A 115,343-nucleotide genomic window follows, 5' to 3' on the forward strand; every position below is an offset into this window, starting at 1 on the left:
ATTCCGGGCCGATCCCCGGTATTTTACCCAGGGCCAGAATGTCATTGCCTTTTTAAAGCCCAACAGTCTTTCCGGGAAATTCCTGTCCAGATACCGCCTGCCGAGGATGGTCTATTACGAATGCTTCGCCAACAAGCAGGGAATGATGGCCCTAGCAGATTCTACCCGGGAATTCTACCTGGGAAGCATCAAAAAATACCTCTCGGCCAAGCGGGCCAAAAGATCCAAGAGGGCTGCAGAATGGGTCTCTTTGCTGGAAAACGCTCCGGACGAACTTAAAGAGAACGCCCTGTTGGAACTTTCAACCAGGCCGTATTATCCGGCCATAAATATTTTCATACGATGTTTGGGCGAAGAAAATCTGACAACCCTGGCGCATAAAAATTTAAAACTTTTTCCACCGGACAGTTTGGAGGCCAGGCTCGATTCGTTGATGAAGTTTCAGAAAAGCGACTCAAGACTGGTCAGGGTAAACCTGATAAAATTGGTCTCGCCCATCCATGATGATAAGGTGTTTAAATTTCTGCAGAGATCATTGAAGGACGACAAGTTCGAGGTGAGGGCCACCGCCGCCCAGAGCCTGGAGGGTTGGACCGACAAGAAGGCCGTCAAGTCTCTCAAGAAAGCCCTGGACGACGATGACGATTATGTCCGCAGTGCGGCCTATGAGGCGCTGACCAAACAGGGATTCCAGATCGAAAAGAAGGACGACCTAACCTACAAGATCCTGCAGGAACCGGGAAAGAAAAATTAGGATAAGGACTGATTAATTAGATGATCGACAAGAAACTAAGGAATATCGCCATCATTGCCCACGTGGACCACGGCAAGACCACCCTGGTGGATGCCCTGCTCCGGCAGAGCGGGCTTTTCAGGGACAACCAGGAGGTGCCCGAACTGGTGATGGATTCCAACCCCCTGGAGCGGGAACGCGGAATCACCATCTTCTCCAAGAACGCCTCCATCCATTACAACGGATATAAGATCAACATCGTAGACACCCCGGGCCATGCCGATTTCGGTTCCGAGGTGGAGCGGGTGCTGTCGATGGTGGACGGCGTTCTGCTGCTGGTGGATGCGGTGGACGGCCCCATGCCCCAGACCCGGTTCGTGCTGCAAAAGTCCCTCAAGCTTGACCTTAAGACCATAGTGGTGATAAACAAAATAGATAGGCCGGATTCCCGCCCCCATTGGGCGCTGGACCAGGTGTTCGACCTGTTCGTCTCCCTGGACGCCACCGATGAACAGCTGGATTTTCCGGTGGTATACGCTTCGGGGAAATCGGGCATTGCCACCATGGAATTGGAAAAACCGGGGAACAATATCATACCCATTTTTGACGTGATAATAGATAAAGTGCCGTCTCCGCCGGGGGATCCCGACAAGCCGCTGCAGATGCTGGTGACCAGCATGGATTACAACGATTACGTGGGGCGGCTGGCCATCGGAAGGATCCTCAACGGGAGGATACGATCCGGACAGTCGGCGGCCCGGATAAAGAAGGACCGGACCACCAAGATCGAGAAAATAACCCGGATCTACGGCTTCGAGGGCCTTAAGCGGATAGAGGTGCAGGACGTGACGGCCGGGGATATTCTGGCCCTGGCCGGATTTCCGGAGATCAACATCGGCGAGACCATCGCCGACTCGGTGGACCCCCAGGCCCTGCCCTATGTGGATATTGACCAGCCAACCATCTCCATGCTGTTCTCGGTGAACAACAGCCCCTTCTCCGGGCAGGACGGGGCCTACGTGACCTCCCGCCAGATAAGAGACCGGCTGGCCCGGGAGCTGAAATCTAACGTGGGGCTGAAGATAGAGGACACCGGATCGCCGGATTCATTCAAGGTCTCCGGGCGGGGGGAGCTCCACCTTTCCATTCTGATAGAGACCATACGGCGGGAGGGCTACGAATTGCAGGTATCACGGCCCGAGGTCATCCTCAGGGAGATCGATGGAAAGACCTGCGAGCCCTTTGAGTATCTGGTGATAGACGTGGACGATGCCTATGTGGGCGCGGTGATGGAGAAACTGGGCCAGCGCAAGGCCGAGCTGCAGAACATGAAGGCCGATGGAAAGGGCCGAACCCGGTTAGAATTCAACATCCCGGCCCGAGGCCTGATAGGATTCCGGGGGCAGTTTCTGACCGACACCCGGGGGACCGGCATCATGCATCACAACTTTCTGGATTACCAGACCTACCGGGGCGAGATCAGCGCCCAGGTCAACGGAGTGCTGGTGGCCATGGAGACCGGCACCGCCACCTCATACTCGCTGGATTCCATCCAGGAGCGGGGAATGCTGTTCGTGGCCCCGGGCGACCGGGCCTACCAGGGAATGATAATCGGGGAAAGGCCCAAGGAGAACGATCTGGTGGTCAATGTCACCAGGGCCAAAAAGCTGGGCAACCAGCGGTCATCCACCTCGGAGGAGGCCATAAGGCTGACCCCGCCCAAGATCATGACCCTGGAGGAGGCGCTGGAGTTCATCGCCGATGACGAGCTGGTGGAGGTGACCCCCAAGGCCATCCGGTTAAGGAAGAAAATTTTATCGGATATCGACCGTCGCCGGTCGCGCCGGGTCAAGCCGGGTGCCGAGGCCGAGGAATAAAATAAGGTCAAAATAGAAAGCATTAGGAGATGAAAATGAAAGAATATTCATATATTGAAACTTATAAAAGCAGGGTTGATTTAAAGCAATATAAGGAAAATGCGTTAATGCTTTTTGCACTGCAAGTACGTTTTAATATTGAAGATATAGAAATGGTTGCAGAAACAAGCTTAACTGGAGATAATGATAAAAAAGCAGATCTTATATATATTGATGAAGAAAAAGCAGTGGCAGTAATTGCACAAGCTTATATATGTAAAAAACAAAAGAAAGGAGCAAAATCTAACAAAGCTGACGATTTAAATATCGCAGCCACTTGGTTACTTAATCAACCCATTGAAGAGTTGCCAAATGATATAAAAACGCATGCACAAGAATTAAGAACAGCAATAAAAGAAGAGAAAATAAACAGAATATATTTTTGGTATGTGCATAATTTATCGGGATCTAAACCCGTTGAAAATGCGATTAAAAGTTCGGGGCGTACTGCCAGAACATTTATAAATAAATTAGTGCCAAAAAATAAAATTGAAATTATTGCAGCAGAAATAAGCCGTGATACTATCGAAGAGTGGTATAAGTCATTGAGTATGCCTGTATTAGTTACAGATAAATATGATTTAACAATAAACGGCGGTTATGAAATAAAGAACGCAGAATGGAAAGCCTATGTAACTGCTATACCTGCAGTATGGCTTTACGAACGATATAAAGAGCATAAAACAAAGCTTTTCTCGGCCAATATTAGAGATTATTTTGGTAGTAGAGATACAGATAAAGATATAAATAATGGGATTAAAAATACTGCATGTAAAGATCCCAAGCATTTTTGGGTTTATAATAACGGGATTACGGCATTGGTTAATAATTATAATTTCACGAAAATGAATATATTGCATATTGAAGGGATATCAATAGTTAATGGTGCACAAACAACTGGTGCAATAGGTTCATTAGATGTAAAACCTGGTAATGAAGTAATGGTCCCGATCAGATTTATAACCTGCCCTAATACAAAAACAATTAGAGATATAGTGAAGTATAACAACTATCAAAATAAGATTGCTGCCCCAGATTTTAGAAGTAGCGATAGAATTCAAACGCGTATACTACAAGAATTTAAAGACGATGTGAAATATATAAACTATGCACCTCGAAGGGGTGGTTCAGAAGATAAAAAAAGTAAAATATCAAATTTACTACCGTCAGTTACTGCAGGTCAAGTTCTTGCTGCTTTTCATGGTGACCCCGATATTGCATATCATCAAAAAAATCATATTTGGGAAGCAGATGAACTTTATGTAAAGTATTTTAATGATAATACCACAGCTAAACATATTTATTTTGCCTATACATTGCTTAAAGCCATTGCATTGAAGAAAAAAGAACTGGTGGCTAAAGCTAAATCAGGTAAAATTCAAGAATTTGAGCAAACGCAATTAGATTATCTGCGTAAAAGGGGGGCGCACTTTTTACTAATTTCAGCAATAGCAAATAGTATGGAAGTATTTATTGATGAAAGTATTGCTAACTTATTTGAAATCAAATACATTAAAAATTTCAACCTTACCGACGCAATTTCCAAGTGGTACCCAATAGTAAATATATCAACTTCTTTTGTGATGCAATTAAACAGCGGACTTTCAGATGGCTTCAGAACAAAAGAAAAATATACTGAAGCAATAAGTAATTTTAAACAATTCATCAATAGCACAAGAGAACCAAATAAACAGTTATATAATTCTTTTAAAAGTTTGTTAAGATATTAAGCAGAAAGTAATAACCTATGGGCGTGGGGCATAGATTATTACGAGTATAAATTAACTTACGTAAATTGTATATGAGCATTACCAAAAAAGGCATGGCCCTGTTCACCCTGGCCGGTGGGCTGGTTATATTCGGGATGAAGCTGGCGGCGTATTTTCTATCCGGCTCGGTGGCCCTGCTGTCCGACGCCATGGAATCGGTGGTCAACATCATCGCCTCGGGGATAATGCTTTATGCCGTCTGCCTGGCAGACTCACCGGCCGACAGCTCTCACAATTACGGCCACCAGAAGGTGGAGAACATCTCCAGCCTGATCGAGGGTTTCCTTATTCTGGTGGCGGCGGTGCTGATAACCGAAAAGGCGGTGTTCCGGTTGCTGCATCCCACAGAATTGTCCAATGTCAACCTGGCACTGGTCGTCTCCCTGATGGCCACCGCTTTGAACGGCCTGCTGTCATGGATGCTTTTGAGAACCTCCCGCAAGTTCGGCTCCATAGCCCTGGAGGGAGATTCCAAGCATCTGCTCTCCGATGTGCTTTCATCAGTAGCCGTGGTGGCGGGGCTGATAGTGGCCAAGTTCACCGGGTGGGCTTTCCTGGATTCGGCTTTGGCCATCGGGGTGGCAATAGTGCTGGCAAAAATGGGAATAGATCTGATAAAAAAATCATCCACTGGCCTGATGGATCAGTCCTGCCCCGAAGAGGAGGCCAGGATAGTAGAAATTCTGAAAAAACATGACGGCCTGTTCGTGGATTTTCACGATATCAAGACCCGCCGCAGCGGAAACAAGGTTTTTAGCGAGCTGCATCTGACCGTCAAGGGCGATAAGACGGTGGAGGAGGCCCATAATCTGACCGATCATCTGGAGGAGGATCTCCAGAACGAGATGCCGGAAGTATCAATAACCATACACGTGGAAACCCCGCCCAAGAAATGAATAATTTTGGCTTTATTAAAAATTTATCTTGACAAAATATACTATTTGGTATACAATCCGGTTGTCAACAAAAACCTTTAACCTTTTAAGTGCCGAGAGGGCGATAGCAAGAAATGATTCACAATATGCTTAAATATCGCAATTTTGCAGTTCCCGCGACTGATCGTGGGATAGGTGCGCTCATCGGCCATACCGTATGATCTGAATAATTTTACGGGCCATGGGTTCACCAAAACCTGTGGCCTTTTCCTTTTGCCATTTTACGATGGTAAACCATAAAAGCCGCAGGAAAACAATAAAACCTGTGGCTTTTTTATTTGACCTCACCCCTGCCCCTCTCCTAAAGCATTAGGAGAGGGAAATGTAATGGCAAGTTCAGCCACGACAACGAAGGGAGGACAGAATATGCTGAAGATATTGGAACAATGTCTTAAAAGCGACCCCGAATTGAATGAATTGTATGTGATCCAACAGATCATTAATAACAGTTTTTCAAACGATTCACGGGTCATCAGCGGCAAAACTCTGCTGAATTGAAAATGGATAGTGACCTTTGAAAACATATAGAACAGGCCAATGTCCAAAAACCAAACAGCACAATAAGGAAATCATACAATGGACCTGAAAAATATCGGGTGGGATCCTTTCTTTGAGGACCATCTGAAACAAATAAAAAACAAGACCAAATACGATTATGACTTTTTGGTGGGGCGGGTTTCGGCCGTCCATACCAACTTATGCCAGGTCCTGACCGGGGGCGGCGAGATCACCGCCCAGGTATCGGGCAAAATGAGGGATAAGATCAACAACGAGACCATCTCTCCGAACGGAGAGACACCGGAGTCGGCCTTTCCGGCAGTGGGCGACTGGGTGATGATGATCCATGACCAACAGCATAACTCCGGGATGATCAGGATGATCCTGCCCCGGAAAACAAAGTTCTCGAGGAATGCCGCCGGCGCCACCTCGCAGGAACAGGTGATAGCTGCCAACATCGACTACGCTTTTATCGTGGCCGCTCTCAATGCCGATTTCAATCCCAGCCGGATCGAGCGGTACCTGGTCACAACCTGGAACAGCGGGGCGGTCCCGGTGATACTGCTCAACAAGGCCGATCTCTGCCCCGAAGTTGACGCCAAGATCGTGGAAATGGAAAAGACCGCGGTGGGTGTCTCGGTCCATGCCATCAGCGCGGCCCAGGGGGAGGGATTGGAGCAGTTGTCGCCATATCTTCAAAACGGCAGGACTGCGGTATTCATAGGCTCCTCGGGTGCGGGGAAGTCCACCATCATCAACCGGCTGCTGGGCCGGGATATAATCAAGGTGGTGGAGACGTCCGATTACAAGGACAAGGGGCGGCATACCACCACCAGCCGGGAGATGTATCTTCTGGAGGGTGGGGGCATCGTGATAGACACCCCGGGCATGAGGGAGCTGCAGCTTTGGGAGGGCGAACAGGGGCTTTCCGAAACCTTCGATGATATCGAACAGTTGTCCGCCCAATGCCGGTTCGGCGACTGCCGTCACCAGGAGGAACCGGGCTGTGCCGTCAAATCGGCCCTGGAGAGCGGTGAGATAGACCGGATCCGATACAAGAATTACCTGAAACTGCAACGCGAGCTTAAGCACCAGGAAATGCGAAACAATGCCAAGGTTCGGATGGAACAGTCAAAGAGATGGAAGAATATTGCCAAGACAAGGAGGCATTTAAATAAGGATTCAACAATACGCTGACGCTGCTAAAATCTCAAACTGATTAATGCAAATCAAAAAAAGAGATAAACATATGTGGTTCGACGAAAATTTAGACGATCTTCCCTTGGGAAAAAAAATATATGACAGGCAACTGTTAAAACGGATGCTGCCCCTGGTGAAGCCTTTTAAACTTAGGATCCTGGGCGGCGGGCTGATACTGGTGGTGTCATCCGGGCTGGGACTGTTGCCCCCCCTGCTGCTCAAGCGGGCCATCGATGTCAACATCGCCGGTTCGGATTTCAACGGGTTGCTTATAACCGTAGGGCTGTATGTTTTGCTTCAACTGGCCACCTTCGGGGTCAATTACCTGATGCTGGTGGTGCTGGAGTCTCTGGGGGTCAGGATAGTATCATCTCTAAAAGAGCAATTGTTCGGCCATATGCTGGGACTGGATATCGCCTATTTCGACCAGCATCCGGTGGGCAGGTTGATCGCCCGGGTGGAGAGCGATACCGAAGCCATCCGCCGGCTGTTCACCTCCACCATGTTCACCGTGCTGGGGGCGGTGGTCAGCCTGGCCGGAATGGTGCTCATCATGATGAAGGTCAGCCTGCCGCTTTTCCTGGCGATCTCCACCCTGGTCCCGGTGATATTCCTGCTGACCATCCTGTTCCAGAAAAAGGTCCGGCCGCTATTCCTGGTGGTCCGCAAAAAATACGCCGAGATTGTGGCCTATCTTACCGAGATGATCCAGGGCATGAAAGTGATCCAGGCCTTTTCCCGGGAGAGCGCGGTCAAACAAAAGATGGCCCAGCTCAACCGATCTTATATAAAGACCCTGCTGCCGGCGGATGTGCTGACCATGGGTTTCTTCAGCCTGGTGGGGGTATTCGAAATAATCGGGCTGGCCATCATCCTGACGGTGGGCGGAAATATGGTGGCCCAGGGACTTTTGACCATCGGCGCCATGGTGTTGTTTCTAGGGTATTTAAGGCAATTCTTCATGCCGGTATACGCTTTCTCCGAGCAGGTGGGCATCATGCAGCGGGCCTTTGCCGCCGCCCAGCGGGTCTTTGAGATCATGGATATCGAACCCAGGGTGATCAATGCCGCTTCGGGCGGCAACTGGGACAATTTTAAGAATTCGATTGAATTCCAAGACGTTGATTTTTCCTATGTCACCAGGGCCGGAAACGACGAGCCGGACTGGGTGCTGCGAGACATCAATTTTACCATTACCAAGGGGGAGAAGATAGCGCTGGTGGGCGCCACCGGCGGGGGAAAAAGCTCCATCATCAATTTGATGCTGAGGTTCTACGACCCCCAGGCCGGCAGGATATCCATCGACGGGATCGACATCAAGGAAATACCCATAGACAAACTGCGCCGGCACTTCGGCCTGGTGCTGCAGGATGTGTTCCTCTTTCCGGGAACGGTGCGGGAGAACCTGACCCTGGGAGAGGAGATGACCGGAGAGCAGCTGGACCGGGCGGTAGAGATACTGGGACTGCAGAGGATATTGGACAAGATGCCCAGCGGACTGGAGTCGGAACTGGCCGAAAGGGGGGCCAATCTCTCGCAGGGAGAGCGTCAGCTGGTATCCTTCGCCCGGGCCCTGGCTTTCGACCCCCAGATCCTGATCCTGGACGAGGCCACCTCCTCGGTGGATCCCATGTCGGAAAGGCTGATCCAGCAGGGTATCAGACGCCTGTTGGAGGGCAGGACCGCGGTGATCGTGGCCCACCGGCTTTCCACCATCCTGGATGCCGATAAGATAATGGTGATCCACAAGGGACGGATCGTGGAATCCGGCAGACATTCGGAACTTTTAGAAAAAAATGGTTATTATGCCAAGCTGTACCGGATACAGTTTGCTTAATCTGTGGACTAGGCCTCCCCTAAATCCCCTCCTTGATCAAGGAGGGGAAGGGGGTGGTCTAAATTTCCGACAAATTCAATAAAATCCAAACAGTTTAAAGGTTATTATGAAAAATAATATATGGGTAGGCTCTAAAGTATGGCTCCGGGCCGTGGAAGCCAAGGATGCCAGCTCGTTCTTCAAATGGGCCAAAGATTACGATACCGAGTCGGACAGATTATGCGACGTTATCCATTTTCCTGGGTCGTATCAAAAAATGAAAGATCATGTGGAAGCACTATCAAAGGCCGAACCGGAGAATGATAATTTCCGCTGGATAATCGCCGACCTAAAGGGTAAGGCACTGGGCACCATAAACACTTTTTCCTGCGATAAAAGGAACGGGATATTTAAATACGGTTTAGGCATCGAAAGGAAATATTGGGGGAAGGGGTATGCAAAGGAGGCTATTAAAATCGTTTTGAATTATTATTTTATGGAATTGGGCTTTCAAAAGGTCAATGTCCATATTTATGACTTCAATGAACGATCTCTTAGGTTGCACGAAAAGCTTGGCTTTAAAAAGGAAGGCACTTTGCGTAGCATGGTTTATACTAACGGCAAGCACCATGATGAAATAGTTATGGGGCTTACCAGAAAAGAATTTAACGAATTGAAATAAACTGATAAATTTATGTCAAACAAAATAGAAAATAAAAAAGACACCGGCAGTTTAAAGCTCATCTTCGGATGGCTGTATCGCTACTGGAAATCGCACAAACTAAAACTTTTGGTGCTGTTGATCATGACCCTGGTCTATACCGCGCTGGCCATCAGCTACCCCATCTTCTTCAAGATGGTGGTGGACGGCCTGGTAAACAAGCTTCCGGCTCATCAGTTGAACCGCTACGTGCTGTACCTTTTATTGCTGGGAGCCGGGGCGGCCCTGGTCAACTGGATACTGATGTCCACCCGGGGCTGGACCAACATGAATATCGAGGCCGAGTTCAGGAACAACATCTTTGCCAACCTCACCAGGCTGGGGCCGTCAACCCTGTCCTCCTACCGGACCGGGGACGTGGTCACCAGGCTGACCGACGACCTGGCGGAGAAACTGTCCTGGTTCACCTGCTCCGGCCTGTTCCGGGCGGTGCAGGGCCTGGTGCTGTTGAGCTTCATCCTGATAGTGATGTTCCGGATGAACCCCACCCTGGCGGCCTTCTCGCTGCTGCCGGTGCCGGTGGTGGCCGGGCTGTTCCTGTTCAACGAGAGGACCTTCGAACGGCGGTATCTGAAACTGCAGAACGCCATCTCGGCGGTCAACGATTTTCTGGAGGCCTGCTTCTCCGGGATCCGGGTGCTCAAGGTCTACAACCGCCAGGAGCACCAGAGGCTGGGTTTCTCCCGGGCCATGGACCACCGGATAAAGGCCGAGGTCAAAAGCATCCAATCGGAAGGATTGTTCAACTCTTCGAACATTTTCATCGATCAGCTGGGGGTTCTGGTGGTGCTGCTGGTGGGCGGGCACCTGGTCATCAAGGGGAGCCTGACCCTGGGCAGTTTTGTGGCTTTTAATACCTACAGCCTGATGCTGATCGAGCCCCTGTGGAACATCGGGTATTTCTTCGTGACCGCCAAGCGGGCTTCGGTGTCCTATGTTCGGGCCCATGAATTGGAGACCGCAATGGCCGAGGTCGGCGATCCGTCCAGCCCCAGGGAAGCGTCCTTCGACCGGTCAATTGATTTTGAAAAGGTATCCTTCGGCTACGGGAAAAGCGGTAAGCTGCAGCTTAAAGACATCAGTTTCAGGGTTGACAAGGGGCAGAAGGTGGCCCTGATGGGAGAGGTGGGCTGCGGCAAGACCACCCTGGTGCACCTGCTGCTTCGCCTGCACGATCCGACCTCCGGTTCGGTCAGTATTGATGACACCGATATAAAAGATTTCAGCCTGGCCGGGCTGCGCAGCATCATCGGCTACGCCCCGCAGGAGGCCCTGCTGTTCTCGGACAGTATCCTCAACAACGTCATCTTCCACCGGGAAGAGGTGGATCAGGAACGGGCGGTGGAGGCCGGGCGCATCTCCCAGCTGGAGAAGGAGGTCAAAGGCTTTGCCAAGGGATACGACACCCTTATCGGGCAGCGCGGCACCAGCCTGTCCGGGGGGCAGAAGCAGCGGGCATCGCTGGCCCGGGCCATCGTGGAGAGGCTCGCCCTGGGGCATCCCAAAATATTGATACTGGACGACATCACCTCGGCTTTGGACGGCACCACCGAGGCCCTGGTCTGGCAGGAGCTCACTGAAAAACTGCCGAAGGTCACCTGTTTCATCATTTCGCACCGGACCTCCACCATCGAGCGGGCCGACCAGATACTGGTCCTGAAGGACGGCCGAATCGTGGAGCAGGGCAGCCATCAGGAGCTGATGGCCCAGGATGGTTACTACGTGACCCTGCGGGAGAAGGAGAAGCTGCAGGAGAATGGGAATGTAAAATAAATAAATAGAAAATATCTGCCCTGGGCCTCCGGTTATTCTGGAGGCCCTTATTTTTGCTTGTTTTTTGGAATGGGGTGTGATATCTTAATAACGATAAATGAGTGATCATCAAATCTATAGTAAAAGGCTGAATAAGCCAGGCATCTCCACTGGCCACTCGATAAACCGGGAGAAACTGGAGATGGCAAAATGGATGCGACAGCATATGACTTTCGCTGAACGTTGCTTTTGGAACGCTGTGCGTAAAAGAAAATATCCCGGACTGCGTTTTAGAAGACAGCAGATAATCGATGGTTTTGTTTCTGACTTTTATTGTAATAAATTGAATTTGGTAATTGAAGTCGATGGTGGTATTCATGAAACACAAAGAGATTATGACGAGCTAAGGGATAGAATAATACGAGAAAAAGGTATTAGGATTATGAGATTTAAAAACGAAGACGTTATAAACAGAATAGATTGGGTTTTAGAACAAATTATTGGCAGTGACCCCTCCCAACCCTCCCCTAAAGCTTTAGGGGAGGGAGAAAGGGCGGGGTCATGCCTACAGTAATGCTAGTCGATGGCACGGCTTTGGCCTACCGGGCCTACTTTGCCTTCATCCGCAACCCGCTGATAAACTCCAAAGGCGAGAACACCAGCGCCAGCTACGGCTTTGCCACCATCCTGGTCAATCTGCTTAAAAAACATAAACCGGATTATTTAGGGGTGGCCTTCGACACCAAGGCCCCCACCTTCCGCCACGAAAAATTCGAGGCCTACAAGGCCCAGCGTCCCGGCATGCCGGACGAGCTGAAAGCGCAGCTGCCGCGCATCAAACAGGTACTGAGGGCCATGGAGATAGCGGTGCTGGAGAACGACGGCTACGAGGCCGACGACGTCCTGGCCGGGCTGGCCAAGCAGGCCGAGGCCAAGAACTGGCCCAGCTATATAGTCACCGGCGACAAGGACCTGCTGCAGATCGTCACTGACAAGATCAAGGTGATCCGCCCCCGGACCGGCAAAAACGAGGAGCAGATCTTCGGGCCGGCCGAGGTCCAGCGGGAATACGGGGTGATCCCCGACAAGATCAAGGACATCTTCGCCCTGTCCGGAGATGCGGCGGACAACGTCCCGGGCGTGCCGGGCATCGGACCCAAGACCGCCACCGAGCTGATAATAGAATTCGGGTCGTTCGATAACCTATATCAGAATCTGGACCAGGTCAAGAAACCCCGCATAAAAAAACTTTTGGAGGATAACAGGGAGCAGGCCGTGATGTCCCGGGAACTGGTGACCCTGCACCTGGATGAACTGCCGCTGGTCTCTCTGTCCGACCTGAGGGTCCATGAGCCGGATCGGGAGAGGGTGTCCCAATTGTTCCGCGAATTGGAGTTTGGTTCGCTGCTGAGGGAGTTTCAGGCCGGGCAGGTGAAAAGCGTGGAGTTCCAGACCGTCAAGGCGGGGACCGACCTGGAGCTGGTGCTGGGTAAGATCAAGAAGGCCGGGGAATTATATTTTGAGCCGGAGTTCCGCCAGGACAAACTTTTTAGGGCAGCGGTGATGGTGGACGGCAAGCCGCTGATAGTGGAGAACAAGAACCTGGCCAAACTCAAGCCGATCTGGGAGAATCATAAGATCATCAAGATCGGCCATGACCTAAAATCTACCATTCGGAAAAGCGGTCAGGGCATGAACGGTCCGATGTTCGACACCATGCTGGCATCGTATCTGATAGACCCATCCTGGAGGCATCATCAGTCCCTGGAGTCCCTGGCCGGGGAGCATCTGGGACTGGCCTTCGAGGCGGCCCAGCCATCCGCCAAGAAACAGACCGAGCTGGCCTTCGAGGTCGACGACCAGACCCGCGATCAGCTATTGGGGCGCAGGCTGGACGCCATCAAATCCCTCAAGGAAAAATTTCAGCAGGAGATGGATGGAAAAAATCTGACCGAGCTGTTCCAAAAGGTGGAAATGCCCCTGCTGGCGGTGCTGGCGGAGATGGAATCGTTCGGGGTCCTGCTGGACCTGAATATTTTCAAAACCATGTCACGCGATCTGGAAAAGCAGATCGGCAAATTGGAGAAGCAGATATATAAAGAGGCGGGCGAAGAGTTCAACATCAATTCTCCCAAGCAACTGGGGGTGATCCTTTTCGAGAAATTGAAGGTGGGCAAGGCCAAAAAGACCAAGACCGGATACTCCACCGACGTTTCGGTGCTGGAATCATTCGCCAACGTCCATCCCCTGCCGCGGCTGATCCTGGATTACCGCCAGCTGTTCAAGTTAAAATCCACCTACGTGGATGCCCTGCCGGCCCTGGTCAGCGAAAGGACAGGCAGGCTGCACACCACTTTCAACCAGGCCCTGACCGAGACCGGACGGCTGTCCTCCTCCGATCCCAACCTCCAGAATATCCCCATGCGGGAGGGGGTGGGCCGGGAGATCCGCAAGGGGTTCATTGCCGAGAAGGACCACCTGTTGTTATCGGCCGATTATTCCCAGGTGGAACTCCGGCTGGTGGCGCACCTATCCGGTGACCAGCGCCTGCAGCAGGCCTTCAAGTCCCGGCGCGATATTCACACCGAGACGGCCTGCGCCGTGTTCGGCATAGAAAGTAACGAAGTTACTCCGGACATGCGGCGCAAGGCCAAGGCCATCAATTTCGGCATCATCTACGGCATGGGACCATATGGCCTGGCCCAGCAGCTGGGCATCGGAGTGGGCGAGGCGGCCACATTCATAGAACAATATTTCCAACAGTTTCCCCAGGTTCAGGCCTGGATAGCCTTGACCACCGCCCAGGCCAAGAAGGACGGCTTTGTCTGCACCATGCTGGGCCGCCGGCGCTACCTGCCGGAGATAAACTCCGACAACGGCCAGCGGCGGGCCTTTGCCGAGCGCACCGCGGTCAATACCCCCATCCAGGGGACGGCCGCCGACCTGATCAAGCTGGCCATGGTCAACATTGCCCGAAGGTTTGAAGATGAGAAGATCAGAAGCAAAATGATCCTCCAGGTCCACGACGAACTGCTGTTCGAGGTGGAGAAGAACGAGCTGGCCAGGGTGAAAAAAATAGTCAAGCAGGAGATGGAGAACGCCATCGAGATCTCGGTGCCGGTGGTGGTGGAGATGGGCGAGGGGGAGAACTGGTTCCAGGCGCACTGAACAGGTGAACAGGGTCAAATGCCACCAGACAAAAGTAAGCGGGCGGGCCAACCGCCCATTTTTATTTACAGGCCATTGCCACACTATATATCCCCCCCCCCCAGCATAAAAAATATACTTGACAAAAATGCCTAATAATGTTACCGTTAACCAATGTGAAAGGCGTATATATGAAACGCATATCTATATTTGCAATTCTTAGTTTGGCATTGGCAATTCTGCCGGCTGCGCCGGCAGGAGGGCAAACCACCCACAACCTGGAGATAATCTGGCAGAAAGCCAAACCCGAGACTTCCGTGTATTGGCAGGGGTGGGGGTTTGCAATGGCCAGCGGCGACTTGAATGGCGATGGATATTCTGATTTTGTTACTGCATTAGACTCATCCCTTAATGAACCTTGGATAAGATATATGGTTAAAATATATATATTTAATGGTGGTTTAACATTAAGCACAATACCTTCGCAAACAATAATATATGATTCTTTGGGTAATTACCCTTCTTTTTGTATAGCCGATTTTAACAAGGATGGTTATGGAGATTTAGCCATTGGCGATAGCCGGGGTGTTGGGGTAAATTCTGAAAAAGGCCAGGTAAATATACATTACGGAACCGGGTTTGATCTTAACCCAAAACCCGATTTGGTAATAGACGGCTACGGCAGCGCCACGGCCACAAATTTCGGCCAAGCCCTTTCCGCCGGGGATATAAATGGTGACGGGGTAGATGATTTAATTATTGGAGCGCCAGATTATGGCGAACTAAACGCACGCGGCAGGGTGTATATTTATTTCGGAGATACTTCGGGGGTGGATGATTGGCCGGATATAATATTGAACGGACATACCGAAGCCGGGTATTACGAAAACTTCGGAAATAGTATGGATGGGACAATGGATTACAATAAAGACGGTTATAACGATTTGATAATTGGCGCTTATCTTAATGCTAAAACTGGTAATGCTGCCGGCAAAATATATTATTATATAAGTAAAGGCGAGCAGATAGACACTATAGCTGATGGTTGGATTTATGGCGAAGCTTCCTATCAAAGGCTTGCTGCATATAATGTGAGCAGTGTGCCAGCAGATACAAACGGTTTTGCGTCTGTGGGCTGGTTTGGCACACCGGATTGGCCTTCTACTACTGGCAGTTTTGACCGGGGCAAATGTTATATGGTGCCGGGGGACACTATGGGCGAGATAACGCCATTATGGGCGATGACGGGTAATGATTTATCAGATAGTGCCCTTGGCTATTGGTCATGTTCTGCCGGTTATGCCGATAATGATAAATTGGGTGATAAGTTGGCCAGCGCACTTTTGGCCTTTGGTGATCCAGGCAAAGTATATCTTTGGCTGCGAAGGGCAACTATGAGACAACAACCCGATGCTTATATAATCGGCAGGGCTAGCACGCCCGGAGGTGATGCTCTGGGCGGAAAGATAGCCACTGCCGCGGATGTTGATGGCGACGTGAAGGGTGAGTTTTTGGTCAGCAACTATTTTGCCGATACTGGCAATATGATCTGGCTGTGCAAATATACCGGGCCGGAGGGGGTGGCGGGACGACCAGCGGACAGCGGACAGCGACCAGCGTTTAGACTGGGGCAGAATTATCCCAATCCGTTTAAAACCCGAACAACTATCAACTATCAACTAACTACTAATAGCTCTGTAAACTTGTCAGTTTACAACATTGCCGGGCAATTGGTCAAAACGCTTATCAACGACAACTCAGTCCCTCTCCGCATCGGGGAGGGTAGGGCGGGGTCAATAACCTGGGACGGTCGGGACAACAGCAACCGTGCGGTTTCCAACGGGGTTTATATCTATAAACTTAACATGGGGGGAAAGAGCATGGCGAAAAAGATGACGCTGATACGTTGATCTATTGGATAACATAACATTTAAAACCCAAAGAAAGGAAACCCAATGAAAAGGCGGATAATGATCATTACTACGGCGTTATTGGCGCTGACAGCAACACTGTGCCTGGCCGAGGAAGACCCCAAAGCATGGCAGGTAAATAAATGGCTACCGGAATATACTGCTTCGTCCGCGATAAAAGACATTCAAATGATTGATGACAAGAATGCATGGGTAGTAGGCAATGAGGGCTTGGTGTTACGGCAGGTAAATAGCGTTTGGGGGAAAATAACCATAACCGGTATTGCCGAATACAATCTTAACGCCATTGAGATGAAAGGCCAATACGGCTGGATTGTGGGGGAGAAAAAGGGCGAGCCGAATAATTACGGTGGAAAAATATTTAGGACTACCGATGGTGGCGTTACATGGATAGAGCCAAGTAGTATGCCCACCCTTCCTTCCGGCACGGCCTTTAAGGATGTTTCCTTTGCCAACAACGGAACAGGCTATATTGCCTGCGGCAATGGAATAATATTGGTGTCAGGAAATAGGGGTGTTGACTGGGGAAAAACAACGAGTACTCCCATTACCGAACCCTCTGATGTTTCCGGCTGGTTTAACAGCATTTACACCGACCCGACGAATTCGGCCTATGTTAGGGTAGCCTGTGATAATTTCGGTTTTGTAAATTATAGTTCAGATGGTGGAAATACATGGTCCAATTCGCCGGTAGTGAAGGAGTTGCCTGATAATTATTATAAATGGTCGGATGATACATATTTTGACTACACACTAACGCTTGCGCCGAATAAAATGGGCCATTACGGTTGGGGCACCTGGTCAGGCTCTTTTAACCACGGCTATATCTTCGACGGCTCCGCTTTCAATCAAATAGTGCCCGATATCTCAAACGGCGCCGATAACGTTCCGTCCAGTATTTGGCTCAGCTCCCTGGGCGGAAATGAATTCGGCAAAAGCATGTTTGTCGGCAGCGACGGGTTTGTTCACAACAGCGGCTACGGGCAAATATCAAACCGGGTGGATTTGTATGCCAGTTCCGGTGGGAGTGGTTATACAACAAAGTATTTGGTTGGCGGTTCAAACGGGATTATATATACACATAGCTATCTTCCGCCTTATCAGGATGGAGATCTGTGCCCAGATATATTCAGTGACGCGAGAAGCGTTATAATCAATTGGTCGCCTATGCAGGAGATTGAGGTAGTTCGCTATGATATATTGCGAACCACGTCGGAGATCGTCAATTACCCAGTAGAGCTGATTGGGTCTGTGCTTTCGAACTCAGCCGCGTCTATTTGGGAAAATAGTTATTCATTTACTGATAACACTGCAATAAATAAAATGCGCTATCATTACTGGGTTAAGGTTATTCATTATGACGGTCTTTATAATTGTATATATGTTGGTTACGGGGAACCTACCAATGGCGATCCGTTGCCTGCGCCGCCGCCCGTTCCATATAATTTAAAAGCTATGGACATGCCTGATGATAACGGTGAAACAATTTTATTATATTGGGAAATGCCGGAAGAGCCTTCAGTTTACTATAAATACAATGTTGGTCGAAGATTGGAGGGAGAAACTACTTACAAAGCTATTGGGTATATAAGCGATCCCTGGAAAAAATATGACAATAGTGTTCAAAGCGGCCGAAAATACGAATACGTTATTCAAGCAGTAGATCAATATAATCAACCATCGGCGTATTCTTCGCCTACTACCGGTGTTGCATTTGATAACTTGGCACCAAGTAAACTTGCTGCGCCTACTGGTGATTATTCAGTTGTCGGCAACACAATGACCCTGAATTGGCTACCTGCAACCGACGAACCCAACCTCGGCGGCTACTGGGTTTGTCCCGAGCCGATGGGCGTTTTCGCCGAAAAGATCAGCGGCATAGACCCCGGCGAATACGAGCCGGATGCCTATCATGTTTCCCATGCCTCGCCCATAGAACGTACCCAGTGGAAATGGCGGGTGCCGGATGAATTGGTGGGCCAGACCCTGATATTCTCGGTTACTGCTATGGATCGTTCCGGCAACATAGCCCCTTGGAGCGAGCAGGTATTTTTAAACACCAAAGTTCTTACCAACTCAAATACAATATTAGCCACCGCATATAACAACGGCAAACATCTGGTTTACGATGATAAGGGTAGATTATTCTTGGTTTACGGTTCCGGGGATTCGGTTCTTTACCAGCAATCATGGGACGACGGTATAACCTGGACCCCGTCCTCTGGTTTTGCCTCAGGCGGCATCAAACCTGTACCTGCTATCGGTTATTATGGTGAAGATACCACCATGCTTTGGAAAGCCGAGACCGAAAATGTCGGCTGGGTTCTGAAATCCGCCAAACGAGCCGGCAACGGTTGGCTGCCGGAAGAAACCATACTGGCGGCTGCCGGCTCCTGGGAGCAGACCCATTACGTCAGCCCGCCATCAATGGCGATAAATAACGCCGGAACTCATCTGGCAATTGAGCGGGTGGATGCCCAATACCAGATCGGCGGCCAGAGCGGAACCTGGTATTGGAAGCTTTTATATGGCTTTAAAGCAACCGGCCAGACAGCTTATGCCTGGACGGTTTTGGACAGCGCTTCCGGCAGTTGGGGCGGGCAGGATCCCAATCTTGCCAGCCCGACCATCTGCTTGGATTCCAAGGGCGGCATTCATGTAGCCTGGGATTACGAGGGAGAGATCTACTGGCGGGGTTATGACCCGTATCTTGGCGCCTGGAAGGAAAAGATCAATCTGACCAACAGCCCGGAAGTATTTTCCGCCGAGCCGTCGCTGGCCTTTTTCGGAGATGTGCATATAGTCTGGCAGGAGGGCAACGATATTCAACATCGCAAAGGCAACTGGGGCTACCCCCGGTTGGAAAATACCATCGATGCAATTATCAAAAGCTTCTACTGGCAAAATGCCGAGAACGTCAGCAACAACCCGGCCACCGCATCGTTAAATCCGGTGTTCGACGGAAACTATGTGGCCTGGAGCGAGCAGAGCGCAGTTGATCCCGATCACTATAACGCTTTTTTTGCCAATTACAGCGATTATGTTTGGACACCGAGCCTGGATTACAGCAAGAATCCCAGCCAGCCGGCGGTATACCCCCAGATAGCCTACCGCCAGAATGTCGACGGCAACAAGATGACCACCATCTGGACCGAGGGAACCGGGCCGCTGTATTCGCTGATCGCCCGGGATGAGGCCGGACAGGTAACGGCGCAGGCCGCGGCCGACGTGGGCGGCGAGGCGGCATCCATATATCTTATCGAGCGGGACGGTTATATTGTTTACGGAGCCAGCGATGCAATCGCTTCCACTGGCATTATAACGGTTGATTACGATAGCACCGCGTTGGAGTATTATCTGCCGACCCTGGATCGCGACCAGAAACAGACCATGAAATTCACCTTCTACCAGGAATACGCCGATAAGGCCGATTATGTCTATCAGGTATGGGTGGATGATGTCTCCTTGGGCTCGGTAAAGGTTCCCAGCGGCCAGTCTGTGGTCTTCGAGAAGGACCTGCCGAATAGCGTTACCCACGACGGCGAGGGGATTGTCAGGATAGTCAATCTGAAAAAGGACAAGATTGTCACCTGCGATAAATGGGAGCTTTATGCCTATGACAAGGCCACCGGCCGGGGCGGCGCCAAAAAATCCGGCGGAGCGCAATTGGCGGAAGAGGGCGGCAAGCCGCTGACCTATGTCTACGCTATGGCCCAGAACGCGCCCAACCCATTCAACGGCCAGACTAAGATCAGCTACCAATTAGCCAAGCCCGGCAATGTCAGCCTGAAGATCTACAATACGCTGGGGCAATTGGTGAATACCCTGGTTGACGGCCAGCAGCAGCCCGGGGTTTATTCTGCAAATTGGAATGGCAAAGATAATTCGGGGAGAACTGCCGCCAATGGGGTCTATATTTACAGGTTGGAATCGGGCGATTTTAAGGCTACCAAGAAGATGGTGGTGATCAAGTAAACAAACATTTTCTCAGTAAGGGGCGGCATTTTTGCCGCCCCTTTTTTGTTAAAAACTTGGTGCAACGGAAACCACTTTTTTCAGCCCTCAATGGGGGCTTTTTTTATTGGTTTTTTGGTCAAGATCAAGTCAGGTAAAAAAATATAAAATATTTTCATTTTTTACTTGACAATGGGGCAAAATGTATATAAAATGGTTCGAAGTGGGACAAAGTGGGGCATAGTGGATAAGAGTGGAATTTAATCCCAGATATCCATATTTTCAATAACTTACGCATAAAGCCCTGTTACCCATCATAAGCCGTTCCAACAAAAACGGCTCGGGAGGTGCCATTATGACCATTTTCGGAGGAACCTATCATCATAATCTCGATGCCAAGGGCCGGCTCAATATCCCGGCCCAGCTTCGAAAGATGATCTCCGCCCAGGCCAACAATCAGCTGTGGATCACCCGCGGCCTCAAGGACGGCTGCCTGTTCGTCTATCCCAATGACAACTGGCTGAGGAAGATGGAGGAGCTGAACGCCCTGCCCCGCACCGAGGAGAACCGCAACGCCATCAGGATCTTCTCGGCCGAGAGTTTTCCGGTGGAGATAGATTCGCAGGGGAGGATCATCGTCCCCGCCCAGTTCCAGAAGCAGGCCAACCTCAGCAAGGAGGTGGTGATCGCGGGGGTGATGGACAAGATCGAACTATGGAACCCCTCGGCCTACGAAAAATTCCTGGGCGACAACAGCGACAACTACCAGGAACTGGTCAAACAGCTTTAAACCATTTCATCACATATAGGGAGATTTGAGATGAGGATTCAGGTTTTACCGGCCGGACAGAACGCTACTAAGCTTGAGGTCAACGGGATGATCAATCTCCAGGGTTTTTTCCAGATCGAGGAAGCTATTTTGAAGGTGATCAAGAGGAACTGCTTCAGGGTGGAGATGGACATGTCGCAGGTAAAACACATGGATTATCGGGGGGTGGAGATCCTTTTAAAGCGGGCCGAACGTCTGCGCAGCTACGGCGGCGACCTGATCCTGAGCGGCCTGTCCCCCTACCTGGTGAACATTCTGCGGATGGCCGGGGCGGCCGAATCCTTCGAGATCCTGGACAACGATGCTGCCGCCCAGGGCGATCTTTTCAAACGGCAGGAGAATCCGGACCTGGAGAATCCCCCGTTGTCGGCCGTGGCTTGAATTGCAAAAGCCGATCATGTCCCAGCCATTTTTACACCTACCGGTTCTTTTAAACCAGAGCATAGATCATCTTGATGTCCGGCCCGGGAGAAACTATTTGGACGGGACCCTGGGTGGAGGCGGACACAGCAAAAGAATATTGGAGAAAAGTTCGCCGGATGGAAAACTCATCGGGCTGGACCGCGACCCCGCGGCCCTGACGGCGGCCAGGGAAAATCTGATAATCTACGGCGACCGGGTTTTGTTCTTTGAGGGAAATTTTTCGGAGCTGGCGGAGATCATGGCCGGCATCTCCTTTGACATCCACGGGGTGCTGCTGGACCTGGGCGTCTCCTCTCCCCAGATCGACCGGCAGGAGCGGGGTTTCTCCTTCCAGGGCGACGGTCCGCTGGACATGCGGATGGGAAAATCGCCGCTGACGGCCGAGGAGGTCATAAATGAATACCAGCCGGCGGAACTAAAAAGGATCTTTTGGGAATACGGCCAGGAAAGGTTTTCCGGCAAGATAGCCCGGGCCATCGTAAAATCCAGAGAGATATCCAGAATAACAACCACCGGACAACTGACGGGAATCATCAAGAGCACCCGGCCGGAAATGCCGACCAAAACGCTTTCCCGCATATTTCAGGCCATAAGGATAGAGGTCAACGACGAGCTGGGTTCATTGAAAAAAGGCCTGCAGGCGGCGATCGACATCATGGTTCCCGGGGGAAGACTGGTGGTGCTGACCTACCATTCGCTGGAGGACGGGATGGTCAAGGATCTTTTCCGCCAGGCGGCCGATCCCTGCACCTGCCCCAAAGGATTGCCTTTCTGCGCCTGCGGCAAGAAGCCAATGATAAAAATACTTAACCGAAAGCCGGTACTGCCGGATGACGACGAGATCGTCCAGAATCCCAGGGCCCGAAGCGCCCATCTTAGAACAGCGGAAAAATTATGAGCAAATACTTACATAGAGGCGAATACCAGCCGGGCCGGAACAAGACCGGCTGGCTGATCGCGGCCATCTCCCTGGCCTTCTTTGCCGTGTTGTTCTGCTATGTCTGGCAGAAGATATATCTGGCCCGGCAGGTGGCGGCCATAGAATACTATCAGGAGGCCAACCGCAGAATCTCCGACCGGGTGAAGATGCTGACGGTGGAAAAACAGCAGTTATCATTCCGGGGCAGGATAGAGCAGGTGGCGATGGGCGGTCTGGGGCTGGCCTATCCCGAGAAGGAACAGATCGTGGCCATCATCCAGCCGCCCAGGGGACGGGACGAAGCCGGTTGGTCCTCCAACCTGGCCGGGATCTTCAATCCGGCATCAACCGCGTGGGGGCAGCAATGAGCCGGGGCCGGCTTACCATATTGGCGTTAGCCGGCCTGGTGATATGGTCCGTTATGTTTGGCCGTTTGGTCTGGCTGCAGGCAGTCAGGGGCGGCCATTATAAATATCTGGCCCAAAAACAGCACCAGCAGAGGATAGGGATCCTGCCGGAACGGGGGAGGATATATGATCGCTGCGGCCGGCCATTGGCACTGTCCTTTGATGGCCGGCGCTCCTATCCCTACGGTTCGATGGGGGCCCAGCTGCTGGGGTTCATCGGAGACGACGGCCGGGGCCTGGAGGGAATGGAGCTGCTGTACGACGATCTGCTGAGGGGGCAGAGCGGCTGGGCCATCAGGCAGCGAGACGCCACCGGCCGGACCCACGCCACCTTGGAATATGCCTCGTCCCCGGCCAAAGCCGGCCACAGCGTTTTTCTGACCATCGATGCCGAATATCAGGCCATAGCCGACCAGGAGCTGGACCGGGGGGCCAAATCAGCCCGGGCCGCCTCTGGCGCAGTGGTGATCTCCGACCCCGGCACCGGCGAGATACTGGCCATTGCCAGTTACCCCCCGTTCGACCCCAACCGCTTCAACAGCTATGGCCGGGAAACATATATCAACCGGGCGGTGCTGGAGCAGTTCGAGCCCGGCTCCACTTTCAAGATCATCACCATGGCGGCCGCAGTCGAGGAAGGGGTGACCGGACCGGAGGATATCATCGACGGTGAAAAGGGCCTCTTCAGCATCGGCGGATACAAGATCGGCGAGGCCGAGAAGCACAAATACGGCCCGATAACCGCCTCGGAGGCCATCGCCCATTCCAGCAATATCTGCCTGGTCAAGGTCGGCCAGGAATTGGGCAACGAGAAGCTCTACCAGTACGCCCGTTCCTTCGGCTTCGGATGCAAGACCGGAATTGAGTTCCCCGGAGAGACCGAGGGGGTGATGGAGAGGCCGGATAAATGGTCGGTGATCCAGGGCGCCAACATCAGCTTCGGCCAGGGGCTGTCGGTCAATGCCATTCAGCTGACGGCAGCCTATGCCGCCATCGCCAACGGGGGATTCCTGGTGAAACCGCGGCTGCTTAAGGGGTACGGGGAAAGCAGTGAGGCGGTGCCGGGATCCCAGCCGGCCGATACCCTCCGCCGGGTGATATCCCGGGAGACCTCCAGAAAACTGGTGGCCATGCTGGAACAGTGCGTGGATAATGGCACCGGGCAGCCGGCGGCCATCAACGGCTGGAAGATCGCCGGCAAGACCGGCACCGCCCAGAAGAAGGCCCAGGGTCGCAAGGGTTATGACCGGGACAAATATATCGCCTCTTTCATCGGCTTTATTCCGGCGGAGTCACCCCGGCTGGTGGTGACGGTGATAATCAACGAGCCGCACGGCAGGGTATATGGCGGCCAGGTGGCGGCGCCCGTCTGCCGCAGCATAATGAAGCGGATCATCAGCCTGCCCGGAGGTTTCGCCCAGGACCTGATGGCCAACAATGCGGGGATAAATACGAAATTGTGATGAAGACAGCCGAGCTAATAAAATCCTGCCCCGATCAGATCATCTCCCGGTCAACCCTGCCGGAGGATATGGAGATCAGCGGGATGCATTATGATTCCCGGAAGATAGCCAAGGGAAATCTGTTCTTCGCCATCTCCGGCTATCAATCCGACGGCAACCAGTTCGTGGGGCAGGCCCTGGCCAACGGGGCCGGCCTGGTCGTCAGCGAGAACAATAAAATAGCGGACGATATTCCCTGGATCAAAGTGGCCAATTGCCGCCGGGCCATGGCCCTGATGTCGGCCGCTTATCTGGGCCGGCCGGCGGACCGGCTGGACATGATCGCGGTGACCGGCACCGCCGGGAAGACCACCACCACCTATCTGTTGCGCTCCATCATGAAAGAGGCCGGCCGGAAGACCGGCCTTCTGGGCACCATCAACTACTGGATACTGGACCAAAAATTCTCGGCCCCCAACACCACCCCGGAATCGCTGGACCTCCAGGATCTGCTGTCCCGGATGGTCAGCGCCGGGGCCGATACCGCCATCATGGAGGCCTCGTCGCACGGCATCGAACTGGACCGGGTGGCCGGCATAAATTTCTCCACCGCGGTGTTCACCAATTTCTCCCAGGACCACCTGGATTTTCACCGGGACATGGAAAGCTACCTGAGATCCAAACTAAAGCTTTTCCAGAACCTGTGGGAAGGGGCCACGGCGGTGATCAACCGGGACGATCCGGCGGCCGGCCGGGTGCGGGAAGCGGTCAGAACCAAAACCCTGACCTTCGGAATAGACAGCCAGTCTGATGTCATGGCTGATAAAATTACCAACACTCCCCAGGGCTCAAAGTTTAGATTAAAAGCCGGCGATCGGTCGGTAGAAGTAAACCTGGCTATAGCCGGCCGGCATAATATCTACAACGCCCTGGCGGCTTCGGCCGCCGCCCTGAGCCGGGGCCTAGCCCTGGGGGACATCCAAGCCGGACTGGAAAAGGTCGATAGCGTGGCCGGGAGATTCGAGCCGGTGAACCTGGGCCAGGATTTTTCAGTGATAGTGGATTATGCCCATACTCCCCAGGAATTGGAACACCTCCTGAATGCAGCCCGGGAGCTTAATCCCCGAAGGATCATAACCGTTTTCGGCTGCGGAGGCGACCGCGATCGCAGCAAGCGCCTCCTGATGGGCAGGGCGGTGGCCAGGAATTCCGACATCGTGGTGCTTACCTCGGACAACCCGCGAACCGAGGACCCGGGCCAGATCATCAACGATATCCTGCCCGGCCTGTCCGGCCGGGAATATATCCTGTTCCCCGACCGCAAGGAGGCCATATGCAAATCCATCGAACTGGCCCGAAAAGGCGACATGGTGATCATCGCCGGCAAGGGCCACGAGGATTACCAGATACTGGGCACCGCCAAGATCCATTTTGACGACCGGGAGATAGCCGGGGAAGCCCTGAAACAAAGGCTGGGTGTCTAATGGAGGGCATGCACCTGTCGGAGATAGCCCGAGCGGTGGGCGGGAACCTTTCCGGCCCGGATGGCCTGGCCCAGGGGGTCAGCATCGACTCCCGCACCATTAAACCGGGGGAGCTGTTCGTAGCCATAAAAGGACCCAATTTCGACGGACAGGGATTTGCCGCCCAGGCGGTCAGAAGCGGGGCCTCCGGGGTCATGGCCTCCGGGAACATAGACTGGAAAGGCGAAAAAGAGTCCGGGCTGATAAAGGTGTCCGACACCCTTCGGGCGCTGAAGGAGTTGGCGTATTTTTATCGGAAAAAATATCATCCCAAAATGATAGGCATCACCGGCACCAATGGCAAGACCTCGGTCAAGGAGATGACGGCGGCCATACTTTCCGCCAGATACCAGGTCCTCAAGAATCAGGGGAACCTGAACAACCAGTATGGCATCCCGCTGTCGCTGTTCAAGCTCACCGGAGAACACCAGATCGGGGTGATGGAGCTGGGGATGAGCGCCCTGGGCGAGATAGCCGACCTGTGCCGCCTGGTGGAGCCGGAGGTCGGGATAATAACCAACGTGGGCGAGGGCCATACCCTGTACCTGAAAGACCTGCCAACGGTGGGCCGGGCCAAGGGCGAATTATTGGAGGCCCTTCCCAAAGGAGGGCTGGCGGTGGTCAACGGCGATGATGCCAACCTGATGTCCCAGACCGCCAGAACCCGGGCCAAAATAATAAAATTCGGGCTGGGAGATGATTGCCATTACAGGGCCGAACAGATAACCTGCCGCCCGGAGGGGACCTGCTTCATAGTGAACGGACAACAGGTCATCATCAGGCAGCCGGGACTGCACAATGTTTATAATTGCCTGGCGGCCCTGGCTGCCGGGGAGGCCCTGGGGGTGGATGTCAAAAGCGCCGCCGAAAGGCTGGCCGGGCAGGAACCAACCCCCATGCGATTGGAGATAATACCGGCCGGCAGATTCACCATTATCAACGATGCCTATAATGCCAATCCGCCTTCGATGAGGGCGGCTCTCAAGGTGCTGGGTTCAATGGATGCCTCCCGCCGGAAGGTGGCCATCCTGGGTGAGATGCTGGAGTTGGGTGAGATCGAAAAACCCAGGCACCACGATATCGGGGTTTTGGCGGCAGAGAATTCCGACCTGGTGGTGGCGGTGGGGCCGCTGGGGGAACACATTCATCTGGGGGCCTCCGGCCTGAAGAATAACAGCCGCCATTATCAGGATAACGCCGCTTTGATAGCCGAGCTGGGAACCATCTTGAAAAAGGGCGATGTGATCCTGGTAAAGGCCTCCCGTAGCCGTCATTTCGAGGAGATCGTCAACGCCATAAAAGGATTATCGTAGATGCTGTATCTGCTGTTATACCCATTGGCCGATAAGATCCACTTCTTCAATTTGTTCCGCTACATCACTTTTCGCTCGGCCTATGCCTTGGTGACGGCACTGCTGATATCCTTTCTGATCGGACCCTACATGATCCGATGGCTAAAAAAACTCGGCATCGGCGACACCGGCCGGGAGGATGCCCCGGACCATCATAGAAAAAAGGCCGGCACCCCCACCATGGGCGGGCTGATAATCCTGGCGGCCATAATGATCCCGGTGCTGCTGTGGGCCGACCTGAGCAACCGTTATATCCAGATAGCCTCGCTGGCCACCCTGTGCCTGGGGGCCATCGGTTTCAGCGACGATTATCTGAAGGTTATCAAGAAACAGCCCAAGGGCCTGGTGGGCAGGAAAAAGCTGGCGGGACAGATCATCCTGTCGCTGGTGATAGGGGCCATCCTGGTCATCTATCCTCTGAACCCGGAGTTCGCCACCAAGACCAATTTTCTGTTCTTTAAAAACATCTTCGTCGATCTGGCCTGGTGGTTGTTCATTCCCTTTGTGGTGGTGGTCATCGTGGGGACCTCCAATGCCGTCAACCTGACCGACGGGCTGGACGGCCTGGCCATCGGAGTGGTGCTGTTCGCCGCTGCGGCCTATGCCGTGATGTGTTATTTTGCCGGGAATTACAAGCTGGCCAGTTACCTCAACATCATCTTCATGAAGGGATCGGGAGAGCTGACCGTATTCTGCGCCTCCATGGTCGGGGCGGCGCTGGGCTTTTTGTGGTACAATGCCCACCCGGCCGAGATCATGATGGGCGATACCGGCTCACTGGCCCTGGGCGGGGCCATAGGTACCACCGCCGTGCTGATAAAACAGGAGATACTGCTGTTGATCGTGGGCGGGGTATTCGTGATGGAGGCCCTGTCGGTGATCCTGCAGGTAGCTTCCTTTAAGCTGACCGGCAAGCGGATCTTCAAAATGGCCCCCATTCATCATCATTTTACCCTGCAGGGCTGGAGCGAGGAAAAGATAGTCACCCGATTCTGGATAATAGCCCTGATCTGCGCCCTGGTGGCCCTGAGCACCCTGAAGATAAGATAGAATGAAGCTCGATCTGGCAAATAAAAAAGTTTCGGTGGTCGGCCTGGCCCGCAGCGGGATGGCGGCGGTAGGGCTTTTGAAAAAATCCGGGGCGGATGTCTTTGCCTCCGATTTCAAAAGCATTGCCCCCGAAGAGCTGAAAGAGCTGGACGGTATGGGCGTGGCCCATGAAACAGGAGGGCACACCGAAAAACTGCTCGACAGTCAGATGATAGTGATCAGCCCCGGGGTCCGGGCCGATATTCCAATTTTACAGAGGGCCGCCAGGATGGGCATCGAAGTGATAGGTGAAATCGAGCTGGCTTATCGGGCCATCGAATCCCGGATCATCGCAGTCACCGGCACCAATGGCAAATCCACCACCGTCTCCATGATCGGCAGTATCCTGAAAAATGCTGGAAAGGATGTGCATATCGGCGGAAACCTGGCCCCGGGAAGGCCCCTGTGCCAGCTGGCCGGCGAAACCAGGCCCGACAGCATCATAGTAGCAGAGGTCAGTACTTTTCAGATAGAGACCATAAAGACCTTCAAGCCTTACATCGGGGTGGTGACCAATATCTCCCCGGACCACCTGGACCGGCACCCCGATTTCGAAAGCTATGCCCGGCTCAAAGGGGAGCTGTTGAAAAACCAGGATGAAACCGATCATTCTGTTCTAAATCTGGATGATCTCAATGTTCAGAAATATTGCAGCGGGTACCGGGGAAGCAGGCTGGGCTTTAGCCTGATAGACCCCGTGGAGAAAGGCTCCTGGTGGGACGGCCGAAGCCTCTATTTGGCACAGGATAAAAAAAGCCGCAAAATTTTGGATACAGCGGAACTTAAAATCCCGGGAAAACATAACATCTCCAATGCCCTGGCGGCGATAGCCGCGGCCTCGGTCCTGGACGTTCCTTCGTCCAGCCTGGCGTCAGGGTTGGCCTCCTTCCGGGGAGTGCCGCATCGCCTGGAGGAAGTGGCTACGGTAAAAGGTATTCGTTATATAAACAACTCCATGTGCACCAATAATGATGCCGGGATAAGCTCTTTGCGGGCCTTTGATGTTCCCTTGGTGGTGATAGCCGGCGGCAAGGAGAAAGGGACCGACCTTTCCGGGTTTGTGGCCGAGATCTCTCAGCGGGCCCGGGCGGCGGTGCTGATAGGCGAGGCCCGGGAGAGGCTGAAAGCCGAGCTGGATTCTTTGGGCTTTAGCCGGGTTGTTTTGGCCGGCAACATGTCCGATGCCGTCAAGCTGGCATCCCAACAGGCTAACGCCGGCGATGCGGTGATACTGGCGCCGGGCTGCGCCAGCTTCGATATGTTCCGGGATTTTGAGGACCGGGGGGAGCAGTTCAAACAGGCGGTTCATAATTTAGGGGGCGGATGAACAGCAGGGGCGGAGAAATAGATCACTACCTATTGGTGGCGGTGCTGGTGCTGACCGGGTTCGGGCTGATCATGAGCTTCAGCGCCGGGGGCTTCATGTCCGGCAGTTCGGCCAAATTCTCCAATGACAGCCTGTTCTTTTTCAAGCGGGAGCTGATAAGGGTGGCTTTGGCTCTGGTGTTTTTCCTGGTGGCTCTCAATATCAATTACCGGAAATTAAGAAGCCTGATAGTGCCATTCTTCGGGGCGATGCTGGGGGTGATGCTTCTGACCCTGGTTCTGGCCCAGGCGGTCAGGGGATCCCGCAGCTGGATAATGGGGATACAGCCGGTGGAGATTGCCAGGATCGCCCTGGTGTTGTTTCTGGCTGATTTCATAGACAAAAAGGGCGATGATTTTAAAAAAATAAAGATCGGATATCTCCCGGGAGTGGCGGCGGTGGTAATGCTGGCGGTCGTCATCGCCCTGCAACCCGATTTCGGGAGCGCCATGGCGCTGTCGCTCCTGGGCTATACCATGCTGTTCCTGGGGGGGGCCAACCTGCTGGCCTGGGTGGGCGGGCTGGGCCTGGCCTCGGTGGGATTTGTGGCCGCGGCCCTGACCAAACAGCATGTGCTGGGCCGGCTGACCGGATTCTGGTGGGGGCTGACCAGGCCCGAGGAATTATCGACTTTGATCCAGTCCTCCTCGGGGCATGTCAAAAACACCTTGGTGCAGACCCATCAGTCCCTCCTGGGGATCGGTTCCGGCGGGTTTTTTGGGGTGGGGCTGGGGCAGAGCCGGCAGAAGTTCCTGTTCGTCAGCGAGGCCCATACCGATTTCATCTTCTCCATCATCGGGGAGGAGGGCGGGCTTCTGTTTGCCGGGATAATCCTGCTGGTCTTTCTGGTCATCCTGTGGCGGGGGATCAAGCTCTCTCTGCAGTTAAGCGACCGGTTCGAGTCCCTGACGGTGCTGGGGTTAAGCTGCGGAATATTCATCTATGCTGTCATCAACATCAGCGTGGCGCTGGGGATCTTTCCCATCACCGGCCTGCCCCTGCCTTTTTTAAGCTACGGGGGATCGGCCCTGCTGGCCAATGCGGTGTCGGTGGGCCTGATATTGAACATCTCAAAGCACCGGGGGGAAAAATCCGGACAAACTTTTATCAGGAAGAACAATGGAGTTAGTGATAGCCGGTGGAGGGACGGGAGGTCATCTCTATCCTGGTCTGGCCGTAGCCGCCGCCGTTAGAAAGGTCGATCCCGAGGCCAAGGTCACATTCTACGGCACCAGGCGGGGGATAGAGTCGCGGGTGGTGCCGGGAACCGGCTATCAGATCAAATATATTTCAGCCAAAGGTTTTTTAAGAAAAAGCAAAACAGAGAAAATATTCTCCCCTCTCTGGATGGCAGCTGGCGTCCTTCAATCGCTCTTTTATATGACCAGGAACCGCCCGGATGTGGTTCTGGGCACAGGAGGATATGTCTCGGCTCCTCCGGTGATGGCAGCCTGGATATTAAGAATACCAATTTCCCTGCTGGCTTTGGATGTGTTGCCCAGCCAGGCGGTAAGGTTTCTGGCCCGGTTCGCCGAAGAGATATACGGCGGATTCCCGGACTGCTCAAGTCACCTTGATAAAAGTTCCCGGGTGATATTCACCGGAAACCCCATCCGACCGGAGATCGGCAACATCCCTCGGGAAAAGGGGATCGAGCGATTCGACTTGGACGGGAATAAAAAGACCATCCTGATCTTCGGTGGAAGCCAGGGAGCCCACAGCATCAATGTTTCGATGCTGGAAGCATTGAAGAGGCTCGATCAAAACGGAAAGCTGAAAGACCTCCAAGTGATATTCCAGACCGGGGAAAATGACCAGGGGCAGGTCTCAGAGAAGGTCAGACAATATCCGGCAGGGATAAAGGTCCTGGCTTATATCGACCAAATGCCCTACGCCCTGGCGACCGCCGACCTGGTGATCAGCCGCTCCGGGGCCGGGGTCTCGGAGACGCTGGCCTGCGGTCTGCCCTCGATACTGGTGCCTCTTCCCTACGCCGCCAGCAATCACCAGGAATACAATGCCCGAAGCCTGGAACAGGCCGGGGCGGCGATGATGATACTGGACAAGGATGTGAACGGGAAAATACTGGCGGACAGCATCACCGGGATCTTGTTCAACCGGGAAAGATATAACATGATGACCATCGCTTCCAGGTCCCTGGCCCGGCCGGGGGCGGCTGACAAAATCGCAGATAATATAATAAGAATGGCGGGAAAGTAATGTTCGGAAAGATCAAAAAGATCCATTTCGTGGGCATCGGAGGGATCGGCATGAGCGGGATCGCCGAGGTGCTTCTCAACCTGGGTTACACAATCTCGGGCTCCGACCTTAAATTTTCCGAGGTGACCGAGCATCTGCAAAAGCTGGGAGCGGTGATCATCGAGGGACACCGGGCCGAGAATGTGGGCCGGGCCGAAGTGGTGGTCACCTCATCGGCGGTTCACGATGATAACCCCGAGGTCCGGGCCGCCCGGGAGAAAAAGATCCCGGTGATCCGCCGGGCCGAGATGCTGGCCGAGCTGATGCGCCTCAAGATCGGCATCGGAATAGCCGGGACCCACGGCAAGACCTCCACCACCTCCATGATCGGCCAGGTGCTGACCCAGGCCGGCCTGGACCCCACCCTGGTGATCGGCGGGAAGGTACGCTACCTGGGCAGTAACGCCAAGCTGGGCACCGGAGAATATCTGGTGGCCGAGGCCGACGAATTCGACAGATCATTTTTAAAGCTGGCCCCGGTGATAGCGGTCATCACCACCATTGAGGCCGAGCACCTGGACTGCTACAAGGACCTGGACGAGATCAAGAGCGCCTTTGTGGAATTTGCCAACAAGGTGCCGTTCTACGGCGCCATCATCGCCTGCCTGGACGAGCGGGGGGTGCAGGCCATCATGCCGCGGCTGGAGAAAAGGTGCATCACCTACGGCCTGTCATCGCAGGCCGACCTGCAGGCCAGGGACTTGCAGTTCGACGGGATGAAAACCAGCTTCGAGGTGCATAACGGCCGAGGGCTCATGGGCACCATCAAACTGAATCTGCCCGGAGTGCACAATGTCAAGAACTCTCTGGCGGCCATCGGGGTGGGACTGGACATGGAGATACCATTCAAGGTCATCGCCCAGGCCCTGTCGGAATTCAACGGTGTCTACCGCCGGTTCGAGATCAAGGGCGAAAGGAACGGGGTGTTGGTTATCGATGATTACGGCCATCATCCCACCGAGATCGAGGCCACCCTCAAGGCGGCCAAGGACGGCTTTTCCCGCCGGGTGGTGGCGGTCTTCCAGCCGCACCTGTTCAGCCGGACCAGGGACTTCCATACCGAGTTCGGCGGGGCCTTCTTCCAGGCCGACGTGCTCCTGGTCACCGACGTTTATCCGGCCCGGGAGGAACCGATCCCGGGGGTAAGCGGCGAACTGATCGCCAAAGCCGCCAGGGAGAAGGGTCACCGCAATGTTCACTATGTGGCCGATAAAAAAGATATCCCGGGCCAGCTGGAGAAATTGGTAAGACCCGACGACATCGTGATCACCCTGGGGGCCGGGGATATATATAAATACGGGGAAGAATTCCTTAATAAATGAAGATCTCATCGGATATATTAAAACAGCTGGCCGCCAGGACCAAAGGGCAGTGCCGTTTCAGAGAGCCGATGTCCCGCCACACCTCTTTCAGGATAGGCGGCCCGGCTGATCTTCTGGTGGTCCCGGCCGATGAGGCCGACCTGCAGAATCTGCTGGCCGGGATATATAGGTCAGGGGTGCCATGCCTGGTCCTGGGAAACGGCACCAATCTGCTGGTGCTGGACGGCGGCATCCGGGGGGTGGTGATAAAGATGACCGCCGGTTTCCGGCAGGCGGAAAGAAAGGAAAACACCCTTAAGGTCGGCGCCGGATACGCCCTTCCCCGGCTGGTGGAAGGATCGGCCGAAATGAGCCTGGCCGGGCTGGAGTGGGGAGTGGGCATCCCCGGTTCGGTGGGCGGGGCGCTGGTGATGAATGCCGGGGCCTACGGCGGCCAGATGTCGGATATAGTCAAAAAGGTCTGGGGATACACCCGATCCGGCGACCGATTGACCCTGCGGGCCGGCCAGATAAATTTCGGCTACCGCCATTCCGAATACCCAGAGGGCTACGTGATCACCGGGACCGAGCTGGAAATGCTGGAGGGGCGAAAAAACAGGATAAAATCCGCCATGGAACAGTGGATGAAGAAAAGACAGCGGAACCAGCCATTGAGTTTGCCCTCGGCCGGCTGCATCTTCAAAAACCCAGTGAATGATTCAGCCCGCCGGCTGATTGGAGTGGCCGGCCTAAGGGGGAAAAAGATCGGCGGGGCCAAGGTCTCCAGCAAGCATGCCAACTTTATCGTTAACCATGGCGGGGCCAGAGCGGCCGATGTATTGAAGCTGATCGAGATAATAAAGGAAAGAACCTATAAAACTATCGGCATAGAACTGACTCCCGAAGTAAAGACCGTCGGGGAACCATGACCGCATATTTCGACCGGAAGAGCGCCGGGCGGCTGCGTAAAAAACACCGGCAAAAAGGGAAGCTGAAGGCCATATTGGGTTTGATCATTTTATCGGCAACGCTGGCGGCCGGAATCTATGGTTATAGGCAGGGGCTTGAAAAAGGGATCTTTAACATCAAACAGGTCAATATCAGCGGGAACCGGATGGCCGATACCGCCGGGATCAGGGAAATAGCCGGAGAGCTGAGAGGCCGGGTCCTCTGGAGAGCAGAATACCGGAAGACCGCGGCCCGGATCTGCCAAAAATATCCGGCGGTAAAAAGGTCCAAATTCACGGTGTGGCCCTGGGGGATAGCGGACCTTCACATCACCGAGCGGAAGCCCCTGGCCGAACTGCAGCACGATGGCCAGCTGATGGTGGACAGCGAAGGCACGGTCTTCAGAACGTCCCAGGTCTTCGCCGACAGCTGCAAAGCAAAGCTTCCCCGACTGAGGACCAATGGTGCCAGCGCCGATGGCGTCTGGCGGGCCCTGAGGCTGATGGAGTCGGCCCCCTGGGTGGAGAACCAGTGGCTGTTCGACCCGACCGATGAGAACGATATAAAACTGTGGCTACCGGGCGGGGTAGCGGTGCACTTCGGCAACGGCCACTTCAAAAAGGAATGGCAGAAGCTGGGAGAGGTGCTGGAAAACCTGAAGAAGGAAAATCTCACCGCCACCGAGATAGACCTGCGTTTCAACGGACAGGCCATCATCAAAGGACAGGCGCTGGTCCAGGGAACGGGGGACAAAGCCGGAAGCAATTAAGTATTTTTATAATAAATCGTCAAGATCATCATAAAGGAGGCCGGAAATGGCTAATACGATCGTGGGCTTGGATCTGGGCACCACCAAGATCGCCTGCATAATCGCCGAGGTCGACCGGGATCAGCTTAAAATAGTGGGGGTCGGCACCTGCTCTTCGGAGGAGGGTCTGCGAAGGGGGGTGGTGGTCAACCTGGAGAAGACCGCTCGGTCCATAGAGAAGGCGGTCTCCGAGGCCGAGCTGATGGCCGGGGTCAAGATAAACTCGGTCTATGCCGGCATCGCCGGGGATCATATCCGCTCCATCAATTCGCGGGGGGTGATCGCCGTCTCCCGGGGGGGCAACGAGATCTCCCAGGCCGACGTGGACCGGGTGATAGACGCCGCCCAGGCGGTGGCCATTCCCATGGACCGGGAGATCCTCCATGTGATCCCCCAGGGCTTCATCGTCGACGATCAGAAGGGCATCAAGGACCCCATCGGGATGGCCGGGGTGCGGCTGGAGGTGGAGGTCCATATAGTCACCGGGGCGGTGGCCTCGGCCGAGAACATCTACAAGAGCATCAAGCGGGCGGGGCTCAAGGTGGACGACCTGGTGCTGCAGCCTCTGGCCTCCAGCTATGCGGTGCTGACCCCGGACGAGAAATCTTTGGGGGTGGCGCTGCTGGACATCGGGGGCGGGACCACCGACATCGCCATGTTCTTCGAGGATTCCATCCGCCACACGGCGGTGATAGGACTGGGCGGCAACAACCTGACCAGCGACATCGCCATCGGCCTCCGGACCCCCACCGAACAGGCCGAGAGCATCAAGAAGAAATACGGCTGCGCCACCCTGTCCCAGGTAAAGGAGGACGAGATGATCGGGGTGTTCGGGGTGGCCGGGCGCGAGGAGCGGGAGGTGTCCCGCCAGGTGCTGGCCCAGATAATCGAGCCCCGGATGGAGGAGATCTTCAGCCTGGCCAGCCGGGAGATCAAGCGCTCCGACTACGGCGAGATGCTGGGGGCCGGGGTGGTCCTCACCGGAGGGGCCGCCAAGCTGCCCGGAGCGGCCTCCCTGGCGGAGCAGGTGTTCAACCAGCCGGCCCGGGTGGGCGAGCCGCGCGGCATCAGCGGAGTGGTGGACCTGATCAAGGACCCGATGTACGCCACCGGGGTGGGGCTGGTGCTGTACGGCTACGAGCGGAGGTTCAAGGGCGACTCCATAGACGAGAGCAACCCCTTTGAATCGATCCTGGGCAAGATGAAGGGCTGGTTCGGCGATCTTTTCAACGGGTAATAATAATATCACATACAATCCGTCATCAGGGAAAACGAAAATCAGGAGGTCCGATCATGGCCGAACAGATAAAACTTTTGGAACAGCAGATCGCCGAAGCGATCGCCGAGCCGTTGTACGGCATCATTCAGAACGAACCCAAGAAAATAAATAAAGGAGAAGAGAGTATGCTGGAATTCGAAGAGGATGTTATCAGCGAACGCTGCAACATCAAGGTGGTGGGAGTGGGCGGCGGCGGCGGCAACGCCGTCAACCGGATGGTGGAGGCCGGCCTGAACGGGGTGGAGTTCATCGCCGTCAATACCGACCTGCAGGTGCTTAGAAAATCCCTGGCCAACCAGAAGCTTCAGATCGGGCACAAGCTGACCAGGGGCCTGGGCTCGGGGGGCAATCCCGAGATCGGGCGCCGGGCCTTCGAGGAGGACAAGGCCCGGGTGGCCGAGATGATCTCGGGCAGCGACATGCTGTTCATCACCGCCGGAATGGGCGGCGGCACCGGGACCGGGGCCGCCCCGATGGTGGCCGACCTGGCCCGGGAGATGAACATCCTGACCGTGGCGGTGGTCACCAAGCCCTTCGAGTGGGAGGGCCGCAAGAGGATCCTGCAGTCCGAGGAGGGCATCCGGGACCTGAAAGAGCGGGTGGACACCCTGATCGTCATTCCCAACCAGCGGGTGCTTTCGGTGGTGGGCAAGCAGACCAAGCTGACCGAGTCTTTCCGGATCATAGACGACGTGCTGCTCAAGGCCACCCGGGGCATCTCCGACCTGATCACCGTTCCCGGCCTGGTCAACGTGGACTTCGCCGACGTCCGCTCGGTGATGCTGGAGCGGGGCGATGCCCTGATGGGCGTGGGCATCGGCATCGGCGAGAACCGCTCCATCACCGCGGCCGAGGAGGCCATCGCCAATACCCTGTTGGAGGGAATTTCCATCAAGGGGGCCAAGGCCATCCTGCTGAACATCTCGGCCTCCGATGAGCTGACCCTGACCGAGGTCAACGAGGTGGCGTCGGTGATACGCAGTGCGGCCGGCGAGGAGGCCAACCTGATATTCGGAACGGTGATAGATCCCGAGGCCGGTGACAATATGAGTGTGACCGTGATCGCCACCGGCCTGGGCGGCGGCGCACCCAAGGTGGAGAAGGATATCCCCGACAACAACCGGATAGACTTTCCCCAGTCATTCCGCAAGGAGAATCTGGCTCAGGGGACCTTTCAGCGCAAGGACCAGCGCTCCAACATCCAGACCATTGTCACCAAAGGCCAGGTCAGCGCGGTGAAACAGGACGACCTGGAGATTCCCACCTACATGCGCCGGTTGATGGATTAAGATAGACATCCGTTATTGGTTAACAGGTAATTGGAAAAGCGAAGATCGTCCGCCCTCTCTTCGGCGGATGGTCACGGACGCTTTGATCTCTCCTTTATTTGACCTCATCCCCTTCCCAAATCGGGAAGGGGATTTTTATTGAACGACCCCACCCCTCCCCGAAACGGAAAGGGATTTGTCATTCCTGTGCAGACAGGAATCCAGGCTTTTATCATTGCCCGATTTATTGGGGCGAACGGACAATCACCCGAACTCGCAGGTATGTCCAGAAACGCTCCTGGCGGGGCGACCACCCTCCTCCCTTTAAAAATATTTCAAAAAATAGTCACCTGGGTCATTGACAAATTTTAACAAATTGTATTAGTATAATCCAAAGGCAATGTCTATATCATAAAACTGAATTTGCAGGGCCATGATGCATCGGGTCCCTGCGGGCACAAAAGCATAGAAACCAAGATTGTTATGTCCGTAAACAATCCCAAACACAAACGCCGATCCATCCGTCTGCCGGGATACAATTATTCCGGGAAGGGGCGTACTACATAACCATTTGCGCCCAAGACCGGAAATGTATATTCGGCGAAATCACCGATGGGCTGATGGTATTAAACCCATTCGGAGAAATTGCCCGCAACGAATGGATTAAAACCGGCAAATTACGGCCCTATGTGATTCCGGATGTATTTGTGATTATGCCGAATCATATTCATGGGATATTGATAATAAACGATGATGACCATTGTAGGGGCACGATGCATCGTGCCCCTACGGGTACAACCGAACATTTTGGTAAACCCGTCGCCGGATCATTGCCGACCATCATCCGTTGTTACACCGCGGCGGTGATCCGTCATATAAATAAATTGCGTAATACCCCGGGCCATAAAATATGGCAACGAAATTATTACGAACACGTCATCCGAAACGATAAATCATACGATAAAATCAGACAATATATAATTGAGAACCCTTTATATTGGGCGCAGGACGACGAAAATCCCAGCCGGGCGATCACAAAATAAGCGCCTTTCCTAACAGATCATGAAAACCATAATAGTCATAACACTAATAATTCTTTTTTCCCCCATCCTAGCCGTTGCCTCCTTTGAAGAAATACAGACCGATGCCCGGCTCTACGGCCTGGCCGGGGCCGGGGTGGCGCTATCCGACAGGACCGGCAGCGACCTGCATAATCCGGCACTCCCGGCCCTGGCCCTGGACCTTTCGGCCTCCAGCGGCAGTTCGATCCCGTTCGGGCTGGCGGACCTGGCGGCCTTCTCCGGCGCCTACGCCAGGCGAAAGGATAAAATGGGGATGGGCGCAGTGCTGGCGACTATGGGCGGCCGTCTTTACCGGGAAAATATTTTAAAAGGGGCCATCTCATACCGCCTGACAGAAAAGGCGGCGGTGGGGGCTTCCCTTAATTGCTATCAGTTGAACATCGAAAGGTACGGTTCGGCGGCCGGAATGGGGCTGGACCTGGGACTGCTGGGTAAGCCAGCGGAATGGCTGGCGCTGGGAATGGTGGCTGCCAATGTGAACCGGCCGACCATCGGCCAAAAACGGGAGGAGCTTTCGCAAAGCCTATCGCTGGGCGCGGCGTTGGAGCCCCTAGATGAAATTACGCTTTTGGTTGCGCTTGATGGCCAGCGGGGCTGGCCCTGCCAGATCCGCATCGGGCAGGAATATCGCTATGGCAACCTTTTGGCCCTCAGGGCCGGGTTTTGCGATCGGCCCAATGCGGCCAGCCTGGGCTGCGGGGTGAGCCATAAAAATTTAAGGCTGGATTATGCCGTCAGGACCCACACCGATCTGGGGCTGTCCCACTGCCTCAGCCTGAACTATATCACCCAGAGGATGTTTGCCGAGCCTGAGGAGGTCAGGGTAAAGAAGGCCTCAACCGTAAATATCGTCGAAAAGATAGACCCCAACAGCGCATCATTTGATGAGCTCTGTCTTTTGCCCGGCATCGGGCCCCAATCAGCTGCGGACATCATGGCTTTTCGCGACAGCATCGGGCCGTTCAAATACCTCGATGATCTGGCCGAGGTCAAGGGGATCGGCCGGTCATTGCTGGAGAGGATGGCCCCGTATATGACCCTGGAATACAAACCCGATATTCCGCCAGTTATCAATATCAATCAGGCCTCGGCCCAGGAATTGGCAACCCTGCCGACCATCGGGCCCAAGACCGCCGGGGACATTGCCGCCTACCGCCAGGAGAACGGGCCCTTCCGGAGCCCGGAGGATATAATGAACGTCAAGGGCATCGGGCGGAGGACCTACGAGGAGATAAAGAATCTTATCACTATCGGGCCATGAACAAACTTCTGAAGGGCCTGCTGCTGCTGGCAATCCCCCTAAATGGCGGGGCCCAGGAGATGCCCGACATCGAGGACGAGCAGGCCTCGCAGGACCTTGCCGAGCAGATGATCTATCTGCAGGAGCACCCGGTAAATCTCAACCATGCCGACCTTGACCAGCTGATGACCCTTCCGGCGATCACTCCCTACCAGGCCCTCCGGCTGAACCGATATTTAATAAGCCATCCCAAATTGAGCGACCCCTTCCTTCTAGTCAGGGATTCCATTTTGGACCTGCCAGCCGTGGAATCTTTGCTGCCTTATATCTGCCTTGATTCCTATCTCCCCGCCCAAAGCGTCAAATTAAAGCTTTCCACCAGACTGCAGAGAAAGTGGCCGGATGCGGAGGGAATTGCCGACGGCAGTTTTAATGGTTCGCCGCTGGAGAGCCGCACCCGGATGTGGTTCCGTCCGGATGAAAATTGGGAGGTATTCGGGCAATGCCAGCATGACGTGGGCGAGCCGGCCTGGAACGACTATTATTCCGGCAATCTATGGTGGTCGGATCACGAAGGAACCAAGCAGGTGATAATCGGGGATTATCAAATGAAGATCGGGGAGGGGCTGGTGTTCGGCGGCAGCTCGCCCCGCATATTCTCCAGCTACTGGTCCGGCTCGGCCCGGCTTGACGCGGCAGCGGTTCGCCAGTATTTTTCCTCCCACGAAAACAGGGGTTTAAGGGGACTATGCTTAAAATACCTATTAGTTGACAACTTTAACTTTATCTGTTTTGCCTCCCGGCGTCAGATGGATGCCAAAATAGATTCGTTGGGCCGCATAACCAGCATCTATGATGACGGCTATCATCGCAGCGATGCGGAGCTGGAGAGGAAAAACAACTCTACCGAGACCATCTTTGGCGGACGGGTGGGCTTTAGCGCCGGCCGCTCTTGCGATATTGGGATAATCGGATATAACCGGTCCTTCGATAAAACGACGGCCGAAGGATTATATAATGCCTTTTTGATCAGCCTGGATGCCAGAACAGTATTGGATAAAAATTGGGCCTCGCTTGAACTGGTCAAGGGCCGGGGGCCGCTCGGCGGGTACAGCGGGGAGATAGGTTTTATGGTGCGGGACTATGCCGGCCGAATCAATTTTTACGGATATTCCCCGAAATTCAAGCCTCCCCGCTTTAATTCGGACAACTATTACGGCGGCGATGATGAAAAAGGGGTCACCATCGCCGGGTCGTACCGGGCTCCATTGGGCTATGATATTTCGGCCATATATAACCAATTCCATCCCTGGCAGCCGTTTTCCATTTCATCCCAGAGTTACAGGGGTTTTCGTTATGAAGCCAGGCTGGGCAAAAAAATATTCCAAGGGCTTCTGGCCGATCTTCGGATCAGATCTCTGCAAAAAGAATATTTTGACGATGGACAATCCGGGGCCCCAATATATCATACCTCGAACCTTACCTTCAAGACCGGCCTGCAGTGGCAATTGGGAAAGAAGTTCAGCGCCACCGGCAGGCATCAAGCATCCTTTTTCGGGGATTCCCGGGATGATGACAGAAAGCGCGGGGAACTACTGTCCCTGGCCTTAAAAGCCCAACTGCCAAGAGACATCACCATCCAAGGCCAGACGGTATTTTACTACGCACCCAGTTACGATGCCAGGCTTTACCTGGCGGAGCCGGAGCTAAGGTCCGGGGGGAGCTTTCACGGCTACTGGGGCCTGGGGCGGCGGGATGCATTATTTTTGAGATATGCTTTGGGCCGCTCCGGGGCCGGTTATCTGAAAATAGCCAGGCAAGTAAGGGATTACCAGGGCCAGATCGCAAAAAACACCGAGCTGGGAATCGAGCTGGAATTTTTGTTAAAATAGATCCGATTTTATGTTATAATAGCGCACTTAGATAAAGACCGAAAGGGACTGGTTTATGTCGGAGGACAGGGAACAAATAAAAAGCAAAGAGCATGAGCTGAGGGAGGCGGAGGCAAGGCTGGGCCCGGACAATCCTGAATTGCTTCCCCGGCTAAAAGAACTGGCTGAGATCTATATCCACTGGGGAAGATTTTCTTTGGCCGAAAGCCTGTACCGCAAAGCCGTGAAAATAACCATCAGGGAATCAGGCCCGGAGAGCCTGGAGGTCGCTTCTTACTTTAACCGCCTGGCCGTTTTGTACAGCATTCAGGGGCGTTATTACGAGGCCCTGCCGTTTTATGAGAAATCCCTCAATCTGAATAAAAAACTGGCACCGTGCGAAGTCTTGGTGCAGGCCAGACTGATGGCCAATATCGGGACGGTATATAAGCTCCTGGGGCGGAACGCCCCGGCCGAGGAAATCTTGCTGAAGGCCCGGGAAATATTCCAAAAGGGATCCGGCGGCAATGATCCAATGCTGGCCGGAATACTGATAAACCTGGCCGGGCTGTATCGCGATCTGAACCGCCTGCCGGAGGCCGAGTCCCTGTGCAGTACGGCCATCGAAATGTCATTGAATGCCTACGGACCCGAGCATCCACAAATAGCCTTATGTTACAATAACCTGGCCGAGGTTTATGCCGCCCAGGGAAGGAAGAGCGAGGCCGAAGAGCTTTACCTCCGGGCTATAGAAATGAAGGAAAAGGTACAGGGCCCCGGGCATCCGGAGATCGCAATGTATCTCAACAATCTGGGCGACCTCTACCGATCGCAGCAGAAATTCGTGGAGGCCGAAACCATCTACCACCGGGCTTTGGAGATAGACGAGGGCCATTTGCCCCAGGAAAGCCCGAACCTGGCCACCACCTATAAAAACCTGGCCACCCTTTCTTCGGTCCAGGGATATTATGATAAAGCCGAGGCTTATTATCTCCGGGCCGTCTCCATTTATGAGCGCACCCTGGGGCCGGATCATCCCGAGGTGGCGGAGCCCCTGGTCCGGCTGGCGGAGCTGCAGCACGGGCAGGGCCGAAACAGAGAGGCCGAGGCCCTCTGCCACCGCTCGATGGCCATCTGGCAGAAAGGATACGGACCCAAACACTTCAAGGTGGGGGAGATGCTGAAGATGCTGTCCAGATTGTGCTTTGCCCAGGAAAAGATGTCCGAGGGAGAGACCTTTTTAAAGCAGGCCTTTGAGATAAAAACAAACTAAAGCCATTATATGGAGGTTCCCATGCACCGAGTCTTACTGCCGGCATTGGTCTCTCTGATTATTGTTTTGTCTCCACACAGTAAAGCATATTCACAAACTGCAGCGCCCGATAGCGGTTCTATCCCGCAAACAGAAACAGAGGTTTTACGTCCCGAACCTCCGGCACCCGTTGCTATAATAGCCGACAGCATTGCCGTTATTAAACCTTGCGAACCCTCCCTGCGGTTGGAGGGTTTCAGTATGTATAATTTTGCCGCCGCCTATTTCTACAGCCGCCAGAAAATGACCGGACTTATTTGGTGGGACGAGACCAGTTATGAGTACACCTATACTACAACAATTTTTGCAGCCGGGGCGAGCTGGAATTACCTGATAAATAATGGGCTTACTTTGGGCGGCAATGTGGGATTCATTACTATCGGAACATCCAGATCCCGCGGGCCAGACTCATACTACTATTATTCCGATTATTCCAACAGCTCCACCATGACCCTGATCGGGCCGCGAATTGCCCAGTATTTTGGAAACAAGAACAGCAAAATTATGCCTTTTGTGGCCGGCGAGATGGATATTATTACCAGCTCATCCGAACTCTTTAGTCGTAGCGAGACAATCTTCAGGATTGGCGGCGGTGCGGTCATCAAACTTGTTCCCAACGTGGGAATTTCCCTAGGCCTGGATTATCTTAAGGTTGAAGATCAAGAGAATACGGTGAATATCATGGGCACCATGGGGCTGGTTTGCATGCCCTTCGATCTAAAAAAATAATAATCGGGAGTCATAATGGTGACAACAGTTCTGGCTACGTTGTTCGTTCTGGGGATCATGGTCTTTGTCCATGAGCTGGGCCATTTTTACGTGGCCAAGAAGGTGGGCATCAGGGTCTTGAAATTCTCTTTGGGTTTCGGCCCCAAATTGTTCGGATTTAAAAAAGGCGATACCCAGTATCTGATCTCGGCCCTCCCCCTGGGGGGGTATGTGAAATTGGACGGGGAGGACGCCTTTGAGGAGGGCTATGTCCCCAAGCCGGGCGATTATATGGCCGCCCCCTGGTGGGGCCGGGTGCTGATGGCCCTGGCCGGCCCGATGGCCAACCTGGTTACGGCATTTCTGATCTTCATCATGCTGGGTCTGGTAGGTTTTAACGCCCCGGATTATTCCACCTCGGTCGGCAAGGTGGGATCGGGAAGCATAGCCCAGCAGCTGGGGGTAACTGAGGGCGACCGGATGGTTTCGATCGACGGGAAGGAAGTTAAAACCTGGCACGGCCTGTGGCAGGAACTGCAGGCCGAGAGAACAGCCGACTCGCTATCTCTCACTCTGGACCGGGCCGGAAAGAGAATAATTCTTAATATCCCCTCATCCCAACGGATGAAATTCCTGGAGAATATCGAGCCGGCGGTGCCGGCTCAGCTGGGCGAGGTCTATCCCAGCCTGCCGGCCTACCAGGCCGGACTCAACGCCGGAGACATCATCCTATCCATTGACGATAAGCCGGTAAAGACCTGGGACGGCATGAGGGAGATCATCAACCAAAATGCCGGGAGGGAGACCAGGCTTCTGGTCGAACGGGGTTCCGATACCCTTAGCGTCCGGATCACCCCGGTGGAGCAGGATTACCCGGGCCAGGGTCCGGTCGGGGTCATTGGGGTCACTGCCCCGGTGTTCGGGAGTTATAAACTTCGTCTGGGCCTTTGGGCCTCGGTCGTCAATGCCACGGTCAGCACCGGAAGCTTGGTGGCCCGCACTTACGGCGTGTTGTACAAGATCGTGGTAAAACCCTCCTCGGCCAAGCAGCTGGGCGGCATCCTGATGATAGGAGAGATGGCCGGCAGCACCGCCAAAAAAGGCTTCAGCGACCTGATGCTTTTGGTGGCGCTTCTTTCCATCAGTTTGATGGTTCTCAATCTACTGCCCCTGCCGGTGCTGGACGGAGGGGTGATATTCTTCAGCCTGCTGGAGGGGGTAAGGAAAAAGACCCTGCCGGTGAAAGTGCAGGTGGTCATCCAGCAGATCGGGATCGCCATCCTGATCATGCTGATGCTGTTCACCATTCTCAACGACGGCATGAAGATATTCAGCCGGCACTCGGCGGCCAAGAAGAACAGCCAACAGATAGAACAGGCCAAATAGCTTTCAAATCTCAACCATCGGAGGGCAACCATGGAGGTCAAGGGCACCTCGGTGCTGGCCACCAAGAATTTCGTCAATCACAAGTTCGGCCTGGAGGCACAAAAAGCATGGCTGGAAAGCCTGCCTGGGGAATCGAGGAAGATATTTGACCAGGCCATACTGGCCAACAACTGGTATCCCTTTCGGACCGGTTTTGTCGAGCCCACCAGGATGATCTGCAATAGCTTCTACGGCGGCAGCGAACTGGGGGCCAGGGAGATCGGCCGTTATAGCGCCGAACAATCACTCAGGGGTATCTACAAGGCCTTTGCCAGGGTGGCCTCGGTCAATTTTATAATGGAGCGGACGGCCAACATCTTCAAGACCTATTACACCCCGGGGAGGATGGAGGTGGCATCCCAGGACCAACAACATCTGGTCTTCCATATTCTGGACATTGACGATTCGGACCTGCTGTTCGAGCACCGGATCTGCGGCTGGATAAACGGAGCTTTGCTGATCTGCAACAACCGGGACCACGAGGTGAAGATAGCCCGGTCGGTGGCCCGGGGCGATACTTTGATTGAGATCCTGGTTGCCCTGTAAAGGGCTGTCCCCAAATAATTTATTGACTTTTAGGCGCCAAGATTGTTATAATTCAAATCCTGTTTACTTTATAAAACAACAAAATTACATATATCGGGAGGGACGTTTTGAAGAATTATACTGCGGACAAGATCCACAACATTGTATTGGCCGGCCACGGCGGTTGCGGAAAGACCACCCTGGCCGAGGCCATGGTCCATGCCGGCAATCCCACCGGGCGCTTGGGGCGGGTGGACGACGGCAACTCCATCTTCGATTTCGACATCGATGAGACCACCCGCAAGATATCCATCTTCTCATCCCTGGCGGCCTGCGAACACCAGGACCACAAGCTTAATGTGATAGACACCCCGGGCTACGCCGATTTTGCCGGCGAGGTCAAGGCCGGAATGCGGGTGGCCGACTGCGTGATCATAGTGGCCCAGGGGGTGTCCGGGATAGAGGTGGGCACCGACAAGTGCTGGAAGTATTCAGACGAGCTGAAGCTTCCCCGGGCCATCTTTCTGACCCGTTTGCTGAAGGAGCATTCCGATTTTTATAAATCGCTGGACCAGGCCCGCGACAAGTTCGGCCACCAGGCGGTGCCCCTGACCCTGCCCATCGGCGACCAGCTGAACCTGAAGGGAGTGGTCGATCTCACGGTGATGAAGGCCTTTCTCGAGAGCGAGGGAAAATCCACCATCGGCGAGATCCCGGCCGAGATGGCCGGCAAAGCCAAGGAATACCGGGACAAACTGGTGGAGGCGGTGGCCGAATCCGACGACAGCCTGATGGAGAAATTTTTGAACGGCGATAGCCTGACCGATCAGGAAATATCCGATGGTTTGAAAACAGCCATCAGAAAAGGAAGCCTGGTACCGGTGTTCGCCGGAGACGGTTATTTCCAGGTGGGGGTCAACGCCATGTTGAATTCCATCGTAGCCTTCTTCCCGACCGCGGCCGATACCCAGGAAGTGGTTGCCCAAAAAGCCGGCAGCGACGAGGAGATAATCGTCAAGTGCGATCCCAGCGGGCCGCCGGTGCTGTTCATGTTCAAAACCTTCATCGAACCCCATGCCGGAAATCTGAACTATTTCCGGATGTATTCCGGCTCGCTGGAGCCGGGGATAGAGCTTTATAATGCCTCCCTCAGCAAGGCGGAAAAATTCGGGCAGTTCTATTTTCCCAATGGCAAGGACCGCATCGATGCCGCCAAAATCAGCTGCGGCGATATCGGCATCGCGGTAAAGCTGAAGGAATCCGGCACCGGGGACACCATCAGCACCAAGAATCATCAGATCATCCTTCCCAAGACCATCCTGCCCAAGCCGTCGATATCGGTGGCGGTGGAGGCCAAATCCAAGGATGACGAAGGCAAGATATCGGTCGGGCTGTCCCGACTTAACGAAGAGGACCCCACCTTCACCTACGGCTTCGTGCCCGAGATCCGGCAGACCCTGATCAACGGCCTGGGCGAGCTGCATCTGGACATCATGGTGGGGCGGCTGAAGCGGAAATTCGGGGTGGAGGTCACCATCATCAAGCCCCGGATACCCTACCGCGAGACCATCTCCAAGAAGGTGGAGATCCAGGGCAAGCACAAGAAACAATCGGGGGGACACGGACAGTACGGCGACGTCTGGCTGCGCCTGGAGCCGCTGCCCCGGGGCGGGGGCTTCGAGTTCGTGGATGAGGTGGTGGGCGGGGTGGTGCCCGGCAACTTCATCCCCTCGGTGGAGAAGGGGGTCAAGGCGGCCATGCTGGAAGGGGCGGTGGCGGGCTACCACATCGTAGATCTTAGGGCGGTTATATATTTCGGCTCCTATCACCCGGTGGACTCCTCCGGCACCAGCTTCGAGATCGCCGGTTCCATGGCCCTCAAGAAGGGCGTGCTGGAAGCCTCGCCGGTCCTGCTGGAGCCCATCATGAAACTGGAGGTGGCCATTCCCGAGGAATTCGCCGGCCAGGTGATGGGCGACCTCAACTCCCGCCGGGGCCGCATCAGCGGCATGGACTCGGCCAAGGGCCTGCAGGTGATCAAGGCCACCGTGCCCCAGGGCGAGATGTACAAGTATTCCACCTCCCTGCGCTCCATGACCCAGGGCCGGGGCAGCTTCGAGATGGAGTTCTCTCATTACGATCCGGTGCCCTTCGAGGCCACCCAGAAGATCATCGAAGAGGCCAAGAAGGAAAAGGAAGAGAAGCAGAAATAATTCCATACAACCAAAAAACGGGGCGATAAGATCGCCTCGTTTTTTCTTGAAAGACCGGCTTTTTTGCAGTAATATTCAGTAGACTAGATAATAGAGTTAAAACACTTCTGGCAGTTTTAATGAGGTGTTAATGAAAAGTAAAATCGCCATAGTTGCTTCAGAAATGATAGAACGCTCTATTTTTGCAATAAGAGGGCATAAAGTGATGTTGGATGCCGACCTGGCCAAACTTTACAACGTGTCAACAAAGGCATTGAACCAGGCGGTTAAGCGCAATATACGGCGGTTCCCGTCTGATTTCATGTTCCAATTGGACTTAGAAGAAAAGGTGGAACTGGTCACAATTTGTGACCACCTAAAGCATTTAAAATATTCGTCGAAATTGCCGCATGCCTTTACCGAGCAGGGCGTAGCCATGCTTTCCGGCGTACTTAATAGCGAGAGAGCTATAAACGTAAATATCGAGATCATGAGAGCTTTTGTAAAAATGCGAAAAATGTTGATTTCTCACGAAGAGCTTGCCAGGAAAGTTATTAATATGGAAAAGCTGTATGATGGAAATTTCAAAATTATATTTAATGCCATTAAACAGTTGATAGAGTCACCGACCATAAAAAGAAACCCCATCGGATTCAGACCAGACAAAAAATAATCAAACATGGACAGGCAAATGACCAAACCAAAAATAGCCATCATCTTCACCGGCGGGACCATCTCCATGAAGTCCAGCAAAAAGAGCGGGGGCGCGGTTCCGGCCTTCAAGGGGCGGGACATCCTCAAGCTCCTGCCGGTGATCAACAAGAATTTCAAGATAGAGGTGCATGATTTCGGGCAATACCCGGGGCCGCATATCACGCCGGAGATGATGCTGGAGATCTCCCTGATCGCCAGAAAATACCTGGCCCGGTCCGACATCATGGGCCTGATCGTCACCCACGGCACCGACACCCTGGAGGAGACCGCCTACTTTCTTGATCTGACCATACACTCGCCCAAGCCGGTGGTGGTGGTGGGGGCCATGAAGGACTGCACCGAGCTGGGCTGGGACGGCCCGGCCAACCTGATGGGCGCCGCCCGGACGGCGGTCTCGCCGGATGCCCGAAACAAGGGGGTCCTGGTCTTTCTGAACAACACCATCAATTCGGCCGGGGAGGTGACCAAGACCAGCACCGATTCCTTCGAGACCTTCCGCAGTCCCGACCTGGGCCCGCTGGGCTGGGTGGACCAGGACCGGGTGCTGTTCTACCGCCAGCCTATGTACCGCGAGCATTACCCGGTCAGGGGAATAGAGCCCCGGGTGGACCTTTTTAAAATGGCGGTGGGGATGGATTCCCGTCTCATTGAATATGCCGTAGATTCCGGGGCCAAGGGACTAGTGGTGGAGGGCATGGGGCGGGGAAATATTCCGCCGGATGTAGTGCCCGGGATAGAGTACGCCATTGCCAAGAAGATCCCGGTCGTCCTCTGTTCCCGCTGCATCGGGGGCAGGGTGCTGGGGACCTATGCCTATCCCGGCGGCGGGGCTCAGCTGATCAAAAAAGGGATCATCCTGGGCGGACACCTGCCGGGACAGAAGGCCCGGATCAAGCTGATGATACTGCTGGGTCGGAGAATGGACCCCATGCAGATCAAGGAGTTTTTCGAACGGTTTGAATATCCCTGTGAAAGATAGATCAAAAAAAAAGAACGCCTCAGATATCCTTTCGATATTATTCCAATTATATTATAACCGGGGCGAGGTGTTGGACAAGACCATCGGTTTCCAGCAGTCTTTGGACAATTACCGGACCATGAAAAGGCTGGCAAAGGCCTTGGGGGATCGCAACCAACTTCTGCGTGCCTGGGTAGAGGTGGGGTATCGGCTGACAATGCTGGGAAAACTGATGGAGGCTCTGGCCGAACACAGTGCCGTGTCCCAGGACCTATCAGAAGATGATCCTTTTGAAGTCAGCTGCCGCAACGACCATTGCCAGGCAATAGTTCTCCGCCAGCTGGGCCGCTATGAGGAAGCTTTGGCGGTCCAGGAACGGTTAAGCAAAATCCCAGACATTAGCGAAGAATCACGTTTCAACTGGCTGAACAGCCTGGGTCATACGTTTTGGCGGATGGGCCGCTATCAGGATGCGGTGGGCTGTTTTCAACAGGTTTTGGAGTGGACATCGAACGGTTCAAATCCCGTGCTTCAGGCCACAGCTCACAACAACCTGGGACTGGTTTATTCCGATATGGAAAGGCTGGACGAAGCAAGGGACCATCACCAAAGGTCCCTGCACCTCCGGAGGGAGCTCCATGATCCGGGCGCCATATGCACCTCCTACCTGAATCTGGGAAATGTAATGGTCCAGTCGGATGATATTGATTCCGGACTGGGGCTTTGGGAGAAGGCCCTGGGGATCAGCAAGCGATTGGGCGACAAAGCCACCGAGGCTATGATCGAGAACAACATGGGTGAAGTAAGCTACAAAACAGGGGACTACCCCAAAGCAGCGGATCATTTTCATAAGAGCCTTCTGATGAAGCAATCGCTTAACCTCCGATCCTACCTGGACACAAGTTTGGAAGGCCTGGCAAAGACTTATTACGAGATGAGAAACCAACCGGGATACGCCGAGCAATGCCGCCATTTTGGCCAGCTTCTGCTGGCCCTGGATACGGCCCGGCCCCAAAAACGGGAGAACGTGACCAGCATCCTGGCCGCCTTAGATGCGGCGGGTGACAATAGCCGGGGGGGTAGCAACGGGGCGGCCGGAAATTGAATCTTTGGCGGCTGTTGTGCAGTATGCCCCGGCGGCGGATCAACTGAAAATACTCGCAGTAAAAGATAGAAAAATGAGCCAATATAATAAGATAAGCCCGGACATCCAGCAACGGCTGAAAGAGATCGTCGGAGAAAAGTATCTGATAACCCTGGACGACGACATGGAACCCTATTCCCACGATGAGACCCTGCATCACAAATTCATGCCCGCGGTGGTGGTCAAGCCGGCTGATACCCCCCAGGTCTCGGCTATAATGAAACTGGCCGGTTCCGAAAAGATCCCGCTTACCCCCCGGGGGGCCGGCACCGGGCTGTCCGGGGGCGCCCTGCCGGTGTGCGGTGGTATTCTGCTGTCACTGGAGAGATTTAACAAGATCCTGGAGATTGATGAAGAAAACCTGATGGTGGTCACCCAGCCGGCGGTGATCACCGGTCAGCTGCAGAAGGCGGTCGAGGAGAAGGGGCTGTTCTACCCGCCGGATCCGGCCAGTTTGGATTCCTGTTCCATCGGCGGCAACATTGCCGAGAACGCCGGCGGGGCCAGGGCCTTCAAATACGGGGTCACCCGGCACTATCTTTGCGGATTGGAGGTCGTCTGGCCCAACGGCGATATCTCCCGGTTGGGCGGCAGGATCATCAAGGATGTTTCGGGTTACGACCTGATGCATTTGATATGCGGATCCGAGGGCACCCTGGCCGTGATCACCGAGATCACCCTCCGGCTGCTGCCCAAGCCCAAATTCCAGGCCGACCTTCTGATCCCGTTCTCCTCCATCGAGGATGCGGTGAAGGCCACCAATGCCGTGATCCGGGAGAGGATAATCCCGGCCACCATGGAATTCATGGAGAAGAAGGCCGTCCTGGCGGCCGAGGCCTTTTTGGAAAAGAAGGCGCCCTACCGGGAGGCCGAGGCCCATCTGCTGGTCCAGCTGGACGGAGAAGAGCGCGAAGACCTGCAGAAGCTGTACGAAAGGATCGGCCAGATAGTCTCCGACCATGGCGCGCTGGACGTGCTGGTGGCCGAGGACCGGCCTTCGCAGGATCGGCTGTGGGAGATCCGCCGCTCCCTTTCCGAAGCGCTGACCGCCAAAAGCCCGGTCCGGGAGCGGGAGGACGTGGTGGTACCCAAGTCAAAAATACCACAGCTTTTTAAAGAACTGGAAATTTTGCAGAAGAAATATTCCATGGAGATAGTTTCATTCGGCCATATCGGGGACGGGAACATCCATGTCAACATCCTCAAAGGGGAATTCCAGACCGAAAGATGGCAGGAGGTTCTGCCCGTCCTGCTCGGCGAGCTGTTCGCCAAGGTGGTGGAGCTGGGCGGGACCATCTCCGGGGAGCACGGCATAGGCTATGTAAAGAAAAAATATCTGCCGTTGGCGGTGGACGCCCCGGCCCTGGCAATGATGAAGGCCGTTAAACGGGCCATTGACCCGCAGAATATATTGAATCCCGAAAAAATATTCCTTTAGACTCTTTCCCACGAAATACGCGAAAGGACGCGAAATTTTATAGACGGTAAAAACGGAAAAATATAATATTCAAGGAGATCAATAATATGAATCCGCTGACTTTAGTACTGGTCTTGGCACTGGTTCAATTTGGCGCTGTTAAGGGGAAGGTGACGCAAGTAGATGGAACCACACCTGTTAAAAATCTTCGGGTTGATGCTTACGAAGCATTGACAAAAACATTAATCAATTCCAATAAAACAGACACTTTGGGAATTTATGTCATAGGTAATTTACCAACGGGTAATTACAAGATCCGCACCTGGAACTTGTCGGGGCCATATTGGTCGGAGCCGTATGTGAATATGTACTATAATAACACGTTGTATTGGGATTCCTCTTCTACTGTGGCGGTTAATGACCCTGATACAGTACCAAATATAAATATCTCAGTTCCGGCCGGCGGAAATATCCAGGGACGGGTGTTTCAATCCGACAGCATAACGTCCTATAAGGGGTTCTGTTTGATAGCTGCTTTTTATAAAAGTGTAGGTGAGATCAGTATGGCAGGCTTTGCTGATACTGGGAACGGTATATACCGCATTGGCGGTTTACCGCCAGGATGGTATAAAATAGAATACATGCCTTATGGGGAATCCATGGCAGACGATTTGATAGACACTATTTATGCGTTTGAGTACTACCATAATGCAAATGATTGGGCTATAGCAGAGAGCATATATGTAGCCCCTATGGATTCGGTGTTGGGGATCAATGCCGTAATGGATACCGGCGGAACTATTTCCGGCCATGTATATCAACAGGATGGCGCGACACCGATGAGCGGTGTTAAAGTTACCTGTTGGCAATACGGGAACCAGTACTACGGATGGAGTAGCATTGTTTCGGATACAACCGATGTTAGCGGACAATATAAATTGGCAGCTTTGCGCACTGGAAACCATCGGGTGAGCGCAACGAAATCAGGATATGATACTTTATGGTACGACAATGAGGTAGATAGTTCTATTGCGAATTTAGTACCTGTTACCATGCCCAACAATACGCCCAATATTGATTTTAACATGCAAATAACAGGGGTAGCAGAAGAATATATCGCGGAAGGTATACAACCGCACCAAAAGATAAAGTTGACTATTTCCCCGAATCCGGTTTCTTCTAAGGCAGCAATAAAATATGTGATTACTGCAAATAGTTCTGTAATGCTTGATATTTATAATATCAGCGGCCAGCGGGTAAAAAGGCTGGCGCCTGGTGAAATAAATCCAGGTACTTATATGGCATCTTGGAGCGGTCAAGATGAGAATAATCAAAGAATGCCCAATGGTGTATATATCTGCCGTTTGGTTTGGGGTGGTAATTCGACCGCAATTAAAATGTTATTGTTGAGATAATTAAATAAAAAACAGCGGTTTTGTTAAGCTATTTGGAAATTCCGTGATTCCGTGGTAAAGATATTATTGCAGTAATCTATTCTTATGAAAGACAAAATAAAGATCCCGGAATCGGCCATCCGCCGCCTGTCCCTGTATTTTCATCACCTGGCCTCCCTGAAGGAACTGGGCGTGGAGACCATCTCCTCGCGGGAGATCGCCACGGTCTACGGCCTGGCCCCTTTTCAGGTGCGCAAGGACCTCTCCTATTTCGGCGCTTTCGGGCGTCGGGGCCGGGGGTACAATGTCGCCAAACTGATGGACAAACTGGGCGCCATTTTGGGGCTGGACCGCAGCTGGAACATCTGCCTGGTGGGGGCCGGCAATATCGGCCTGGCCATGTACCGCTATCAGGACTTCAAACAGCGGGGATTCAACATCGTGGCGGTGTTCGACTCCGATCCCAAAAAGGCGGGCCAGACGCTCAAACCGGGGATGGCCATTCAATCGATGGACCAGATCGAACAGACAGTCAACCAAAAAATGATCCAGATCGGGATCATAGCCGTGCCGCCCCAGGCCGCCCAGGCGGCGGTCGACAAGCTGGCGGCGGCCGGGGTCAAGGCCATCCTGTTCTTTCCCTCCAGCCAGATATTGATCCCCAAAGGGATCGCCCTGCGAAGGGTCAACCTGGGCCTAGATCTGGAATTCCTGAGTTACGCTCTTACCAATAATTAATTCTAAGGATATTGCACAAATATGGATCAGCATATCGTCATCATAGGCGGAGGACCGGCGGGATACGTGGGGGCCATCAGGGCGGCCCAGCTGGGGGCCAGGGTCACTTTGATCGAAAAAGATACATTGGGCGGCACCTGCCTTAACGTGGGCTGCATTCCCACCAAAGCCCTGCTGGCATCGGCCTCCGTCATGCAGCATACCAAAGCCGCCGGGCAGTTCGGGATCAAAACAGACAATGTCGGTTTCAACTGGGCCGATGTCCAAAAACGGAAGGATCGGGTGGTCAAAAAAGCCACTGCCGGGGTGGGCATGCTCCTGAGATCCCGGCAGGTGGAGGTCATCAAAGGGCAGGCCCGTGTATCGGGAAAAGGATCAATTATTGTGGAGATCGACGGCTCTCAGCCCAGGGAGATCAAATACGATAAACTGCTGATAGCCACCGGCTCCCAGCCGGTGATCCCGCCCATATCCGGCATCGACCTGCCCGGGGTGCTGGACAGCACCGGGGCCCTGGCCCTGGATGCGGTCCCGGAAAGCCTGTTGATCATCGGGGGCGGGGTGATCGGCTGCGAGATGGCCGAGGTCTACTCCACCTTCGGTTCGAAGGTGACCATCGTCGAGCTGATGCCTCAGCTGATTCCCGGGGAGGATCCGGAAGCGGTGGAGGTGCTGTATAAAACCTTGGTCAAAAAAGGGGTGGATATAAAACTTGATTCCCGGGTGAACCGCCTTATAAAAAACGGGGATCTGCTCGATGTTGAAGTGACCGGAAAGGATGGAATAAAAATCAGGGTCGAGGCCGCCAGGGTATTGGTGTCGGTGGGCCGCAGGGCTTCGATCCAGGGCCTGGGGCTGGAGGAGTCTGGAATAGCCCTTGAAAAGGGCTACATCAAGGTCGACGGCAGGATGGAAACCAATGTCCCCGGCGTATATGCGGCCGGGGACTGCATCGGCGGATGGCTGCTGGCCCATGTGGCCTCCCGGGAGGCCGAGATCGCCGTGGAGAATATGCTGGGGCACCAGGCTGTCATGGAATATCACGCCGTGCCCCGCTGCGTCTATACCCACCCGGAGATCGCCTCGGCGGGCCTAGCCGCATTCCAGCCTTCGGATAAAAACATACTTACCGGCAAATTTCCATTCTCGGCCAGCGGCAAGGCCAGCTGCATAGGAGAACTGGAGGGTTTTGTCAAGGTCCTGGCCGACAGGGAAACCCATCAACTCCTGGGGTGCGTGATCGCCGGGCCCAATGCCACCGAACTCATCTCCGAGGCGTCGCTGGCCATATCCAGCAGGCTCAAACTAGAGGACATCATCCAGGCCATGCATTCCCACCCCACCCTCCACGAGTCGCTCCAGGAGGCGGCCCTCAATGCGCTGGGCCGGGCCATTCACCTGCCCTGAATATAAAGGAGCCCCATGAAAAAGATCCTTCTGGTCTTTTCCCTGCTGGCCTCTCTTTCCTGCAGCTATCCGCAGCAGACCCTGCGGATAGCTGCCAGCGAAGGGCTGATCAGCTTCGACCCCCATACCCAGGACGAGGCGGTCACCATGGAGATACTGGGCAACGTCTACGAAAGCTTGGTGGCTTTTGATGCCGACATGCAGCTTGTTCCGATGCTGTGCACCGGATACAGCAATGTCGACGATCGCACCTGGCGTTTTTACCTCCGACCGGGGGTCAAATTCCATGACGGGAAACCACTGACGGCGGAGGATGCCATCTTCAGTCTGGAGAGGGCCGGCAACCATCAGGCGTCGGTCTTTAAAAGCATGCTGGCAGTGATAGAGAAGATAGAAAAAGTTGACAGCCTGACCATCGAGATATCCACCGTCAAGCCCCGGCCCAACCTGATAAATATACTGACCATGATAAGCATCATCCCCGCCCGATCCGACCCGGCCGGACAGCCGGTAGGCACCGGGCCCTATTCTCTGGCTGGATTCAACGGCCGGGACATCCTGTATCTGAACAAGTTCAAGGGCTATTGGGGGGAGGAGCCGTTCTTCAATAAGACGGAGTTCCATATCATCAAGGATGATTCCCAGCGGATGGAAAAACTGCTGAGCGGCAAGATGGATATCGATGCCAATGTCATGGAAAACTACCGCACCAGGCTGTCCGGCGACAGCAGGGTGAATCTGGTGGCCAAACCCAGCGCCACCATTACCGTTCTGGGGTTGAATACCTCCGGCAAGTTCAAGGATAACCCCCTTTCCGATGTGCGTCTGCGCCAGGCGATCTCCCTGGCCATAAACCGCCGGGAGATGGTCGCCAGGGCCTGCCACGGGTACGCCGTTCCCGCCAACCAGATAGCGACCCAGGCCATATTCGGCTACGACCCGGAACTCCCCGAAATTGAACAGAATATCGAAAAAGCCCGCCAGATTATCGGTCCCTTGAAGACATCCGATCCGATCGAACTGACCATAAAGGTATCGTCCGCAGCCTGGTTCGAGGGGCAGCTCCTGGCGGAATTCCTGGCGCCGATAGGCATCAAGCTGACGGTAGACTCCCTGTCCTGGACGGAATTATATAGTTCCATCGAGAGCGGCCAGGCCCAATTCTACCTGATGGGGTTTGCCTACAGCTTTGGAGATGCCAGCGAGCTGTTGAACGATATGGTCCATTCCAAGGGCGGCGCCCGGGATTTTGGCATCCGCAATCTTTCGGGATATTCAAACGAAAACCTGGATAAAATCCTGGAGAAAGCGGACCGTGAATTCGATCCCCTTTTGCGCAAACAGCTGCTGCAGCAAGCCATCCTGCTGACCACCAAGGACCTTCCCTTCATCCCTCTGTATATCCGGGACAGCAGCTACGGACTGCGCCGGGACCTGACCTGGCATCAGAAGACGGCGGCGGCGATGCTGGTCAAAGAGATCCGCCTTTAAAACAATCTATAATGGAGTTAGTCCGATGTTGAAAAGAATCACCGCAGCATTATTAATAGGCCTGCTTTGCTCCTGTGCCGACAAAAGCCCCGACGGCCGGCTGCTGACCCTGGCCATGGAAGACGAGCTGATAACCCTGGATCCATACTTGCATGACGACAGCATCGCTCATTCGATACTCAGCAATATCTATGATGCTTTGGTCAGCTTCGACCGGGACATGAAAGTGGAGCCGGCCCTGGCCATCAGCTGGGAAAACCCCGACGATCTCACCTGGAGGTTCACCCTTAGGCCCAATGTGTTCTTCCATGACGGCCGCCAGCTGGCCTCGAAAGATGTCAAATATAGCCTGGAAAGGGCCCGACTGGGCAAGGTATGTCATTACCTGGCAACCCTTCAAAGCATAACCGTGATCGATGATCTGACGCTGGAAATAAAGACCAGCAAGCCATCGCCGGTCCTGCTGAACAAACTTACCTTCATCGCCATCATGCCGGAGGGCACCGCGGACCCGGTCACCACGCCGGTCGGGACCGGGCCATACCATTTTGTAAGATACCAGGCCGGAAGCCAGATAGAGCTGAAAGCCAATGAAAAATACTGGAAGGGCCGCCCGACGATCAAAAGGGTCATATTTAAGATCATTCCCGGGGAACAGGACCGCCTGCAGGCCCTGCTTGACGGCAGGGTGCAATTGATCCGCGATGTCGACAAGAACAAGGCCGACCAAAACAGCACCAACCCCAAAGTAAATTTTGTCAACAGCCCCGGCCTGGGGGTCAGCATGCTGGGCATCAATTTCACCGGGAAGGGGCCGTTGACGGCCCGTAAAGTGCGGGAGGCGATCTATTGGGCGATAGATCCCGATGAGGCAATAATGGCTTCAGGCTGGGATGCCCTGCCGATAGATCAGCTGGTCTCCCCATACATCGTGGGATATAATCCCGCCATGACCATGAAAAGGCCGGATCTGGACCGGGCCAGAAAATTGCTGGCCGAGGCCGGTTATGCCGGCGGTTTCAAGGTGTCTCTGGAGATGTCCAAGACGGCGGCGTCCACCACCGGGGATATCCTGGCCAAGCAGCTGGCCAAGATCGGCATCAAGGTGGCCCTGACCGGGAGCGACTGGCCGGATTTTTCCAGCCGGCTTGATCGGCGCCAGATCCCGTTTTTCCTGGTGGGATGGTCCTGCAGTTCGGGCGATGCTTCGGATCTTTTTGATGCCTGCCTGCACACCAGCGATGGCAAGAATTATGGCAGCGCCAACTGGGGGGTATACAGCAACCGGAGGCTGGATTCGGTGATCGAGAAAAGCAACCAGGTGCTGGACAACAAAGAGAGGATAGAGTTCTTAAAGCAGGCCATGGAACTGGCCATGTCGGACTACCCCTTTATTCCCATCTTTGCCAGGAACCGGATATATGGCCGGGACAGAAACATAATTTTCCTGCCCCGCCAGGATGGAAGGATCAAAGTGTTCGAAATATATTACAAGCTATAGGGTGGCAGCCTATCGGCACCGGGGAATATTAAATGTTTAAAAGCCTTAAAATAAAACTGGCCATCGCCGCCAGCCTGTTAGTGATAATAATCATTACGGTGTATTCGTTGGTTTCGGTACTTACCAGACGGGAACAGCTGAAAAACGAGATACAGGACGGGGTCATTGCCTTTGCCCAGATGACCGTGGCTCCCATCTGTCAGAGCTATTATTTGTATTATACTTCGGGTTATTTCAAATTCAGGGGCAGTCTGTCAAATTTCCTAAGGATGAACGGCAACATCACCGAAATCCAGATAATCGATGTCAACGGCGAAGTGAAATTCGATTCCCGGCAAATGGATATTGAACATTCCGCTATTCCCAAGAAGCCGGAACTGTACGAGCCCGGCCTTATGGAAAGGGTGAAGAGGCTGGATCTGAGCTATAAGATAATCAGCAGCGCCGATAATCAGGAAGCCATTTCGGTGGTCATGCCCTATATCGAAGAATGGGGCCGGCACAGATTATCGGTAAGGTTCGTCGGCTCCTTCGCTGCCCTGGGATATTTGATCCGAAGCAGCCTGAGCCAAGTTTTGATAACCGGGCTATTGTTCGTCCTGTTGGGGAGCGTCCTGGCCTATTTCATGGCCAAGAGTATCACTGACCCCATCCACCAACTTACGGTCGCGGCACGGGATATCGGCGCCGGAAAGCTGGATCAAGAGGTGAACGTCAAAACCGACGATGAGATCGGCTCCCTGGCCGATAATTTCAACATCATGACCAGGCAGCTGAAAGCCAATCTGGAGGCCCTGTCCGAGTCCTACGACCGTTTGTCCCAGGCCAACGCCGAACTGATGGAGCTGGACCGGCTGAAAAGCAACTTCATCGCCAATGTTTCCCATGAGCTCAAGACACCCCTGACCACCATCTCGGGTTATGCCGATTATCTGGCCATGGAAAAACTGGGCCCCCTGACCGAGACCCAGCGCAAGGGGATCGAGGTGATGCGGAGGAACATCAAGCGGCTGACCAGACAGATAAAGGACCTGCTGGATTTTATCACCATAGAGTCCGGGCATTTTATTGTGGAGCAGCATCCCTTTGATATCCGGGCGCTTTTGGACGAGACGGCCGCCAACTATCAGGCGGAGCTGGACAAGAAGAAGCTGGAGATCGTCATCGATGCTCCCGAAAAGCTGACTGTCATCGGCGACCGGGACCGGATCCTGCAGGTGGTCGATAACCTGGTAATGAATGCCCTGAAATTCACCTCCCGGGGCTACATCAAACTTAAGGCCCAACCTGACGGGGAGGGGGCGGCCAGGATCGAGGTGTCTGACAGCGGCGTCGGGATTCCCCAGGAAGCAGTGCCCCGGATATTTGAGAGGTTTCACCAGCTGGATGGGTCCTCCACCAGGAAATATGGCGGAGTGGGTTTGGGTTTGGCCATCGTCAAATCTATTCTGGACGCCCATCAAAGCGCCATCGAAGTTACCAGCCAGACCGGGAAGGGCAGCTGTTTTAGTTTTAAATTGCCCTTGGAATAAATAATGGGAGAGCGCTATGGCACCAGATGCTTCGGGCAAAATTATCATCCTGGCGGTGGATGATGAGGAGGATATTTTAGGGCTGGTTAAAATGGTCTTGGAGGAGGCCGGTTATTCTGTGATAACGGCCCTTTCGGGCCACCAGGCACTGCAGATGCTCTACCATGCCAAGCCGGACCTGATTCTGCTGGATATCATGATGCCGGAGCTGGACGGCATGGAACTGATCAAGATCCTGAAGATCATGGATTTCTCCTCCACCATCCCCATTGCCATGCTGACCGCCAAAACAGATTTCGGCGACCGGATGGCGGCCATCAAGGAGAACGCTGTCGATTACATTTGCAAACCTTTCTCCCCGCCAGAATTGGTAAAAAGGGTAAAAGATATCCTAAGTGACCGGAGCAATAAGTAGCGGTCTTGGTATTAAACATGCATATATTATCGGTTTAGTGGTTATATATTTAAAATTTACAAATATTATATAACAAGATAACTGATTGTTTCATTATATTTTACGAGCTTATAATTATTAATATGAATTAATATTTATATCAGTATGATGTATAAAACAATAACTGGGTTATAGATAGTTATATCTAAAAATCACAAAATTTTAAGGCAAACAGCTATGTCCAAAGCTCAGATACTGGTGGTGGAGGATGAGCGAATTGTAGCTTCCGACATCGAGAAGCGATTGAAAATGCTGGGCTACAATGTGCTGGAATTAGCCACATCCGGCGAAGAGGCAGTGGAAAGAGCCAAAACTATCCTGCCGGATCTGGTGTTGATGGATATAGTTTTAAAGGGGGGTATGGATGGAATCTCAGCGGCAGATACAATCCATACCCTTCTTAATATTCCGGTGGTATTTTTGACGGCTTATGCCGATCCCGATACATTGTCCAGGGCTAAAAAATCCGAGCCCTACGGATATCTGATAAAACCGTTTGAAGAGCGGGAGCTGATAGCGGCAATAGAGATAGCACTGGAGAAGCATAAAAAATTTTCCCGACTGAAGGATAAAGAAAAGCACTTTAGGTTCTTGATCGAGAATGGATCGGATATCATTCTGGTTATCGACAGCAATGGGATCTTTGAATACGGCTCCCCTTCAATCGAAAATATTCTGGGCTATAAGCCTGACGAATACCTGGGCAAGGGGGGGCGGGACTTCATCCATCCCGACGATGCCGATGGCATCAGAAGCATCCTGGAGCAAAGGAAAAAGACCCCCGGCGTTTCCCCGGCCTTCGAAGTGAGGGCCAGGCACAAGAACGGGAGCTGGCGATCTTTCGAGGTCATTGCCAACAATATGCTGAACGATCCCGAGGTCTCCGGGATCGTGATAAACGCCAGGGATATTACCGACAGAAAAACAGCCGAGGATGGCCTCAACAAGGCCCATCAGGAGCTTAAGGCCATATTTGAAGCCCTGCCAGACATGTTCTTCCTGCTGGATAATGAGGGCACCATCCTGGACTACAACACCAGCCGGCTTTCGGACCTGCTGGTGCCGCCCGAGAGATTTCTGGGCAAGAAGATCCGGGAGATCCTGCCGGAACCTGCCGCCGGGATCGTCGGGCAGGCCCTGCGCGAGGTAAGGGAGAAAGGCCTGCTGACGGTCACGGAGTATTCACTGACCAAGGATGGGGAGCAGGACTTCTACGAGGCCCGGCTGCTGCCCCTGCCGGTTTCACAGATCATCGCCATAGTGAGGAAGGTCACCGACCGGAAGAGGGCGGAGGAAAAACAGCGCAAATACTCCGGCGACTTGGATTTTCTGTCCAAAACGGCCATGGATTTTGTCAGGATGCCGGTCGAGCAGGATCTCTTCAAGTATATTGCCGAGAAGGTGAAATCGATAGCCGGAAGCTCCATGGTGATAGTAAGCTCCTATAACGAATCGTCGGACATGCTTCGGGTAAAATATATCCTGGGGTTAGAGGAGCACTATCACGATATTTTGAAACTTATCAAAGCAGACCCGGTAGGCATGGACTTCAAGCTCAGCCGGGAAGCAAAGGAGGCTTATCTCTCCGGCGAGGTGGTCGATGCACCGATAGATCTCTATAATCTTACCTTTAAGAAAATATCCAAAAAGGTGTGCAGCAAGATCGAAACCTTGCTGTCCATAAAAAACATTTTCACCATAGGATTGTGCCACAGCGAGGAGCTGTTCGGCAATATCGCCATATTATCGCCCAGCCACGCCCCGCCTTTTAATGTCAGCCTGATGGAAACTTTCTCCAACCAGGCCTCGGTCGCCCTGCAGCGGCGCAAGGCCGAGGACCAGCTCAAATATATCAGCCTGCACGATCCCCTGACCGGGCTCTATAACCGGGCTTTCTTCGAGGAGGAGATGCGCCGCTTGGATATGGAACGGATCGAGTCGGTGGGCATGATCATGTGCGACGTGGACGGCCTGAAGCTGGTCAACGATATTATGGGCCACAAGACCGGGGACGGACTGCTGATGGCGGTTTCGGGCATCATCCGGGATGCCTGCCGGAGGGGAGATCTGGTAGCCAGGCTGGGCGGGGATGAATTTGCGGTGCTGCTGCCCAATATCAACCAGACCGACCTGGACGGCATCTGCCACCGGATAAAGCATACCATCCGCACCTATAATGCCGAGAACCCCGAACTTCCATTAAGCCTATCGATAGGCCATACTTTACGCAGCCATGCTAATGTGGGCATTACCGACCTTTTCAAGGAAGCCGACAACATCATGTACCGCCAGAAGCAGGATAATCATGATCTGTTGATACAGAATTTCATTAAAGCCTTAAAGACCCGTGGCGTGATCTCCGGGGGAAGGATAATCCGCCTGGAAAATCTGATCACCCATTTTGCCATGGCCATGGGACTGTCGGAGATCGATATAAAAGAAATGAAGCTGTTGGCCAATTTTTGCGATATCGGCAAGATCGGGATATCGGATAAGATACTATTGAAATCCCAATCGCTGGATCCTCGGGAGCTGGCCGAAATGAAAAGGCATTGCGAGATAGGCTATCATGTGGCCCGGTTCTCTTCGGATCTGATCCCGGTGGCCGATCTGGTTCTGAAACACCATGAATGGTGGAATGGGCAGGGATATCCCCTGGGTTTGTCCGGCGGGGACATTCCGCTGGAATGCAGGATGCTGGCCATAGCCGAAGCCTACGAGGCCATGACCAGCGATAGGCCGCATAGCAAGGCCATGAGCCATGGAGAGTCTGTTGCCGAACTTAAAAAATATGCCGGGACCCAGTTCGATCCCGTTCTGGTCGAAAAATTCATCACTATGTTCTGACCCGGCTGGTTTATTCAATGCGGCCCCATCATTCCGGGGCCGCATTTTCATGGATCTGGTTTTATGGATTGAATAAATACCGGAGTTTATTGTATAATGGTCAAGGTAAACATTCCCCAAACAGACTGCAAAACGGAGGTGGAAAATGACGGTCAGCAATTATTATCTTGAACACTGGATAGACGAGATGCATCTGCACGGTGTTAAAAAAACGGTGGTCAGCACCCAGACCAAATACCAGAAGATAGACATCGTGGATACCTATAATTACGGGCGCTGTCTGTTCCTGGACGAAAGGATGCAGAGTTCGGAGCGCGATTCCTTCATCTACCATGAGGCGCTGGTGCACCCGCCACTGCTGCTGCACCCCGATCCCCGGAAGGTGATGATCGTGGGCGGCGGCGAGGGCGAGACCCTGCGCGACATCCTGAAGCACAAATCGGTAAAGCAGGTGGTGATGGTGGACATCGACAAGCAGCTGGTGGAGTTCTGCCGGAAGGAGCTGCCGCAGTGGGCCGGGGGGGCTTTCCAGGACCGCCGCTCCAAGGTGCATTATATGGATGCCCGGGCCTACCTGCAGAAGACCCGGGAAACCTTCGATGTGATAATCATCGACCTGACCGAGCCCATAGAGGGCGGGCCTTCGTTCAAGCTTTACACCCGGGAGTTCTACCAACTGCTGAACCGGCGGCTTTCGCCCCAGGGCTTGATCACCCTGCAGGCCGGCACCACCCGCAGCGGCGACACCCAGATGCTGACCGCCGTCGCCCGAACCATCTCCAGCGCCTTCCCGGTCACCAGGATATACCAGGTGACAATCCCCTCATTCGGCCTGCCCTGGGGTTTCATCCTGGGCTCCAAAGGCGCCGACCCATTGGTCTATTCCCCGGACCAGATCGATGCCCTGATTAAAAAACGGGGGCTCAAAAAACTGGATTACTATGACGGCATCACCCATTTAAGCATGTTCGCCCTGCCGAAGTTCCTGCGTAAAGATTTCGATAAACAGCAGAGGGTGATAACCGATAAGAACCTGCTGACCGCCAAGTTCGCCTAACCGTTAAACCACTAAGACACTGATGAAGCACCGTCCATCGCCCCATAATTCGCCCCAAAGCCGGGCACCGCTGTTCGAAGCCCTGGCCGCATACATCAAGCAGCCCAAGGTGCCGTTCCACACTCCCGGCCACAAACAAGGCCGGGGGATCGATAAGGCCTGGCGCCGGCTGGTGGGCGATGCGATCTTCAGAATGGACCTGACCGTCCTGCCCGAGACCGACTGCCTGTTCCATCCCACCGGGGTCATCAAGCAGGCCCAGGCTTTGGCGGCCGGGGCCTATCAGGCCGATAAAAGCTATTTCCTGATCAACGGTTCCACCGGCGGCAATTTGAGCATGCTGATGGGGGTGCTGTTTCCCGGCGACAAGATCATTGTTCCCCGCCATACCCACAAATCGGTGATATCAGGGCTGATCATGTCCGGGGCCCTGCCCATCTACATCCATCCCGAGGTCAACCGGGAATGGGGCCTTATTATGAACGTCTCGCCCCAGGCGGTGGAAAAGGCCCTGATCAAAAATCCCGGCGCCAGGGCGGTATTCGTCTCCTCGCCCACCTATCACGGCATCTGCTGCGACCTGGGGAAGATCGTCAAGCTTTCCCATCTCAACGATCGGATAGTGATGGTGGACCAGGCCCACGGGCCGCACCTGTTATTTCATCCCGCTCTGCCCGTTTCGGCCATGGAGGCCGGGGCCGATATCTGCGTGGAGAGTTCGCACAAAATAATCTCGGGGCTGACCCAGGCCTCCATGCTGCACGTAAAGGGGCCCAACATCGATATCCGGGACCTGGAGGAGGTCTTGTTGCTTACCCAGAGCACCAGCCCATCATATCTGCTGATGACCTCGCTGGACCTGGCCCGGCGCCAGATGGCCATGGATGGGCGGGAGCTTTTGGAAAAATCCATCGCCCTCTCGGTCAAACTACGCAGCTCCATCAATAAGATAAAAGGGCTGTATTGCCTGAATCCCCAAGACGTCAAGCCGTTCAAGCTTGACCCCACCAAGCTGATCGTGTTCGTGGACAAGCTGGGGCTTACCGGCTACCAGGCCAGCAGGATACTGAACGAGAAATACAACATCCAGGCCGAGATGGCCGACTGGGACCATGTGGCGTTCATATTCTCCATAGCCGACGGCCAGTCCGAGGCCGACCGGCTGCTGCGGGCCCTGAAGGCCATGGCCTCGTCGCAGTATGGCCGCGGCCCGCTGCAAAAACTGGATATCCAATTCCCCTCCAATTACCCGGCTATGTCGCTGACCCCGCGCGAAGCTTTCTTCTCGACCTATAAGATGGTCAAGCTGAAAGAGGCGGTGGGCGAGATATCCACCGAGTTCTTCACCGTTTACCCGCCGGGGATCCCGGTGATCGTTCCCGGTGAGCGCATCACCCACCAGGCGGTGGAATACCTGGAAACAATGAAACGTTTGGGGGCCATCCTGGTGGGCCCGCAATATGGCCAGCCGGGAAGGATCAGGGTGGTAGCTAAATAACGGGGTTTTATGGGACGCTGATTGACGCAGATATACGCGGGTTTAATTTTTAGGGTTTAATGCAAGTTTTATTCAAAATAACTTAAAAAGGTTAGATGAATGAAAACGAATCTTATCAAGATAGGAAAACGTCTGGCCTTGCTTGGCATGCAAGCAATAGCGTTGGCGTTTTTGGCGCAGGGCATGGCCTATGCCACCGGCGGGACGCCGAGCGGTAGCGGGACTGAAGGGGATCCTTTCTTGATAGCCGACTATGAGGATCTGAAAGTCGTCGGTACCGATACATCAACCTATTCTCTTAATAGTGTATATCGGTTGACAAGCAATATTGATGCTTCAGCATCGGCTCTGGAAGATAGTGGTAAGGGTTTTGTGTCTATTGGTACAAACACTGCTCCATTTACCGGCGTTTTTCATGGGAGTGGTTGCATAATAAATGATTTGATGATTAATCGATCTGCTACTAATTATATTGGTTTGTTTGGTAATATAATTAGCGGTACTATTGATAGTCTTGGTATGGCGGGAGGCTCTGTAACTGGTGGTAATTATGTTGGTTTTCTTTCCGGTAGAGATTCAAACAGCACTGTGAATGGGTGTTACTCCACTGGTTCGGTAATGGGCGGAAGAAATGTCGGAGGTCTTGTTGGATTAAATTACAATGGAGGCACAATTGACAGATGCTATGCCACCGGCGCCGTAACAGGCAGTGATGTTCAGGTGGGCGGCCTTGTTGGGCTGAATTACAATGGCACTGTGAATGGTTGTTACGCTACCGGTTTTATTTTGGGTCGTGGAAAATGTGTTGGCGGCCTGGTTGGTTACAATTACAATGGAATAGTTAGCGATTGTTATGCAGAAGGTTCGGTAACGGGCGACAGTAGTTTTGTAGGCGGATTAGTCGGGGTCAATCAGGGCAGCAGCACCGTTAATGGATGTTATTCGACCGGTTCCGTAACCGGTTATAGCGGTTTTGTTGGTGGTCTGGTCGGCTTTAATGACGGCGGTTCTGTAAGTGTTGGTCATTCAACCAGTTCAGTGGAAGGTAATAATAATTTTGTCGGTGGCTTTTGCGGTGCAAATTATAATAGCGGACTAATTATTAAATGTTACTCCAAAGGGGCTGTCACCGGAAATAATAATTTTTATGTTGGTGGTTTGGTTGGAGGGAATGATTACAATAGCACTGTTAGCGAATGCCACGCTGTCGGAACAGTCACAAGCAACAGCGGTTATGTCGGCGGTTTGGTAGGTATAAATAATAACAGCAAAGTGGATTTAAGTTATGCCTCGGGCTCAGTATTGGGTTTGGGATCTACCGTAGGCGGCCTAATTGGAATGAACGATACTTACAGTACGATAGACAGAAGTATGGCTACAGGCTCAGTAACAGCCGGCACTCACTCTGCTGGTGGGCTTGTGGGATACAATGATTACAATAGCACAATATCAAAAAGTTATGCTACCGGTACAGTTGCTAGTTTGTGGGCCGGAAGTGTCGGAGGTCTAGTCGGATACAACTACTGGAGCATTATCAGCGAATGTTATTCCACAGGTCCGGCAACAGGGACTGACTATATTGGAGGCTTGGCTGGCGGCAATGCGTATGGTACGATTAATAACTGTTACTCCACAGGTGAAGTGAACAGCTATTACAATAAATATATAGGGGGCCTTACCGGGTACAGCGCAAGCAGCACGGTTAGCGGAAGTTACTGGAACAAAGAAACAACAATGGCAGCTGTTGGCGTAGGTTATATATCAGGTGGGAGTGCGGCTTGTTATGGTTTGACAACAGCGCAGATGAAGCAGGATACAAGCTTCAATAGTTGGGATTTTAGCGCTACGTGGAGAATCCGTTCAGACAGTACTTATCCTAGTCTGCAATCATTGGATAATGCTCCATTTGCTTTTTTCGATAGGTTCTACACTCAAAGCAAAACATTTTTGCTTTCAAATTTTATTCTCAATGATTGCGATATGGAAACGACGCGGGCTAACCTAGTACTCCATGTGAATAGTGTAAGCGTGGGAACAACCGATAGTGTAACCACCTTAACGTTTCCTGATAGCATTGCCAAGGGCACCGTTGATACCGTGAAATACCGGGTAGGTGAAATTCGATCCACCGATACGTTATGGGGTAACATTGCCACGGCTTATGTTATATTTGATGCAACACTTGAAGGTAATGGAACCGAAGAAACCCCGTATTTGATTCCTGATTATGCAAGCCTGAAAATGATCGGATCAATTATTTACGGTTATGAACTGGATAAAGTATATAGGCTGGTTGCTGATATCGATGCCTCTCCCTCTGCGACAGAGAATAGCGATAGCGGGTTTGTGCCCATAGGTACAAACGGCATGCCTTTTATAGGCGCCTTTCACGGGGGAGGACATGTTATAAAAAACTTAATGATCAACCGTCCTGCTACTGATTATGTAGGTCTGTTCGGATATATAAGTGTTGCTAATATTGATAGTCTTGGGTTATCGAACTGCTATGTTGCAGGAAATTATCGCGTCGGCGGTCTTGTCGGTTATAGCTACCAAAGCACCGTGATGGAAAGTTATGCAACTGGCTCTGTAATGGGCTATTTTGCAGTCGGGGGTATTGTAGGTTATAATAGCTATGGCATTCTGAGCGAATGTTACGCTACCGGCCCAGTGATGGGCAGTAATAATTATGTTGGTGGTCTGGTAGGTCTCAACTATACCGGCAGTAAAGTGAATAAATGTTATGCCACTGGGTCGGTATTGGGAAATAGCCGTTATGTTGGTGGCCTTGTCGGTGCCAATTATAGTAACGGCGCGATAAGTGGATGTTACTCGACCGGCTCGGTGTCAGGTAGTAATGATTATGTCGGCGGTCTGGTCGGAGCTAATTATATTAACGGGACGGTAAGCGGCTGTTACTGGAATACAGAGACATCGGGATTGATAAGCGGAGTGGGAACCAACAACGGGTCGGCCGACATTACCGGGGTTACGACAGTCCCGATGAAACAATCATCCAGCTTTATGGACTGGAGCTTCGATACTACTTGGACCATCCGCTCTGATAGCACCTATCCCGGCTTGCAGTCTTTAGATAATGCTCCGTTCGCTTTTTATGATACTCTTATTTCCAACAGGTCTTTTGAACTTTCAAGGCTGCTACTCAACGATTGCGATGTGGAGACGGCGCGGAATAACCTCATGCTTCGAATAATTAGCGTCAGCTTGGGAACAACAGATAGTGTTAGCACCTTAATTTTCCCGGATAGTACTACCAATGGCATCATTAACACCGTGAAGTATCGGATAGGTGAAAACCGTTCTTTCGATACTCTTTGGGGTAACATTGCCACAGCGTATCTTACTCTGGATACTTCGTATATGGGCGTGGAATCCTCGAAGATTGTTGGGTTGTTCCGATATGAGTTAAGACAGAACCATCCCAATCCCTTTAATACAAGAACAACAATAAGTTACCAGTTGGCAGTTGATGGTTACGTAAGCCTTAAGGTTTATGATATGCTTGGCCGGAAAGCTGCTACGCTGGTTGATGGCCTAAAACCCGCCGGGATGCATCGGGCCATATTCAATGTTCAGCGATTAGCAGAGGGTATTTATTTTTACCGGTTACAGGCGGGGACTTTTACAGAGACGAAAAAACTCCTTTTGTTAAAATAAATGATAATATTATATTACACACGAGGGGCTTGACAAAGCGGGATTTTGGGGGGATAATTGAATGCCGAATTGAAAACTCAAACAATAATAGAAAAAAAGGAGATTGAAGATGTGCAATTCCTGCGGTTGCGGAAGCAAGCTGACCTATAAATGCGAAAAATGCGGCCAGACATCCAGCCTTCCCAAGGAGTGCTGCGGCCAGCCCATGAAAAAGCAATAGGGAACAGTATTAAAAAAGCGACAGCCAGTTTGCGGCTGTCGCTTTTATGTTTGATTTAATCCTTGACAATCAGGACATTTTATTATACCATTCAAAACTTAAGAATATTTAAGGGATGAGAGATGATGGAAAAGATAACCAGGGATATGACCATCATGGATGTGGTCAATAAATATCCCCAAAGCATAAAGGTATTTTTCGAGCATGGACTTTTTTGCATCGGTTGCAACGTGGCTTATCGGGAGACGGTGGAGCAGGGGGCGATGGCTCATGGCTTGGACGTAAGCCAACTGATGGACAGGCTGAACGAGGCGATCAATAATCCCGAGCCGGCGGAGAAGAAGTAGTCTGATATCATTGTAAAAAGCAGCCTGTGAAGCAGGCTGCTTTTTTGTTTGACTTAAACTGAAGAATACCTTAAAATAAAAGACACAAACAGTAAAGGAGAGGCGGGTATGAAAAAAGTAAAAATACTTCTAATATCATTATTTCTGTTTCTGCCACCTGCTGCCGGTCTGACCCAGGTATTGGATGCGGAAGGCCGGGCCAAGGAGGTTGATCCGGTCAGGATATTGATGCTCCGAGCCGACAAGGCATATAACGATAAGGATTACGAGGGATCGGCCCAAGCCTACATAGCCCTGTTACAGCATAAGCCAGGTTACGGAATGGCCGCCTATAGCATAGCCTGCAACTACAGTTTGATGGACAAGAAAAAAGAAGCCATTAAATGGCTGGAAAAGGCGGTGGAATGGGGTTTTTACGGGTTTGAGAATGATACTGACCTAAATAACATCAGCAATACCGGACAATATAAGAAGATCCTGACCCGGGCCCGCAAGATGATAGCAGAATTGAGACCCAAGATTGCCAAGCCGGTGGTGGAACTGCCTCAGGACTATGACTCCACTAAAACCTATGGCCTGCTGGTATGCCTGCACGGTTACAGCGACAATCCCAGCTACTTCATCCAAACCCTGGCCGGAGTTCCCCAGCAGTTGGGCTATATTGTAGTGGCGCCTTATGGACTGGAAATCCTGGGCAAGGAGAGTTTTGGTTGGGGCAACTCGGTGGAAACAGAAAGGAACGTGCTGGCGGCCGTAAAAGAGGCACAGGCCAAGTATAGGATTGATCCCGCCAAGATAATACTAATGGGCTTTTCCCAGGGCGCATCCCGGACCTACTACACCGGCACAAAAAATGCCGGCCTTTTCAAGGGCATCATTCCTATAGCCGGGCGCTATGATTATGATTCAACAGTGGTCCAGTTCCTGCCCCGCAGCCGGGTGAACGGACTTAAAGTCTTTATCATGGTAGGGCAGCTGGATAATGAGAAGTTTATCAACGCTAACCAATTAGCAGTGAAGTTTTTCATGACGGCTGGGATCACGGTCAGTCTGAATGTCTACGCCGGAATTGGGCATACCCTGCTACCCAACAAAAAGGAGGAACTGCAGCGAGCCATCGAGTGGGTGGAGAAGTGATGAAAGTTTCCAAAGACTGCTGCGGCAAGCCGATGAGTTGATTGCCAAGCTAAACCAGGCTCTGCCCGAGGAATCGGCAAGAAATGATCCAGAATTTAAAAAGCCCGGTCCTTTTGGGACCGGGCTTTTTTTATAACTTATCTAAAACAGCCGACAGTTCGGCAACACTTTTAATAACCGGGCAGTCAACCGATCCTTGGCCTTCAGGGGAGATCCAAACCGCCCTGATCCCGGAGGCCCGGGCTCCCAGAATGTCGTTCTCCCAGCTGTCTCCCACATGAACCGTTTGCTGTTTATCGGCCCGCATTTCCTTCAAGGCCTTTTCAAATATCCTGGCATCGGGCTTGCGGATGATGGTCTCATCGGAGAACAGGGCACTCATAAAATATCTTAATATATCATAATCCCCCAGAAGTTCCCGGAGCGTGCTCCCCGGGGTTCTTCCGGTATTACATACCAATCCCATCTTGTAACCTCGTGAAGCCAGCTGGGCCAATGTCTCCCGGGCGCCTGCGATCAGCCGGGGCCGGAATTGCAGGACGGCTCCGGAGTATGCCTCTGCAATTGCCTGGAGCTCGCCTTGGTTCAGGGAGGACAATAGCCGGTGGTCTATCAGCCCAACAAAAAGCCGGACCTGATCGGGAAAGGCCAGGTCCCGGGCTTTATCCCATAAGACCGTACATTCCTGCCAGGTTTTTTGGTGGGCCCGGTATATGTCATTGATATCGATCCCAAGCTGCTTGCGGGATATCAAAGAATGAACGGCTCTCACCCGGTATTCTGTCCGGCTGCCGTCCAGTTCCGGCGAATCGGCGATCAGGGTCTCCCAGAGGTCAAAGGTGATGAACTGGTTCATGCTAGGCGAGCCCCTCCAGAACAGAGGTCAGGTCTGCGATCTCGGCTGTCTTCAGGGGGGCGGAGCCGGAGCTGAGGTTGAAAAGCAGCAGGGTGATGTCCTCAAAATCTGTCCGGCAGACGGAGTTGGCCTGATATTTTTTTACGGCCTCAAATATCCCCTTAAGCCGGTCCTGATTGTACCTAAAAGCCACGGCCAGGGCCGTGAAACTGGGATCGTTATCGGTCAGTTTCATCTCCTCGAAAATAACGGAGATCGGCCGCCCGGAGAGAAGCCGGTTATGGGCCTGATACTCCAGCTTGACCTGGGCGAAGATGGCATCGTTGGTGATCTCCGGGTTGAGCAGGCATCGGTCGCCGATGCTGTAGAAGAGGGATTTTATCTGATCCCCCGGGATGTTCAGTTTTTCAGCCAGTTCGGAGACCGCCTTCAGGCGCATCTGACGCAGGGCGCGGCTGGTGCGGTCGAATATCCGGAGCTTGGGCCCGAAACCGGGGATGGTCTTGATGGCCTGTTCGATCCGGTTGTAGATCTCCTCGTCGTTCCAATTCTCCCGCTTGATTCCGAACAGGGTCCTGCGGTCGATCCAGATATCAATGATGGATATCTCCTGCTGGTGCTCCTTGCCGTTCTGGATATTGGTCATGATGTTGGGCTTGTCCGGCATGGCGGCCGAGAATCCCGGTACCGAGGTCAGGGCACCCACCACTTCGAGCCCGAAGCCCTTGTCATTGCCGGAGGCCACGATTATAGCCTTGAAATGATCCGGGGCATGGGGGTGGATATAGCCCTGGGGGATCTTGATATCCTTTTCCTCGTCTATCATCAGCGGGACTATCTTGCGGCGGATCAGCTCCACCCCCGGGGTGGGGCCCAGGGTCTCCTTTTGCGAGGGGATCACCCGGATAGCTTCAGCCAGTTTATCCTGAAGGTCCGGGATTATCGGCTGGTCCTGCTGGTTGGTCATTTCCACATGAAAGACCGACAGTTTGTCGGCGGTGAAGTAGGCGTAATCGTCATAGCGGTGATTCTGGGATACCAGCTCATTTATCAGTCTCATCAACCGTTCGAAGGTAATGCTCTGTTCCTTGGTGATCACCGTCACTCCGGTCAGGGTCTTGCTGTTGTATGTCACTTGTTGGAAAGAAATCTCCAGCGAAGAATGCCCGGACCGGATGTTCTTCTTCATGACATAATTGCCCAGGATCTGATCGGCAATGGATCCCAGAGTGCGCTGGTTGATGTATGATTCATGCCGCGACATGAAAAACTTGAGGGCCTCGCCGCTGTCGCCCATGATCTCCTTCAGGTCATCGGCCGACAGTTTGCCCCGCAGCAGGTCGGTGACGGTGGTGAATGCGTAGAGCCTCCTGGCCTCCTGGCGCTGGAGGGTCCGTTTGGCGGCATCCTCCGAGGCGATGATGCTCAGCCTTTCCTGGATCTTGGCCCGGGCTATATCCAGGGCCTTCTGGGTCAAATGGGGGGGCAGTTCCACCTCCATCAACACCACCCCCAGCTTCTCCCGGTTTCTCCGCAGAATAAAGCCGTGGGTATAGGCAATGTTCAGGCCAGCCTCATGCACCGTCCCCAGGCAGGCGTCAGCCAGCCCGGCCCAGTCAGGGGCCAGCACACCGAACAACAGCGACGGCAGGTCGGTATGGCCCTTTTCCGCCGATACTTTCTCGGTGATCACATGGGACATCCCGGGCAGAACATCCTCCTCGCGCAACAGGCGTATCAGTATCGCCCTCTCCTGGGCGGTCAGCCTTCCGGCATAGGCGGTGCCTCGGGTTATCATCCGGTTGAAACCGGCTATCTGCCTGGGGGTCAGCGAAAGGTGGGACAGATAGGGAAAAATCTGTGCTAATTTCATAGAGTTCAATGATACCATCTTATATTTTAAAGTCAAGAAAAAACGGAAATTAAAAATCCTCCGGGCTTTTCCTTGGGGGCTTTTTTGCTTGATTTTTATGCCATTTTGGTGTATTCTTCTCAGGGGTTTTAGTTTCGTAATTGAATGACATATTTGTATTTAGGCCGAAATCAGAAACGATATAACATTTAAGGTGGTAAAACAGATGAATACCGATAAAGTAACCACCAGGACCCTGCTTAAAATGAAGCAAAAGGGCGAGAAGATAGCCAGCCTTACAGCCTACGATTATCTGACCGCCCGGCTGCTGGACGAGTGCGGGATAGACCTGATCCTGGTGGGCGACTCGGCGGCCATGGTCTTTGCCGGCTACGAGAACACCCTGCCCATAACCATGGAGGCCATGCTCTATCATACCGCCGCGGTCAAGCGGGGGGTCAAGCGGGCCATGGTGGTGGCCGACATGCCGTTCCTGTCCTATCAGACCTCCATCGCCGAAGCGGCCAACAATGCCGGGCGGTTCCTCAAGGAATCCGGGGCCGAGGCGGTCAAAATAGAGGGCGGCAGGGTGGCGGCCCCCATCGTCAAGAATCTAGTGGAGCGCGGCATCCCGGTGATGGGCCACCTGGGGCTGACCCCCCAGTCCATCCACAAGTTCGGGGGCTACCAGCTGCAGGCCAAGGACAAGGAATCAGCCGAGCGGCTGATGGCGGCGGCCAAGGCCCTGGAGAACGCCGGATGTTTCGCCATCGTGCTGGAGAAGATCCCGCACCAGGTGGCCAAAAAGGTCTCGGAGAGCCTGGCCATTCCCACCATCGGCATCGGGGCCGGGCCGCACTGCGACGGGCAGATCCTGGTGGTGGACGACATGGACGGCCGGTTCGAGGATTTCGTGCCCAAGTTCGTGCGGCAGTACGCCCACATAGCCAAGGACATGAGGCAGGCGTTCAAAGGGTACATCGGGGACGTCAAGGGGAAGAGTTTTCCGAATATGGAGGAGAGTTTTTCGGAGGAATGATCAGACCCCTCCCAACCCTCCCCCAATGGGAGAGGGATTATTCATGAGATATGAAGATAATTAAAACCATAAAACAAGTCAGACAGATCATTGCTCTGCAGAAGAAGCAGGGCAAGCGGATCGGCTTTGTGCCCACCATGGGGGCGCTGCACGAAGGTCACCTGTCGCTGATTCGGATGGCTAAGAAGCATTCCGACTTCGTGGTAGTCTCCATCTTCGTCAATCCCACCCAGTTCGGGCCCAAGGAAGATTACAAGAAATATCCAAGGAATCTGAAAAAGGATGCGGCGCTCTGTCAGACTGCCGGGGCCGACCTGATATTCTCGCCATCTCCGGAGGAGATATATCCCAAAGGCTTTTCCACCTACATCGATGTCGAGGGCCTGACCCAAGGGTTGTGTGGGGTCTCCAGGCCCGGGCATTTCAGGGGCGTGGCCACGGTGGTTGCCAAGCTGTTCAACATTGTTCAGCCGGATGCTGCGGTCTTCGGGCAGAAGGACGCCCAGCAATTGGCGGTGATCAGACGAATGACGGCGGACCTGGACCTGCCGGTGAAGATCATCGGCGCGCCCATAGTCCGGGAAGGGGACGGCCTGGCCATGAGCTCGCGCAATGCGTATCTGACGCTGGAAGAAAGGGCGGAAGCGCCGACGCTGTATAGGGCGCTGCTGAAAGCCAAAGCATTAGCGGACAGCGGACAGCGGACAGCGGGCAGGATAAAAGGCGAAATTAAAAAGATATTGTATCGCGATGCGCCGCTGGCGGAGATAGATTATATTGAAATAGTTGACAATGAAACGCTAAAGCCAGTTAAACAAATAAAAAAAAATACATTGATCGCTTTAGCAGTAAAGCTACCAAACGCAAGGTTGATTGATAATTTGGTGATAAAATGATGTGGTTCATTAATAATGGTTCTGATAGTACGGGCTTTTATTTCTACAGTTCATTAATTCAAGTAAAAGCTGCAATATTTTCAATCTATGGTCTGTTTATTGTTTTTAAAATACAAATGAGCAGTCAAATAATTGAAACATGCAAAAACTTCATTGCTTCTTCACAAGGTAATATTATTGCAGTTACTAAATTTGATGAAAGCAACATGGAAGACAAACAAAAATTTATTGATATTAAAAAAGAAGCGAAAAAAGCTACTAGTGGTTTTACTGAAATACATCATTACCAAAAATGGTTTGATAGCATAAAAGCAATCAACGAAATTAAGATCAACTATAAAATCCCCATGATATTACTTGTCATAGGCATGGTTATAGATTCATTAGCGTTATTATTTCAAAAAACTCTACAGCAAAAACCTTCTGTCGAAATGAGCTTATATATTGTCTCTATGACACTGTTTGTTATCGTATTGTGTTGGATTTATTACGGCATAACAAAAATATTGTCCACCAAGTAGTATTTCAAGTCATTGCATAATTGTTTATAACATAGAAAGGTCCCCATGTTTCGGATTCTCTGCAAATCCAAGATCCACCGCGCCACACTGACCGGGGCCAACCTGCACTACTCCGGCTCCATCGCCGTCGACGAAGCCCTGATGGAAGCGGCCGACATCCTGCCCAACGAGATCGTGCAGGTGGTGAATATCAACAACGGGAACCGCTTCGAGACCTATGTCATCAAGGCCCCGCGCAAGTCGGGCACCATCACCCTCAACGGGGCGGCGGCCCGGCTGGGCCTGGCCGGCGACAAGGTGATCATCATCTCCTCCTGCTACAAGGAGGACGCCGAGGCCAGAAAGCACCAGCCCAAGATAGTCTGCGTGGACGACAAGAACCGCATCGCCAAGAAGACCAAGCTATGACCCGGGACTGCATCTGCCTGATACTGGCGGCGGGCCAGGGAACAAGGATGAAGTCCGGCCTGGCCAAGGTCCTGCATCCGCTGTGCGGAAAGCCGCTGGTGGAGCACGTGGCGCGCTCGGCCCAAACGGCCGGGGTGGCCCGGACCGTGGTCATCGTGGGCCATCAGGCCGAACAGGTCAAAGAATCACTTAAAGGTCTGGAGGTCGAGTTCGTGCTGCAGTCCCCGCAGAAGGGCACCGGCCACGCGGTGATGCAGGCCCTGCCCATCATAGAAAAATTCGCCGGCGAACTGCTGGTGCTTTACGGCGACGTGCCGCTGATAAAACCGGCCACCATTGTCTCCCTGCTCAAAAAGCACCGGGAGGAGCGCAACGCCTGCACCATGCTAAGCACGATCATCGACCAGCCGGGGGGCTACGGCCGGATCATCCGCGACCAGGACGGCTCCGTATCAAAGATAGTTGAGGCCAAGGATGCCACCCCCGCCGAACTGTCCGTCAAGGAGATCAACCCGGCCATCTATTCCTTTGAAAATCAGAAGTTGGTAGAGGCCCTCTCACAGTTAAAGCCCAACAACAAGCAGGGCGAATATTACCTGACCGACGTGATCGGGATATTCAGAGCAAAAGGGATGAAGATCGCGGCCCAAATCGTGGCTGACAGCCGGGAGGTGCTGGGCATCAACACTCCGGAGGAACTGGCCGAGTGCGAGGAATACATTAGCAAGGGGAGATAGCTCCACTTATTGCTTTTGGTCATTGCGAGTTTAACGAAGCAATCCTCGGATGTCTTTTAGGATATGATACGCGAGTATTATTTCTATATACTGTCCAATAAATGGATCACGGTATTGTATACTGGCGTGACCAACAATCTTAAACGTCGTGTTGCGGAACATAAACAAAAGACTGAACTGATCATATGCATCAACCCAAAGTACATTGATCTATCATCGGAGTTATAAATAGCCCGGCGGGGATTGTTTCGTCGTTCCACTTGGCGGAACTCCCCGCAATGACTAAAAGGGAACACTAATCAAACAATATGACAACCACAGATTTTAAAAATCGCCCGGCCAAGGCCGGCCGTAACCGATACCTGCCACTGGCGGTGATGTTCCTGATCATCGTACTGGCGGTCATCGGCGGTTCGGTCTATCTGCGATGGCGGCAGAACCGGCAGGCCGATCTCAAGCAGAGAAAGGCCCAGATCAGGGTCGAGGTGCTCAATGGGACCAAGAAAAGCGGACTGGGACAGGAAGTGGCCCAGCAGCTGCGCAAAAGCGGCTTCGACGTGGTGGACATCGCCAACGCCGAGAACGACAGCTTCCCCGAGACGGTGGTGGTGGACCGGGCCGACGAAGGCCAGAGCAACGCTATTCTGGTGGCTGAAGAACTCGAATGCAAAAACATAATACCCCAACTAGAACCAACATCATTATTGGAGGTCACAGTAATAATTGGCCAAGATCATCTTAAAGAAAAGAAAAAAGGCTTCCTCGGCATCAGCTTCTGATGTCTTGAAGAAGAGGCCTGCAGCAAGGTCCAAGATCAAACCCGGCACCGCCAAGGCCAAGAGCCTGGCCCGGAAGAAACTGGCGGCGCCCAAAGCTAAAGCCCCGGCCAAGGTCCGGGTGGTCAGCCCCGGGCAACAGCTGGCCAGGGAGATCGCCCATCTGACCCTCAACAAGAAGGCCTTCGATGTGACGGTGCTGGACGTCAGGGGGCTTTCCACCGCCGCGGACTTTTTCGTGATCGCCTCAGGCGCCACCGACATCCAGATCCGGGCCATCCGCCGGGCCATCGAGGAGGGTCTGCAGCCCAAGGGCATCAAGGCCCTGCACATCGAGGGCGAAAAGACCGCCTCCTGGCTGCTGATGGATTACGTGGACGTGGTGGTGCACATCATGCAGCCCCGGGTGCGCGATTATTACAACCTGGAGGCCCTGTGGGGCGACGCCCCCAGGGAAGAAGTAAAGGATTAACGCCACTTATCAGTCATTGCGAATATGCTTCCCTGATAAACAGATGAAGCAATCCCTGTTATGTTAATTTTGCTTCTGATTTAAATCAGACATTTCAAATAGTGCGAAAAAAAAACATCATTGCGAGTCTGGGTTCTTTGCTGCACTAACGAAGCAATCTATTCACAATGTTTGGCAAAAAATATTTTATATATATTCTGGCCAGCAAGAAGAACGGTACTTTATATGTCGGGGTCACAAACGATCTTAAGCGTAGGGTGGCCGAACATAAAAATGGTTTTATTCCAGGGTTTACAAGAAAGTATAAAGTCGAACTGCTGGTCTATTTTGAAGCGTTTGATGAACCAAGGGCTGCTATCGCTAGGGAAAAACAGATAAAGGCTGGCTCAAGGGCAAACAAAGTAAGGCTTATCGAACGAGATAATCCAGATTGGATCGACCTGTTTGAAAAGATATAATACAAAGTTATTGTTTGTGGATTGCTTCGTTAGCTATATAAAATCATTCTCGCAATGACAGAATGGATTGCTTCACAAGTCAGGCAGGGCTGTCGTTTGCAATGACGAAAAAGAAGATTTATGATAAAAGACTACCTGCGTAAAAACATATCCCAAACCATCGAACAGATTCTGGGGGTCAATATCCCGTTGTCCGAGATCGGACTGGAGAAGCCCAAGCAGGAGGGGCACGGCGATTGGTCCACCAATATCGCCCTGAACCTGTCCAAAGGCCTGAAGGAGAATCCCCGGAAGCTGGCCGACAGGATCACGGCCTCGCTGAAGCTTGATCCCGAGCTGGTGTCCCAGACCGAGGTGGCCGGGCCGGGGTTCATCAATTTCAAGCTGGCCTCCGGCTGGCTGTACAGCGAACTGGTGACCCTGCTGGACAAAAAGAACTCTTTTGGCTGCTGCGACCACGGGAAAAGGGAAAAGGTACAGGTGGAGTTCGTCTCGGTCAACCCCACCGGGCCGCTGCACGTGGGCCACGGCCGGGGCGCTTTTGTGGGCGATGCCATCGCCCGGCTTTTGCAGTCCGTGGGCTACCAGGTCCATCGGGAGTATTACATAAACGACGCCGGCAACCAGATCGACAAGCTGGGCCGCTCGGTGCTGGCCCGCTTGAATCAGATCTGGGGCCGGCCCTTTGAATTTCCCGAGGGCGGCTATCAGGGCGAGTACCTCAAAGATTTCGCCGCCCAGCTGGATTCCGAGCAGGGCGCCCGGCTAAAAGCCCTTCCGCCCGACCAACTGCTGTCCGAGGCCACCAGGATCTCGCGGGACGGCATGCTGGAGAACCTGAAGCTGTCGTTAAAAGACCTGAAGGTGGAGTTCGATGAATGGTTCTCCGAGGTCGGCCTGGTGGGATCCGGGGCCATCAGCAGATCATTGGGAGAACTGAAGAAGAAGGGCTATCTCTACGATCAGGACGGGGCGCAGTTCTTCAAGGCCAGCGAGTTTGGCGACGAGAAGGACCGGGTGGTGATAAAATCCACCGGCGAGCACACCTACTTTGCGGCCGACATCGCCTACATGCTGAACAAGTTCGGCCGGGGGTTCAAAAGGCTGATCTACGTCTGGGGGGCCGACCACCACGGGGACGTTCCCCGCATGAAGGGCGCCGCTAAGGCCCTGGGGCACGATCCGGATTCGCTGGAGTTCATCCTGATGCAGATGGTCCGCCTGATCGAGGAGGGCCGGGAGGTCAAGTTCTCCAAGCGCAGCGGGGTGATAGTCACCCTGGACGAACTGCGGGACGAGGTGGGGCCGGACGTGATGCGGTATTTCTTTTTGATGCGGCGCAGCGAGAGCCAGTTCGATTTCGACCTGGACCTGGCCCGCAAGCACTCCGACGAGAATCCGGTATTTTACGTTCAGTACGCCCATGCCCGGATCTGCAGCATCATCGACCATGCCCGGGAGAAGGGCATCGCCCGGACCAAGAGCGATCTGAGCTTACTCAAGGAGAAGGAGGAGATAAACCTTATCAAGGCCCTGCTGGAATTTCCCGGGGTAGTGCTGGGGGCGGCCCTGGCCCGGGAGCCGCACCGCCTGCCCACCTACCTGCAGGACCTGGCCGGGGTGTTCCATACTTTTTATCACCAGCATCGGGTGGTGACCGACGATGCCGGGCTGACCCAGGCCCGGCTGGACCTGTGCGACGCCGCCAGGATCGTGTTTGCCAACGGGCTGAGTTTGCTGGGGGTCAGCGCCCCGGAGAAGATGTGACCACCCCTTCTATCCCCTCCTTGAGTAAGGAGGGGAACGTGGGGTGGTTGGAAAAATGATGAAATTCAAAACCGATTACCTCGGCCACGATGCCCTTTACTGGCGCAGAAAAGAATCGGGGGCGCCCGGCTGGGATGATGAACAGACCTGGCAAACCTGGCGCAAGGAAATACTTGATCTTATCGCCTCCGATGGTTTCCCGCGCTCCGGGAAGATCCTGGAGCTGGGCTGCGGAGCCGGGAATGTTTCGCTGCTGCTTGCGGAAAAAGGCTATCAGGTATGCGGCATTGACATTGCTCCGACCGCAATAGAATGGGCCAGGGAGAAGGCCTTCAACGCGAAATTAAAGGCAAACTTTGAAGTCGGTGATGTTACGAAGCTTGGAAGGTGGGAGGATGGGACTTTTGATATCGTGATGGACGGGCATTGCCTGCACTGCATAATCGGGCAAGACAGGGCTGAAGTGCTGAAAGAAACATACCGGGTATTGAAACCGGGCGGGATATTCTATGTAAGCACCATGTGCGGGGAGCCCAAGGAACCGGAAGTAGTTAAAATGTTCGACGCCGAGACCCGGTGCATGGTTTGGGATGGAGTGGCCCGGAGGTATGTCGGGAAACCGGAAGATATTTTAAGGGAAGTCGAAGGGATGGGATTCAAGATCGTAAGGCATGAGGTGCAGGCAGGCAAGGATACAGAAGATAATCTGATGCTGCAGGCAAAAAAATAACTGGATTCCCGTCGGAGTTTATACTGAAATGTAATGAAGTGCGGGAATGACAAGAAGGGAATAATGCGCTACAAAGATGCGGGCGTCAACATCGACGCCGGGACCGAATCGGTCCAAAGGATAAAAAAACTGGTCCGCTCCACCTTCACCAGGAACGTGCTGACCGACATCGGCGGCTTCGGCGCCCTGTTCGACGGCTCGCTGAAGGGCTACCGGGAACCGGTGCTGGTCTCCTCCTGCGACGGGGTGGGCACCAAGCTCAAAGTGGCCCTGATGGCCAACAGGCACGACACGGTGGGCCAGGACCTGGTCAACCACTGCGTCAACGACATCCTGGTGCAGGGGGCGCGGCCGCTGTTCTTCATGGATTACGCCGCCTTCGGGCGGCTGGATCCCAGGATCCTGGAGCAGGTGGTAAAGGGCTTTGCCAAGGCCTGCCAGGAGAACGGCTGTTCGCTGATCGGCGGGGAGACCGCCGAGATGCCGGGCATGTATGCCGTCGGCGATTACGACCTGGCCGGGTTCATCGTCGGCGTGGTGGAGAAGAAGAAGCTGATCACCGGAAGGAACATCAAACCCGGCGACGCGGTGATAGGCCTGTCCACCAACGGATTGCAGACCAACGGATATTCGCTGGCCCGCAAGATCCTCTTTGAAAAATGCAGATACCAGACCAATACCTATCTTCCGGAAATAAAATCCACCGTGGGTGAAGCCCTGCTCAAGGTTCACCCGTCCTTCCTGGGGCCGGTCTCTCCGCTGATGGATAAGGGCCTGATAAAGGGCATGGCCCATATCACCGGAGGCGGTTTCTTGGACAACATCCCCCGGGTCCTGCCGGAGAAATGCGGGGTGGAGATTTCTCTCGGCTCCTGGCCGGTCCTGCCGATATTCGATCTTCTGCAGAAGAAAGGCAATGTTCCATTAGATGATATGTACCGGACATTCAACATGGGGATAGGGTTTGTGATGATAGTGGCCGAGCGGGATGTGAACGAAACGTTAAAAATGTTGAAAAAGTTTAAAACGTTCAAACCGTACGTGATCGGCCGGGTGGTGAAGGGGGCTAAAAAGGTAGTTTTAAAGTAAATCATGTAATGTTTTTATAAAAAATCAACGGAAGAAAGTTATTATTTATGGGACATGAAGAACAATTCATAAGAGCTTTTATTATTAAGGAAAAGAAAGAAAGGTATTTAACTTTATTGCAAACTCAGAAGGGTAGGCATAAAATAACCAGGCGCTTAGCTCACAGTTCTGATATTGATAATAAATGCATTCGTTTAATTCCCAATCATGAACAAACACCCAATAAAATATATAAAATATTGAAACAAAGAAATGCCCCCGAAATATGCCATGTGATTTCAGAAGATGTTAAAATTGATAATAAAGATTTGCCGTTGGAAGAAGCTTTGGTAAATATAATTGGCAAAGGGTCAGGTACAATTTTGTCATGCATCCCTGGCCAATTGGGATACTACGAAGGTGAAGATCAAAATGAAAGATATATTATATCTTTAAAATGAGTTGTTCTTAGGCTAAAGAAATATTAATACCTTTATGCGTTGCTAAAAAATATAATTATGAAGATCCTCGTCAACGAAATAGCCCAGGAGATCGCCACCGGTTCGCTGGCGTCCGATGCCGCGCGGCTTTACAAGAACAACGCCGATCTGTTCATCCGCAACGGCTTCCCCTGCGGCCGGGACGTCAGGCTGGAGGACGGCGACCGGCTGGTGCTGATCAAAAAGGGCGAGATGCCCAAACGCGAGGAGCTGGAACATCTGCTGATGGCCCGGCATACTCCCGGCGTCCACGATCGGCTGAAGAACGCCACGGTGGGCATCGCCGGGTGCGGCGGGCTGGGATCCACCGCGGCCGTGGCCCTGGCCCGGGCGGGGATCGGCAAACTGATCATCGCCGATTTCGATGTGGTTGAGCCGTCGAACCTGAACCGCCAGCAGTATTTCGTGGAGCACATCGGCCAGCCCAAGGTGGAGGCCCTTAAGGAGATCATCCTCAAGGCCAATCCCTTTGCCGAAGTGGAATGCCATCAGGTGCGCATAACCCCGGACAATGTGTCCCAGCTATACAAAACGGCCGATGTGATCGTGGAAGCCTTCGACCTGGCCGACCAGAAACTGATGCTGGCCGAGGCGGTCCAGAAACAGATGCCGGACAAACCCCTGGTGATCGGCAATGGCATGGCCGGCTGGGGCGACAACAATCTTTTAAGGACCCGGAAAGTGGGAAATATCCACATCTGCGGCGACGAGGTCAGCGAGGCCGGGCCGGGCATGGGCCTGATGGCGCCCCGGGTGGGCCTGGCCGCCTGCATGGAGGCCAACCAGGCGCTGGAGATCCTGCTGGGGCCGGATCCCAGGATCCAGAGCTTCGTCGAACAGGAAAAACAAAATCTTTTGAATATAAAACAACCCAAAGGGGAAAGATGCTGAAGGTCAACGGGCAGGACCATCCCTGGCATCCGGGGCTGACCGTGGCCCTGCTGTTAAAGGAAAAGAATTACATATTTCACGCCATCATCGTCAGGGTCAACGACAAATACGTTCCCGGCGAGGATTACGATAAAACAGCCGTCAACCAGGGCGACGACGTCCAGGCCATCCATCTGATAACCGGCGGCTGATTCTGTCATGCGTTCTTTCATGATCTTCATATTCATCTCCCTGGCCATCCTGATCTACGCCCTGGTCAATTTCTATATCTTTTCCAAGGGGTGGCAGTCGCTGGACGGCGTCCGCCGGGAATGGCGGCTGGCCTATGGGGTGGTCTTCATCGCCCTTGCCCTGTCGTTCATAGCCGGACGATTCTTGGAGAGGGCCGGCAGCAGCGTTTTTACCGATATTTTGGTATGGACGGGCTCGTTCTGGCTGGCGGTGATGCTGTACGGCTTTCTGGCCTCGGTGCTGTCCGATATCCTGCTCTTGGCGGCAAATCTGTTTAAGGTTAAGACACTCCAGTTTCTGCTGACCGGAGCAGCTTGGAAACTATGGACATTCCTTGTCACGGCCGGGCTGATACTGATCATCACCCTGGCCGGGTTCTTCAACGCCTGCAATGTCCGGGTCAAAAAGCTGGAGATAAATATCCCCAAGAATGCCGGGCAGTTCAAAGAATTGAACATCACCATGGCCTCGGACATCCACCTGGGCACCATCATCGGCAACGGACGGCTGGGAAGGCTGGTGGACAAGATCAACGCCACCGATCCCGACCTGGTGATCCTGGCCGGGGACATAGTGGACGAGGACATCGGGCCGGTGATCCGCCGGGACATGGGCAAGAAGCTGAAAGAGATACAAGCCCGCTACGGGGTGATCGGCATCACCGGCAACCACGAGTATATCGGCGGGGTCAAGAAGGCGGTGGAATACCTGGAGGCCCACGGCATAAAAATGCTGATGGACGACAAGGTGCTGATCGCCGATGCTCTATGGATAGTGGGCCGCAAGGACCGCAGCGGGGCCAGGTTCGACGGAAGCCCCAGAAAGCCGTTGAAAGATATCCTCTCCGGCCTCGATCAAAATTTGCCGGTGATCCTGCTGGACCACCAGCCCTTCGCTCTGGAAGATGCCGTGTCCAACGGCGCCGACCTTCAGCTGTCGGGCCACACCCATCACGGACAGCTATGGCCGCTGAACCTCATCACCAACCGGGTCTATGAAAAAAGCTGGGGATATCTGAAAAAAGGAAGTACCCATTATTATATCTCCAGCGGGGCCGGCACCTGGGGGCCGCCGGTGCGGATCGGGAACAGCCCGGAGATCGTCAGCCTCAAGATCAGTTTCAATAAATAAATACCTTCAGGAATTTTCAGACAGATGCTATCAGACCAATTCGGCAGAAAAGTGAACTACCTCCGGGTGTCGGTCACCGACCGCTGCAACCTGCGTTGCCGCTACTGCATTCCCCAGGATGGCGTATCGTTGAAAAAGCACGATGATATGCTGAGCTTCGAGGAGATCGAGACCATCGTCCGGGCCGGGGTGGAGCTGGGCATCAACAAGGTGCGCCTGACCGGCGGCGAACCACTGTTGCGAAAGGGCTTTCCGGAGCTGGTGAAAAAACTGGCGGCCATCGAGGGCCTCAAGGACCTGGCCCTGACCACCAACGGCATTTTGCTGGGGCCCCTGGCCCGGGAACTGAAGCAGGCCGGCATCAAGCGGGTCAACGTCAGCCTGGACACCCTTAAGCCCGAAAGGTTCAAACAGATGACCGGCAGCGACCAGTGGCAGCAGGCCAAAGAGGGGTTCGAGAAGGCCCTGACGGCGGGCTTTGAACAGGTGAAGCTCAATGTGGTGGCGATAGCCGGCTATAATGACGACGAGGTGGAGGACTTCGTCAAATATGCCATGGACAAGCCGATACAGCTTCGGTTCATCGAATTCATGCCGGTGGGCAATAAATTTTGGGAGAAGGGCAAACAGCTGAATTCAAAGCAGCTGATAGAGCGGATATCAAAAATCACCGCCATCGTTTCGCTGCCTCCTTTGAAAAATTCGGTCGCCGAGGAATATCAGATAGTGGGCAGCCCGGCCACCCTGGGGTTCATCTCCCCCCTGTCGCATTCCTTCTGCCGCGGCTGCAACCGTCTGCGCCTGACTGCCGACGGTTTCCTGAAGCCCTGCCTGGCCTCGAAATACGAGGTCAACATCAAGGTCCCGGTCAGGGCCGGGCACGCCGGCAACGAACTGCGGCGGGTGTTCTACGAGGCCATGCGGCTGAAACCAAGGGCCCATAAGATGGACCAGGGATTCTCGGACAATATCCGGCATATGGCCGAGGTGGGAGGATGATGAAAAATGAAAAATGAAGAATCAAAAATCAAAAGTATTGTCAAATTGTCTCATGTTGGCTCCAATGGCCAGGCCCGGATGGTGGACGTCACCGAAAAAGAAAGGACCCGACGGATGGCCGCGGCCTCCGGCCGGGTGAAGATGAAGCCGGCCACCCTCGATCTGATCATAAAAAATCGCATCGCCAAGGGCGATGTGCTGGGCGTGGCCAGGATCGCCGGGATCCAGGCTGCCAAGCGGGCCCATGAGCTGATCCCGCTGTGCCACCCGCTGGGGCTGACCCAGGTGGATGTCGAGTGCCGGGTGAATAAAATAAAATCTTTGGTTGAAGTAACCAGCACTGTGTGCTGTGCCGACCGCACCGGGGTGGAGATGGAGGCCCTGACCGCGGCGGCGGTGGCCTGCCTGACCATCTACGACATGGCCAAGGCGGCGGACAAGGGGATGGTGATCTCGGATGTCAAACTGCTGGTGAAGCGGGGCGGGAAGAGCGGGGATTGGAGAAGGGATTGAAAGTCCCCTCTGGGGAAAAGACCACCCCGCATGTCATCCGCGATGTATTGAGGAAGATATTGTAGGGGCGTTCGGTCGAACGCCCGGACCCCTCCCTGCCCTCCCCGATGCGGAGAGGGAAATTAAATTTAAAATAATGGGCAAAATAATATCCATAAATATCAGCACCCGCAAGGGAGAGAAGAAGACCAGCGTTCAATCAGCTGTTCTTAAAGAGAACCACGGGATAGTGGGCGATGCCCATGCCGGGGACTGGCACCGCCAGGTGAGCCTGTTGGCGGCGGAGAGCGTGGACAAGATGCGGGGCAGGGGGATCGAACTGCACCCCGGCGATTTCGCCGAGAACCTGACCATCGAGGGGATTGACCTGAAAGGTTTGAAGATCGGGCAGAGGCTGAAGATCGGTTCGGAGGCAATTTTGGAGATAACCCAGATCGGCAAGGAGTGCCATAACGGCTGCGCCATAAAACGGCTGGTGGGAGACTGCGTGATGCCGCGGGAGGGCGTGTTTGCCAAGGTGATAAAAGGTGGGGAAATTAAAATTGAAGATAAAATAGAGGTTATTTGATTATGTGGATATCACAATTAAAAATGAACAATATAAGGTCTTTTGCGGAATTTGATTATACTTTTTCTAATGGGATAAATCTTTTTGTTGGTAAAAATAACTCTGGTAAATCTACAATTCTAAGAGCACTTTATACTATTCAAGATTCAGACACTATTAAAGGTGATGATTCAAGAAAATTAACTAAAAATGGGTTTATTCAGGTCGTTGTAGAAAATATTTCACATTTCGTACATGCACCGGGTTCCCAAGTTAATGGATTAAAGATAACCCAAAATTATTCCGACACACAAAGGGTGGGACCCAAAGTTACAGACAAAGATAACCCAGGTCATTCACTTGCTGCTACACCTTTTAAAAATTCTGAACCGGATAATATTATTTATCCTTTATTTTCAAAAAGAAAAAATAAAACCTACGCGCAAAGTATAAATGATAACTCAACAAAAATTATCAGTGGTGATTTTACAAATATTGTTTCCATTATTAATTCAATTATTGGCACAGATTTGCCTATTAGAAATGAATTTATAGAATCGTTTAAAAATATTTTTGAGTATGAAATAGCTACATTTTCTTACGGGAATGGAATGGATGCTGGTTTGGCTGTGACACGTTTTGATAATATTATTCTCGAAAATATGGGGGAAGGTGTTGCACAGATATTAGGTTTATTGGCAATTTTATGTCGCGCAGAAGATAAGATTATTATGATTGAGGAACCAGAAAATGACTTGCATCCTGGGGCTTTAAAAAAGTTGTTGGAAAAGATTATCGATAAAGCTACTACAAATCAATTTTTTATAACTACTCACTCTAATATTGTTGCTAAATATCTTGGTAAATCTAAAGACATTAAAATATTTCATATAAAAAACGAAATAAAAGAGAGAATTCCTTTATCAACAGTTGATGAAGTGAAATCGAACGAAGATAAAATAAGATTGTTAGAAGATTTGGGATATGAATTACAGGATTTTGATATTTGGGATGGGTGGTTATTCCTAGAAGAATCTACAGCAGAAAGGATGATTTGCGAGTATTTCATACCGTTATATGCACCAAAACTTAAGAATAAAGTAAAAACCGTATCATGTATGGGTAATTCACATGTCGAAAATAGATTTGAAGCATTTTACAGCAATTTTTTATATACGCACCTTACTCCGGTTTATGAAAATAAAGCTTGGGCAATAATTGATGGCGATGAAAAAGGCAAGGTGATTGTCGATGCATTGAGAGCTAAATATAAAAAATGGAAACCCGAACATTTTGACTATTTTATTAAGGATGCTTTTGAATTCTATTATCCTGAAATATTTCAGGATGAAGTAAAAAGAGTACTGGCAATTAAAGATTTTAAGTCATCTTGTGACGAAAAAACAAACCTGCTGGTTAAGGTTTTAGAGTGGTCTGAAAGTAATAAAGATGAGGCAAAAAAGCATTTCGATTTTGTTGCGATAGATGTTATAGAAAAATTACAAATGATTGAAAAGAGTTTGTTTGGATAATGGCTAAAATTAAAATCGCCATCATTACAGTCTCTGATAAAGGCGCGGCTGGACAGCGGGAGGACCTTTCCGGCCCGGCCATCAAAGAAATGCTATCCGGCCTGGATGCCGAGATCGTGGCCGCCGAGATCATCCCCGATGAGCGGATACTGATTGCCGAAAGGCTGATACACCACGCCGACAAGGCCTGCTGCGACCTGATCCTGACCACCGGGGGCACCGGCTTTTCCCCGCGGGACGTCACTCCCGAGGCCACCCTGGAGGTGATAGACCGCCCGGTGCCGGGCATCCCCGAGGCCATGCGGGCGGCCTCTTTGGGCAAGACCCCGATGGCCATGATCTCCCGGGCGGCGGCCGGCATCCGGGGCCGGACCCTGATCATCAACCTTCCCGGCAGCGTCAAGGCGGTCAGGGAGAACCTGGAGGTGATCCTGCCGGTGCTGCCCCATGCCATCGAGATACTGCGGGGAGCGGGCGGCGAGTGCGGCAACCAATCGAACGGCAAGAAAAGAGGGATATTAAAATAACCACCGAAACACGGAGGTCCTGAAAATACTAAAAATGCATTCAACCCTGTTGTTAGGTTAATCCCGTTTTTGTAAATTCAGTGTCTCTGTGGTGAAACATATTAAACGGTAAGAAATAAAATCGGAATATAAATTGCGAGGTGAACCCATGGCCATGGACAAGACCACTTCCCAGCACAACCGCTGTTCCTTCTGCGGAAGGGCCGCCAGCGAGGTGGCCCACCTGATAGACGGCCGGGAGGCCGCCATCTGCGGGGACTGCGCCATAATCTGCAGCGACATCCTGAGCAAGGAGAAGAAGATCAACGGCTTCCTCACCAAGGAGGAACTGCCCATTCCGGTGGAGATCAAGGCGGTGCTGGACGAGTACGTCATCGGGCAGGACCGGGCCAAGAAGGCCCTGGCGGTGGCGGTCTACAATCACTACAAGAGGATACTCTGCGCCGGCACCAATCCCGAGGTGGAGCTGGACAAGAGCAACATCCTGGTGATCGGGCCCACCGGCACCGGAAAGACCATGCTGGCCCAGACCATGGCCCGCCTGCTCAAGGTGCCGTTCGCCATCGCCGACGCCACCACCCTGACCGAGGCCGGATACGTGGGAGAGGACGTGGAGAATATATTGGTCCGGCTGCTGCAGTCGGCCAATTACGATTTGAAGAAAACAGAGATCGGCATCGTCTACATCGACGAGATAGACAAGATCACCCGCAAGTCCGAGGGGCCGTCCATCACCCGCGACGTCTCCGGCGAGGGGGTCCAGCAGGCCCTGCTCAAGATCCTGGAGGGCACCCTGGCCCACGTGCCGCCCCAGGGCGGCCGGAAACATCCCGAACAGCCGCTGGTGCCGGTGAACACCAAGAACATCCTGTTCGTCTGCGGCGGGACCTTCGACGGGCTGGAGAAGATCATCAGCTCCCGGATCGGCACCAAGAGCCTGGGCTTCGGGGCGGAGCTGCGGGAGAAGGGCAAGGTGCCCATCGGAGAGGTGCTGGCCAAGGTCCAGCCGGACGACCTGCTGAAGTTCGGGCTGATCCCGGAGCTGATCGGGCGCCTGCCGGTGATCTGCACCCTGAACGACCTGGACAAGGAAGCCATGATAGATATCCTCACCAAGCCCAAGAACGCCCTGGTCAAGCAGTACCAGACCTACTTCAGCCTGGAGGGGGTGGAGCTGGAGTTCCTGCCCGAGGCCCTGGAGGCGGTGTCCGAGGAGGCCCTGAAGCGCAACACCGGGGCCCGGGGCCTGCGCGCTGTTCTGGAGGGGACCATGCTGGACATCATGTACCAGCTGCCATCCAACAAGAACATCGCCAAGTGCATCATCGGGCGGGAGGTGGTGGTGGGCAAGCAGCAGCCGCGGTACATCATGAAGGACGAGCAGGAGGCGGCCGCCTGAGCATTGTTTATTGCTAACGTAGTGCGACACAGACCCGCTTCTTTAATTGTCATTCCGGGCTTGACCCGGAATCCAGTATTTTGTCTTTCCGGATCCCTGCCGGAGTCCGCACTGAATGCAATGAAGCGTAGGAATGACGGTCTTTGGCACCACAATTGAATCCTATGGATCCTGTCCATTTGATCTCCGCCTGGCCGAGCTGTGAAACATCATACAAAGGAATATATAATGAAGAAGAACACCGTGGTCATCGGGGCCCAGTGGGGGGACGAGGGCAAGGGCAAGATCGTCGACCTGCTGGCCCGACAGGCCGATGCGGTGGCCCGATTCCAGGGAGGGGCCAACGCCGGGCACACCGTCAAGGCGAATGGCCGGGAATTCGTGCTGCATCTGCTGCCGTCGGGCATCGTCCATCCCAAAAAGCTGTGCTTCATCGGCAACGGGGTGGTGCTGGATCCCCAGAGCCTGATGGAGGAGATCGCCCAGGTGAGGTCCCAGGGAATAAAGGTCGAGGGCCGGCTGAAGATCAGCCCGCTGTGCAACCTGACCATGCCCTATCACAAGATGCTGGACCGGGCCCGGGAATCGCAGGGCCCCGGCGCCATCGGAACCACCGGCCGCGGCATCGGCCCCAGCTACATCGACAAGGTTGGCCGTCTGGGCATCAGGCTGGGGGACCTTCTGCAGTTCGATGCCTTCGCCCATAAGCTCAAGGAGAATCTCAAAGAAAAGAATTTCCTGCTCAAAAATTATTACCGGGCCTCGCCGGCATCCTATGACGCCATCATCAGGGAATACCGCAAATATCCGGCCCTGCTCAAGCCCTACCTGGCCGACGTCTCCCTGCTGCTGAACCAGCTGATGGCCTCGGGAAAAAAGGTGCTGTTCGAGGGGGCCCAGGGCACTTTCCTGGACATCGATTTCGGCACCTATCCCTTCGTCACTTCGTCCTCCACCATATCGGGCGGAGCCTGCACCGGGCTGGGCATCGGGCCGGCAGGGGTGGGCAGCGTGCTGTTGGTGGCCAAGGCCTACACCACCAGGGTGGGTAACGGACCATTCCCCGCCGAGTTCGACCCCCGGATGGCGGATTTCATCCGGCGAAAGGCCGGCGACGAGTTCGGCCGGACCACCGGACGCCCCAGGCGTTGCGGCTGGTTCGATGCGGTGATGATCAAACGGGCGGTGCAGGTCAACGGTGCGGACCAGATGGCGGTCACCAAGCTGGACGTGCTGGACGGGATCAAAAAGTTGAAAATAGCGACCTCCTACGGGATCAAGGGCGGGGGCTATCCCTGGACCACCGAGGAGCTGGCCCGTTGCCGGGTGAGATACATCACCCTGCCGGGCTGGGACCAGCCCACCGGGGGGGTCCGCAGCTACGCCAAACTGCCAGCCAACGCCAAAAGATACCTGCAGACCATCGAAAAGCTCACCGGGGCCAAGATCTCCATCGTCTCGGTGGGCCCGGATCGCGAAGCCACCATCCTTAGGGCATAGGGTGGTCACTTTATTTGCTTGACCTGATGGGTTTTTTATTGTAAAATCAACAGATTCCGTTAAAAGCACGATATTTTGACTCAAGAGCCAGTAGCTCAGCCGGCAGAGCACCGCCCTTTTAAGGCGGGAGTCATGGGTTCGATTCCCATCTGGCTCACCACTTCGGTCATCAATAATCTCTATATGGAGGTGTAAAATGGCGCCTCAGGATGTTTTGAAAAAGGTAGTCCTGTTCAAATACCTTTCGCCCGCCGAGCTGGAATCGCTGGAGAGCAAGCTGGAGAAGCGGAAGGTCGCCAAGGACACGGCGATATTCCAGGAGGGGACCGCCGGCAACGAGATGTACCTGATCACCAGCGGAGAGGTGGAGATCAGCATCAAGCGAAACGATTCCAAGCTGGTGCTGGCCGAACTGGGGGAGAGCTCCTTCTTCGGGGAGATGGCCCTGATCACCGACAAACCCCGCACTGCCACCGCCACCGCCGCCATCGACAGCGAGATCTACGCCCTGTCCAAGGAGGAGTTCCAGAGGCTGCTGATGAAGGAGCCCCAGCTCTCCGCCCGGATGCTGCTGGCCATCTCCGAGATCCTGTGCGACCGGATCCAGTCCACCAACGAGAACCTGGAGACCTATTTCCTGATCAACCGGGCGATCGTTGACAACGAGCAGTTCCGCCGGCTGTACATCCACAGCCACGTAAAATAATCCAATCATAAAATGATGTCCCCATCGACTAGCGGTTAGGTCACCACTCTTTCAAGGTGGCGGCACGGGTTCGAATCCCGTTGGGGACGCCATTTTTTGTGCCCTGCCATCGCCTTGGATCCAGCGGTTTGGTGTTTCCCCTTGATCGGTGCCCGGTGTGATCTCGAACCAAGCCGTTGGGCGCCAAGGATAAAAAAAAATAAAAAGCACTTGACAACCGGCCTGGTAAATTGCTATTATTAGCCCTGAATTAAGACCTGATGAAATATATTTTAAATATATTCAAGCTTTAAGGAGGTGAGGGACCGGTATTCCTAACTCTGTAGGGTTATCTTAGTTCACTAAACAATAGTGTTTCCCTAAACAAACGGCACCATATATTGTAGTGCCGGGCGTATCAAATGAAGATAATCTAAATTAACCAACACAATTTAGGAGGTCAAACAAAATGAAGCGAATTGTATCGGTATTCGCGGTTCTGATGATGGTAGCCGGTCTGGCTATGGCAACCCCCTCGATGTACGGAAGCACCGGACTGGTAAGGACCATTGCTCCCGACAACTGCGGCCCGATGAGCTTCGGGATCGGTTTTCGCGGGTTCCTCTCCATGGGCGATTATGACACCAACTTTTCCTGGATGAACATCGATATGGTTCCCATGGGCAACCTTGCCTTCAACGACATGCTGGAGCTGTCGATCGCCCCGACCTACACTTTCAATCAGTGGTCCATGACCACCCCGGACACCTCCGCCTGGAGAAGCGGCTCCAAGGACACCCGGATCGGCCTGAAGGCCACCTTCCTGCGGGGAGAGGGCTTCAACATGGGCGCCTATCTGGGATACGACTACCGCTGGAACAAGAAGTTCAGCGGATATTATGCCTGGGTCGATGAGGCTTGGGAGAAGGATTCCAATTACACTCCGACCGGCGCGATCCATTTCACCCTGATCCCCGGTTACAACGCCGGCAACTTCAAGGCCCACCTCAACCTGGGCATGGCCATGAACCTGGACAAGTATGATTTCGGTGATGGCGTCAACAGGATCTATCCGAACATCGGGATCCCGTTCGGTCTGGGCCTGTCCTACAACGCCGGCATGGTGACCCCGTTCCTGGAAGTCACCGGCAAGGCCGGCATCGACACCAGCAAATACCTGCAGGTTACCGACACCGGGTTTGACAGCATCAGCCGCGGCATCATGAACAATCCCTTCTGGGTCACCGGCGGACTGCGCTTCGACTTCGGTTCCATCAAGATGGATCTGGGCGGCGAAATGAACATGCAGACCGACGACTCCACCATCCTGAATCCGACCATGACCCGTCAGTTGGACTGGCAGGTGTTCATGGGCCTGGCCTACACCAAGTGCAACCTTGGTCCCAAGGTCCCGGCCACCGCTATCATCTCCGGCAAGGTCACCGACAAGGCCGGCAAGGGCCTGGCCGCCATGGTCATGGCCGGCGGCATCACCGCCAACACCGACCCGGCCACCGGCGCCTACACCCTGAGCGGCGTGCTGATCGACAAAGCCCCGGTGGAGATCAAGGCCGACGCCAAGGGTTACATCGCCAAGCAGGCCTCCATCATGCTAAGCAAGAAGAACAAGAAGGTTCCTGCCATGCAGGACTTCACCCTGGAGCTCAAGCCCATTCCGCCCAGCGAGATCACCGGCAACATAATCGACTACAAGACCGGCAAACCGGTGCCCACCACCTTGGCCTTCAAGGATGCCAAGGGCAAGGTTCAGACCGTCACCACCAACGAAAAGGGCGCCTACACCATCAAGCTGGAGCCTGGCAAGTATGATGTGGTGGCTACCGCCGAAGGCTATAAAACCAGCAACTTCGTGGTTAACGCCGCCGACGGCAAGCCGGTATCCAAGAACGCCGGCCTGGTCAAGATAAAAGAGAAATTCACCTTTAACAACATCAACTTTGCCACTGGCAAGGCCGTCATCACTCCGGAGATCGAGACCGCCCTGCAGCCCCTGCTGAAGGTGCTGTTGGACAACCCGGACCTGAAGGTCGAGATCGGCGGACACACCGACGCCATCGGTTCCATGACCGCCAACCGCAGGCTGTCCCAGGCCCGGGCCGACGCAGTGGTGGCTTGGCTGATCACCCAGAACGTCAAGTGCCAGATGACCTCCAAGGGTTACGGCGAGGACAAACCCATCGCCAGCAACAAGACCAAGGCTGGACGGGCCGAGAACCGCCGCATAGAGATCGACGTAGTCGAATAACCGGAATATCCGACCCAAAAAAGACCCGCAGAAATGCGGGTCTTTTTATTTTGCTTAAAAGGAAAGAGGCGACCTGTGAATCGCCTCTACACAATTGTGTCATTCCCGCGAAGGCGGGAATCCAGTGGAAACCTGCCGCTTTATGGGGCAAGCCCAGCACTTTCTTATAAGTGCCCATAGCCCCTCTGCAAGCGTTTACTCCGAAGAAAGCTGGGGATGATCCCCGCCGTGGCGGTGGGGGTCTGCGGCGGTTGAACGTGTTCGAAGGGAATCAACAAATAATCTGGATTCCCGCCTTCGCGGGAATGACATGCCTGCCTTCGTCAACCTGTCCGCAAATGGGTTATTACGCAATGATTATCTTTTGCCTTTCTTGATTTTCTTGGACTGCTGCCAGAGGGCCTCCATCTCGTCCAGCGAAACTTCCTTGAAGGACTTCTTTGACTTTTTAAGGGACCTTTCGATGTGCTGGAAACGGGAGGTGAACTTGTCTATGGTCCCGCGCAAAGCCCCTTCGGGATCCACGTTGAGAAAGCGGGAGAGGTTCACCAGGGTGAAAAGAATATCGCCCAATTCATCGGTGATCTCCTTTTTTCGCCCACCGGCGTAGGCCCGGGAGAATTCCTCCAGCTCCTCCTCCAGCTTGGCGAAGGCCCCGTCGATATGCTCCCAGTCGAAGCCCAGCCGGGCGGCCTTGTCCTGTATCCTATGGGCCTTGAGCAGGGCCGGCAGGTGCTTGGGCACCCCGTCCAGGGCCGAGGGGCGGTCCTTTTTCTTCTCCCGGTACTTTATCTCCTCCCAGTTGAGCAGGACCTCGGCGGCGTCCTTGACCTTGGTCTTGGCGAATATATGGGGATGGCGGCGGGTCATCTTCTCCATCTGTCCGGCGATCACCTCTTGGATGCCGAACAATCCGGCCTCCCGGGCTATCTGGGCATGGAAGATCACCTGGCCCAGCAGGTCTCCCAGTTCCTCCTGAAGTTTCTTCGGGTCGTTCTCCTCGATGGCCTCCACCACCTCATAGGCTTCCTCGATGATGTACGGCTTCAGGGTGCGGTGGTCCTGGGCCCGGTCCCAGGGGCAGCCGCCCGGCGCCCGCAGGCGGGCGAACAGGGAGACCAGGTCGTTAAAGGTTTGTTTACTAGTTAGTTTACTGTTGACTGGTTTAAGGTTAGTTTTGATTTGCATTTGATACCTTTATCTGTTAACTATTATCCTGGGCAGCAGGGGGTTGATCCTGGTGACCACCTCATAGTTGATGGTGCCTATCCATTGGGCCAGCTGTTCGGCGCTGATCTGCTCCTGGCCCTGCCTTCCCAGCAGCACCGCCTCGTCCTCCAGCTTGACCCCCGGGATGTCGGTGATGTCGGCCAGGCAGAGGTTCATACACACCCGGCCCCTGATGGGCGCTCTTTTGCCCTTGATCAGCACATGGGCGGTGTTGGAGAGCCTGCGGTCATATCCGTCGTAATAACCGACCGGCAGGACCGCCAGCCTGGTCTTTCGGGTGGTGCGGTAGGTGCAGCCGTAGCTGATAAAAGATCCGGAAGGGACGGTCTTGACCTGGGCCACCCGGGTCTTCCAGGACAGCACCGGTGCAAGGCTGAACCCGGGATCGCTGTCCCGGACGGCCAGCATGGTCTCCCGGGAGGGCCACAGCCCATAGAGGCCGATGCCGATCCGGGCCAGATTTTTATGGGTGTCGGGGAATATCAGAGCGGCTGCGGTGCAGGCCACATGATTCACCGGAGCGGAGTGTCCCAGCTTTTCCAGCCGGGCGATCATCCGTTGGTAATTCTCCTTTTGGGAATCGGGATAACTGCGGTCGGTGGTGTCCTCTATATTGGCGAAGTGGGTGGAGTAACCCTCCAGAAACAGATGGGGATATTTTTTGATCAGGGCCGCCAGGCTTATGGCTGCCGCCAGATCAACCCCTTGGCGGTTGGTGCCGGTCTCCAGTTTTATGTGGAGGGGGATCTTTTTTTTAATTTTTATTTTGGCCAGGGCCAGAACGGTCTCCTGGTTGTATGCCGTCAGCCGGATGTCGTTCCTGGCCGCTTCGGCCAGACGGCCCAAGGGCACATAGCCCAGCAGCAACAACGGTTTTCTGACGCCCTGTTCTCTTAATGCCACCGCCTCATCCAAAGAATTCAGCCCCAGCCAGTCCACCAGCTTCGATCCGGCCAGTATCGATGCCACTTCAGGCAGGCCATGCCCGTAGGCGTTGGATTTTATCACCGGCATGAATTTGGCCTGCGGCCCCAGCAGCTTTCGGAAAGCCCGGATATTGCCGAGCAATGCCGCCCGGTCGATCTCCACCCAATTGATATTTTTATTCATATAACCTTATCCTGTTGGCAAGTTTATGTTATTCTACTACTAATCACACACGGGTTGCAAGTTTTTTTAAAAAAAATATTGCTTTTTGGGTAAAAATATGGTAAAAGTATAAGATAGCATAGAGGTAAAGCATTATGGCTGATGAAATTAAACAACCGTTGCCGCCGGCCAGCATAGAATCCCTTTTCTATATGCTGGCCACATCGGCGATGGTAAATTTGGGGCAGGTGCCAGAACCCACAAATCAAAAGACCACAGTCAAACTGGAGCTGGCCAAACACAATATCGACACCCTGGGGGTACTGCAGAAAAAGACCGCCGGAAACCTTACATCGGATGAATCCAGGCTGCTGGACGAGCTGCTGTACGATCTGCGCATGAAGTTCGTCCGGGCTACATCCCAGAACGAGAAAAAATAAACTTATTTGGAAAAGGAGCGGAGCATGTTTAAGAACAGGTCACTGTTGGCGTTGCTGGTTATAGCCGGGTTTCTTTTCAGCGCCGGGATCATTTCCGCCCAGCAGGGCAACCTGGTCCATAAAGTGGTGGAGGGGGAAACCCTGTGGGAGCTGGCCGGGAGATATTTTCAGAATTCCTTCTCCTGGCCCCTGATCTGGGAGGCCAACAAGGAGATCATCGCCGACCCCCACTGGATCTATCCCGGCCAGGATCTGGTGATCCCTCCCCAGACCGTTTCGGGGCAGGTGACCGCGCCGGATACCGCCGCCGGCCAGCCCGAGATGCAGGCCGAGGCAGCAACCCAGGAGGAGACCCCGGCCGAGGAGATGGTCTATGAGCCGGAGCCGGCCAAGGAGACCCCGGCGGTCTCGGTAAGAAAAACCCAGGCTATGGGGTATGTTAAAAGGCCGACCCCGGTGGTATCGGAGCTGATGGCTTTCGAGGCCGGCTTCATCAGCGATGAGCTGGACAAGCCCACCGGCCACATCATCGGCAGCGACCGCAAGGATATCGAAGCCATGATGGCCAACGATCCGGTGTATATCAACCTGGGATCGCGCGACGGGGCCAAGCCGGGCGATAAGCACGCCCTGTACCGGGTGGGACAGAAGGTGAAGCACCCCCAGAACGGAAAGAACCTGGGCAAGATCATCAATATCGTGGGCGTTCTGGAGGTGACGGATGTCGAGGAGAAAACCTCCCGGGCCAAACTGATAAAGACCTTCGACGGCATATCCCGCAAGGAGGCCTTCCGGCCTTACGTCCAGATAATAGTGCCCAAGGATGTGTCCCCGTTGCCGGTGCAAAAATCCAACCAGGGGTGCATCGTGGCTTTCAAACAGACCAACGCCACCGCCACCGAGTACAAAGTGGCTTATATCGACCAGGGCCTGGCCAACGGGATCATGCCGGGCGACGTTTTCGAGATATACCGTACCGGAACCATGGCCAGCGATCCCGACCGGGGCGGTAAAAATATCCTTCCCGAACTTATAATCGGACAGCTGCAGGTGTTATCGGCCAGGAACAACACCGCGGCTGCGGTGATCACCAATTCCAAGGTGGAGGATATTGTGGTGGGGGAGAAGATCCGGCTTATCAAACAGGTCCCCACCAGGTGACCCTTGCTGAACTGACATAAGATAGTTAGGGAAAATGGGACAGAAAAAAATGATCGGAGAAATAATGGTTTCCCTGGGCCATGTCTCGTTGGAGCAGATCAACCAGGCCAGACGGAGCCAGATGGATAATTCCGCCAAGCGATTGGGGGAGTGTCTGGTCGATCTGGGGTATATCACCAACGAAGATGTCAACCGGGCGCTGGATATCCAGAGGATGGAATGATTTGCCCAGACGGGCGGGAAGGAAGTAACATGGGAGCATCCAATAAAAACCCCGATCTGCTTAAGAAAGTATACCTGTTCAACGATCTGACCCAGCCGGAGCTGGAGAAGATCCTGGCCCTGGCCTACGAGAAGGCCTATGAGAAGGAATCGGCCGTCTTTCAGGAGGGCGAGATCGGCGACGCCTTCTACATAGTCGACCAGGGGCAGGTCCGGATATCCACCATGGTCCCGGGAGTTGGGGAAGAGGCGCTGAAGATCCTGCGGCCGGGGGATTATTTCGGGGAGATGGCCCTGATAGACGACTTTCCCCGCTCGGCGGCCGCCATCGCCCACGAGGGCGAGGTCAAGCTGCTGGCCATCTACAAGCGGGATTTCAAAAAGCTGATGGCCGAAGACAAGGAGATGGCCTACAAGCTGATGGCGGTCTTCATAAAGACCCTCTCCACCCGCCTGCGGGACACCAACGACAAGCTGAAAAATATCTTCGCCATAGCCAAGTCTTTTTAACCGATTTTGACGGAACGAGGTTGGAACATCCAACCTCGTTCCGTCTGTTTTTCGGAAGGAATTTCAATTTAATTGATCGGGAGAAAATGATGTCAAAAATCACCAGCCTGGCGGCCATATGTTTGGCGTTGTCGGTCGCTTCCTGCTGTCACCAGAAGACTGTTGTTCCGGCGGGAACCTCTCTCAAGGTTGAAATTGAAGTGATTGCCAAAGATCCCGCAAAATTTTCGGATCGGCTGCTGGAAACCGAAGGGGTCCTGAAAAATGCCGGCGGCAATTATTTCACCGACCTGAGGCTGGTCCTGACCGGGAATAAAGGGGGGGAGATCGAGGTGACCGCCTGGGCCCCTCTAGAGGTGCCTCCGCCCAGGCCGGGTCCCAACCGGCCCCGCCGACCCAAAGTGATGTCCGATTTTCTGGACAGGAGGATGCGGCTGACCGGGCGGCTGGAGGACCAGGGCGGAAAGTTGATCCTCCGGGTGGAAAAGGCCGAGGAGATCATCGACCGGGAGGGGACCGATGAGAAGTAATGTTTTATCCGGCCTGATCCTGGTGGCCCTGCTGGCAGTCCCGGCCGGGGCCATGCCCCCCCGTTCCGGGGTGAGCGAGCCGGCCTCGCTGGCGGCCCTGCGGCTCAAGGGGCTGGATAGTCCGCGGGACGGCCTGATCCAGCAGCTGCGGACCAAGGACGCCGCGGCCAAGATCAGCGGCAGCCGCAGTTATCCGGTGGTGATGGGATATTTCACCGATCTGGCCGGCACCAACACCCAGGGCGAGTTTCAGGCCATGCTGTTCAGCACCTCCAGCGGGATAAAATCGGTCAACAATTATTACCGGGACATGTCCTACAATGCCATGAGCTGTTCCGGAAGCGTTGACGCCTGGCGCAGCAGCAACAATACGGTTGCCTATTACTCGGTCGACGGCGGCACCAGCGACGGCACCACCCAGAACACCTACGAATTCATCAGGAAGGTCCTGGCCCACGCCGACTCCTTCGTCAACTTTGCGGCTTCCGGCTATGACCAGAACAACGACGGCTACGTGGATGTGCTGTGGGTGGTTCACGCCGGCAAGGGGGCGGAGGAGGGCGCCAGCAACATCTGGTCGCACAGTTTCCAGCTGACGGGGTACACCGGGGGCAGTGCCTACATAACCAAAGATCCCTGGCCGGGTCATGCCGGCCAATACCTGAAGATAGACAGATACATCATCATGCCGGAGCGGACCAATTATGCCGACGGCAACGGCGGCACCACAGAGATGATCGGCTGCGGGGTATTCTGCCACGAATTCGGACATGCCCTGGGGCTGCCGGACCTTTATGACACCGGCGGCTTCAGCATCTCCGGCAGCGGCCTGGGGCTTTTTTCCCTGATGGCGGCCGGCTCCTGGGGGGGCGATTATAACAGCGGGGCCACCCCGGTGGCGCTGGACGCGTGGGCCAAGAGATTTCTGGGATGGCTGGCGCCGGTGATGGTCAAGGCCAACGGGTCCTACAACGTCAACAGCACCCTGGCCACGGCCAGCAACAGCTCCTACCACCTGGCCCAGATGGGCAGCGAGGGGACCATGCAGTACTGGCTGGTGGAGAACCGCTGGAGAACCGCCGCCGGGCCTTTCAGCGGGGTGGCCTGGGACGCCAACCTGGCATCCCAGGGCCTGGGGATATACCATATCGACAGCTTCTACACCAGCGGTTCGTATTTTGCCAACAACCTGGTGAACGTCAACAGCACCAATGGCGCCTCACAGAACCGCCCCTACGGGGTGGCCCTGGAGGAGACCGATATCGGGGCTTTGGGCTACAGCTCCGAACTGTGGACCGGGGCCAATTACGGCGAGGCGGTGGACTTTTGGAGTTCGGCCACCCAGTCCGGCTTCGACAGCCTGGGGACCGCCTATCCGGTATCCTACCTGAACAACAACATCACCCGCTCCGGGATAGCGGTGATGGCCATCTCGGCCGCCTCGGCCGCCGTGGGCTGCAACATGTACGTCATCCCCGGGGGCGGCACCGATTTCAGCATCGGGATCATGCAGAACCCGGCCTTCACCCAGTATCTTTCGCTGGCGGCGGTGTCCGGCAGCCTGATGCCTTCGGCCCCGGCCCTGGATACTGCCCTGATGACGGTCTCGGCCCAGGTGGAGACCCTGTCCTTTGCCAAGCTATCCGATTGGACCTATAACTGCGAATACCAGCTCAAAATAGAAGGCCAGCACCATCTGCATCTGGCCGCAGTGGATTCCGGCGGAACCTGGCGCAGCGGCGACCGGTATTTTGAGGTGGTGGCGGCCAAAACTGCGGGCAATACAGTCAGCCCCAGATCCGCCCCCATTACGCTGAACCTCCCGGCCGGGGCCCTGGCCCGGGACCTGTATCTGGCAGTATTCGAGCCCCAGGCCAGCGACCCCCCGGGAACGGCCGTGATCGAACCGGTTCAGATCGGGCCGGCCGGAATGTCCCTGCTGAAACCGGCGATCCTGGAATTATCCTATGATCCCGTCTCGCTTGGCGAAAGGGACGAACTGCGTCTGGGCCTCCATCAATTCAAAGACGGCGTCTGGGAATACCTGCCGGGGCAGATCGATAAAAAGGTCCATAAGGTCATTGGGTCCATAAATAGCCTGGGGATCTACGCCCTGTCATGGGATGCCGGCAATTCGGCCCTGGCGGAGATCAACCATGGGACAAGCCCTGCCGTCTGGCCCAACCCCTTCCGCTCAGCGGTCAGGGTCAGATACCAGGTCAAGCACCAAGGGCCCATCAGTATCTCGATATACAATATCTTGGGGCAACAAGTAAACCAGGTCTTCCGGGGATACCGGCCGGCCGGGGATCATGATTTCAGTTGGGACGGCCGGGACGGCAACGGACGCCAGGCGGCCCCGGGCATATATTATTACAGGGTGAGCGGCGCTTCCTCCGATCAAACCGGCCGCATGGTATTGGTGAAATAAGGAGATGATGATGAAGAAGATCCTGATATATTCAGTGGCGGTGCTGACAGCCGCGATTCTGGGGTGCAGCAAGGAGGCCACCGCACCGGAGCCCGAGTTGACAGCCGCCCAGCTGCTATCCCAGGGCTGGACATATTTCAACGCCGGCAGTTTCTCCGCCGCTCTGAGCAGTTTCCAGCAGGCCAAGGCCAAGGACCCCGCATTGGTCGATGCCTACAACGGCATCGGCTGGTGCCAGGGGATAACGGGCCAAAATAACGAGGCCCAGGCAACCTTCAACAGCGGTCTGGCCAGGCAGGTGGCTAACAACGAAATGAGAGCCGGGCTATCCTTCGTTCTGGCCTCGCTCGACAGCTGCCCGGCGGCCGTCCGTAACGACAGCCTGGTGCTGGCCTCGGACAGCCTGTGGGAATTCTCCCATAAGTATTCATTGTCGGCCGATCAGATAATGAATTACAAAGAACTGAACCTGTTGCTGGCCGAATGTTACTATAAACTGGGCAGCTTCGGCGCCGCGCTGGATGCGGTTAAAAAACTGGATCCCCTGTTCACCGTGACCGATGTCAACACTTCGGAGGGGCAGTCCGAACTGCTGATGAAGATCGAGAGCCTGGGATCAACCATCTAACTGGTTGAAATTATTTCCCAGGGTTTTCAATTGACTATGGCGGGCAATTATTGTATCATAGCTTCTGACGGAGGGCCCTATGGATATCAGAAAATCCCCGGCCATCTTTCTGGGGGTCGTGATGCTGGCCGTCTCCGGTTGCTCTTCATCGGCCGATGACAACAATCGAACCACCTTGCAGAAGGCCCAGGACCTGGGGCGGGTGGAGATAAACAAATACCAGGGCCAGCGGCTGACCGATTTCGAGAAACTGCGGGACAACTCCATTCAGGGCCCGCAGAAGATCGATACCGCCAAATACCGCCTGATCATCGACGGCCTGGTGTCGGTCAAACAGGAATTGAGCTATCGCCAGGTGCTGGGGATGGAGCGGTATCAAAAGCTGCTGATACTGCACTGTGTCGAGGGATGGAGCGCCCGGGGGCTTTTCGAGGGGGTGCTGGTGGAGGATATTTTAAAACTGGCGGTTGTCAAGCCGGGGGCCAACACCCTGATATTCCATGCCGCCGACGGATACACCTCTTCTCTGCCGCTGAAAACCGTGCGGGACAAAAAGCTCCTGCTGGCCCATAGGATAAACAACCAAACCCTAACCGTCCGGTCGGGCTTTCCCTTTCAGCTGATAGCCGAGGACCAGCTGGGATACAAGTGGGTCAAGTGGCTGAAACGGATCCAGGTCTCCAACGATTCCACCTATCGCGGTTTCTGGGAAAGCCGGGGCTACGACAATAAGGCGGATTATTGAAAAGGAAAAGGATATGAAAATCAAAAAAAAAGCCATGCCCAAAGCTCTGCAGGCCGCACTGAAGCTGGAGCGAAAGGGGACCGCCTTCTACCTGAAGATGTCGGAGAAGACCGGCAACATCCTGGCCAAGCGGCTGTTCGACCAGCTGGCCATGCAGGAGGTGGAGCACATCGGCCGGATAAACGAGATCTACTCGGCCATCACCCAGGGGCAGGTCTGGCCCGAGCCCAAGGGAAAGAAGATCGGCTACCTGGAGGCCGAGATGAAGAAGGTATTCGCCCGGATCAATCACAGCAAATCCCGGGAAAAACCGGACAATATCTCGGGCCTGAAAGTGGCCATGGACATGGAATGGTACAGCTATAAGATGTACCAGAAATTCTTTTCCGCCGCGGTGGACGGTCCGGAAAAGGATTTTTTCAAGCGGCTGCTGGAGGAGGAGACCAAGCACTACGAGGCGCTGTCCAATGTCTATGCCTACCTGACCAGCAGCGGGGACTGGTTGGAGCGTTCCGAGAGCAACACTTGGAACTGGATGAACTCGTAAAATCCTTAAAGGGAAGATATAATGCAACATCTAGTAGTGGAGAAAAAACAGGTTACGGTCACCATGCGATGCCGGGACCAGCAGGTGATCAAAGGGGATCTTTTTTTAAGCCTGATGGCCAAGAACCATATCGGCCAGGAGACGGTGCTGGACTTCATGAATGAGCCGGAGGAATTCTTCGTGCTCAAGGTGGCCACCGCCCCCTCCATCAACATCATCAACAAGGCCAGGATCATGGAGGTGTCGGTGGCCCTGGAGGTGGAGGCCGCCGACCTGAACCGGGAGGCCATGGGAATCAAGGAGGAGCCGATGACGGCGGTGTTCAACGATAATTTCAAGCTGAGCGGGAAGGCCTACATCGATCTGCCGCCGGAGAAATCCCGGACCATAGATTTTTTAAACCAGAGCGAGAGATTCTTTTTGCTGGTCACCGATCATACTGCCCATATAGTCAACCGCAGACACATCAGTTATGTAATACCAGGGAGATAAGAATGGCAAAGATAGACGTATTTTTCAAGGCAATGAACGATCACCGGGCCACCGAATTTTACCTGGCCAGCGAATCGGAGCCGCAGTTCAAAACAGCATCCGGCATCCAGGCCGTCTCCAAGCAGAAGTTTTCAAACCAGGAGGTGATGGGACTGCTGTCGGAGATCATGTCCCCGGCCGAGCGGGAGAAGCTGATGGACCAGCCGAAGGTGGAATTCACATACAAAGGGCCGGTGGGAGAATATCACGGAACGGTCAGTATGGAGGGCCACAGCATAAAGGCCGTGTTCCTGCCGGCCGGTGCCGCCGCCCCGCACCAAGAAGCCCCGGCTGCTGCGCCGGCCGCCAGCGCCCCGGCGCCAACCCCCGCGACCTCGGTCTCCGGCTCGTATAAGCCTGCCGAGATCGACAAGCTGCTGCACCTGCTGGTGGAACGCAAGGGTTCGGACCTGCATCTTTCGGCCGCCGAGAGGCCCTGCGTACGGATAGACGGCGATATCAAGAAGCTGGAGGAATATCCGGTGATGTCTCCGGACGACACCAGGCGGATATTGCTGGAGATCGCCGGGCCCCGCTACCGCCAGCAGTACGAGGAGCATCACGACACCGATTTTGCCTACGAGATACCCGGACTGGCCAGGTTCCGGGTGAACTATTTCTCCGACCGCAAAGGGATGGGCGGGGTGTTGAGGGTGATCCCCTCCAAGACCGTCACGGTGGAGGACCTGAAACTCTCTCTGGCCATCCAGAATCTGTGCTACCTCTCCAAGGGGCTGGTGCTGGTGACCGGACCCACCGGGTCGGGAAAATCCACCACCCTGTGCGCCCTGGTGGACCTGATCAACCGCACCCGGAGCGACCATATAATCACCCTGGAGGACCCTATCGAGTTCGTCCATGAGAACAAGAAGTGTCTGGTCAACCAGCGGGAGATCGGCAGCCACACCGATTCCTTCAAGAACGCCCTGAGGGCGGCCCTGCGGGAGGACCCGGACATCGTTTTAGTGGGCGAGATGCGCGACCTGGAGACCATCTCCATCGCCATCGAGACCGCCGAGACCGGGCATCTGGTGTTCGGAACCCTGCATACCTCCACCGCCGCCAGCACGGTGGACCGGGTGATCGAACAATTCCCGCCCGACCGCCAGGAGCAGATCCGGGTGATGATGTCCGAATCGTTGAAGGGCATCGTGGCCCAGACCCTGTGCAAGAAGATAGGCGGGGGACGGGTGGCCGCCATGGAGGTGCTGTTCGGCATTCCGGCGGTCTCCAACCTGATCCGGGAGGGGAAGACCTACCAGCTGCCGTCCATCATCCAGACCAACCGTAAGATGGGGATGGTGATGCTGAACGACGCCCTGATGGAGATAGTCAAAAAGAAAATAGTGGAGCCCAAGGATGCCTACATAAAATCCATGGACAAGATCGATTTGCTTAACCAGCTGAAGCGCGACGGGTTTGACACCTCGTTTGTGGATGAGGTGAGATAGATCTCGTCCTCTGCGACCGTACCCCGCTTCGAAGATTTAGCTTCGGGTCCGTTCTCGGTGCATGCTTTGCCCCCTCTCCTGGGAAACCAGGCGAGGGGTTTTTTTATTGCTAAAATCATCTATTTGATGTATCATTAATTGTGCTATACTCATCAGGAAGATATGAAAAATCTGGATATAAAATACATCCAAAAAAACTTGAGGACCCTGGAATTCGGCCGGAAGCTTTTCTATTTCGACCGGTTGGATTCCACCAGCAGCCACCTGGCGGAGCTGTCAAAGGGTTTAGCCGGGCAGGGCACCGTGGTGATTGCCGAACAGCAGACCGCCGGGCGGGGCCGGCAGGGCAACAGCTGGTACTCGCCGCCGGGCCCGGGGTTGTATTTCTCCCTGCTGCTGAAGCCCAAACTGCCATCCATCAAGCTTTCCGGCCTGACCCTGGCGCTGGGATGTTCGGCGGCGGAAGCTATAGAAAAGGTGGTTAAGAATCCGATTGCGGTTAAATGGCCCAACGACCTGTATTGCAACAGCCGCAAGGTGGGGGGGATACTGACCGAGATGCAATCCCACGGCGGACTGATAGATAACGCCGTCGTCGGGATCGGCCTGAACGTCAATAACCAGTCGGTCCCGCCGGAACTGAGCGATATTGCCTCCTCGCTGCTGCTGGAGACCGGAAAGACCTGCTCCCGCGAGGACCTGCTGATAGGCCTTTTAACCCGGCTGGAGGACGATTACCGGGCCTTTGCGAAACAGGGCTTGCCTGCTTTTGCCGACAGGCTGTCCGGAAGGTTCTTCCTCAAGGGCAAACGGGCCTCGGTCCAGGATGGCCTGAACCTCCAGCTGAAGGGAGTGGTGATCGGCTTCGACAGCGACGGCGGCCTGCTGCTGGCCGATGACCGGGGCCGGACAGTAAAATGCAGTTCCGGTACCGTTATGGAGATGGAGCCATGAACCTGTGTCTGGATATAGGCAACAGCAAGATCCGGGCGGCGGTCTTCAGAACCGGCCGGCCGGCGGCCGATGAGATATTGCATTACGGGCAGGACATCAGCCCATCAAAGCTGCGAGCCTTTATCCGTAAACTTGCCGGCCAGCATACCATAGACCGGGCCGGCCTGATCTCGGTATCCCCGTCCCTTACGGCCAGGGTTCGAAAAGCCTTCACCGAACTGCCGGATATTCGGCTTAAGGTGATCACCTGCTGGGACCTGAAAGCAATGAATATCCGCTACCGCAATCCCGGGAAGCTGGGGATCGACCGGCTGATCAACGCCTATGCGGCATACCAGCTTTACGGAGGGCCGGCCCTGGTGGTGGACATCGGGACCGCCATCACCTGGGATGCGGTCACAGCCCAGGGGGGATTTTTAGGCGGGGCCATAGCCCCCGGGCCGGGCATCATGGCCGGGGCCTTGACCCAGCATACTGCGGCCCTGCCGTTGGTCAAGTTAAAAAAGAGACCGCGGCCGGTGGGGCGGGATACGGAGGAATGCATTCAATCAGGCCTTTACTGGGGGACCGTGGGGATGATCAAAGAACTGATCGGCCGGATATCCCGGGACACCAAACTCGATCACCGGGTGATTTTCACCGGCGGGCTGGGTTCCTTGTTTGCTCCGGAGTTCAGGGGATGCCGGGCTGATGAACTGCTGACCCTGAAGGGGATCGACCGGCTTCTGACGGAAATTGAAAACCAAAAACAAAAAACACGGCCGCTTTAGAATACCATCAAATACGGCCGATATAAAATCATAAGAAATGGAAGAAAATATGGCAACTGATATCATTATCAACACTACTACCCACGAAACCAGGATCGCCCTTTTGGAAGAGGGGCGGCTGGTAGAGTTGTGGCTGGAGCGCAGCGCCGAACAGCGAATGGTGGGGGACATCTACAAGGGCCGGGTGGAGAAGGTCCTGCCGGGCCTGCAGGCGGCCTTCGTGGACATCGGCTTCGGCAAGAGCGGGTTCCTGGCCTTTTCCGACACCGCCTTCGACCCCGGCGATCTGGAGCCGGATGACCGGTCCCAGGCCAAACCCGCCCGGCGGATCGAGGACGCCCTGAAAAGCGGCCAGGAGGTGATGGTCCAGGTGTCCAAGGAGCCCATCGGCAGCAAGGGCCCCCGGCTTACCTCCCATGTCTCCTTTGCCGGGCGTTTCTGTGTTCTGGTCCCCAACGAGGAAAGGGTGGGCGTCTCCCGCCGGGTGGAGGACCGGGCCGAGCGCCGCCGGCTCAAGGAGGAATTCTTAAAACACCTGCCCCAGGGCTACGGCCTGGTGATCCGCACCGCCGCCGAGGGCGAGGATGAGAAGGGCTTCGGTCGGGACCTGAAGATCCTGCTGAAGACCTGGCAGCAGGTCAAGCGGGATTACCGCAAGGCCAAGATATCATCCCGGGTTTATTCCGAGCCGCCCATGGTGATCAGCTTCCTGAGGGAGCTGGCGGCCATGGAGATCGGCAGCCTGGTGGTGGACGACAAGCGGACCCACGACCAGATGGCCGAATACGTCAAAAACCTGGACCCGGCCCTGAGGAAGCGTCTGCTGCTGTACCGGGAGGATATTCCGCTGTTCGAGGCCTATGATATCGAGGCCCAGATCGAAAAAGCCCTGCAGCAGAAAGTATGGTTGAAAAGCGGCGGACGGATCGTGATCGAGCAGACCGAGGCCCTGGTGACCGTGGACGTCAATTCCGGGCGGTACACCGGCAAGCGGGACGCCGAGGGCACCATCACCCGGGTCAACATCGAAGCGGCCCGGGAGATAGCCCGCCAGCTGAGGCTGCGGGACATCGGGGGCATCATCGTGATAGATTTCATCGACATGGACCGGGAGGCCAACCGCCGCAAGGTGCTGGCCGAGCTGAAGGAGGCCCTCAAGGATGACCGCTCCAAGCCCAAGGTCTACGAGATCTCTCCGCTGGGCTTGGTGGAGATGAGCCGCAAACGGGTCCGGCCCAGCCTGTGGCAGGCCTTCTCCCACAGCTGCCCCACCTGCCAGGGCACCGGGCGGGTGCTGTCGCCCGAGACCATGGCCGCCAGGCTGGAGCGCTGGTTCCTGCAGGCCGACCGGAACATCAGGAACCGCCGGCTGGAGGTGTCGGCCCATCCCCTGTTCATAGATTATCTGGAGCGGCAGGGGCGGAAGCTGGCCGACGATGTTAAAAAGCGGTATAAGGTCGACCTCCGGCTGAAGCGGGACACCCTGGACAATGTCTCCCAATTCAAGATAACCGATTTGGCCGGCGGCCGGGACATCACCCGGGAATTTTCTGTTGACAGATGGGTGGATTTAGATTAAAATAACAGCTTGCCGATCGGAAGCGGAACTATAATCGGTATATTGCCTTAGTCGGCAAAACAGCCGGGATGGTGGAACTGGTAGACACGTACGTTTGAGGTGCGTATGGCGCAAGCTGTGGGGGTTCGACTCCCCCTCCCGGCACCAGATAATCAATCTTCTCATTATCCTTCTATAAACCCACCGTTCAAAAATAAACAAACAGGTGCGATATGGCTTTTGTCAGGGAGATTTTAGATCAGCATTGCCTGAACCAGTTCCTCAAACTGGCTCTGAAATCATTCAACGAAGGCGATTATCATCAGACCATCGAATCGCTGGAGATGATCCAGCAGCACGACCAGGCGGTGGGCCATAAATGCAGCGATGTGGTCACCTTCTATCTCATCGAGGCCAGGGTGGCCATGGCCAAGCTCTACTGGAAGCAGGGCAATGCCATTGCAGCCATCGAGGAATATCAGGAGGCCATAAAGCTGGCCCCCAAATACGCCGATCTTCACCTGTCCCTGGGTCGCATCTATGCCGGGCGGCATGAATACCCGCTGGCCGAAAATTCCTATAAAAAAGCCCTGGAGATCAATCCCAATTATATCGAGGCCTTTCTTTCCCAAGCTTACCTGGCCGCAGAGCAGGGCCGGCACGAAAAAGCCGTGGAACTTTTCATCGGGTTATCGGCCAAGACCCACTTTTACAAGCAGGAGCTGTTCGACAAAGCACTGGCCGAGGCCAACCAGGGAAACCTGGCCAAGGCGGTCAAGGATTTCAACCTGGCCTTCAAAACATCGCCCGACCGGGCCGAGACCCTGTGCGCACTGGGCCAGGATGCATTGCGGGACAACAGCTGCCAGGAGGCGGTCAAGTATTTCCTGCAGGCCAAAAAATTAAAACCGGGCTATGCCGATATCTACAACCTGCTGGGGGTGTGTTACACCCACACCGGGGATTGGGGCAAAGCCGCCAGGTTGCTAAAACAGGCGGTAAAGCTGGCCCCGCATTTCACCCGGGCCTGGCTGAACCTGTGCATAGTCAGCGAGAAGTTGGAAAGGAATGCCCAGGCATTGACTGCCTGCAAAAAGGCCGCCAAGCTGGAGCCGAAGAACATTCTGGCGGCCGAAACCCTGGAAAGACTCTATCAAAAAACCACCGCCAAAAAACCAGGAAGAATTAAAAAATGACCCAACTGAAGGATTATTATTCTATATTGGGGGTGGATCGGCTGGTCAGCGAGACCGAGATAAAACAAGCCTACCGGAAGCTGGCCATGCAATACCATCCCGACAAGAATCCCACAGAATCCAAGGAGGGGCTGGCCAATTCCGCCTTTCAGGACATCAACGAGGCCTACCATACATTGATAGATAAGCTCCGGCGGGCCCAGTACAATAAAATGCTGGCCGAAAAAGCCGCCGGGGTCCAGGCCCACTCGGTCCAGGACAACCAGGCGGATATGGCCTACCGCCACGGGGTGGAGGCCTACAAGGCCAACGAATTCAAACGGGCGGTGGAGTACTTCCGGGCGGCCGCCAAGCTCAACCCCAAGAAGGCCATCTATTACGACCGGCTGGGGATAGCCGTGATCAAGGCCGGCGGACCGCTGGAGGAAGCCAAGATGTACTGCGACAAGGCAATTCAGATGGAGATATACAACGCCGAGCATTACCTGAGCCTGGGCATAATCTACCAGCTGGCCGGAATGGCCGAGAAAGCCAAGGAGCAGTACAAGGAGGCCCTCAAGTGGGACCCCAATAACAGCCAGGCCAGACAGCGGTACGCCATTGTGGAGAAGGAGACCAAAAAGGGGATCTTCGGCAACTTGTTCAAAAAATAGCCCCGTCTCTTGTCCGGTTCAGTTAAAAAAACTTAGGGAGGGAGAGCAGACCATGACCCAGGGATACGAACAAAGAGTGAAGGAACTGGTGGATAACATCCCGGGAGCCCTATGCGCCAGCCTTACCGGGACCGACGGCATCGGGATAACATTCTATCAATCCGGGCTGGACCTGGATCCCACCCTGGCCGACGCCGAGTTCGCCACCATGCTGTCCGCCTCCCGGCGGGCGGCCGAGAACCTTTCACTGGGGAGCATCTCCGAGCAGACCACCGCCACCGAAAAACTGACCGTCCTGATCAAGATGGTGGGGACGGATTTCTACCTGAGCGTGGTCATGCAGCAGGGCGCCGGAAACCTTGGAATGGCCCGGCTGCTGCTGAGAAGGGCCTCCGAAGAACTCAAAAACATTTTATATTGAACGGGAGCAGATTGTGTCATCGGAAAAGCATAACGACCAACAGGATCAGGCACAACAGATAATCAGCAGCCTGGCACAGAGGGAGCAGGAGCTTCAGAAGAAGACCGAAGAAGCCAAAGCCGAGGCCGATCGAATAATCGAAAAAGCCAAAGCCGAGGCTTCCGCTATTTTAAGCAACGCCGGCTCCCGCATGGATGAAAATAATCTGAGCGGCAAAAAAGAGACGGCCCAAAAAGCGCTGCAGCTCATAGAACAGAAAAAGAAACAGGCCGTCGCCCAGGCCGGCCGGCTGGAGCAGCAGGCTGCGGCCAAACAGGGCCAGGCCGTGGAGCTGATCATCAAACAGGTTTTTCCGGAGAACGGATAGATGATCGTCGCCATGAGCCGGGTGCTGATAGTGGGCCCGAAGATAATAAGCTCAGAAGTGATAAGGTCGTTGCACAAAATGGGCCGGCTGCATATTGCCCAGGTCAAGCCCCAGGGCCTGATCCGCCATGCCGAGCTTGATGCCGAGGAGGCCCATTTGAAGCATACCATGGAACGGCTGCAGCAGGAACTGGACGGCCTGCTGACATTGATGGGATTCCACGGGCGCCCCATCAAAACCGCCCTGCCGTCCGATTGGGAAAAGCTGCTGGCCGACCTGATTGTGCAGCGGGCCGAGATCAACCAACTGGTAAAACAGAAGCTGGATCTGAGCGACGAGCTGGCGCTGGTCGAAAATTACCGGGCGGCCTTTGAGGCCCTGTCCCCGCTGATGTCAAAACTGGAATCCAGCCGGAGGATAAAGGCCTTTGGTTTTATGACGAAACTTCAGGAGTCGGCGGCGGTGGATGCCCTGCAAAAGGAACTGCGAAAACTGACGGAAGGGCGGGTCGAATTCTACCGCCACCAGGTCGATGAGAAAAAATTAGCCGTCCTGGCGGTGTTCCATAAAGATGACGAAGAAAAAATCAAAGGTTTCTTTACCAAGGCCGGGGTCAATGAACTGAAACTGCCTTCGGCGGTGGCCTCGCTTAATATGGCGGAGGCGGTCAGCCAGCTTAAGGAAAAAAGCCGCCAACTGCCGGAGATGATCTCCGAAATAAGCAAAAGAATTTCGGATATCTCGCGTCAGCAGGGGCCGGTGTTCGAGGCCTACCGCCTGATGGTGGGGGACGAACTGGCCCGGTTTCATGCCAAAGAGGAACTTCCGGAGGGGCGATTCACCTTCTACCTTCAGGGGTACCTGCCGGCCGATGATCTGCCGGTTTTGAAAGAAATGCTGTTTAAAAAATTCGGCGACAAAGTTTCGGTCCAGGCCCTGGAGATAGACCACCACGACTCTCCCAACGTTCCGGTGATCCTTCAGAACCATAAAATGATCAGACCCTTCGAATTGGCACTTTCCATTTTCAATCCACCCCAATACGGCACGGTGGATCCCACCCCGTTCATTGCCTTTTTCTTCCCATTGTTCTTCGGCTTCATCGTGGGCGACATTGGCTACGGAGCGGTGATGCTGACGGCGGCGGTTATTTTGCATCTGAAACTCAGAGACAACCAGTTGGTCAGGACCCTGACCACCATTTTTGCCTTCTGCGCGGTCTGGACCATAATCTTCGGCGCGGTCTACGGCGAGCTGTTCGGCGATCTGGGTGAGCATATGCACTGGATCAAGCCGATGTCGGAAAAACTCAACCGGATGAGCAGCGAATCCATCATGACGCTTTTCAAAATAGCGGTGTTCATCGGGGCGGTCCAGGTGTACGTCGGCTTCGGCATCATGCTTTACACCGGCATCAAACAGCGAAACCTGCATCATATCTTGGAGCCGGTGGCCTTCGCCCTGGGGGTTTTGGGTGTATTCGGCATATTCTTCACCATGATGGTCAGGATCCTGCCGGTCTCTCTGATGTGGCCTTCCATAGTCCTGACCGGGGCCAGCGCGGTGACCCTGGGGATCCTAGCCGGAGTGGCCGGTCCCATCGAGATATTCGGGGCGGTGGGCAACATCCTGTCCTATGCCCGTCTTTTTGCCATCGGGCTTTCGGCGGCCTACCTGGCCTACGCCGCCAACCTGATCGGCCGGACCATCGGCGGTCTGCCCGGGCTTCTGGTGGCGGCCCTAGTGGTGCATCCGCTGTTCTTCGCCCTGGGCCTGATCAGCCCCATCATGCAGCCCTTCCGTCTCCAGGTGGTGGAATTCTTAACCAAGTTCAAATACCACGATTATTCCGGTAAAAAATACAAACCATTAAAAACATTAGGAGGTGACTAAATGAAGAAACTTCTGGCTATCGCCCTGCTGACCCTGGTTTTGATGCCCCTGGCCACTTTGGCCCTGGCCCAGGACCACGGAACGCCCGCCCCCGCCGAGACTGCCTCGCAGCCCGTCCAGTCCTCCCAGGACATCGTGATCTGGAAGGCCCTGGGGGCCGCACTGGCCATAGGCTTTGCCGCCTTCGCCACGGCCTGGGCCCAGAGCAAGATCGGCGCGGCCGCGGCCGGCGCCATGGCCG

General features: G+C 54.1%; 103 protein-coding genes, 3 tRNA genes and 2 pseudogenes (2 of these 108 cut by a window edge). 100 read left to right on the forward strand and 8 right to left on the reverse strand.

All coding sequences use genetic code 11. The features are described from left to right. From A2273_10220 to A2273_10320, 21 genes are all read left to right on the forward strand, one after another. Positions 1-754, forward strand: the 3' portion of a protein-coding gene (locus tag A2273_10220; GenBank protein ID OGF08995.1) for a hypothetical protein. The gene continues 281 nt to the left of window position 1, outside the view; only the last 754 of its 1,035 coding nucleotides appear in the window; the start codon falls outside the window, past its left edge; it ends in the stop codon at positions 752-754. 23 nt (positions 755-777) lie between these two features. Beyond that, positions 778-2,610 (forward strand): GTP-binding protein TypA, encoded by a 1,833-nt coding sequence (locus A2273_10225; GenBank protein OGF09144.1) that lies wholly within the window; start codon positions 778-780, stop codon positions 2,608-2,610. Between the two features lie 35 nt (positions 2,611-2,645). Continuing rightward, positions 2,646-4,379: a hypothetical protein gene (locus A2273_10230; protein OGF08996.1), complete on the forward strand. Its 1,734-nt coding sequence runs from the start codon at positions 2,646-2,648 to the stop codon at positions 4,377-4,379. Between the two features lie 71 nt (positions 4,380-4,450). Beyond that, positions 4,451-5,314 (forward strand): hypothetical protein, encoded by an 864-nt coding sequence (locus A2273_10235; GenBank protein ID OGF08997.1) that lies wholly within the window; start codon positions 4,451-4,453, stop codon positions 5,312-5,314. Positions 5,315-5,929: 615 nt separating this feature from the next. After that, a complete protein-coding gene (locus A2273_10240) occupies positions 5,930-7,048 on the forward strand; it encodes a ribosome small subunit-dependent GTPase A (protein OGF08998.1) in 1,119 nt (372 codons plus the stop codon). 52 nt (positions 7,049-7,100) lie between these two features. Further along, the gene (locus tag A2273_10245) at positions 7,101-8,888 is read left to right on the forward strand and encodes a hypothetical protein (protein OGF08999.1); all 1,788 of its coding nucleotides are present in this window, start codon (positions 7,101-7,103) and stop codon (positions 8,886-8,888) included. A gap of 106 nt (positions 8,889-8,994) precedes the next feature. After that, complete coding sequence (locus A2273_10250; GenBank protein OGF09000.1) at positions 8,995-9,549, forward strand: hypothetical protein; 555 nt, start codon at positions 8,995-8,997, stop codon at positions 9,547-9,549. Positions 9,550-9,561: 12 nt separating this feature from the next. Beyond that, complete coding sequence (locus tag A2273_10255; GenBank protein ID OGF09001.1) at positions 9,562-11,361, forward strand: hypothetical protein; 1,800 nt, start codon at positions 9,562-9,564, stop codon at positions 11,359-11,361. A 97-nt stretch (positions 11,362-11,458) separates the two neighbouring features. Next, the gene (locus tag A2273_10260) at positions 11,459-11,914 is read left to right on the forward strand and encodes a hypothetical protein (protein ID OGF09002.1); all 456 of its coding nucleotides are present in this window, start codon (positions 11,459-11,461) and stop codon (positions 11,912-11,914) included. Beyond that, positions 11,902-14,508 carry a DNA polymerase I gene (locus A2273_10265; protein ID OGF09003.1) on the forward strand — a complete coding sequence of 869 codons (2,607 nt, stop codon included), beginning with the start codon at positions 11,902-11,904 and terminating at the stop codon, positions 14,506-14,508. The genes A2273_10260 and A2273_10265 overlap by 13 nt, the downstream gene beginning before the upstream one ends. 170 nt (positions 14,509-14,678) lie before the next feature. Further along, the gene (locus A2273_10270) at positions 14,679-16,397 is read left to right on the forward strand and encodes a hypothetical protein (protein ID OGF09004.1); all 1,719 of its coding nucleotides are present in this window, start codon (positions 14,679-14,681) and stop codon (positions 16,395-16,397) included. Between the two features lie 1,869 nt (positions 16,398-18,266). Further along, positions 18,267-20,393 (forward strand): hypothetical protein, encoded by a 2,127-nt coding sequence (locus A2273_10275; GenBank protein ID OGF09005.1) that lies wholly within the window; start codon positions 18,267-18,269, stop codon positions 20,391-20,393. A gap of 340 nt (positions 20,394-20,733) precedes the next feature. Further along, positions 20,734-21,162, forward strand: coding sequence for a division/cell wall cluster transcriptional repressor MraZ (locus A2273_10280; protein ID OGF09145.1), 429 nt, complete (start codon positions 20,734-20,736; stop codon positions 21,160-21,162). A 30-nt stretch (positions 21,163-21,192) separates the two neighbouring features. After that, positions 21,193-21,582 carry a hypothetical protein gene (locus tag A2273_10285; GenBank protein ID OGF09006.1) on the forward strand — a complete coding sequence of 130 codons (390 nt, stop codon included), beginning with the start codon at positions 21,193-21,195 and terminating at the stop codon, positions 21,580-21,582. Between the two features lie 16 nt (positions 21,583-21,598). Then, on the forward strand, positions 21,599-22,522 hold the full coding sequence (locus A2273_10290) for a 16S rRNA (cytosine(1402)-N(4))-methyltransferase (protein OGF09146.1): 924 nt from the start codon (positions 21,599-21,601) through the stop codon (positions 22,520-22,522). Further along, positions 22,519-22,911 (forward strand): hypothetical protein, encoded by a 393-nt coding sequence (locus A2273_10295; GenBank protein OGF09007.1) that lies wholly within the window; start codon positions 22,519-22,521, stop codon positions 22,909-22,911. Before A2273_10290 ends, A2273_10295 begins: the two co-directional genes overlap by 4 nt. Then, on the forward strand, positions 22,908-24,413 hold the full coding sequence (locus A2273_10300; protein ID OGF09008.1) for a hypothetical protein: 1,506 nt from the start codon (positions 22,908-22,910) through the stop codon (positions 24,411-24,413). Before A2273_10295 ends, A2273_10300 begins: the two co-directional genes overlap by 4 nt. Further along, positions 24,413-25,876, forward strand: coding sequence for a UDP-N-acetylmuramoyl-L-alanyl-D-glutamate--2,6-diaminopimelate ligase (locus tag A2273_10305; protein OGF09009.1), 1,464 nt, complete (start codon positions 24,413-24,415; stop codon positions 25,874-25,876). Before A2273_10300 ends, A2273_10305 begins: the two co-directional genes overlap by 1 nt. Further along, on the forward strand, positions 25,876-27,228 hold the full coding sequence (locus A2273_10310; protein OGF09010.1) for a hypothetical protein: 1,353 nt from the start codon (positions 25,876-25,878) through the stop codon (positions 27,226-27,228). The genes A2273_10305 and A2273_10310 overlap by 1 nt, the downstream gene beginning before the upstream one ends. Next, on the forward strand, positions 27,229-28,317 hold the full coding sequence (locus A2273_10315; protein ID OGF09011.1) for a phospho-N-acetylmuramoyl-pentapeptide-transferase: 1,089 nt from the start codon (positions 27,229-27,231) through the stop codon (positions 28,315-28,317). A gap of 1 nt (position 28,318) precedes the next feature. Further along, on the forward strand, positions 28,319-29,683 hold the full coding sequence (locus A2273_10320) for a UDP-N-acetylmuramoylalanine--D-glutamate ligase (protein ID OGF09012.1): 1,365 nt from the start codon (positions 28,319-28,321) through the stop codon (positions 29,681-29,683). A gap of 25 nt (positions 29,684-29,708) precedes the next feature. On the opposite strand, the gene A2273_10325 is transcribed toward A2273_10320, so the two are convergent. From A2273_10325 to A2273_10340, 4 genes are read right to left on the reverse strand one after another with little or no spacing between them, the layout of a single operon-like run. Beyond that, entirely contained in the window at positions 29,709-29,888 is a 180-nt protein-coding gene (locus A2273_10325) for a hypothetical protein (protein OGF09013.1), read from the reverse strand. After that, positions 29,889-30,143, reverse strand: coding sequence for a hypothetical protein (locus A2273_10330; GenBank protein OGF09014.1), 255 nt, complete (start codon positions 30,141-30,143; stop codon positions 29,889-29,891). Positions 30,144-30,191: 48 nt separating this feature from the next. Beyond that, positions 30,192-30,383, reverse strand: coding sequence for a hypothetical protein (locus tag A2273_10335; protein ID OGF09015.1), 192 nt, complete (start codon positions 30,381-30,383; stop codon positions 30,192-30,194). Between the two features lie 21 nt (positions 30,384-30,404). Further along, a complete protein-coding gene (locus A2273_10340; protein ID OGF09016.1) occupies positions 30,405-30,662 on the reverse strand; it encodes a hypothetical protein in 258 nt (85 codons plus the stop codon). Positions 30,663-30,841: 179 nt separating this feature from the next. Here A2273_10340 and A2273_10345 point away from each other — a divergent pair, with 179 nt between their 5' ends. From A2273_10345 to A2273_10500, 32 genes and pseudogenes are all read left to right on the forward strand, one after another. Beyond that, a complete protein-coding gene (locus tag A2273_10345) occupies positions 30,842-31,942 on the forward strand; it encodes an undecaprenyldiphospho-muramoylpentapeptide beta-N-acetylglucosaminyltransferase (protein OGF09017.1) in 1,101 nt (366 codons plus the stop codon). Next, on the forward strand, positions 31,942-33,303 hold the full coding sequence (locus A2273_10350) for a UDP-N-acetylmuramate--L-alanine ligase (GenBank protein OGF09018.1): 1,362 nt from the start codon (positions 31,942-31,944) through the stop codon (positions 33,301-33,303). Before A2273_10345 ends, A2273_10350 begins: the two co-directional genes overlap by 1 nt. Continuing rightward, a complete protein-coding gene (locus tag A2273_10355; protein ID OGF09019.1) occupies positions 33,300-34,211 on the forward strand; it encodes a UDP-N-acetylenolpyruvoylglucosamine reductase in 912 nt (303 codons plus the stop codon). The genes A2273_10350 and A2273_10355 overlap by 4 nt, the downstream gene beginning before the upstream one ends. Continuing rightward, the gene (locus tag A2273_10360) at positions 34,208-34,999 is read left to right on the forward strand and encodes a hypothetical protein (GenBank protein OGF09020.1); all 792 of its coding nucleotides are present in this window, start codon (positions 34,208-34,210) and stop codon (positions 34,997-34,999) included. Before A2273_10355 ends, A2273_10360 begins: the two co-directional genes overlap by 4 nt. A 46-nt stretch (positions 35,000-35,045) precedes the next feature. Beyond that, positions 35,046-36,275, forward strand: coding sequence for a cell division protein FtsA (locus A2273_10365; protein OGF09021.1), 1,230 nt, complete (start codon positions 35,046-35,048; stop codon positions 36,273-36,275). Positions 36,276-36,442: 167 nt separating this feature from the next. Next, positions 36,443-37,606, forward strand: coding sequence for a cell division protein FtsZ (locus A2273_10370; protein ID OGF09147.1), 1,164 nt, complete (start codon positions 36,443-36,445; stop codon positions 37,604-37,606). A 138-nt stretch (positions 37,607-37,744) separates the two neighbouring features. Next, positions 37,745-37,957: a hypothetical protein gene (locus A2273_10375; protein ID OGF09022.1), complete on the forward strand. Its 213-nt coding sequence runs from the start codon at positions 37,745-37,747 to the stop codon at positions 37,955-37,957. 111 nt (positions 37,958-38,068) lie between these two features. After that, positions 38,069-38,628, forward strand: a pseudogene (locus A2273_10380) (transposase). Positions 38,629-38,647: 19 nt separating this feature from the next. Next, positions 38,648-39,928: a hypothetical protein gene (locus A2273_10385; GenBank protein OGF09023.1), complete on the forward strand. Its 1,281-nt coding sequence runs from the start codon at positions 38,648-38,650 to the stop codon at positions 39,926-39,928. Then, positions 39,925-41,799 carry a hypothetical protein gene (locus A2273_10390; GenBank protein OGF09024.1) on the forward strand — a complete coding sequence of 625 codons (1,875 nt, stop codon included), beginning with the start codon at positions 39,925-39,927 and terminating at the stop codon, positions 41,797-41,799. The genes A2273_10385 and A2273_10390 overlap by 4 nt, the downstream gene beginning before the upstream one ends. A 55-nt stretch (positions 41,800-41,854) precedes the next feature. Further along, positions 41,855-43,051, forward strand: coding sequence for a hypothetical protein (locus A2273_10395; protein ID OGF09025.1), 1,197 nt, complete (start codon positions 41,855-41,857; stop codon positions 43,049-43,051). A gap of 21 nt (positions 43,052-43,072) precedes the next feature. Next, positions 43,073-43,819 (forward strand): hypothetical protein, encoded by a 747-nt coding sequence (locus tag A2273_10400; GenBank protein OGF09026.1) that lies wholly within the window; start codon positions 43,073-43,075, stop codon positions 43,817-43,819. 39 nt (positions 43,820-43,858) lie between these two features. Continuing rightward, positions 43,859-45,184, forward strand: a complete 1,326-nt coding sequence (locus A2273_10405; GenBank protein OGF09027.1) for an RIP metalloprotease RseP — start codon at positions 43,859-43,861, stop codon at positions 45,182-45,184. Positions 45,185-45,214: 30 nt separating this feature from the next. Beyond that, complete coding sequence (locus A2273_10410; protein OGF09028.1) at positions 45,215-45,769, forward strand: hypothetical protein; 555 nt, start codon at positions 45,215-45,217, stop codon at positions 45,767-45,769. Positions 45,770-45,876: 107 nt separating this feature from the next. Next, entirely contained in the window at positions 45,877-47,961 is a 2,085-nt protein-coding gene (locus A2273_10415) for a translation elongation factor G (GenBank protein OGF09029.1), read from the forward strand. Positions 47,962-48,091: 130 nt separating this feature from the next. Continuing rightward, complete coding sequence (locus tag A2273_10420; protein OGF09030.1) at positions 48,092-48,613, forward strand: hypothetical protein; 522 nt, start codon at positions 48,092-48,094, stop codon at positions 48,611-48,613. Positions 48,614-48,631: 18 nt separating this feature from the next. Next, positions 48,632-49,633 (forward strand): L-asparaginase, encoded by a 1,002-nt coding sequence (locus tag A2273_10425; GenBank protein OGF09031.1) that lies wholly within the window; start codon positions 48,632-48,634, stop codon positions 49,631-49,633. Next, positions 49,623-50,717: a hypothetical protein gene (locus tag A2273_10430; protein ID OGF09032.1), complete on the forward strand. Its 1,095-nt coding sequence runs from the start codon at positions 49,623-49,625 to the stop codon at positions 50,715-50,717. The genes A2273_10425 and A2273_10430 overlap by 11 nt, the downstream gene beginning before the upstream one ends. A 73-nt stretch (positions 50,718-50,790) precedes the next feature. Continuing rightward, positions 50,791-52,194 (forward strand): hypothetical protein, encoded by a 1,404-nt coding sequence (locus A2273_10435; protein ID OGF09033.1) that lies wholly within the window; start codon positions 50,791-50,793, stop codon positions 52,192-52,194. Between the two features lie 86 nt (positions 52,195-52,280). After that, positions 52,281-53,588 carry a hypothetical protein gene (locus tag A2273_10440; GenBank protein OGF09034.1) on the forward strand — a complete coding sequence of 436 codons (1,308 nt, stop codon included), beginning with the start codon at positions 52,281-52,283 and terminating at the stop codon, positions 53,586-53,588. Between the two features lie 84 nt (positions 53,589-53,672). After that, positions 53,673-54,305, forward strand: coding sequence for a redox-sensing transcriptional repressor Rex (locus A2273_10445; protein OGF09035.1), 633 nt, complete (start codon positions 53,673-53,675; stop codon positions 54,303-54,305). A 21-nt stretch (positions 54,306-54,326) separates the two neighbouring features. Then, on the forward strand, positions 54,327-55,712 hold the full coding sequence (locus A2273_10450; GenBank protein OGF09036.1) for a dihydrolipoyl dehydrogenase: 1,386 nt from the start codon (positions 54,327-54,329) through the stop codon (positions 55,710-55,712). A 15-nt stretch (positions 55,713-55,727) separates the two neighbouring features. Next, the gene (locus A2273_10455) at positions 55,728-57,203 is read left to right on the forward strand and encodes a hypothetical protein (protein OGF09037.1); all 1,476 of its coding nucleotides are present in this window, start codon (positions 55,728-55,730) and stop codon (positions 57,201-57,203) included. A 25-nt stretch (positions 57,204-57,228) separates the two neighbouring features. Next, positions 57,229-58,704: a hypothetical protein gene (locus A2273_10460; protein ID OGF09038.1), complete on the forward strand. Its 1,476-nt coding sequence runs from the start codon at positions 57,229-57,231 to the stop codon at positions 58,702-58,704. Positions 58,705-58,736: 32 nt separating this feature from the next. Continuing rightward, the gene (locus A2273_10465) at positions 58,737-60,236 is read left to right on the forward strand and encodes a hypothetical protein (GenBank protein ID OGF09039.1); all 1,500 of its coding nucleotides are present in this window, start codon (positions 58,737-58,739) and stop codon (positions 60,234-60,236) included. A gap of 16 nt (positions 60,237-60,252) precedes the next feature. Then, the gene (locus tag A2273_10470; protein ID OGF09040.1) at positions 60,253-60,651 is read left to right on the forward strand and encodes a hypothetical protein; all 399 of its coding nucleotides are present in this window, start codon (positions 60,253-60,255) and stop codon (positions 60,649-60,651) included. Between the two features lie 216 nt (positions 60,652-60,867). Further along, positions 60,868-63,537: a hypothetical protein gene (locus tag A2273_10475; GenBank protein ID OGF09041.1), complete on the forward strand. Its 2,670-nt coding sequence runs from the start codon at positions 60,868-60,870 to the stop codon at positions 63,535-63,537. Between the two features lie 145 nt (positions 63,538-63,682). Continuing rightward, entirely contained in the window at positions 63,683-64,594 is a 912-nt protein-coding gene (locus A2273_10480) for a hypothetical protein (protein OGF09042.1), read from the forward strand. A 22-nt stretch (positions 64,595-64,616) separates the two neighbouring features. Beyond that, complete coding sequence (locus tag A2273_10485) at positions 64,617-66,092, forward strand: hypothetical protein (GenBank protein OGF09043.1); 1,476 nt, start codon at positions 64,617-64,619, stop codon at positions 66,090-66,092. Positions 66,093-66,191: 99 nt separating this feature from the next. Then, complete coding sequence (locus A2273_10490; GenBank protein ID OGF09044.1) at positions 66,192-69,770, forward strand: hypothetical protein; 3,579 nt, start codon at positions 66,192-66,194, stop codon at positions 69,768-69,770. A gap of 345 nt (positions 69,771-70,115) precedes the next feature. Further along, positions 70,116-70,337, forward strand: coding sequence for a disulfide oxidoreductase (locus A2273_10495; protein OGF09045.1), 222 nt, complete (start codon positions 70,116-70,118; stop codon positions 70,335-70,337). 108 nt (positions 70,338-70,445) lie between these two features. Then, the gene (locus A2273_10500) at positions 70,446-71,474 is read left to right on the forward strand and encodes a hypothetical protein (GenBank protein OGF09046.1); all 1,029 of its coding nucleotides are present in this window, start codon (positions 70,446-70,448) and stop codon (positions 71,472-71,474) included. Positions 71,475-71,604: 130 nt separating this feature from the next. On the opposite strand, the gene A2273_10505 is transcribed toward A2273_10500, so the two are convergent. Both A2273_10505 and A2273_10510 read right to left on the reverse strand, forming a co-directional pair. After that, entirely contained in the window at positions 71,605-72,330 is a 726-nt protein-coding gene (locus A2273_10505; GenBank protein ID OGF09047.1) for a hypothetical protein, read from the reverse strand. A gap of 1 nt (position 72,331) precedes the next feature. Further along, a complete protein-coding gene (locus tag A2273_10510) occupies positions 72,332-74,203 on the reverse strand; it encodes a hypothetical protein (GenBank protein OGF09048.1) in 1,872 nt (623 codons plus the stop codon). Between the two features lie 205 nt (positions 74,204-74,408). Here A2273_10510 and A2273_10515 point away from each other — a divergent pair, with 205 nt between their 5' ends. The 26 genes from A2273_10515 to A2273_10640 all read left to right on the forward strand — a co-directional run bounded on the left by A2273_10515 (position 74,409) and on the right by A2273_10640 (position 95,775). After that, a complete protein-coding gene (locus A2273_10515) occupies positions 74,409-75,221 on the forward strand; it encodes a 3-methyl-2-oxobutanoate hydroxymethyltransferase (GenBank protein ID OGF09049.1) in 813 nt (270 codons plus the stop codon). Between the two features lie 50 nt (positions 75,222-75,271). After that, positions 75,272-76,117: a pantoate--beta-alanine ligase gene (locus tag A2273_10520; protein ID OGF09050.1), complete on the forward strand. Its 846-nt coding sequence runs from the start codon at positions 75,272-75,274 to the stop codon at positions 76,115-76,117. Beyond that, positions 76,114-76,638, forward strand: a complete 525-nt coding sequence (locus tag A2273_10525; GenBank protein ID OGF09051.1) for a hypothetical protein — start codon at positions 76,114-76,116, stop codon at positions 76,636-76,638. The genes A2273_10520 and A2273_10525 overlap by 4 nt, the downstream gene beginning before the upstream one ends. Positions 76,639-76,683: 45 nt before the next feature. Beyond that, positions 76,684-77,046: an aspartate 1-decarboxylase gene (locus A2273_10530; GenBank protein OGF09052.1), complete on the forward strand. Its 363-nt coding sequence runs from the start codon at positions 76,684-76,686 to the stop codon at positions 77,044-77,046. Beyond that, a complete protein-coding gene (locus A2273_10535) occupies positions 77,043-77,783 on the forward strand; it encodes a hypothetical protein (protein ID OGF09053.1) in 741 nt (246 codons plus the stop codon). The genes A2273_10530 and A2273_10535 overlap by 4 nt, the downstream gene beginning before the upstream one ends. A 308-nt stretch (positions 77,784-78,091) precedes the next feature. Next, positions 78,092-78,562, forward strand: coding sequence for a hypothetical protein (locus tag A2273_10540; protein ID OGF09054.1), 471 nt, complete (start codon positions 78,092-78,094; stop codon positions 78,560-78,562). A 118-nt stretch (positions 78,563-78,680) separates the two neighbouring features. Then, positions 78,681-79,031, forward strand: a complete 351-nt coding sequence (locus A2273_10545; protein OGF09148.1) for a ribosome silencing factor — start codon at positions 78,681-78,683, stop codon at positions 79,029-79,031. Positions 79,032-79,198: 167 nt separating this feature from the next. Further along, positions 79,199-79,489, forward strand: coding sequence for a hypothetical protein (locus A2273_10550; GenBank protein ID OGF09055.1), 291 nt, complete (start codon positions 79,199-79,201; stop codon positions 79,487-79,489). Positions 79,490-79,609: 120 nt separating this feature from the next. Further along, positions 79,610-81,256, forward strand: coding sequence for an arginine--tRNA ligase (locus A2273_10555; GenBank protein OGF09056.1), 1,647 nt, complete (start codon positions 79,610-79,612; stop codon positions 81,254-81,256). A 58-nt stretch (positions 81,257-81,314) separates the two neighbouring features. After that, positions 81,315-81,986, forward strand: coding sequence for a hypothetical protein (locus A2273_10560; protein ID OGF09057.1), 672 nt, complete (start codon positions 81,315-81,317; stop codon positions 81,984-81,986). 63 nt (positions 81,987-82,049) lie between these two features. Then, the gene (locus A2273_10565) at positions 82,050-83,075 is read left to right on the forward strand and encodes a phosphoribosylformylglycinamidine cyclo-ligase (protein OGF09149.1); all 1,026 of its coding nucleotides are present in this window, start codon (positions 82,050-82,052) and stop codon (positions 83,073-83,075) included. 47 nt (positions 83,076-83,122) lie between these two features. Then, positions 83,123-83,515, forward strand: coding sequence for a hypothetical protein (locus A2273_10570; GenBank protein ID OGF09058.1), 393 nt, complete (start codon positions 83,123-83,125; stop codon positions 83,513-83,515). Between the two features lie 57 nt (positions 83,516-83,572). Then, entirely contained in the window at positions 83,573-84,445 is an 873-nt protein-coding gene (locus tag A2273_10575; GenBank protein ID OGF09059.1) for a thiamine biosynthesis protein ThiF, read from the forward strand. Then, a complete protein-coding gene (locus A2273_10580) occupies positions 84,439-84,636 on the forward strand; it encodes a thiamine biosynthesis protein ThiS (GenBank protein OGF09060.1) in 198 nt (65 codons plus the stop codon). Before A2273_10575 ends, A2273_10580 begins: the two co-directional genes overlap by 7 nt. A 7-nt stretch (positions 84,637-84,643) precedes the next feature. After that, a complete protein-coding gene (locus A2273_10585; GenBank protein OGF09061.1) occupies positions 84,644-85,807 on the forward strand; it encodes a hypothetical protein in 1,164 nt (387 codons plus the stop codon). Between the two features lie 24 nt (positions 85,808-85,831). After that, entirely contained in the window at positions 85,832-86,806 is a 975-nt protein-coding gene (locus A2273_10590; protein ID OGF09062.1) for a cyclic pyranopterin phosphate synthase MoaA, read from the forward strand. A 36-nt stretch (positions 86,807-86,842) separates the two neighbouring features. Continuing rightward, positions 86,843-87,319, forward strand: a complete 477-nt coding sequence (locus tag A2273_10595) for a molybdenum cofactor biosynthesis protein C (GenBank protein ID OGF09150.1) — start codon at positions 86,843-86,845, stop codon at positions 87,317-87,319. A gap of 136 nt (positions 87,320-87,455) precedes the next feature. Next, on the forward strand, positions 87,456-87,887 hold the full coding sequence (locus A2273_10600; protein OGF09063.1) for a molybdenum cofactor sulfurase: 432 nt from the start codon (positions 87,456-87,458) through the stop codon (positions 87,885-87,887). Between the two features lie 2 nt (positions 87,888-87,889). Next, positions 87,890-89,398, forward strand: coding sequence for a hypothetical protein (locus A2273_10605; protein ID OGF09064.1), 1,509 nt, complete (start codon positions 87,890-87,892; stop codon positions 89,396-89,398). Then, positions 89,398-89,925, forward strand: coding sequence for a molybdenum cofactor biosynthesis protein (locus A2273_10610; GenBank protein OGF09065.1), 528 nt, complete (start codon positions 89,398-89,400; stop codon positions 89,923-89,925). Before A2273_10605 ends, A2273_10610 begins: the two co-directional genes overlap by 1 nt. Positions 89,926-90,079: 154 nt before the next feature. Next, complete coding sequence (locus A2273_10615; GenBank protein OGF09151.1) at positions 90,080-91,324, forward strand: ATP-dependent protease ATP-binding subunit ClpX; 1,245 nt, start codon at positions 90,080-90,082, stop codon at positions 91,322-91,324. Positions 91,325-91,552: 228 nt separating this feature from the next. Beyond that, positions 91,553-92,824, forward strand: a complete 1,272-nt coding sequence (locus A2273_10620) for an adenylosuccinate synthase (GenBank protein ID OGF09066.1) — start codon at positions 91,553-91,555, stop codon at positions 92,822-92,824. 84 nt (positions 92,825-92,908) lie between these two features. Further along, a tRNA-Lys gene (locus A2273_10625) sits at positions 92,909-92,984 on the forward strand. A 117-nt stretch (positions 92,985-93,101) separates the two neighbouring features. After that, complete coding sequence (locus tag A2273_10630) at positions 93,102-93,530, forward strand: hypothetical protein (protein OGF09152.1); 429 nt, start codon at positions 93,102-93,104, stop codon at positions 93,528-93,530. Between the two features lie 17 nt (positions 93,531-93,547). Continuing rightward, positions 93,548-93,622 (forward strand) — tRNA-Glu (locus A2273_10635). A 356-nt stretch (positions 93,623-93,978) separates the two neighbouring features. Then, positions 93,979-95,775, forward strand: a complete 1,797-nt coding sequence (locus tag A2273_10640; protein ID OGF09067.1) for a hypothetical protein — start codon at positions 93,979-93,981, stop codon at positions 95,773-95,775. Between the two features lie 357 nt (positions 95,776-96,132). On the opposite strand, the gene A2273_10645 is transcribed toward A2273_10640, so the two are convergent. Together A2273_10645 and A2273_10650 are read right to left on the reverse strand one after the other, a co-directional pair. Beyond that, complete coding sequence (locus A2273_10645; GenBank protein OGF09153.1) at positions 96,133-96,897, reverse strand: nucleoside triphosphate pyrophosphohydrolase; 765 nt, start codon at positions 96,895-96,897, stop codon at positions 96,133-96,135. Between the two features lie 75 nt (positions 96,898-96,972). Beyond that, positions 96,973-98,115 carry an alanine racemase gene (locus A2273_10650; protein OGF09068.1) on the reverse strand — a complete coding sequence of 381 codons (1,143 nt, stop codon included), beginning with the start codon at positions 98,113-98,115 and terminating at the stop codon, positions 96,973-96,975. Positions 98,116-98,249: 134 nt separating this feature from the next. Between A2273_10650 and A2273_10655 the strand changes: the two genes are divergently transcribed. The 21 genes and pseudogenes from A2273_10655 to A2273_10755 form a co-directional block, all read left to right on the forward strand. Next, positions 98,250-98,534: a hypothetical protein gene (locus A2273_10655; GenBank protein OGF09069.1), complete on the forward strand. Its 285-nt coding sequence runs from the start codon at positions 98,250-98,252 to the stop codon at positions 98,532-98,534. A gap of 24 nt (positions 98,535-98,558) precedes the next feature. Next, on the forward strand, positions 98,559-99,695 hold the full coding sequence (locus A2273_10660; GenBank protein OGF09070.1) for a hypothetical protein: 1,137 nt from the start codon (positions 98,559-98,561) through the stop codon (positions 99,693-99,695). A gap of 34 nt (positions 99,696-99,729) precedes the next feature. Then, positions 99,730-99,918 (forward strand): hypothetical protein, encoded by a 189-nt coding sequence (locus tag A2273_10665; GenBank protein ID OGF09071.1) that lies wholly within the window; start codon positions 99,730-99,732, stop codon positions 99,916-99,918. 29 nt (positions 99,919-99,947) lie between these two features. Then, positions 99,948-100,427: a hypothetical protein gene (locus tag A2273_10670; GenBank protein ID OGF09072.1), complete on the forward strand. Its 480-nt coding sequence runs from the start codon at positions 99,948-99,950 to the stop codon at positions 100,425-100,427. 89 nt (positions 100,428-100,516) lie between these two features. After that, entirely contained in the window at positions 100,517-100,957 is a 441-nt protein-coding gene (locus A2273_10675) for a hypothetical protein (protein OGF09073.1), read from the forward strand. Next, entirely contained in the window at positions 100,947-103,388 is a 2,442-nt protein-coding gene (locus A2273_10680) for a hypothetical protein (protein ID OGF09074.1), read from the forward strand. Before A2273_10675 ends, A2273_10680 begins: the two co-directional genes overlap by 11 nt. Positions 103,389-103,398: 10 nt before the next feature. Continuing rightward, positions 103,399-104,016, forward strand: coding sequence for a hypothetical protein (locus A2273_10685; protein ID OGF09075.1), 618 nt, complete (start codon positions 103,399-103,401; stop codon positions 104,014-104,016). Positions 104,017-104,095: 79 nt separating this feature from the next. After that, a complete protein-coding gene (locus tag A2273_10690; GenBank protein ID OGF09076.1) occupies positions 104,096-104,761 on the forward strand; it encodes a hypothetical protein in 666 nt (221 codons plus the stop codon). Between the two features lie 34 nt (positions 104,762-104,795). Further along, positions 104,796-105,308, forward strand: coding sequence for a hypothetical protein (locus tag A2273_10695; protein OGF09154.1), 513 nt, complete (start codon positions 104,796-104,798; stop codon positions 105,306-105,308). 21 nt (positions 105,309-105,329) lie between these two features. Further along, a complete protein-coding gene (locus A2273_10700) occupies positions 105,330-105,800 on the forward strand; it encodes a hypothetical protein (GenBank protein OGF09077.1) in 471 nt (156 codons plus the stop codon). Between the two features lie 401 nt (positions 105,801-106,201). Further along, positions 106,202-107,290, forward strand: a pseudogene (locus A2273_10705) (twitching motility protein PilT). A 162-nt stretch (positions 107,291-107,452) separates the two neighbouring features. Further along, positions 107,453-108,244 carry a biotin--[acetyl-CoA-carboxylase] ligase gene (locus A2273_10710; protein OGF09078.1) on the forward strand — a complete coding sequence of 264 codons (792 nt, stop codon included), beginning with the start codon at positions 107,453-107,455 and terminating at the stop codon, positions 108,242-108,244. Continuing rightward, on the forward strand, positions 108,241-109,014 hold the full coding sequence (locus A2273_10715) for a hypothetical protein (GenBank protein OGF09079.1): 774 nt from the start codon (positions 108,241-108,243) through the stop codon (positions 109,012-109,014). Before A2273_10710 ends, A2273_10715 begins: the two co-directional genes overlap by 4 nt. Positions 109,015-109,051: 37 nt before the next feature. Further along, a complete protein-coding gene (locus tag A2273_10720) occupies positions 109,052-110,593 on the forward strand; it encodes a hypothetical protein (protein OGF09080.1) in 1,542 nt (513 codons plus the stop codon). Between the two features lie 62 nt (positions 110,594-110,655). Next, positions 110,656-110,740: transfer RNA gene (locus A2273_10725), tRNA-Leu, on the forward strand. Positions 110,741-110,805: 65 nt separating this feature from the next. Further along, positions 110,806-111,768 (forward strand): hypothetical protein, encoded by a 963-nt coding sequence (locus A2273_10730; GenBank protein ID OGF09081.1) that lies wholly within the window; start codon positions 110,806-110,808, stop codon positions 111,766-111,768. Continuing rightward, positions 111,765-112,421: a hypothetical protein gene (locus A2273_10735; GenBank protein OGF09082.1), complete on the forward strand. Its 657-nt coding sequence runs from the start codon at positions 111,765-111,767 to the stop codon at positions 112,419-112,421. Before A2273_10730 ends, A2273_10735 begins: the two co-directional genes overlap by 4 nt. Before the next feature lie 52 nt (positions 112,422-112,473). Beyond that, complete coding sequence (locus tag A2273_10740) at positions 112,474-112,842, forward strand: hypothetical protein (protein ID OGF09083.1); 369 nt, start codon at positions 112,474-112,476, stop codon at positions 112,840-112,842. Between the two features lie 13 nt (positions 112,843-112,855). After that, positions 112,856-113,209 carry a hypothetical protein gene (locus A2273_10745; protein OGF09084.1) on the forward strand — a complete coding sequence of 118 codons (354 nt, stop codon included), beginning with the start codon at positions 112,856-112,858 and terminating at the stop codon, positions 113,207-113,209. After that, positions 113,210-115,102, forward strand: a complete 1,893-nt coding sequence (locus A2273_10750) for a hypothetical protein (GenBank protein ID OGF09085.1) — start codon at positions 113,210-113,212, stop codon at positions 115,100-115,102. A 132-nt stretch (positions 115,103-115,234) separates the two neighbouring features. After that, positions 115,235-115,343, forward strand: partial view of an ATPase gene (locus A2273_10755; GenBank protein ID OGF09155.1) — the 5' portion only. The gene runs 104 nt beyond the window's last position; only the first 109 of its 213 coding nucleotides appear in the window; its start codon is at positions 115,235-115,237; its stop codon lies beyond the right edge, outside the window.

It is taken from the genome of Candidatus Edwardsbacteria bacterium RifOxyA12_full_54_48 (assembly GCA_001777915.1).
GTDB lineage: Bacteria > Edwardsbacteria > AC1 > AC1 > EtOH8 > UBA2226.

Coding starts and splice junctions, on each gene's coding strand:
- A2273_10450 (OGF09036.1), top strand. CDS start 54,327: ATGGATCAGCATATCGTCATCATAGGCGGAGGACCGGCGGGATACGTG.
- A2273_10500 (OGF09046.1), top strand. CDS start 70,446: ATGAAAAAAGTAAAAATACTTCTAATATCATTATTTCTGTTTCTGCCA.
- A2273_10355 (OGF09019.1), top strand. CDS start 33,300: ATGAAGATCTCATCGGATATATTAAAACAGCTGGCCGCCAGGACCAAA.
- A2273_10420 (OGF09030.1), top strand. CDS start 48,092: ATGAAAAGTAAAATCGCCATAGTTGCTTCAGAAATGATAGAACGCTCT.
- A2273_10620 (OGF09066.1), top strand. CDS start 91,553: ATGAAGAAGAACACCGTGGTCATCGGGGCCCAGTGGGGGGACGAGGGC.
- A2273_10485 (OGF09043.1), top strand. CDS start 64,617: ATGAAGCACCGTCCATCGCCCCATAATTCGCCCCAAAGCCGGGCACCG.
- A2273_10710 (OGF09078.1), top strand. CDS start 107,453: ATGAAAAATCTGGATATAAAATACATCCAAAAAAACTTGAGGACCCTG.
- A2273_10675 (OGF09073.1), top strand. CDS start 100,517: ATGTCAAAAATCACCAGCCTGGCGGCCATATGTTTGGCGTTGTCGGTC.
- A2273_10610 (OGF09065.1), top strand. CDS start 89,398: ATGGCTAAAATTAAAATCGCCATCATTACAGTCTCTGATAAAGGCGCG.
- A2273_10530 (OGF09052.1), top strand. CDS start 76,684: ATGTTTCGGATTCTCTGCAAATCCAAGATCCACCGCGCCACACTGACC.
- A2273_10400 (OGF09026.1), top strand. CDS start 43,073: ATGCACCGAGTCTTACTGCCGGCATTGGTCTCTCTGATTATTGTTTTG.
- A2273_10360 (OGF09020.1), top strand. CDS start 34,208: ATGACCGCATATTTCGACCGGAAGAGCGCCGGGCGGCTGCGTAAAAAA.
- A2273_10305 (OGF09009.1), top strand. CDS start 24,413: ATGAAGACAGCCGAGCTAATAAAATCCTGCCCCGATCAGATCATCTCC.
- A2273_10570 (OGF09058.1), top strand. CDS start 83,123: ATGGGACATGAAGAACAATTCATAAGAGCTTTTATTATTAAGGAAAAG.
- A2273_10275 (OGF09005.1), top strand. CDS start 18,267: ATGGGCGTTTTCGCCGAAAAGATCAGCGGCATAGACCCCGGCGAATAC.
- A2273_10315 (OGF09011.1), top strand. CDS start 27,229: ATGCTGTATCTGCTGTTATACCCATTGGCCGATAAGATCCACTTCTTC.
- A2273_10235 (OGF08997.1), top strand. CDS start 4,451: ATGAGCATTACCAAAAAAGGCATGGCCCTGTTCACCCTGGCCGGTGGG.
- A2273_10665 (OGF09071.1), top strand. CDS start 99,730: ATGGGACAGAAAAAAATGATCGGAGAAATAATGGTTTCCCTGGGCCAT.
- A2273_10265 (OGF09003.1), top strand. CDS start 11,902: ATGCCTACAGTAATGCTAGTCGATGGCACGGCTTTGGCCTACCGGGCC.
- A2273_10395 (OGF09025.1), top strand. CDS start 41,855: ATGTCGGAGGACAGGGAACAAATAAAAAGCAAAGAGCATGAGCTGAGG.
- A2273_10370 (OGF09147.1), top strand. CDS start 36,443: ATGCTGGAATTCGAAGAGGATGTTATCAGCGAACGCTGCAACATCAAG.
- A2273_10585 (OGF09061.1), top strand. CDS start 84,644: ATGCGTTCTTTCATGATCTTCATATTCATCTCCCTGGCCATCCTGATC.
- A2273_10365 (OGF09021.1), top strand. CDS start 35,046: ATGGCTAATACGATCGTGGGCTTGGATCTGGGCACCACCAAGATCGCC.
- A2273_10670 (OGF09072.1), top strand. CDS start 99,948: ATGGGAGCATCCAATAAAAACCCCGATCTGCTTAAGAAAGTATACCTG.
- A2273_10540 (OGF09054.1), top strand. CDS start 78,092: ATGACAACCACAGATTTTAAAAATCGCCCGGCCAAGGCCGGCCGTAAC.
- A2273_10435 (OGF09033.1), top strand. CDS start 50,791: ATGAGCCAATATAATAAGATAAGCCCGGACATCCAGCAACGGCTGAAA.
- A2273_10515 (OGF09049.1), top strand. CDS start 74,409: ATGAATACCGATAAAGTAACCACCAGGACCCTGCTTAAAATGAAGCAA.
- A2273_10655 (OGF09069.1), top strand. CDS start 98,250: ATGGCTGATGAAATTAAACAACCGTTGCCGCCGGCCAGCATAGAATCC.
- A2273_10390 (OGF09024.1), top strand. CDS start 39,925: ATGAACAAACTTCTGAAGGGCCTGCTGCTGCTGGCAATCCCCCTAAAT.
- A2273_10640 (OGF09067.1), top strand. CDS start 93,979: ATGAAGCGAATTGTATCGGTATTCGCGGTTCTGATGATGGTAGCCGGT.
- A2273_10345 (OGF09017.1), top strand. CDS start 30,842: ATGGAGTTAGTGATAGCCGGTGGAGGGACGGGAGGTCATCTCTATCCT.
- A2273_10410 (OGF09028.1), top strand. CDS start 45,215: ATGGAGGTCAAGGGCACCTCGGTGCTGGCCACCAAGAATTTCGTCAAT.
- A2273_10695 (OGF09154.1), top strand. CDS start 104,796: ATGCCCAAAGCTCTGCAGGCCGCACTGAAGCTGGAGCGAAAGGGGACC.
- A2273_10600 (OGF09063.1), top strand. CDS start 87,456: ATGGGCAAAATAATATCCATAAATATCAGCACCCGCAAGGGAGAGAAG.
- A2273_10445 (OGF09035.1), top strand. CDS start 53,673: ATGAAAGACAAAATAAAGATCCCGGAATCGGCCATCCGCCGCCTGTCC.
- A2273_10535 (OGF09053.1), top strand. CDS start 77,043: ATGACCCGGGACTGCATCTGCCTGATACTGGCGGCGGGCCAGGGAACA.
- A2273_10740 (OGF09083.1), top strand. CDS start 112,474: ATGACCCAGGGATACGAACAAAGAGTGAAGGAACTGGTGGATAACATC.
- A2273_10715 (OGF09079.1), top strand. CDS start 108,241: ATGAACCTGTGTCTGGATATAGGCAACAGCAAGATCCGGGCGGCGGTC.
- A2273_10240 (OGF08998.1), top strand. CDS start 5,930: ATGGACCTGAAAAATATCGGGTGGGATCCTTTCTTTGAGGACCATCTG.
- A2273_10285 (OGF09006.1), top strand. CDS start 21,193: ATGAGGATTCAGGTTTTACCGGCCGGACAGAACGCTACTAAGCTTGAG.
- A2273_10720 (OGF09080.1), top strand. CDS start 109,052: ATGGAAGAAAATATGGCAACTGATATCATTATCAACACTACTACCCAC.
- A2273_10440 (OGF09034.1), top strand. CDS start 52,281: ATGAATCCGCTGACTTTAGTACTGGTCTTGGCACTGGTTCAATTTGGC.
- A2273_10750 (OGF09085.1), top strand. CDS start 113,210: ATGATCGTCGCCATGAGCCGGGTGCTGATAGTGGGCCCGAAGATAATA.
- A2273_10320 (OGF09012.1), top strand. CDS start 28,319: ATGAAGCTCGATCTGGCAAATAAAAAAGTTTCGGTGGTCGGCCTGGCC.
- A2273_10470 (OGF09040.1), top strand. CDS start 60,253: ATGGCACCAGATGCTTCGGGCAAAATTATCATCCTGGCGGTGGATGAT.
- A2273_10680 (OGF09074.1), top strand. CDS start 100,947: ATGAGAAGTAATGTTTTATCCGGCCTGATCCTGGTGGCCCTGCTGGCA.
- A2273_10300 (OGF09008.1), top strand. CDS start 22,908: ATGAGCCGGGGCCGGCTTACCATATTGGCGTTAGCCGGCCTGGTGATA.
- A2273_10565 (OGF09149.1), top strand. CDS start 82,050: ATGCGCTACAAAGATGCGGGCGTCAACATCGACGCCGGGACCGAATCG.
- A2273_10550 (OGF09055.1), top strand. CDS start 79,199: ATGTTTGGCAAAAAATATTTTATATATATTCTGGCCAGCAAGAAGAAC.
- A2273_10230 (OGF08996.1), top strand. CDS start 2,646: ATGAAAGAATATTCATATATTGAAACTTATAAAAGCAGGGTTGATTTA.
- A2273_10455 (OGF09037.1), top strand. CDS start 55,728: ATGAAAAAGATCCTTCTGGTCTTTTCCCTGCTGGCCTCTCTTTCCTGC.
- A2273_10260 (OGF09002.1), top strand. CDS start 11,459: ATGAGTGATCATCAAATCTATAGTAAAAGGCTGAATAAGCCAGGCATC.
- A2273_10615 (OGF09151.1), top strand. CDS start 90,080: ATGGACAAGACCACTTCCCAGCACAACCGCTGTTCCTTCTGCGGAAGG.
- A2273_10330 (OGF09014.1), bottom strand. CDS start 30,143: ATGACGACCGCCAGCATTACCACCGCCGCCACTCCCGGGAGATATCCG.
- A2273_10460 (OGF09038.1), top strand. CDS start 57,229: ATGTTGAAAAGAATCACCGCAGCATTATTAATAGGCCTGCTTTGCTCC.
- A2273_10475 (OGF09041.1), top strand. CDS start 60,868: ATGTCCAAAGCTCAGATACTGGTGGTGGAGGATGAGCGAATTGTAGCT.
- A2273_10730 (OGF09081.1), top strand. CDS start 110,806: ATGGCTTTTGTCAGGGAGATTTTAGATCAGCATTGCCTGAACCAGTTC.
- A2273_10650 (OGF09068.1), bottom strand. CDS start 98,115: ATGAATAAAAATATCAATTGGGTGGAGATCGACCGGGCGGCATTGCTC.
- A2273_10295 (OGF09007.1), top strand. CDS start 22,519: ATGAGCAAATACTTACATAGAGGCGAATACCAGCCGGGCCGGAACAAG.
- A2273_10605 (OGF09064.1), top strand. CDS start 87,890: ATGTGGATATCACAATTAAAAATGAACAATATAAGGTCTTTTGCGGAA.
- A2273_10510 (OGF09048.1), bottom strand. CDS start 74,203: ATGAAATTAGCACAGATTTTTCCCTATCTGTCCCACCTTTCGCTGACC.
- A2273_10480 (OGF09042.1), top strand. CDS start 63,683: ATGACGGTCAGCAATTATTATCTTGAACACTGGATAGACGAGATGCAT.
- A2273_10555 (OGF09056.1), top strand. CDS start 79,610: ATGATAAAAGACTACCTGCGTAAAAACATATCCCAAACCATCGAACAG.
- A2273_10690 (OGF09076.1), top strand. CDS start 104,096: ATGGATATCAGAAAATCCCCGGCCATCTTTCTGGGGGTCGTGATGCTG.
- A2273_10525 (OGF09051.1), top strand. CDS start 76,114: ATGATGTGGTTCATTAATAATGGTTCTGATAGTACGGGCTTTTATTTC.
- A2273_10350 (OGF09018.1), top strand. CDS start 31,942: ATGTTCGGAAAGATCAAAAAGATCCATTTCGTGGGCATCGGAGGGATC.
- A2273_10425 (OGF09031.1), top strand. CDS start 48,632: ATGACCAAACCAAAAATAGCCATCATCTTCACCGGCGGGACCATCTCC.
- A2273_10505 (OGF09047.1), bottom strand. CDS start 72,330: ATGAACCAGTTCATCACCTTTGACCTCTGGGAGACCCTGATCGCCGAT.
- A2273_10290 (OGF09146.1), top strand. CDS start 21,599: ATGTCCCAGCCATTTTTACACCTACCGGTTCTTTTAAACCAGAGCATA.
- A2273_10495 (OGF09045.1), top strand. CDS start 70,116: ATGGAAAAGATAACCAGGGATATGACCATCATGGATGTGGTCAATAAA.
- A2273_10735 (OGF09082.1), top strand. CDS start 111,765: ATGACCCAACTGAAGGATTATTATTCTATATTGGGGGTGGATCGGCTG.
- A2273_10560 (OGF09057.1), top strand. CDS start 81,315: ATGAAATTCAAAACCGATTACCTCGGCCACGATGCCCTTTACTGGCGC.
- A2273_10685 (OGF09075.1), top strand. CDS start 103,399: ATGAAGAAGATCCTGATATATTCAGTGGCGGTGCTGACAGCCGCGATT.
- A2273_10250 (OGF09000.1), top strand. CDS start 8,995: ATGAAAAATAATATATGGGTAGGCTCTAAAGTATGGCTCCGGGCCGTG.
- A2273_10310 (OGF09010.1), top strand. CDS start 25,876: ATGGAGGGCATGCACCTGTCGGAGATAGCCCGAGCGGTGGGCGGGAAC.
- A2273_10385 (OGF09023.1), top strand. CDS start 38,648: ATGAAAACCATAATAGTCATAACACTAATAATTCTTTTTTCCCCCATC.
- A2273_10270 (OGF09004.1), top strand. CDS start 14,679: ATGAAACGCATATCTATATTTGCAATTCTTAGTTTGGCATTGGCAATT.
- A2273_10465 (OGF09039.1), top strand. CDS start 58,737: ATGTTTAAAAGCCTTAAAATAAAACTGGCCATCGCCGCCAGCCTGTTA.
- A2273_10580 (OGF09060.1), top strand. CDS start 84,439: ATGCTGAAGGTCAACGGGCAGGACCATCCCTGGCATCCGGGGCTGACC.
- A2273_10590 (OGF09062.1), top strand. CDS start 85,832: ATGCTATCAGACCAATTCGGCAGAAAAGTGAACTACCTCCGGGTGTCG.
- A2273_10255 (OGF09001.1), top strand. CDS start 9,562: ATGTCAAACAAAATAGAAAATAAAAAAGACACCGGCAGTTTAAAGCTC.
- A2273_10245 (OGF08999.1), top strand. CDS start 7,101: ATGTGGTTCGACGAAAATTTAGACGATCTTCCCTTGGGAAAAAAAATA.
- A2273_10520 (OGF09050.1), top strand. CDS start 75,272: ATGAAGATAATTAAAACCATAAAACAAGTCAGACAGATCATTGCTCTG.
- A2273_10490 (OGF09044.1), top strand. CDS start 66,192: ATGAAAACGAATCTTATCAAGATAGGAAAACGTCTGGCCTTGCTTGGC.
- A2273_10575 (OGF09059.1), top strand. CDS start 83,573: ATGAAGATCCTCGTCAACGAAATAGCCCAGGAGATCGCCACCGGTTCG.
- A2273_10660 (OGF09070.1), top strand. CDS start 98,559: ATGTTTAAGAACAGGTCACTGTTGGCGTTGCTGGTTATAGCCGGGTTT.
- A2273_10700 (OGF09077.1), top strand. CDS start 105,330: ATGCAACATCTAGTAGTGGAGAAAAAACAGGTTACGGTCACCATGCGA.
- A2273_10340 (OGF09016.1), bottom strand. CDS start 30,662: ATGAATATTCCGCAGCTTAACCCCAGCACCGTCAGGGACTCGAACCGG.